A 115,343-nucleotide genomic window follows, 5' to 3' on the forward strand; every position below is an offset into this window, starting at 1 on the left:
AGCACCACGCCGGCCGCGCCGCCGACCAGGCAGGCGCCGGCGGTCCGGGGGCCGATCCCACCGGCCACCCAGACCGGCAGGTCCAGCTCCTCGTCGGCGACGAGCTGCTGGAGCAGGACGAAGGAGCTGAGGTCGCTGACCCGGCCGCCGCCCTCCAGGCCACGGGCGACGAGCCCGTGCGCGCCGGCCGCCGCGGCGGCGTACGCCTCGGCGCGGTCGGTCACCTCGACGATGACCCGGTACCGGGTGGCGGTCTCGGCCGTCGGCCAGGGGCTGTCCGGGGTGAGCAGCACCAGGTCCACCCGGCCCTGCGCGGCGTGGTCGACCTCGTCGGGGGTGGCCAGGCAGCCGGCCGGTACCCGCACGCCGATCGGTGTGGGGGACCAGGAGGCGGCCCGGCTCAGGGCGCGCAGCGCCCAGTCGTCCCCGGCGGCCAGGTCGAGGATGCCCAGCCCGCCGCCGGCACCGGCGGCGGCCGTGATCCGTGGACCGGGTTCGAGGGTGCCGGCCGGGTTCACAACCATGACCAGGTCGCGCGTGTGCGGTGCAGTAGTCATCAGGCTCCCACTTCGTGCGCCGAGGATCGCGGGGGGCGACGGGCCGGACGCGCCGACCGGACCAGCGGCGACGGGCGTCCTGATTTGCGACAGTCAATGTCGCAGCGAGTCATAACGTAGCGGCGCTCAGTTACGGCCCGGTTAAATCTGACCTATCTCACCGTGCCGCTGAAGATTTCCTACCAAGGTGGCGGGAATTGCGGTAGGGGTAGCCAGCGGAAATGGCCCTGCTGTTGCCGAAGCTGCATCAGCAGTGGCGACCGTCGATCAGGCGGGAGGCGACCGGTTTCGCTTTACCGAATGATTCGGGCTGCCCCTGTCGTGCCTGGTGGCAGGCGATTAGGGGTGAGGAATCCCAGCATGTGGAAGGGGTCTTGTCAGGGGTTGCCGTGGAGGCGAACCATCCCTGTCTATGCCGCAGCCGCCAATACCCATCAATTAACTTCGGCATTCAGAGAGGAGAAAAAATTTAAGGTGATCATTGTATTGGCTGGTGGTGCGGCGGTGCGGGCGGCTGTTCCGCGAGTGGTGTCCGGTCACTCCGGCCGCCGGCCGGGGCGTCGGCTGCCGGCGGTGGATCGGGCGGACGGGCTGCTGATCATGGCCGCGAGGTGACCTGCGCGCGCCGTCGAGATGGCGTCTACCAGGAGACTTAACGAACGTTTTACAAGTTCGCCGGAAAGTCGGCGTCGGCCGGCCGGCCGCGCGAACCGTCGACTGTCCCGCACATCTGCAATGACGTGGACCGGCGGAGTTCCGTGGTCGCCACGACGGCCACGCCTCCGTCCGGACGACCCTGCCCTCATTCCTCACTCGAATCGGCGGTAAATGTGCGTAAACTCCTTCTCCTCGCCCTCGTCGGCCTCGGTGCGCAACTGGTCGACGGCAGCCTCGGTATGGCCTACGGTGTGACCTCCACAACACTGCTTCTGGCCATCAACACCAGTGCGGCGAGCGCTTCCGCGACCGTTCACCTCGCCGAAATCGGCACCACTCTCGCCTCGGGCGCCGCGCACTCGCGATTCGGCAACGTCGACTGGGTGGTGGTCCGCCGGGTGGGCCTCCCGGGCGCCGTCGGTGCCTTCGCCGGGGCGACCTTCCTGTCCAGTCTCTCCACCGAGACCGCCGCGCCGATCATGTCGCTGATCCTGCTCGTCCTCGGCCTGTACGTGCTGATCCGGTTCACCGTCGCCGGCCTGCCGAGGGACCGGGTCGGGCTGCCGCTGCGCAAGCGGTTCCTCGGGCCGCTGGGCCTGGTCGCCGGCTTCGTCGACGCCACCGGCGGTGGCGGCTGGGGCCCGATCGGCACCCCGGCCATCCTGGCCAGCGGCCGGTTGGAGCCCCGCAAGGTGATCGGCTCCATCGACGCCAGTGAGTTCCTGGTAGCGGTCGCCGCCAGCCTCGGCTTCCTGCTCGGGATCGGGGCGGCGAACATCGACTTCACCTGGGTCGCCGCGCTGCTGATCGGCGGCATGGTCGCCGCGCCGATCGCCGCCTGGCTGGTGCGGATGGTCCCGCCCCGGGTCCTCGGCTCCGCCGTCGGCGGTGTCATCATCCTGACCAACGTCCGGACCCTGCTGCTCAGCGACTGGGTCGACGCGCCGGCGGCGCTGCGGTACCCCTGCTACGGCGTGATCGTGCTGGCCTGGGCGGCGGCGGTCGGCTGGTCGCTGCGGCAGCACCGGGCCGAGCGCGCCGTCGCGGCCACCCCGGCCGACGGCGCGGAGGACCGCGCCACCACGTCGGCCTGACCGCACCGATCACGGGTCGGCCCACGACGGTCCGCGCCTGCGGGCCACCCGGGGGACCTGCCGGCGGCTCCGGCCCGGCGGCTCCGGCCCCGGGCCCGGCCCGGGGGCGGCGGACGGCGACTCGTCGGCGGTACCGCCCGACGCCGGTGATCCGGCCGCCGGGCGGTACCGCCCGGTGACGGTCAGCCCCGGCCGCGCTGGCTGCGGTAGCGCCCGATCAGCGCGGCGGTGGAGGAGTCGACCGTGCCGAGGTCGGGGGACTCCCCGGTGAGCAGCGGGGCGAGCTGGTTGGCCATCACCTTGCCCAACTCCACCCCCCACTGGTCGAAGGCGTTGATGTCCCAGATCGCGGCCTCGGTGAGCACGATGTGCTCGTACAGCGCCACCAACTGGCCGAAGGTGGCCGGGGTGAGCTTGCCGGCCAGGATCGACGTGGTCGGGTGGTTGCCGGCCATCACCCGGTGCGGCACCAGTTCCGCCGGGGTGCCCTCCGCCTCGACCTGCTCGGCGGTGCGCCCGAAGGCCAGCGCCGCGGTCTGGGCGAAGAAGTTCGACATGAACAGGTCGTGCATCTCGCCGATGTCGTGGTTCGGCTCGCTGAACGCGACGAAGTCCGCCGGCACCAGCCGGGTCCCCTGGTGGATGAGCTGGTAGAAGGCGTGCTGCCCGTTGGTGCCGGGCTCGCCCCAGAAGATCTCCCCGGTGTCGTACGACACGGGGGAGCCGTCCACCGTCACCGACTTGCCGTTGCTCTCCATGGTGAGTTGTTGCAGGTACGCGGGGAACCGGTTCAGGTACTGCGAGTACGGCAGCACCGCGTGGGTCTGCGCGCCGAGGAAGTTGGTGTACCAGACGTTGAGCAGGCCCAGCAGCACCGGCGCGTTGCGCGCCAGCGGGGCGGTCCGGAAGTGCTCGTCGACGGCGTGGTACCCGGCCAGCATCTCGGTGAACCGCTGCGGCCCGACGGCCAGCATCACCGACAGGCCCACCGCTGAGGGCAGTGAGTACCGCCCGCCGACCCAGTCCCAGAAGCCGAACATGTTCGCCGGGTCGATGCCGAAGTCCCGGACCCGCTGCTCGCTGGTGCTGACAGCGACGAAGTGCCGGGCGATCGCCGACTCGTCACCGCCGAGCCCGGCCAGCAGCCACCGGCGGGCCTGGTGGGCGTTGGCCAGCGTCTCCTGGGTGGAGAAGGTCTTGGAGACCACCACGAACAGGGTGGTCGCCGGATCCAGGTCGGCGGTGGCCTCGTGGATGTCGGTCGGGTCGATGTTGGAGACGAACCGGCAGGTCAGGCCGGCGTCCCGGTAGTCCTTCAGCGCCTCGTACGCCATCACCGGGCCGAGGTCGGAACCGCCGATGCCGATGTTGACGACGGTGCGGATCCGCTCCCCGGTGTGCCCGCGCCACTCGCCGGAGCGGACCGTCTCGGCGAACGCCGACATCCGGTCCAGCACACCGTGCACGGCGGCCACCACGTCCTGACCGTCCACGGTCAGGGTGGCGTCCCGGGGCAGCCGCAGCGCGGTGTGCAGCACGGCCCGGTCCTCGGTGGAGTTGACGTGCGCGCCGGAGAACGTCGCGGCGACCCGGTCGGCCAGCCCGACCCGTTCGGCCAGCGCGGTGAGCAGCGCCAGGGTCTCGTCGGTGACCAGGTTCTTGCTGTAGTCCACGTAGAGGTCGGCCACCTCGACGGTCAACCGCCCACCCCGGTCCGGGTCGGCGGCGAACAGGTCCCGCAGCCGGGTCTTGTGGATCTCCTCGGCGTGCGTGCGCAGGGCCTGCCACTCGGCGGTGGTGGTGACGTCCGCTGCCATCGGGTCGATCGTCTCCCTCAGAGGTCGGTGATGCGCGCCGGCGGCCTGCCGGCGGCGGACACCAGCGTGCCATCACGAAGATCGGCACGCGAGCCTGACGCGGCCCGCGTCCGCCAGGCTGGACGGCGGGGCACCGGCCGTGGCAGCGGCGGACCGGTGGCAGCGGCGGACCGGTGGGGGCGGCGGGCCGGTGGACCGGGGACCGGTGGCAGCGGCGGGCCGGTGGGCCAGGCGACCGGTGGACCAGGCGGTGCCGACGGCGGGACGGGACGCCGTGGTCGGGGCCCCGCGGAATCCGCCGGCCCGGTCGCCCGGTCGGCCCCACCCGACCAGATGTGCGGCGAGACATCGTTTCGGTGGAAAGCGGATTCCGGGCGGCGTCAAATAGGCGGGATCGATAAAACTGTTCACGCCCCCGGTTCGTACGTTTCGTCCGCCCGTCGAGCGGGCTCCGGTGTCGTCATTTAACGCCGCTCCGCCGGGGGTGGGTTGGTGGTTTTCGCCCGGCCCGCACGGGCCGGTGGTCGGGTCGTCGCGGCGGTGCCCGGCGGCCCCGTCGGGCGCCGGTCGGGGTGGTGCCGCAGCCGGGCTTCCGGGCCGCTGGGGGCCGGCCGCGCCGGGCGTTGCGGCCCCGGTGTTGGTGCGCCGTTCGTGCGGGGGCGCGTTTCGGCAGCTCATCGTCTTTCGTCGACGGGTGGTCGCGGGTGGGTGGTGCGGCGGGTGTTGCGCTTCGGAAAAGTCAGGGCGCAAATCACGCTATGTGATCAGAGGGACACAACACTGCACGCTGGCGGAAATCGCCGTGCACCGCCTGTCCGTGACACAAGTGAAGATATTGAGCTTTGTCTAACTATGACAACTGTGGGCGAATCTCGTGTCAACACTTTTCGGGCATTCCCTGGCAGGGTTTGATCCAATGTGCAGCCGGGTATGGGACGTGGCTTGTCAAGTCCTTGACGGCCTCGTCGCAGGGTCGCAAGATATAGGCGGTCATCATTCAGAGCCGTTGGTGGCCACACAACTTCCGGTCCGTCGGCGCGCTCGTGGACAACGGGCGCGGCCCCGGACCGCACAATCTCGCCACCCATCACGCCGGCACCGGTCCACCCCCGGGACCGCTGGGCTCCGTGCTGCCCCCGACGCGGGGGCGACGGTCAGCCGGACCACCCTGACGCAAGGAGGAGAGGCAGCGTGGACCCGCTGGTCTCAGTCGTCATACCCTGCTTCAACCGGGCCCGGACGGTCGCGCTGTGCGTCCGGTCGGTGCAGCAGCAGACGTACCCCACCATCGAGATCATCGTCGTCGACGACGCCAGCACCGACGACTCGGCCGCGATCGCCGCCGCGACCGGTGCCACCGTGCTGCGGCTGGCCGCGAACACCGGCCCCGGCGCGGCCCGCAACCGGGGCGCGGACCACGCCCGGGGCGAGATCCTGTTCTTCCTGGACGCCGACGTCGCCCTCGAACCCGGCAGCGTCGCCGCCGCCGTCGCCGCCCTGCGCGCCGATCCCGCCCTGGGGGCGATCTGCGGGGTGCTCCGCCCGGAGTCCCTGCTCTCCCGCAACATCATCGCCGAGTACCGGGCCCTGCAGATGCACCACTGGTGGCTGGCCCAGGAGGGCCCGATGGAGGGCCTGCACACCGCCCTGTGCGCGCTGCGCGCCGAGGTGTTCCGCGAGCTGGGCCCGTTCAATCCGGAGCTGCGGCACACCGAGGCGCCCGAGTACGGGCACCGGATCCGCCAGCAGCGCTACGAGGTGCGCAGCACCGCCGCCATCGCCGGCACCCACGACCACGACACCACCCTGCGGGTACTGCTGCCGAAGGCGTTCCTGCGGGCCTGGGCGAGCGCCGCCGAGGTGCGCCCCGGCGAGGTCCTGGGCGGGGCCGCCTCCCGGGTCCTCGCCAGCGCCCTGGTGCTGGCCACCGCGCTCACCCTGCCGCTGCCCCTCGTCGTCGGGCCGGCCGCCGCGGCGGTGCCGCTGGCGCTGCTCACCGGCGCCGTCGCCCTGGACGCCGGCACCTACCGCCGGGTGGCGGCCAGCCGGGGCGTCGGCTTCGGCCTCCGGTTCGCCGCCGTGCACCTGCTGTACCAGCTCACCTCCGCCGCCGGGGCGGCCCTCGGCACGGTGCAACGAGTCGCCCAGCGCCTCACCTGGCGCTCCGGACCCTCGGTGGGGGTCTCCCGGTGACCGCGCGGCGACCTGCCGTGGTCGCGTCGGGGCGCGCCGGCCGGGCCGGTGCCCGGCGCGGGCCGCACCGGACGCCCGCCGCAGGGCCCTGCTGATGGCGGCGACCGGAGCACCGGGGGACGGGTCGCGGGACGCGGTGGCGGTGGTGGTGCCGAACTTCAACAAGGTGAAGACGTTGCGGGCGTGTCTGGAGTCGGTGTTCGGGCAGTCGTGGCGGCCGGTTGAGGTGGTGGTGGTGGATGACGCGTCGACGGACGGGTCGGTGGGGGTGGCGCGGGAGTTTCCGTGTCGGGTGGTGGTGCAGGGGGTGAATCGGGGGCCGGCGGCGGCGCGGAACGTGGGGGTGGCGTCGTGTTCGGCGCCGTTGGTGTTCTTCGTGGATTCGGATACGGCGTTGGCGTCGGATGCGATCGAGAACGCGGTGCGGATTCTGCGGGGTGGGGTGGATGTGGGGATGGTGCAGGGGATCTATGAGCCGTTCCCGTTGTTCGACGACGGTCCGGTGGAGGCGTACCGGGTGGCCTTCGAGCACTACTGGCGCCGACGCAGCGTGGGCCGGCCCCGCTCGGCGACCCTCTTCGCCGCCAGCCTCATCCGGCGCAGCGTGTTCGAGGAGGCGGGGGGCTTCGACGAGCGGCTGCGCACCGGCGAGGACACCGAGTTCGGCACCCGCTTCCCGGACCGGTACCGGCTGGTGGTCACCGACCGGGTGACCACCCGCCACGACGACGTGGACCGGTTCCTGCCCTTCGTCCGTGAGCAGTTCGGCTTCGCCACCGACACCCCGATGGTCATGCTGCGGACCGGGCGGCGGCGCACCGCCGGCACCGGGATGCGGGTCAACGCGTTCTCGCCCACCGGGCTGGCGCTCTGCGGGCTCGCCCTGGCGGGCCTGCCGCTGCTGCCCTGGGCGCCCTGGCTGCTGCCGGTCTGCGCCGTGCTGGCCACGGCGCCCGCCGTGACCAGCCGCGATTTCCTCCGCTTCACCCACCGGATCCGGGGCGTCGGCTTCGCCGCGTACGCCACCGGGATGCACACGCTGCTCTACGCCCTGGCCGTGCTCGGCACCGGGGTCGGCGCGCTGCGGGTGGCGTACGCCCTGGCCCGGGGGACGGCCCGGTGACCGCCCCCGGCGCGGCGACCGGTCCGCGACCTGAGGACGCGGTGGCGGTGGTGGTGCCGAACTTCAACAAGGTGAAGACGTTGCGGGCGTGTCTGGAGTCGGTGTTCGGGCAGTCGTGGCGGCCGGTTGAGGTGGTGGTGGTGGATGACGCGTCGACGGACGGGTCGGTGGGGGTGGCGCGGGAGTTTCCGTGTCGGGTGGTGGTGCAGGGGGTGAATCGGGGGCCGGCGGCGGCGCGGAACGTGGGGGTGGCGTCGTGTTCGGCGCCGTTGGTGTTCTTCGTGGATTCGGATACGGCGTTGGCGTCGGATGCGATCGAGAACGCGGTGCGGATTCTGCGGGGTGGGGTGGATGTGGGGATGGTGCAGGGGATCTATGAGCCGTTCCCGTTGTTCGACGACGGTCCGGTGGAGGCGTACCGGGTGGCCTTCGAACACCACTGGCGCCGCCGGACCGTCGGCCGGGACACCGGCGCGCTCTTCGCCGCCACGCTGGTGCCCCGGACGGTCTTCGAGGAGACCGGCGGCTTCGACGAGCGGCTGCGCGACGGCGAGGACGACGAGTTCGGCACCCGGCTGCCGGCCCGGTACCGGCTGGTCGCCACCGACCGGGTGACCACCCGCCACGACGACGTCGACCGGCTCGGCCCGCTGCTGCGCGAGCAGTACGTCCGGGCCCGTACCAAGCCGCCGTTGATGGTGCGTACCTGGCGGCGGCAGCGCAGCGGGGCGGCCACCGGGGCGCGGGCCGGGATGATGTCGGCGGACCGGTACCGGCACCTGGACCCCCCCGCCCAGGTCTCGCTGGCCGCCGGTGGCCTGGCCCTGGCGAGCCTGCCCTTCGTCCTGCTCGCGCCGTGGCTCGCGCTCGCCGGGCCGGTCGCCGCCGCCGTCGTGCTCGCCGCCAACCACGACTTCCTGCGGTTCACGTACCGGCTGCGGGGGCCGGGGTTCGCCCTGGTCGCCGCCGGGGTGCACCTGCTGGCCCACGGCGCGCTGGTCGCCGGCCTGGCGGCGGGACTGCCGCGCGCCGGGTACGCGCTGCTGCGGGGCGGCCGGGCCGGACCCCGGCCGGCGCGGGCGGGGGTACCACGGTGAGCCTCGACGCCCCGCTGGGGTCGCACCCGCCGCCCGCCCCGGCCGGGGCCCCGCCCCTGGCCGGCGCCACCCGCACGCCGGCACCGCCCGCCGGGACCGGCGACGAGCCGGCCCCGCCCACCGAGGTCGCCGCCGCGCCGGGCCCCGGCACCGGGGTCGACCCCGGGCCCCCGCCGCGGCCGGTGGTGCGCTGGCGCCGGCGGCTGTGGCGGGCGGTGGTGGTGGTGTTCGGGCTGGCCGTGGTGGTCGCCGTGGGCCGGGCCCTGGCCGACCAGGACTGGTCGGTGGTGGCCGTGCTGCTCGCCCGGCGCGACGGTACCGAGATCGCCCTGTTCCTGCTCGGCGCGGTGGCCGTGGCGACGGTCGGCCCGCTGCTGGGGATGTTCTCCTGGCGGGTGATCCTGCTGGAACTCGGCCCGCCGCTGGCGCTGACCCGGGTGGCCCGGGTCTTCTTCGTCGGCTACCTCGCCAAGTACGTGCCGGGCAAGGTGCCGGGCATCGTCGCGGCGGTGAAGGTGGCCACGGCCAACGGCATCACCCTGCCCCGGGTGCTGCTGGCGGGGACGCTCAGCTCGCTCCTGGTCCACCTGACCGGGCTGGCCGTCGGCCTGCTCACCGGCGTCCAGGTGCTCGGCGGCCAGGCGGCCTGGCTGCTGCTGGCCGCCCTGCCGGTGCTCGCCCTGGTCGGCTGGCCGCACCTGCTCGGCCGGCTCGTGGAACTGGTGGTGCGGCTGCTGCGCCGGCCCGTGCCCGCCCGGTCGCTCTCCGGCCGCGCGGTCCGGGTGGCGGTCGGCTGGCAGACGCTGTCCTGGCTGGTCAGCGGTCTGCACCTGTGGTTGTTGGCGGTGGCGATGGGGGCGCCCGTGGGCGCGTCGCTGCCGCTGTGCGTGGGGGCGTTCGCGCTGGCGGGCGTGCTCGGCGTGCTGGCCGTCGTGGTGCCCGACGGTCTGGGGGTTCGGGAGACGGTGCTGTCGGGGGCGTTGGCGCTGGTGCTGCCGGTGCCCTCGGCGGTGGCGGTGGCCGTGGCGAGCCGACTGGTCACCACCGTGGGTGAGGTGGTGCTCGGCGGGGCGGCGCTGGCAGCGGTGGAGGTCGTCCACCGGAGGTCGTCCGCAGCGGATGCGGCGCAGACGAGGGAGATGAACGGGCATGCCCAGGTTGATCGGTCTTGACGAGTGCGAGCAGCTGTCGGTGCGCGAGGTCCACGACCTCTACCGCCGGTACGTCAGCAAGTCCCAGGTGTCGCTGATGACCACCTTCGGGTTCGGCCGGGAACTGGTGGAGCGGGCCGAGGGGGCCTGGGTCCACATGCGGGACGGCAGCAAGGTGCTGGACCTCTCCGGCGGGGTCGGGGTGCTCAACCACGGCCACAACCACCCCCGGATCCTCGCCGCCCGGGCCCGCTTCGCGGCCGAGCGCCGGATGGAGGTGCACAAGGCGTTCTTCTCGCCGTACCTGGCGGCGCTGAGCCACAACATCGCCGAACTGCTCCCCGGCGACCTGAACATCTCGTACTTCCCGAACTCGGGGGCGGAGGCGAACGAGGGCGCCATCAAGATGGCGTACAAGTACCACGGCGGCAAGCGGCAGACGATCCTGCGCGCCGACATCAGCTTCCACGGCAAGACCCTCGGCGCGGGCAGCCTCACCGGCTCGGCGGAGAACCACTTCCGCTTCCCCGGGCTGCCGAACGCCGTGATCCACCCGTACGGGGACGTGGCGGCGGTGCGCGCGGCGGTCGACGCCAGCCGGGGCCCGGACGGCACGTCCGACGTGTACGCGCTGATGGTCGAGCCGTACAGCGCCTCCAGCATGCGCTCCTGGTCGGAGGAGGCGCTGCGGGAGTTGCGGCGGCTCTGCTCCGACGAGGACATCGTGCTGATCTTCGACGAGGTGTACACCGGCTGGGGCAAGACCGGCAGCCTCTTCTACTTCACCCGGTACGAGGGCCTGCTGCCGGACATCCTGGTCTACTCCAAGTCCCTCGGCGGGGGCAAGGCCTCGATCTCCGGGTACACCGCGCGGGAGAAGCTGTTCCGCAAGGCGTACGACCGGCTCTCCGACGTCATCCTGCACAGCACCACGTACTACGGCTTCGGCGAGGAGACCGCCACCGCGATCGAGGCGGTCAACGTCGTGGTGGAGGAGGACTTCCCGGGCCGGGCCCGGCAGGTCGAGGCGATCCTCGGCCCCGGCCTGGAGCGGCTCCGCAAGGCCTACCCGGACGCCGTCGACCGGGTCGCCGGGGTGGGCTCGCTGCACGGCGTCTTCCTCGCCGGCGGCCCGAAGCTGCTGGACCTGGCCGGGAAGCTGGTGCCCGGGTTCACCAAGGACCCCCGGTTCGGCACCAAGCTGATCACCCTGTCGGTGATCTCGCACCTCTACCGCGAACACAAGATCATGACGTACTACAGCCCGAACGTGGAGAACCCGCTGATGGTGGCCCCCACGCTCATGATCGAACCGGCCGACCTGGAGTACTTCCTCCAGGCGCTGGACGCCACCCTGGCGCTGGGGCTGCGCAAGCTGCTCACCGGCTTCGTCCGGGAGAAGGTGGGTGCGGCATGGTAGCCGAGGGCCGGACCGTGGTCACCGGGGCGAGCGGCATGCTCGGCGGCTTCGTGCTGCGCCGGCTGCGCGACGAGGGGCTGCCGGTGCACGGCGTCGACCTGCGTCCCTGCGCCGATCCCGGGGTCACCGCCAGCGTCGCCGACGTCCGCGACCGGGCCGCGATGACCGCGGCGTTCGCCGGGGCCGGCGCGGTGGTGCACTGCGCCGCCGCGCTGCCCAGCTACGCCCCGCAGGAGATCCACTCGGTGATCGTGGACGGCACCCGCACCGTGCTGACCGCCGCCCGGGACGCCGGCGTGCCCCGGGTGGTGCACGTCTCCACCACCGCCGTGTACGGCCTGCCCACCCTGGTCCCCACCCCGGAGGAGCACCCCCGCGAGCCGGTGGACACCTACGGGCGGGCCAAGGCCGCCGCCGAGGAGGTCGCCGAGGAGTTCCGCGACGCCGGGCTCTGCGTCCCGATGCTGCGCCCCAAGACCTTCCTCGGCCCCGGGCGGATGGGCCTGTTCGCCATGCTCTTCGAGTGGGCCGAGGAGGGCCGCAACTTCCCCATCCTCGGCCGGGGCGACGTGCGGATCCAGATGTGCGCGGTGGAGGACCTCACCGAGTGCGTCCGGGTCGTGCTCACCGCCGACGCGACGCTCGCCAACGACACGTACAACGTCGCCGCCGCCGACTTCGGCACGCTGCGCGAGGACTTCCAGGCCGTCCTCGACGCCGCCGGCCACCGCCGGCGGGTGGTCTCGATCCCCGCCCGGCCCGCCCTGCTCGCCCTTCAGGCGCTGCGCCGGGCCCGGCTCTCCCCGGTGTACGACCGGCTGCTGCACAAGCTCCTCGCCGACTCGTACGTCAGCACCGACAAGGTCCACAAGCAGCTCGGCTTCACGCCGGCGTACTCCAACCAGGACGCCCTGCTGCGGACCTTCCGCTGGTGGCGGGAGCAGCGCGGACGTGGCGGGGACCGGCCGGCGACCGGCCGCACCAGCCGCGAACCCTGGTCCCAGGGGGCGCTGCGCGTGGCGAAGGCGTTCTTCTGATGCCCCCGGTCCAGGCCGAGCTGGCGGTGCCGGCCGGCGGCCCGCAGACCACCGACGCCGTCCCGATCCGCCCGGCCGGCACCCTGGCCGGCGCGCTGGTGCGGCTGGCCCGACCCGGCCAGTGGCCCAAGAACGTCCTGGTCGTCTCGGTGCCCCTGCTCGACCCGCAGTCCTGGCAGCGCGGCGCGCTGACCAACCTGGTCTGGGCGGTCACCGCGTTCATCCTCACCTCCGTGCTCGTCTACGTGGTCAACGACCTGATCGACCGGCGGCGCGACGCCGCCAACCCGGCCCGGCGGCACCGGCCGCTGGCCTCCGGCCGCATCTCGCCCCGGGTCGCCGTGCTCTTCGCGGCCGTGGTCGCGGCGTCGCTGGGCGGGGTGCTCACCCACTTCACCCCGGCCACCGCCTGGCCGGTCGCCGCGTACCTGGTGCTCAACCTCGGGTACTGCCTGGGGCTCAAGCACGTACCCCTGCTCGATGTCTTCCTCATCGCCAGCGGGTTCGCGCTGCGGCTCATTCAGGGGTACCTGGCCACCGACACCACCGTCTCCGGCTGGCTGCTCACCGCCGTGTTCACCCTCTGCCTGCTGCTCACCCTCGGCAAACGCCGTCAGGAGCTGCGCACCAGCGGCGGCGTGCACCGGCCCGCGCTGCGCGGGTACACCGTGCCGCTCACCGACCAGCTCATGCAGCTCTCCGCCGCGCTCACCGCCGGCAGCTACCTGCTCTACCTGCGCGACGAGGCGCCGCTGGCCGGGTACGCGTCCGTGGCGGCGGTGCTGCTCACCCCGCTGGCCATCTTCGGCCTCTTCCGGTACCTGCAACTCGTCCTGGTCCACGACGCGGGCGAGAACCCGGTCCGGATCGTGGTCCGTGATCCGGTCATGGTCGCCAACGCGGCCCTCTGGGCCACCCTCTCCGGGGTGCTGCTGGTCGCCGCCCGGGGCGCGGGATGACCGCCGTCACCGACCCGGCCCCCGCACCGCCGCTCCGCCGGCGCCGGCGGTGGGGCGCCCGGCTCCTGCTCGCCGCCGCCGGGGCGTGGCTGCTCTTCGTGGTGGCGCACCGGCTCCTCTCCGGCCGGGCGTGGTGGTGGAACCTGCCGGACCTGCTGCCCCCGCTGGCCCTGCTCGCCGTACCCGTGCTGCTGCTCGTCACGGTGGCCGTGGTCCGGCGGGCGCGGCCGGTGGGCGCGGCGCTGGCGGTGGCGGCGCTGGCGGTGGGCTGGCCCGGCAACGGCGTCAACGCCGCCGCCCTCTGGCACCGGCCGCCCCCGGCCCCGCCGGACGCGGTCACCGTCTTCTCCTGGAACACCTGGTACTGGGACGAGCTGCTGGCGATCGGGCCGAACGGGGAGCGCACCCGCGACCCGGACCGGTTCTACCGGTACCTGCACGCCCAGGCCGCCGACGTCTACCTGCTCCAGGAGTACCTGTACCTCACGCCGGAGCTGGACCCGCTGCCGGTGGACGGCCTGGACCGGCTGCGCCGGGAGTTCCCCGGCTTCCACGTCGCCGCCTCCGGCGAGCTGGTCACCGTCTCCCGGTACCCGGTCGTCCGGGAGCAGCCCGTGGACCTGCGCCCGCACCTGGCGCGGCCGTGGCCGGACCTGCCGCCGGCCGACTCCCGGCTGCCCGCGTACCACACGGTCAAGACGCTGCGCACCGACCTGCTGGTCGGCGGGCGGGTGCTCTCGGTCTACAACTCCCACCTGCACGTACCGATGGTCGGGCTGCCGGCCCGCCGCCCGGACACCGCCGACGACACGGTGGCCCGCCACGACCAGCGGCAGGCCGACTACCGGGCCCTCGCCACCGACGTGGAGGGCAACCCGCACCCGGTCCTGCTCGCCGGGGACCTCAACACCTCACCGGCGATGCGCCTGCTGCGGACCCTGCCGGAGCGGCTGGTCGACGCCAGCCCCGTCCTGGACTCGGTCTACCCGGTCTCGTGGGCCCGCTACGGCCTGCCGCTGTGGCGCCTCGACTGGCTGTTCACCACCGCCGACGTGACCGTCCACCGGTACCGGATGGTGCCGCCGGACGGACTGTCCGACCACACCGGACAGCTCGCCGTCGTGTCCCTGTAACCGACCGTCATCCCGCCGCCGTCGAGAGAGGACGCCCCACCCGATGAAGCCCGCAGAGTCCCGGTACGACCTGACCGTCGCCCTGACCTACTACACCCCGTACATGAGCGGGGTGACCCACACCGCCCAGACCGTCGCCGAGGGGCTGGCCGCCCGGGGCTGGCGGGTGGCCGTGGTGACCAGCCAGCACGACCGCTCCACCCCGCGCCGGGAGACCATCAACGGGGTGGACGTGTACCGGGCCCCGGTGCTCGGCCAGATCACCCGCGCGCAGATCAGCCCGGCGTACCCGCTGCTGGTCGCCCAGCTCGCCCGCCGCTCCGACGTGCTGTACCTCAACCTGCCGATGGCCGAGGGCGCCGTGGTCGCCCAACTCGTCCGGTCCACGCCGATCGTGAGCATGCTGCACATCGACCTGTACCTGCCGCCCGGCCTGCTCAACCGGGTCGCCGTGGCCGCCTCCGACGTCACCTCGTGGGCGGCGCTGCGGCGCTCCGCCGCCGTGGTCGCCTACAGCGACGACCAGGCCCACGCGTCGAAGTTCTGGCCGCTGATGCGCCGCAAGGAGCACCGGTTCATCCCGGCGCCCTGCCTGGACCGTCGGGGCGGGCAGCCCCGGTACCGTCGCACGGGCGGCCTGCACGTCGGCTTCCTCGGCCGGATCGTCGAGGACAAGGGCATCCCGTACCTGGTCCGGGCCTTCCGGAAGATCACCGACCCGGACGCCCGGCTGCTGATCGGCGGCAACTACAAGACCGTGATGGGTGGGGACGACCTCGCCGCCATCCGGGCCGAGATCGGCGCGGACGCCCGGATCCAGGTCCTCGGGGAGCTGCGCGGGCAGGAGATCGACGACTTCTACGCCTCGATCGACGTCTTCGCCCTGCCGTCGGTGGCCGAGTCGTTCGGCATCGTCCAGGCCGAGGCGATGATGTGCGGTGTCCCGTCGGTCACCACCGACCTGCCCGGCGGCCGGTACCCGGTGCTCGCCACCCAGTTCGGCCGGGTGGTGCCGCTGCGGAGCCCGCAGGCGCTGCACACCGCCATCACCGAGCTGGCCGCCGCCCCCGCCGACTGGCGTGACGCCAAGGCCCGCGAGGCCCGCAAGCTGTTCCACGCCGACCGTGGCGTCGACGCCCACGAAGACCTCTTCAACCTCGTCCGCGGCCACCGCGCCTCCCGCTGACCCCGAGAACAGGGGCGGGCGCCCCGTGGTGACGGGGCGCCCGCGTGGGGGACGGTCCAGGGGGCCGCAGGTCAGCTCGTCGGGAAGTTGTCCGGCGTGCGGATCCGGTTGCGCATGAAGTTGCCCGACTCGGTGAGCACCGACGTCCCGGTGAACTGGGTGCCGTTGCAGGTGCCGGGGCGCAGGGCGGCGCTGGTCTCGGCCTTGTCGGAGAAGGTCCAGTTGGCGTAGCTGATCTTCAGCCGGTCCAGCAGGTCGAGCCACTGGGTGCTGCTGGCCAGGTCGGCAGCCCCGTCACCGGTGTACGCCACGGTGCCGAACTCGGTGACGAACATCGGCAGCCGGGCGGCGGCCCGCTCCAGCTCGGCCCGGTAGTTGTCCTTGTGGGACGCGGCGTAGAAGTGGAACGCGTACATGACGTTGCTGGCGTTCACCGGGTTGTTGACGACCTCGGTGGAGTTGCCGCCCTCGGAGACGCCCAGCGAGGACCAGGCGCGGGTGCCGACGACGACGACCGCGTCCGGGTCGTTGGCCCGGATGATCGGGATGACCTGCTCGGCGTAGTTCTTGATCGTCGACCAGCTCACCCCGTTGGGCTCGTTGGTGATCTCGTAGATCACGTTGTCCTTGTTGGCGTGCCGGGCGGAGACGGCCGCGAAGAAGGTCTTCGCCCGCTCCAGGTTGTACATCGGGTCACCCGGGGTCAGCGTGTGGAAGTCGACCAGGGCGTACATGCCCCGGGCGGTGGTCTTCTCGACCAGTTCGTTGACCCGGGCGGTGAAGCCGGCGGGGTCGGTCTCGTACCCCTCCTCCTGCACGTACATGGAGATCCGGAACAGGTCCGAGTTCCAGTCGGTGGCGATGGCGTCGAGCGCCTGGTCCTTGTAGCACTGCGGGAACCAGTGGAAGCCGTGGCTGCTCATGCCCCGGAGCTGGATCGGCTTGCCGTACTGGTTGCAGAGGTTGTTCCCGCACACCCGGAGCTTGCCGTTGATCGCCACCGGGGTCTGCCCGCCCGGCGGCGGCGTGGTCACCGGCGGGGTGGTGGGCGGCGTGGTCGGCGGCGTCGTGGGTGGGGTGGTCGGCGGGGCGGTGGTGGGGGTGGTGCTGCCGGTGCAGACGGTGCCGTTCAGCGTGAACGACGTCGGGTTCGGGTTGCTGGTGGTCCAGCTCCCGTTGAAGCCGATGTTCGTGGACGCCCCGGTGGCCAGGGAGCCGTTGTAGCTCAGGCTCCGCGCGGTGACGGCGGAGCCGGACTGGTCGTACGTCGCCGACCAGCCCTGGACCACCCGCTGCCCCGAGTGGGGGAAGGTGAAGCCCAGGGTCCAGTTGCTGATCGGATCGCCGAGGTTCTTGACGGTGACGGAGGCGGTGAAGCCTCCGGACCAGCTGTTGGTGGTGTACGTGACGGCACAGCCGGTGGCGGCCATCGCGTTCGCGGCGGGCAGCAGGGCCGACGCGCCCAGGGTCAGTGCGCAGACGGCGCCGGCCGCGAGCAGGCTCCGTCGCGACGGGCGGGGGTTTTGTCTCATCGGGACCGTCTCATTCCGGTGGTGGTGTGCGGGTATGCCGGTACGGGAGCGCTCCCACGGCAGCTTAGAGCCGTGGTAACCGACGTGCAACATGTAGATGTGTCGAAGTGTCCATGATTTGCTGGCGCATCCCGTCCGCGCCTGTAGCGGGTGTCAGGTAACTTACGGTGATCATGTGGAGGCCCTTCGGCACCGCATCCTGGTCCACAGCGGAGCCACGCCGGCCGACGCCCGGCCGGGCGGCAGCCGTCCCCCGAGATGGAGGCGCCCATGCCGTCTGCCCACCCGTCCGTCCCCCGCCGTGCCCGGACGTCCCGACCCCGCCGGCTGGCGGTGGCCCTGGCGGCCGTCCTGCTCGCCGGTGTCCTGCCCACCTCCGTCGCGTCCCCGGCCCAGGCCATCGTCGGCGGCAACCCGGTGGTGGCCGGCGACCTGACCTTCGTCGCCGAGGTCCGCAACACCGCGATCGGCGGGCTGTGCACCGGCTCGCTCATCCACCCGAGCTGGATGCTGACCGCCGCGCACTGCGCCGCCCCGACCTCGGTCGGCGACGTGTTCGTGCGGGTCGGCAACAACGTCTCCGGTACCGGCGGCGAGCCGCGCCGGGTCACCCGGATCATCAGCCACCCGCAGTACGTCGGCGGGCACAACGACGTCGCGCTGCTCGAACTCAGCACGCCGGTGACCACCGTCGCCCCGGTCCGGCTCGCCACCCCCGCCGAGGCCCACCTCTGGGACGGCGTCCAGGGCGGCCCGTTCAGCCCGTACGACGACGGCATCGCCACCGGGTGGGGCCGGGACGGCTCCGGCGGGCTGCCCAGCCGGTTGCAGTTCGTCGGCGTCTACATCACCCCGCCGGCCCCGGACAACCTGGGGATCAAGCGGATCATGGTGGACCGGGGGCCGTGCCAGGGCGACAGCGGCAGCCCGCTGCTGGTCCGCTCCGGCGGTGTCCTGGTGCAGGCCGGGGTGCTCAAGGGCGCGAGCTGCACCGGCGCCGCCTCCTACAGCGAGGTCGGGGCCGGCACGAACCGGACCTGGCTGTTCGGCCAGCTCACCGCGCTGCCGTACACGCACTTCGGGACCACCGACTGGGACCGGGACGGCCACCAGGACATCGTGGCCCGCGAGGACGTCACCGGCACCCTGTGGCTGTACCTGGGGGACAGCCGGCGCGCCGTGCCGAACGCCCCCCGGGTGCAGATCGGCAACGGCTGGCGTGGCTACAGCCCCGTCGGGGTGGCCGACTGGGACCGGGACGGCTACCCGGACATCCTCACCCGCAACGACGGTACCGGCGACCTGTGGCTCTACCCCGGCGACGGCCGGCGCGGCTACTCCCAGGCGGTACCGGTCCGGATCGGCACGGGCTGGGCCGGGCACACCCCGCTCGGCGTGGCCGACTGGGACCGCGACGGCAACCCCGACGTCGTCGCCCGGCAGGACAGCACCGGTGAGCTGTGGCTGCACCCCGGTACCGGCACCCGGGGCGTGCCGGGCACGACGCGCGTCCTGCTCGGCTGGGGCTGGAACTCCTTCACCTCGTTCGGCGTGACCGACTGGGACCGCGACGGTCACCGGGACGTCGTGGCCCGGGACAACGCCACCGGGACCCTGTGGCTGTACCCGGGGGACAGCCGGCGCGGGGTGCCGACGGTCGGCCGGGTGCAGATCGGCAACGGCTGGGCCGGGTTCAGCCCGTTCGGCGCGGTCGACTGGGACCGCGACGGTCACCAGGACATCCTCGCCCGGCACGACGCCACCGGTGACATGTGGCTGTACCCGGGCCAGAGCGTCCGCGGGTACCCCAACGTCGCGCGGGCGCAGCTCGGCTGGGGCTGGTAGCCCCCGCCGCCGGGCGCCCTGCCCCCACGCGGCCGTCCGGCCGCACCGGACGGGTCAGCCGGTCCCCACCGGCCGCATCGGACGGGTCAGCGGTCCCCGCCGGCTGGCCCGTCGGGCGTCGAGGTCGCGGTGTCGGCGGACGGTGCCGGTGGGCGGTGGCCGGTCGGTGCCGAGGTCAGGGCAGCCGGGCGACCGCGCCGTAGATGGACGTCTCGGCCAGGGGCGGGAGCTGTGCCTCCGGCACCTCCGGACGCCACCGGCTGACCGGCACGATGCCCGGCTCGACCAGGTCCAGCCCGGCGAAGAACCGGGCCACGTCGGCGTGCGAACGCGGGTACCCGTCGGCGCGGAACCGCCCGGCGGCCACCTCGGCGAGCATCCGCTCGGCCACCTCCGGCGGGATGAAGTCCATGGTGACGTGGGTCATCGCCAGGTAACTGCCGGACGGCAGGGCGTCCAGCAGCCGGGTGACCAGGTCGTACGGGCGATCGTCGTCGTCGAGGAAGTGCGCCACCGCGACCAGCATCAGCGCCACCGGCTGGGACAGGTCCAGCGTCCGGCGCAGGTCCGGGTCGGCGAGGATCTCGTCGGGGCGGCGCAGGTCGGCGTCGAGGTAGGCGGTGGCGCCGCTCGGCGAGCTGGCCAGCAGCGCCCGGGCGTGCACCAGCACCATCGGGTCGTTGTCCACGTACACCACGCGCGACTCGGGGGCCGTCGCCTGGGCCACCTCGTGGGTGTTGTTCGCGCTGGGGATCCCGGTGCCGATGTCGAGGAACTGGCGGATGCCCGCCTCGCCGGCCAGGAAGCGCACCGCGCGCTGGAGGAAGCCCCGGTTCTCCCGGGCCACGGTGCGGATGGCGGGGTAGAGCGCGGCGATCTGCTCGCCGGACTCCCGGTCGGCGGCGAAGTTGTCCTTACCGCCCAGCCAGTAGTTGTACCGGCGGGCCGGATGGGCGACCGTCGTGTCGATCCGGTCCGACAACCGGCCGGCGACGTTCTCCGCAGGGGACGACGCGGTCACCACTGACCTCCGCACACTCGACGACGCGGGCCGGGACGGGCCAGCCCGCTCATCCTAGTGTCCGCACCGGACGACGCGTCGGTCCCGGCCAGCCACAACGGACGGTCGTGCTGCGCGCGCCGGGGTGTTAACAGGGGCCCCTTCCTCTACCGTATGCGTTAACAGGGGGCCCTTCCTTACACCCGGCCGGTGAGGCGGCCGAGTTTGATGGCGAGGTGCAGGCAGAGGCGTTCGTTGCCGTCCTTGAGGTCGGTCTCGGCGAGCTGCTCCACCCGTTGCAGCCGGTAGTACAGCGTGGTCCGGTGCAGCCGGAGCTTCTCGGCGGTGGCGTGCGCGTTGCCGGCCAGGTCGAGGTACGCCTCCAGGGTCTCCAGCAGCACCTGGTAGCTGTCGTCGCCGAGCAGCCGTTCCAGGCCCGGATGCACCCCGGCGATGTCGAGGTGCTGGCTGTCGAGCTGGGAGAGCACCCGGTAGATGCCGAGGTTGGCCCAGGCAACCACCGGGCCGAGGGCGGGTAGCTGCACCCCGATCCGGGTCGCCTGGACGGCCTCCTGGTACGACCGGACGGCGTGGGACAGGTGCGAGTGCGGCTGCCCGATCCCGGTCACCGTACGGTCCACCGAGGCCAGCCCCCGGGTGGCGCTGGACAGCGCCTCGTGCAGGTACCGGGCGGCGGTCTCCGGGGTGGGCCGCCCGGCGACCCGGGTGCCGCAGATCAGCAGCACCCCGTGGTCGTGCCAGACCAGGTGCAGCGACTCGCGGACCCCCAGCCACCGGCGGGTGGTGACCAGCGCCTGTTCCAGCGCGATCCGGGCGACCTCGTCGGGCTGCTGCCCGGCGGCCGGCACGAGCTGCGCGACCAGCGCGGTGGCCGGGCCGGGGCCGACGACCCGGCCCTCCTCCAGCAGCGCCCGCGCGGCGTGCTCGCGCGCCTCGCGGCTCTCCACCAGCAGGGTCCGGGTCGCCTCGGTCTCCCGCTGCGAGGCCAGCTCGCCGAGCAGGTTCTCCCGGTACAGGGCCAGGGCCAGGTCGGCGAAGGCGCCGGTGGCGGCGGCGATGTCGGCGTCCGACATCGACCCGTCGGCGTCGATGAACCAGACGAACCCGAGCAGCAGTTCCTCGTGCCAGATCGGGACGCAGACCCGGGGCAGCAGGTCCAGCTCCGCGTCGGCGGGGGTGCGGATCGGGTCACGGGCGGTGAGCACGCCCATCGCGCGGAACCAGGCGATCACCTCCGGCGTGGTCTGCCGGCGCAGGATGGACATCCGCCGGACCTCGTCCATCGGGCCGTCGTGGTCGCTGTAGACGACCACCCGCTGCCGCCGGTCCTCGATGAGAGCGGGTCGACCCACCCGGGCGGCGACGGCGTCGACGATACGTTGTAACTCACCTTGCATGGATCGATCTCCCCTGATTGTGCTGCTGACAGGGGTCGGCAGGCACAGGCCCTACCCTCCGGTGCCGGCCCGCCTCGGCGCAAGGTCCACTGGTGAAGTGCCGACAAAAGGACGGATCGTACGGCGGCTGTTCCGGCATTTGTTCGATGACCCCGCCGGTCGGCCTTCCTATCGTTCCGGTACGAGGGTGCGGAGGAACCCGCCCGCGGTGACGACATGTCCGTGCTGCCGGCGATCCCGGCTCCCGTGACCCGTCCCCCCTGCTCGCCGGCCACGGTCGTCCCGACGGCGCGGTGCAGGGTGGACGGCGCGTCCCCAGGTCGTGCCCCGTCCCGGGCGCAGCTGAGGAAGGAAGGCCGCAGTGGCAGCTCAGATGCCCTGGCGGGGGGTGCTGGTGGCGGTCACCACACCGTTCCGCGACGACCTCACGGTCGACCTCGACCGGCTCCAGGAGCAGGTCCGGTGGCTCGCCGAGGAGGGCTGTCACGGAGTGTCACCGGGTGGGACGCTGGGGGAGTACCAGACCCTGTCCGACCGGGAGTGGCTCGACGTGGTCGCCGCGACGGTGCAGGCCGCGCCGCCGGGCTGCGCGGTGGTGCCGGGCGTCGGCGGGTACGGCAGCCGGCAGGCCCGGCGGTGGGCGGAACGGGCCGTCGGGGCGGGCGCGGACGCGGTGCTCGCCCTGCCGCCCGACGGGTCGGTCGCCCGGGGGGCCGACGTGGTGGCCCACTTCCGGGAGGTCGCGGCGGTCGGGATGCCGGTGGTGGTGCACAACGACCCGGCCGCCGCCCGGCTGGACCTGACGCCGGAGCTGCTGGCCACGGTCGCCGAGGTGGACGGGATCGTCGCGGTCCGGGAGGTCTCCGGGGACGTGCGCCGGGTGCACCGGATCCGGGACCTCTGCCCGCACCTCGACGTGCTGGCCGGCGCCGACGACGTCTCGCTCGAACTCGTCCTGTGCGGAGCCACCGGCTGGATCGCCGGCCTGGCCAACGCGCTGCCCCGGCAGAGTGTGCGGCTGTTCCAGCTCGGCGTCGAGCGGGACCTGGCGGCGGCGTTGCCGCTCTACACCGACCTGCACCCGGTCTTCGGCTGGTCGGCGCGGCCGGAGGCGGTGCCGGCGGTCAAGCTGGCGATGGAGTACGCCGGGCGGTACGGCGGGCGGTGCCGGCCGCCGCGCGGGCCGCTGTCCGGGCCGGTCGCCGCGCGGGTCCGCCAGGACGTGCTGCGGGCCCTGACGGCGACGGTGCCGGCGGTCGGGGAGACCGTGCCGGAGGCGGCGTTTCCCGGGGGTTTCCCGGCCTGATCTCCTGCGTTTCGGTTCGTCACCGGTCCTTCAGGTGTCGGAAGCCGTCCGTCCACGTGCCGACATCTGCACGGTGACCCGCACCCGTCGACACTCCTAGATTCGCTGCGCGGCCCGAACATCAGGTGTTCACCCCGCGCCGGGGACATCTGACGCCGCGTTTCCCCGACGAGAGGTGATTCCGTGCACCTTGGTACCCCCAACCGATCCCGACTGCGGCGTGCAGCGCTCGCCGCGGTCCTGGCGGGCACGCTCGTGGTGACCGCCGGGGCGCAAGCCTCCGCCGCACCGGGCAACCCGGCCGGCGGCAACGGGCCCTTCCAGGTCTTCGACCCGCAGAACTGGCAGAACCCGGACACCATGACCTGGGCCGACTACCGTGACGTGCCCGGCAAGAACTGGGCCGACCCCACCGTGAAGGGGTCGGAGCGCAACTTCAGGATCGCTCTGGTCACGTTGGACTACCCGGACCAGCCGTTCGCGGTGACCCAGCGGGCCCGGTCGACGGTCTTCGGCAACCCGCAGGCGGTCGCGGCGAACATCCCCCGCGCCAACGTGCCGAAGTTCTACGAGGACTTCCTCAACACGCCGAACACCCTCAACCGGGGGCACACCCTGCACGAGTACTGGATGCAGGACTCCAACGGCAAGTACGGCGTCGACCTGACCGGGTTCGGGCCGTACCAGATGCCGGCCAAGTCCTACCAGTACGGCATCGACAACAGCTTCAACCCGGGGGCCTGCCCGAGCGGGGAGACCTGCAACCGCAACATCCGTACCGACGGGCTGGGCGCCTGGCGGGCGGCGGTGGGCGAGGACGTCGCCAGCCAGTACGAGCTGGTCTTCATCCTCAGCGCCGGCCAGGACGAGTCGTCGACCTGGCAGGAGTTCGGCGAGATGATGTTCCAGAACAAGGAGGACATCCCGGACGCGTGGGGCCCGCCGGACCCGAACATGCCGAACTGGGCGCGCACCCGGTACGTGGAGTGGACCTCCTGGAAGGCCGCGTCGACCCTGTGGCCGAACGCCGGTGGCGGCTCCTCCACCCAGGGCGAGAGCTCCGGCATGGGCGTGTACGCCCACGAGCTGAGCCACCTGCTCAGCATCGGCGACAACTACAACAACCCGTACGGCAACCCGCCGCGCCGCGCGTACACCGGCATCTGGAGCATGATGTCGCGCGGGTCGTTCAACGGGCCGGGGGGACCGCACACCCGTTGGCAGATCCCGCCGACCAACGGCGGCTCGCTGGGCTCGCTGCACACCCTGCGTGACAAAATCAAGATCGGTCTGGTGGACGAGCAGAACGTCCTGCGGCTCTCCCGCGAGGCGCTGGCCTCCTCCGGGCTGGTCGTCGCCCAGGTGACCGCCCGCGCGGTCGACCCGGGACCGAACGGCCTGACCGGCGTCAACATCGCGATGAACCGGGACCGGTCGCCGGCGTGCAGCGCCAGCACCGACCCGTTCTGCGACGGCGGCAACTTCAACAACTACACCGTCGAGGTCGTCGACCGGATGGGCGCGGACTCGTTCCAGCCCGACGCCGGGGTGCTGCTGAGCAAGACCAAGAACGCCGACAGCGCGCCGTTCCAGTGGGTGGTCGACGCCAACCCGCAGGACATCGACATGATCGACTTCTACAAGCCGGACGGCACCCCGCAGAAGATCACCATCGGTGACTACCGGCAGCTCTCCGACGCCCTGTTCCACGCCGGGGCGAGCACCGGCAGCCAGTACGAGTACGTCGACGAGGCCAACCGGCTGCACTTCTACATCATCGACCTCAAGCGCGACAACACCGGTGTGCTCTCGTACACCGTCGCGGTGCGGTCGCTGGACGGCACCGGCGGGCCGAGCACCCACGGCGTGAAGCTGGGCCAGGGCGCGGTGACCAGCACCGGCAAGGTGACCAACCGGGGCGTGACCTGCTCCTTCGACCTCACCAACACCGGCACCTGGTCGGCCGGCGGCGAGCGGCACCCGGAGAACGTCAACGCCTACCTGAAGTCCGACGTCTACCGGCTCTCGGCCGAGGTCGCCGGCAAGGGGTACCGGGTCTGGCTGCCCAACGAGCTGGCCACCGCCAAGTTCGGCGGGTCCACCACGGTCAAGGTGTCGGTGGGCGCCAGCGCCGACGCCGCGGCCACCGGCTTCGTCAAGCTCACCGCCACCTCGGAGAGCGACCCGACGAAGACGATGACCAAGCAGTGCCGGGTCGAGAAGAGCTGACCGGCCACTGAGACCGACCCCGTTCCCGCGGGGCCCCACGACGGCGTGCGACGATCCGTCGCCGGGGCCCCGCGGGCGCGGGCGGGAGGAGGACGACGTGCGGCGACGCACCACCACCCGGGCCGGCGCGCTGCTGGCGCTGCTGCTGGCCGGCACGGCCGGCGTGGCCGGCTGCACCGGCGACGACGCCGCGCCGGAGGACGTCTCCGCGACGACCGTGCGGGTCCTGGTCCGCGACATCAACCTCCGCCCGGTGGGCGCCGACTGCGCCGGCACCGGGGGATACCAGTACTTCCACCACAAGGCACCGTTCCGGGTCCTCGACGGCGAGGACCGGGCGCTGGTCACCGGCACCCTGCCGGCCGGTACGGCGGTGGCCGTCTTCGACGAGGACCTGGGGGTCGAGCGGGTGCCCACCTACTGCGAGTTCGCGGTACCGGTCAGCGTGCCGCAGCGCGCCGCGTACCGGCTGGAGGTCGCCGGCAAGCCCGCGCACGACCTCACCTCGGACAGCAGCGAGGGGCCGGCCCTGGTGGCGGTGGTCCCGTGACCCGGCGTCGCCTGCTGCCGCTGCTGCTGGCACTGCTGCTGGCCGGCACGACCGGGGTGGCCGGCTGCACCGGCGACCCCGCCGAGCCGGCCCCGCCGCCCGCCGGCGGCGCCGCCGCACTGCCCGGCCCGGTCCCCACCGACCTGGCGCTGCGCCCGGCCCCCGAGGGGGCCCCGGCCGCGCCGGCCTTCACCGGCACGCTCACCGACGGCACCCCGCTCACCGCCGCGCAGGTGTGGGCCGACCGCCCGGTGGTGCTCACCTTCTTCAGCTCGTGGTGCACCATTTGCGCCGACCGGCAGGACGCCCTGAGCGAGCTGGCCGGCACGTACCGCGACCGGGTGGTCTTCGTCGGGGTCGCCGCCGTCGACCAGCCCGACGACCTCCAGGAGTACCTGCGCGCCCACCGGGTGGAGTACCCGGTGGTGGTCGACGAGGAGCAGGTGGTCTGGCGCTCGTACGCGGTCCGGGAGCCACCGGCCGTCGTGATCGTGGCCAAGGGCGGCGCGCTGCTGCGCGGCTGGCCGGGCGGGATCGAGGTCGCCGAGCTCGACCGGCGACTCCGGGAACTGGTGCTGGCCGAGACGCCGTAGGGTCGTCCGGGGCCGGCGGCGCGGTCGTCGACGGCTGCCGGTAACCCGGCCGACACCGGTCGTTGCCCGAGCGGTCGGCACCGCGTCGACCTGGCCGGATGGGGTGGCCCGCAGGGAAGGGGAGTCGGCCGAACGGGCCGGTGCCGGCTGGCTGTCCGGTCCCTGTCCCGGACACCGATCATGATCTAGCGTCCGGGGCGCGGAACGCCTGCTCACGGGCTGCGGGGCCGCGCTCCTGGGGGGAAAACTGTGCAATCTCGCGATCACGCCGCCGAGCTGACCGGCCGGGGCCGTCCCGACCCGGAGCCCGCCCGACCACCCGGATGGCGCCCGCTGCGGGTGGCGATGATCGGCCAGAAGGGGCTGCCGGCCACCTTCGGCGGGATCGAACGGCACGTGGAGGAGATGGCCAGCCGGCTTGCCACCTTCGGCCACGAGGTGACCGTCTACTGCCGGGACAGCTACGGCGGCGTCACCACCCCCGAGTACCGGGGCATCCGGCTGCGCCGGGCCCGGACCGTGGCCAGCAAGCACCTCGACGCCATCGTGCACTCGACCACCTCGACCGTGGCGGCCATGACGGAGCGGCCCGACGTCGTGCACTACCACGGCCTCGGCCCGTTCCTGCTGGCCCCGCTGCCCCGGTACGCCGGCCGGTCGGCGGTGGTGCTCACCGTGCACGGCCTGGACAACCAGCGCAACAAGTGGGGCCGGGCGGCGCGGGCGGTGCTCGGCACCGCGTACCGGCTCAGCGGGCCGGTGCCGCACGGCCTGGTCACCGTCTCCCGGGGGCTCGCCGCGCACTACGAGTCCCGGTTCCGGCGGCCCGCCCACTACATCCCCAACGGGGTCGCCACCCCCAAGCACCTGCCGCCCCGGGAACTCGACCGGTTCGGGCTGACCCCCGGCGGGTACCTGCTCCTGGTCGGCCGGCTGGTCCCGGAGAAGTCCGCCGACCTGCTGGTCCGCGCGTTCCGGCGGCTCCCGACCGACCTGCGGCTGGCCATCGTCGGCGGCTCGGCGTTCACCGACGAGTTCGTCGCCCGGCTGCGCCAGGAGGCCGCCGCCGACCCCCGCATCGTGTTCACCGGGTTCGCCTACGGCGACCTGCTCGCCGAGCTGTACTCGCACGCGGCGGCCTTCGTGCAGCCGTCCCGGCTGGAGGGGCTGCCGCTGACCCTGCTGGAGGCGGCCTCGTACGGGCTGCCGGTGGTGGCCAGCGACATCGAACCGCACGTCGAGGTGCTGGAGCGGGACGCGCCGGGCCGGCGGCTGTTCCGCGAGGGCGACGGCGACGACCTGCTGCGGGCGCTGGCCACGGCGACCAGCGACCTCGAGGCCGAACGGGTCGGCGCCGGGGAGCTGCGCGACCGGGTCCTGGTCGAGTACAGCTGGGACACCGCCGCCCGTGACCTGGAACGTCTCTACCTCGACCTGGCCACCCGGCCGCGACGCGGCGCTCCGGACGACCCGTCGGTCACACCCGGCGCAACGGCCCATGTGCCCCGCCGGCGGCACCCGTTAGATTAGGCCGTTCTCCCGGTCCCCCGGCGGTGGCCGGCGGGTCACCCCTGTGTGTACACCTACGAGCGAGCGGTCGGCGGCGATGGACGGACAGCGGCACGGCGCGGTGCGTGACCCCGGCACGTCCGGTGGCGCCCCACCCGACCCGGCCGGCGGCGGTCCGGCCGCCGTCCGCCGGCCGGCCGGTGACCTGACCGGACGGCTGCTCACCGGCGGCGCGGCGCTGCTCTGCGCGGTGGTGGCGGTGCTCGCCGGGGTGGCGATGAGCGGCGGCAACCGGGTCGGCATGGTGCTGCCGCTGGCGCTGGCCGCCGGCCTGATCATCGGCGTGCTCGCGCTCACCCGCTTCGCGGCGTACGTGATGCTGATGCTCGCGGTGCGCTCCTGCGTCGACCTGTTCAAGCTCAGCGGGCCCACCGCCGGGCGGGCCGACGGCGGCGGGGCCGGCCGGATCATGGACCCGTCGACCCTGCTCGCCGTGCTCTTCCTGCTCGCCGCCGGGCTCTGGCTCGCCGCCCAGCTCCGCCGCGACGGGCGGCTGCGCACCTCCCCGCTGGGCGTGGCGATGCTGCTGGTCGGCGCGACCGGCCTGGTCGCCGCCCTGGGCGCGGCCCAGCCCGTGCCCAGCCTGCTGGAGGCGCTGCGGATCGGCACCGTCGTGGTGATGTTCGTGGTTTTGGAGCAGTTGATGCCGGACCTGCCGGCGGTCCGCCGGATCCTGCTCGCGGTGTACGCCTCGCTGGTCCTCGCGCTCGGCTACACCGTGCTGATGTCCCTGCTCGGCAGCCCGCCGGCCGAGGTCAAGGGCGGTTTCACCCGGATCAGCGGCCCGTTCAGCCAGTCCACCACCTTCGGCCGGTACCTGATGTTCATGGTGATCTTCGGGTTCGGCGTGTACCGGTTCCTGGAGCGGCGGCTGCGGGTCGCCCTCGGCACGCTGCTCGCCCTGTCGCTGGTGTTCCTGCTGCTCACCAACACCCGCAGCGCCATCCTCGGGGCGGCCATCGGGCTGGTCGTGGTCGCGGTGCTGCACCGCAGCAAGCGGATGCTGGTGGCGCTCTGCCTGGTCGGGGTCGTCGGCGCCGCGCTGCTGCCGTCGGTGGCGCAGCGCTTCGGGCAACTCGGCGACGCCACCGCCGTCGGCGGCGGCCCCACCGGCAACACCCTCGCCTGGCGGGTCGGCTACTGGTCGGAGATCGTCAGCCTGGCCAACCGCAACCCGGTCACCGGGGTCGGCCCGAACATGACCAAGTTCGAGGCCGACGAGGCGAAGAAGCCGCACAACGACTTCCTGCGCGCGTACGTCGAGACCGGGCTGCTGGGCCTGGGCGCGTACCTGGCGATGATGCTGCTCTGCCTGCACACCGGGCGGACGGCGCTGCGCCGGGCCCCGCCGGGCAGCCTGCAACGGGGTATCGCGATCGGCTTCCTCGGCTGCGCGGTCGCGTTCATCGCGGTCAGCGCGGCCTCGAACGTGATCTCGAACGTGGTCACGTTGTGGTACTTCGCGGCCTTCGCCGCCGCGGCCAGCGCGGTCGCGAGGGGCGCGGCACGCAGTGGGGCACCCACCCGGCCGGTGACGGTCGGGCGGAGCATCGGATGATCTACCAGACAGTGGGGAGCGCAAGGGTGGAGATCGTCGACTATCTGCGGGTCGCGCGGCGTCGACTCTGGATCCTGCTGGGGGTCCCGCTGGTCGCGGCGGCAGCGGCGGCGCTCGTCGTCCTGCTCGGCCCCGCGCGGTACGCGGCGACCTCGTACGTGGCGGCCCCGGCGCTGGTCGGCGGGGCCGCCGCGCAGCAGTACACCGGCACCCAGGCGGCGGCCCAGTTCGCGGCGGCCTTCGCCGCCGCCGTGACCTCTCCGCAGGTCGTCGACCAGGTCTCCGCCGACACCGGGGTACGCGCCGCCGACCTGCGCGCCGGGCTGAAGGTCACGCAGGTCGGCGCCAGCAGCCAGCTCACCGTGACGTACACCGCGACCGACCGGTCCACGGTCGCCCCGGTGCTGACCGCCACCGGGCAGCGCGCCCTGGCCTTCCTCTTCGCCAGCCAGGTCGGCATCGCCGAGAGCGAGGTGACGGCCGCCACCGACGAGCTGACCACCGCCACCAAGGCGATCGACGAGTGGGAGAAGACGAACAAGGTCCGCCAGCCGGACAGGCTGTACCAGGCGACCCTCCAGGAGATCGCCACCATGCGGCAGCAGCGGCTGCAGATGCAGGCGGTCGGCAACGGGCGGGGCGCCGCCGAGGCCGAGGAGGCGATCGCCGAGGGGCAGAAGCGCCTCGACGGGCTCGGCCCGAAGCTGCCCGAGTACCAGGCCCTGCTCGCCCAGCGGGACACCGCCAGCGGCGCCCTCGCCAACGCCCGGCAGGGCCTGCAACAGGCCCGGGCCCAGTCCCAGGCCGCCGACCCGGCCCAGGTGACCAGCGTCGGCGCGGTGGAGCCGGTCGACCGGACCCGGGCCCTGGTCAACCTGGTGCTGCCGGTGGCCGGCGCGGGCCTGCTGCTGGCCGTGCTGCTGGTCGCCGTGGTGGAGCAGCTCTCCCGCAACCGGGCCGTGGCCGCCGGGCGCGGCGGGGCCACCGGGCGGGCCACCCCCGTCCCGGCGCAGGTCGCCAGCCGGCCGGCGCGGGGCGGCAGCAGCGACGACACCGTCGTGCTGCCGGCGCTGACCGACCGGAACAACCGGCACCGGTAGGCCCACGGCGTGACAGACGATCCGAACCGGCCGGGGCCGGTGTCCCGGCCGGCCCCGCCCGACCGTACCGACGACCCGGGCAGCGGCGACCGGCACGTGCGGGGCATGGCCCGCGGCGGCGGCCTCAACCTGGTCGGTGCCCTGCTCAGCCAGGCCGCCGTCTTCGTGATCATGCTGCTGGTGGCCCGGCTGCTCGGCGTCCGGGAGGTCGGCCGGTACGCCCAGTGCTACGCGGTGCTGTCGCTGTTCGGGCTGCTGTCGCTCTCCGGCTTCCGGGCCGGGCTGACCCGCTTCGTGGCGGTGCACCTGGCCGACGACGACGCGCCCGCCCTGCGCGGCACCATCCGGCTGGGGCTGGGTGTCTCGGTCGCCTCCTCGGTGGCGCTCGCCGCCGGACTGGCCGCCGCCGCCCCGTGGCTCGCCGCGCAACTGCACGACCCGGGCCTGGCCACCGGCCTGCGCCTGGTGGCCCTGACGCTGCCCGCCACGACGATCACCGAGGCGGCCCTGGCGGCCACCCGGGGCTGGCGCACCCAGCGCCCGTTCACCTATATCGGCCAGCTCTACGAGCCCGGTACCCGGCTGCTGCTCACCACCCTGGCCCTGGTCACCGGCGCCGGCCTGACCGGCGCGTTCTGGGCGCTGGTGGTGGCCGGCTGGTCGGCGGCGCTGCTCGCCCTGGTCGCGCTGGCCCGGCTGCTGCGCCGGGTGGCGCCGGCCCGGCCGGTGTACCGCCCCCGGCAACTGTTCGGCTTCTCCACGGTGAGCTGGGCGTCCTCGCTCTCCTCCACCGGCCTGATCTGGGTCGACACCCTGCTGCTCGGCTTCTTCGCCAACCCCGAGATCGGCGTCTACAACGTCGCCACCCGGCTGGTCACCGTCGCCATCTTCGTGCTCGCCCCGATCAACGCCTCGTTCGGCCCGTACATCGCCTACCTGTACCACCAGGGGGCGATGGCCGACGTCCGCCGGGTCTACACGGTGGCGACCGGCTGGGTGGTCCGACTGTCGCTGCCCGCCTTCGTCGCGCTGCTGGTCATCCCCGGCGACCTGCTGCGGGTCTTCGACGGCCAGATCGCCACCGGGGCGGCGGTGACCGTGGTGCTCGCCCTCGGCCAGATGGTCAACGCGGCCACCGGCCCGTGCGGCACCGTGCTGAACATGTCCGGCCGGGTGGCGCTGAACATGGCCGACAACGTGGCCGCCCTGGTCATCAACGTGCTGCTGAACCTCTGGCTGATCCCGGCCTACGGCATCGTCGGCTCGGCGGTGGCCTGGAGCGTCTCCCTGGTCGTGGTGAACGTCGCCCGGGTCCTGCAGGTCCGGCACCTGATCGGCGCCCTGCCGTTCAGCGTCGGCATGCTCAAGGGGGTGGCCGCCGCCGGCGCGGCGGCCCTCGCCGGGCTGCTGGTCCGCGACCTGGTGCCGGGGTGGCCCTGGCGGCTGGCGGCCGGGCTCGTCGTGATCGCGGCGGTCTACCTGGCGGTGGTGCTGGCGCTGGGGCTCAGCAAGGAGGACGTGATGGTGCTGCGCACGCTGCGCCGCCGCCGGGGTCGCGGCGGCCCCCCGGCGGTGGACGGCACGGACCCGGCCCCGACCGGCGGCGCCCCGGCGGCCACGGGGGTGCCACGATGAGCGTGGACCGGCGCCGGGGCGGGGTGGACCGGCTGCGCCGGGTGGTCCGGGGCACCCGCGCCTGGGCCCGCGCGGCGTGGCCCGGCCCGACCGGGGCGCTGCCCGACTTTCTGATCATCGGGGGGCAGCGCTGCGGCACCACCTCGCTGCACGCCTACCTCGCCGCCCACCCGGACGTGCGCCCCGCCACCGGCAAGGAACTCCAGTTCTTCAGCGTGCACCACGGCCGGGGCGAGCGGTGGTACCGGGCGCACTTCCCGCCCCCCGTCGCCGGGCGGCTGACCTTCGAGGCGAGCCCGTACTACCTGTTCCACCCGAGCGTGCCGGCCCGGGTCGCCGCGCTGCTGCCGCAGGCGCGGTTCGTGGCGCTGCTGCGTGACCCGGTGGAGCGGGCGTACTCGCACTACCTGCACAGCCGCTCGTACGCGCAGGAGCCGCTGGGGTTCGCCGAGGCGCTCGCCGCCGAACCCCAGCGGCTGGCCGAGGCGCTGCGCGACGGGCCGGACACCACGGCCGCCCACCACGCGCTGCGCACCTACTCCTACGCGGCCCGGGGCCGGTACGCCGAGCAGCTCGACCGCTGGTACGCCCACCTGCCCGCCGACCGGCTGCACGTGGTGCGCAGCGAGGACCTGTACGCCGACCCGGCCGGCGAGTACGCCACGATCCTGCGCTTCCTCGGGCTGACGCCCTTCACCCCGGGCGCCTTCGCCCGGCACACCCGTCGCGCCGACCGGGGCCCCACCGAGCTCACCGACGAGGTACGGGCGCGGTTGCGGGTCGAGTTCGCCCCGCACAACGCCCGCCTCGCCGACCTGCTCGGCTGGCCGCGTACCTGGTAGCGCCACCGCCCCCGCCCCCGTCCACGGCGGCGGGCGGGCGGTGGTGGGTGGCGCGGTCCTTTCGAGCTGCCCCCACGGACGGGGGCGCCCCGCGAGGCCCTGCTCGGGGCCTGCCAACGGTGCGGGGCGGTGGGCGGGCCGGTGGGTGGTCCCGTGCGGGCGCGTGCGGGGGCGTGTCCGAGCGGGGGCGGGCCGGTGGGTGGTTCCCGGCCCGGGCGGGAGCGCGGGTGGTCCTGTGTGCGGGGCAGCTCGACAGGACGGCCGACAGAACACCACGGTCGGCTCCCCGTGCCGGGTCCGCGCTGTCACCGGCGCCCCGCCCCGGTCGTCGACCGGAAGCGGGATGCCGGGTGCGGGGTGCGGCGTCGGCGCCTAGCGGATGGGGGAGAGGATGCTGGCCGGGTCGCCGGTGCCGCGGAGCAGCACCGGTGCGGAGCCGACGCTCACCGCGCCGGACCGGGCCGCCGAGGCGGTGCCGAGCTTGTCGTTGGTCAGGCCGGGGGCGGCCGGCACCGACACCGTGGCGTCGGACGACGACCAGACCACCAGGGTGCTCTCCGTCCCGCGCCGGAACGCGACCCCGACCAGCCCCTTGTCGGCCACCGGCTCGACGGTGGCGTCCCGGGCCGCGACCGCCAACTCGGCCATCATCGCGCCGGCCAGCCGTTCGGTGCCGTCCGGGTCGAGCAGGCCGTAGCGCACCTCGGAGCCGGCCCGGTTGTTCGGGTTGTAGCCCAGCGGCAGCCAGAGCACCTGGTCGATGCCGCCGGCCACCAGTTGGCTGACCGTCTTGACCATCTCGTCGCTGCGGGAGGCGGCGTCCCCGTCGCCGTCGCGCCAGAACTGGCCGACCTCCCACGCCTGCGTCGGCACCCCGGCCGGGGTCTCCGCGCGCAGGTAGTCCAGCAGCACCGGCACCGCCGCGAAGTGCTCGTAGTAGTGCAGTTGCCGCACGTCGACGACCCGCTCGTCGAGCAGTTGCTCGGTCGCGGCGAGGAACTGGAGGTTCCGGGAGTTCTGGTCGTTGGCCAGCGCGGTCCGCAGCCCGGCCCCGTCGGTCACCGCCGGGATCTTCTGGCCCCGGGTGCCGATCCGGCGCACGAAGTACGCCTGGTAGGCGGCCACCGCCCCGGCCTCGTCCCCGGCCGTGAGCAGCCGGTCGGCGACGCCCATCCCGTACGCCACGCTGCTGATCCCGGAGTCGACGACCTTCGCCTGCGGGTCGGCCGCCCGGATCGCCTCGGCGGCCGAGGCGACCAGCCGCTTGTAGTCCTCGGGGGTGCCCGCCCAGTACTGCGGCGCGTTGACCTCGTTCTCGATGGCGAACTGGCGCACCCCGTACGGCACGTACCGCTTCACGATGTCGGTGACGAAGGCCTGGTACGTCGCCATGTCCAGCGGCATCGCCGACTCGGTCTTGTTGGCCTGCCCCCGGGTGAACTGCGGCGTGCCGCCGGTGGCCCAGCACACCCCCGTCCGGATCTTGATGTGCAGGGTGATGTCGAGGTCCCGGCTGCGCTGCGCGATCCGGTCCAGCGCCGCGTAGTCGCGGTTGCCCTGGGTCGGCTCCATCGCGCACCAGGTGATCTCCTGGTACGTCGCCGAGCCGGAGATCTTCTCCAGGTACGGCTTGAACTGCTCGTAGCGGGACCAGTCCCAGTGCGCGCCGAACGGGTTCGGCACGCTCGGCGGGCCGGCCGGGGCGGGTCCCGCCGTCGGCCCGGTGGTCGGGCCGGAGGCGTCCGGCGCGGCGGACGTCGGCGCCGGGTCGGGCGTCGGCTCGGGGTCGCTGGAGCAGGCCGTGGCGGTCAGCGCGACGACGAGGGCGCCGACCAGCAGCCGGGCCGCCCGCGACCCGGGCCGGCGCCTCACCGGTACCCCAGTTCGCGCAGCATCCGCCCGGAGAAGACCCGGGCCAGCACCCGCAGGAACGGGTCCAGCTCCCGCCGGTACGTGCCGACCCGCGACTCGTAGATCGAGGCGTCGGTGCCGGCGGCGGCCCGCCGCCGGTCCGCCTCCACGGTGTACTTGCCGGCCACGTCGTGCGGCTTGTCACCGTAGTCGAGGGCGCCGGGCTCCCACGGCTCGCCGAGGAACTCGAACAGGGTACGCATGGTCTTCTCCGGTTCCCGGACGGTGTCCTCGTAGCGCAGTTCCAGGTACCGGCCGGCGGGCAACCGGGCACCCGAGGCGCGGGCGGTCCGGATGTACCGGGGCCACTTCACCACGCACTTCACCGCCGACCAGTAGCCGAACCGCTTGCGGTGCGACACGACCACGTCCCGGCCGTCCCGGATCACGTGCACGAACTGCGCGTCGGGGAAGACCTCGGCGAGGAAGTCGATGGAGAGCGCGTACAACGGGGTCTTGTCCGCCCAGCGGGTCTTGCCCCGGGACCGGGCGTAGTCGGCGTGCACGCCGCCGAAGAAGTCGGCGATCCGGCGCAGCCAGTCCTCCCGGGGGAGGCCGAACCGGGCCAGCCGCTCCCAGTCCCGGCCGACGATGCGCTGCATGTCGGTGAGGAACCGGGTCTCCGGGCCGCAACTGATCCGCGAGTGCGAGTCGAGCACCAGGCGCAGCATCGTGGTGCCGGAGCGCTGGCAGCCGACCAGGAAGATCGGCCCGTCGCGGCGGACCGGCGCGGCCTGCGTGTCCGGGGTCGGGTCCTCAGCCATGCTCCACCGCCCCCTGCCGCACGGGTCGTCCTCCGGTCGTCGTGTCGGGTCGGGCCAGCGCGTCCAGCCGGTCGGTCAGGTCCGCGCAGAGCGCCCGGACCCGCCCGTCGATCGGCAGCGGGTCCCGGCGCGGGGTACGGGCCTCGACGTGCGCGTGCAACGCCGGGTCGTACGGCAGGTCGAGGAAGGCGCAGAGCCGTCGGGTGTACCCGGCCGGCTCCGCCACCAGCGCGTCGTACGAGCAGAGCAGCACGTCGGCCCGGTCGGCCAGGCCGAGGCTGAGTACCAGCGAGTTGCGCAGGTACCAGAACAGCGCGGCGGCGGTGTGCGGGGTCATCCGGTCGTAGTCGAAGGAGGCGACCAGCTCGCGGGCCGCCCCGTCCAGCCGTTGCCCCTGCCACCGGTCGCCGATCGTGCCGTCGGCGACGGCCCGCAACGCCCGCAGGTTCGCGTCGCCGAACTTCGCCACCTCGGACCGGGCCCGGTCGTCCACGTCCCGGTACGCCCACAGCGCCCGCCCGGGGGCCAGCCCCGGCAGGGCCAGCAACTCGTCCACCCGGTGGCTCTGGCACAGCGGCTTGACCAGCACGTACCGGTGCCGGCTGCGGCGCAGCACCGCGGTGACGACGGCGTCGGGGCGCAACTGGAACCGGTGGAACACCCGCCGGTCGTTCTCGTTGCGCACCTCGACCGAGGGCAGCGCGTCCAGCCCCCGGGTCAGCATGTTCGTGCCGGACCGTTGCAGGCCGACCAACCAGACCGGCACGGCCGCGCCGGGCGGCACCGGGTTGGCCCGCCGCCACCGCCGCTTGGCCAGCGCGGTGCCGATCCGCTCGACCGGGTCGAGCCGGTCCTCCTCGACCAGCCGCCGGATCCCCTCGGTACGGGCCCAACGCAGGTGCCGCACCACCCGTCGGGCGGTGTAGGCGAGAGCCGACGGCTTGTCGGGGTCGGCCACCGGAACCTCCTCGGCCGCGACTGTCTGGGGCGCAGCACACGCTACCGGGCGGAGATCCTGCCTGGCCACGTGGCCGTGCGGCCACCTGAAGATCAGCCGTGTGGTCAGTTGGCGGCCCTGATCTGGACTCATCCGTCCGGTTTGCATAGCGTGGGCCCCTGGCCGGCCCCGCCGGCCACCCGATCCATCCGACCACCCCGGCACCCACCCCAGAAACGGGCCTGCCCGCAGGCCGTCTTCGGAGCAGGCTCATGCGTGTCCTCCATGTCAACAAGTTCCTCTACCGACGCGGCGGCGCCGAGGGCTACCTGCTCGACGTCGCCGAGCTGCAACGGGGCGACGGGGACGAGGTCGCGTACTTCGGCATGGACCACCCCGAGAACGACACCCCGACGCCGTACACCCGGCACTTCCCGCCGCTGGTGGAGCTGGACCCGGCGCCGCGCGGGCTGCGCCCGCGCGCCTCGGCGGCGGCGCGGATGGTCTGGTCGCCGGCCAGCCGGCGCGGCCTGGCCCGGGTGATCGAGGACTTCCGCCCCGACGTGGTGCACCTGCACAACATCTACCACCAGCTCTCCCCGTCGGTGCTGGCCGCGACCCGGGTGGCCCGGGTGCCGGCGGTGATGACCCTGCACGACTACAAGCTGGCCTGCCCCAGCTACCAGATGCTCGACCGGGGGCGGGTCTGCGACGCCTGCGTGACCGGAGGGCCGCTGCGGGCGGCCCGCCGCCGCTGCAAGGACGGCTCGCTGGGCGCCAGCTCGCTGCTGGCCGTGGAGTCCTGGCTGCACCGGCTGACCCGGGCGTACGGCCCGGTGCAGGCGTTCGTCAGCCCCAGCCGGTTCCTCGCCCAGGTGATGACCCGGGCCGGCGTCTTCCCGGACCGGATGCACGTCGTCCCGCACTTCGTCGACGTGGCGGCCACGGCGGTGAAGCAGACCCCGGGCGGGGGCGTCGTCTTCGCCGGCCGGCTCTCCCCGGAGAAGGGCGTCGACGTGCTGATCGAGGCGGTCGCGCAGCTCAGCGCCGAGGTGGTGCTCGACGTGGCCGGCGACGGCCCGGCCCGCGCCGACCTGACCGAACTGGCCCGCCGGCGGGCCCCCGGGCGGGTCCGCTTCCACGGCCGCCTGGACAAGGCCCGCCTGCAGGACCTGGTCCGCTCGGCGGCGGTGGCGGCGGTGCCGTCGCGGTGGAACGAGAACCAGCCGATGGCGGTGCTGGAGGCGTTCGCCTGCGGCGTGCCGGTGGTCGCCACCGATCTCGGCGGGCTGCCCGAGCTGGTCACCCCCGGTGTCGACGGGGAGGTGGTCGCCGCCGACGACCCGGCCGCGCTCGCCGCCGGGCTGCGCCGGGTGCTGGCCGACCCGCAGCGGGCGTACCGACTGGGCCGGGCCGGGCGGGACCGGATCGAGCGGGACTTCAGCCCGCAGGCCCACCTGTCCCGGCTGCGCGAGGTGTACGCCAGCGCCGGCCGCCGGATCGGGGTGCCCGCGTGAGTCCACCCGTGCGGGTGCTCTACCTGGCCGGCAGCGGTCGCAGCGGCAGCACCCTGGTCACCAACGTCCTCGGTCAGTACGACGGCGTCCTCGCCGCCGGTGAGCTGCGGTACCTGTGGCAGCGCGGCGAGGTGGACAACCGCCCCTGCGGCTGCGGCCAGCCGTTCCGCGACTGCCCGCTGTGGCGTGAGGTGCGCCGGGAGGTGCCGGTGGAGCGGGCCGGCGCGATCGCCGCCGGGCTGCGCGGCCGGCTGCGGATGCGCGGGGTGCCCGCGCTGCTGCGCCGGGTCCGCGCCGGCCGCCGTCCGGTGGACCCGCACCCCGACGACGCGGTGCTGACCGACCTGTACGCCGCCGTGGCCCGGCACGCCGACGCCCGGGTGGTGGTCGACTCGTCGAAGCTGCCGCCGTACGGCGCCCTGCTGGGCGCCCTGCCCGGCATCGACCTGCGGGTGCTGCACGTGGTCCGGGACCCCCGGGCCACCGCCTTCTCCTGGCGTCGCCGCCGGGGCCTGGACGGCGTGGCCGACCAGCGGCTGATGAGCCGGCCACCGGTGTGGAAGGCGGCGCTGCTCTGGTCGGTGTGGAACGCCGTCACCGCCCGGATCTGGGCCGGTGACGGCGAGCGCTACCTGCGGGTGCGGTACGAGGACCTGACCGCCGACCCGGCCGGGACGCTGGCCCGGATCGCCGCGTTCGCCGGGATCGAGCCCGGGGCCGGGCCGTTCGCCGACCCGGCCACGGTCCGGCTGGCCCCCACCCACTCGGTGGCGGGCAACCCGTCGCGGCACCGGACCGGCCTGGTGCCGATCCGGGTCGACGACCAGTGGCGGCAGGGCCTGTCCCGGTGGTCGTACGCGGTGGTGACCGCGCTGACCGTGCCGGGCCTGCGCCGTTTCGGCTACCCGGTGCGCCGGGCGGCCCAGAGCACGGAGGTCGGGTCGCGGGGTGTCCCGGTCGGCGCGCCGGCCGGGGACGAGGAGGGCTGAGAGAGATGTTGTCGCTGGTGGTGGGGACAGGGCGGTGCGGCTCGACCCTGGTGCAGGAGCTGCTCTCCCGGCACCCGGAGGTCGGGTTCGTCTCCGGGGTCGACGACAAGCTGTCCCGGCTCAACCTCACCGGTCGGTTCAACGGCCCGCTCTACCGGCGCTCCGCGCCCCGCCCGTCCGGCATGACCTCCCTCGCGCACGCCCGCCGGCTGCTGGAGAAGGGGCGGCTGCGGGTCGCCCCGTCCGAGGCGTACCGGTTGCTGGACCGGCACGTGGTGGCCGGGTTCTCCCGCCCCTGCCGGGACCTCACCGCCGACGACCTCACCCCGTTCGTGGCCCGGCGGCTGCGGGCCTTCTTCGACAGCCGGCTGGCGCGGCAGCGCTGCCGGATGCTGCTGCACCACGTCACCGGCTGGCCGCGTACCGGGTTCCTCCGGGCCGCGTACCCGGACCTGCGGGTGGTCAACGTGGTGCGCGACGGCCGGGCGGTGACCAACTCGTGGCTCCAGATGGGCTGGTGGGACGGGTGGCAGGGGCCGGAGAACTGGTTCCTCGGGCCGTTGCCCACCGACCTGCGGCAGGAGTGGGAGGAGTACGACCGCTCGTTCCCGGTGCTCGCCGCGCTCGGCTGGAAGCTGCTGATGAACCGCTTCGTCGAGGCCCGTGCCGCGCACCCGGAGCAGCAGTGGCTGGACGTGCGCTACGAGGACCTGGTGGCCGACCCGCGCGGGGAGGTCGCCCGGATGCTCGACTTCCTCGGGCTGGAGTGGAGCCCGGCGTTCGAGCGCGGCTTCGGGCGGTACCGCTTCGAGGGCGGCCGGCGGGCCGCGTACCACGACGAGCTGAGCCCCGGCCAGCTCGCCGCCGTCGAGCGGGTGCTCGACAAGCCGTTGCGGGAGTGGGGTTACCGGGGCTGACCTGCGCGCCGGCCGGGTGCGCGGGGAGCTGACGGGGTCGAAGCCGGCCGGTGAATTTTCCTACAGGTGCAGATGGCGCAGGGGGACCCCGGCTCGTAGCCTCACCAGCCTGAGAACCCCCACAAGGAGACACTGCATGGCTGGAATGAGAAGGCCCTGGCGCAGGGGACTCGCGGTCCTCTCCGTGACGGCCCTCGCCGTCCTCGGCGTTTCGCCCCAGGCGGTGGCGGCGGACGAGCCGCCGACGATCGTCGTCACCGACGGCGTCACGCAACCGGTGTTCGGCTACGCCGACGCCATCCGGGAGCGCCTCTTCGTCGAATCCACCTTCGACAGCGACAAGGACGGCCTGCGCGACATCATCGCGTTCGACGTCATGCGGCCGAAGGCGACCGAGGACGGACTGAAGGTCCCGGTCGTGATGGACGCCAGCCCGTACTACACGACGCTGTGCCGGGGCAACGACTCCGAGTGCAAGATCGACGTCGACGGCGACGGGCTGCTGGACCAGTGGCCCCTGTGGTACGACAACTACTTCGTCCCGCGCGGCTACGCGGTGATCCTGCTGGACATGGTCGGCACCGGCAACTCCACCGGTTGCCCCACGACCAACGCCAAGGAGGACAACATCTCCGCCAAGCAGGCGATCAACTGGCTGAACGGCCGGGCCACCGCCCGCAACGCCGCCGGTGAGATCGTCAAGGCGGACTGGCACAACGGCAAGTCCGGCATGATCGGCAAGTCGTACGACGGCTCGCTGGCCATGTCCACCGCGGTGACCGGGGTGAAGGGCCTGACCACGATCGTGCCGATCGGCGGCCCGACCGAGTACTACGACTACGTCCGCAGCAACGGCGTGGTCACCCGGGGCAACAGCTACGTCTCCTACCTGGCGAACGTGGTCACCAACCCGGACCGGCGCGAGTACTGCAAGCCGGTGCGGGACGCCATCGGCGCGGCCGACGGCGACGAGCACGGCGACTACACCTCCTTCTGGAACGAGCGCAGCTACGTCAAGAAGGTCCCGAACCAGACCGCCAGCGTGCTGCTCTACCACGGCATCAACGACGACAACGTCCGCGCCGACCACATGAGCAAGTACTGGTACGCCCTCGCGGAGAACGACGTCCCGCGCAAGCTCTGGATCTCCCAGGAGGGGCACGTCGACCCGTTCGACTCCCGCCGGGAGGTGTGGGTGAACACCCTGCACCGCTGGTTCGACTTCTGGCTGCAGGGCATCGCCAACGGCATCATGGACGAGCCGCGCCTGGACATCGAGCGGGCCGCCGACGTGTGGGAGACCCACGCCGACTGGCCGATCCCGGGCATGGCCCAGACCGAGATCTTCCTGCAGCCCGGCACCACCGGGGCCGGTGGGCTCAAGCTGGTCCCGACCGCCAAGCCGGTGACCGCGGGCTTCCAGGACCACCGGACCCAGTCGCAGAACACGATGATCAACAACCCGGACGTGGTACAGCCCAACCGGCTGGCCTTCCTGTCCGAGCCGTTGACCGCGCCGCTGCACGTCTCCGGCACCCCGACCATGCAGATCCGCGCCGCCGCCGACCAGGCCGACACCAACTTCGGCGTCATCCTGGTCGACTACGGCACCGACGAGCGGGTCGCCCACCGGGCCTCCGGTGAGGGCATCATCACCCTCGACACGGTGGACTGCTGGGGCCTGGGCAGCCAGCACGACGACCCCTGCTACCGGCAGACCGTCAAGCGGGTCGCCACCGCCGACCAGGAGCTGGTGACCAAGGGCATCATGGACGCCCAGAACCGGATCTCGCTGCGCCAGTCGGTGCCGCTGGTGCCGGGTGAGAGCTACAACTTCACCTGGCCGCTGCTGCCCGAGGACTACGTCTTCAAGGCCGGTCACCGCATCGGCGTGATCCTGGTGGCCAGCTACCCGCAGTACTCCAGCCAGGCCGACACCACGCTGGCGAACATCACGGTGAACCTGAAGAGCAGCAAGATCATCCTGCCCGTGGTCGGCGGCACCGCCGCCGCCCACGCCGCCGGACTCTGATCCGCGCCTGCTGACCGGCCGGGCCGGTGGCGACCTCTCGGGGGGTCACCACCGGCCCGGACCCGTCCCGGGGTCCCACACTGACTGGTCGCTCACTCCGACCGGACCCTGCCGCGACCGGCCGAGGCGGCGTCGGATAGGAACCTGACATGCCCCGTTACCTGCTCTTCCCCGGCCGGCACCACCTGTTGACCCGGTTCCAGGCCGAGTACCTGCGCCGCCTGACCGCCGCCACCGACGCCGCCACCGACGCCGACGGCGCCGGCGACGGGCCCGCCGACGGGGTCACCGTGGTCTGGGCGGTCACCTCCGCCAACCACGAGAACACCCGGCGCAACCCCGTCCCGTACCACCGGCGGGAGGCGGCGATCGAACGGTTCAGCCTGCTCGCCGGGCTCCGGTCGGTGGTGGTCCCGGTCTTCGACACCGCGCCGACCGACCGGTTCGCCGAGGTGACCCTGAAGACCGTCGCGGCGGCCACCGGCCTGGAGCTGACCCCGGCGCGGACCGTGGTCGCCTGCTCCACGCCGGAGGTCGCCGCCATGTACACCCGGCTGGGCTTCCCCATCGCCGGGGTGGAGGCCGACGTCGAGCCGCCGCCCGCCCGGCCCTGGGACGTGCTGCTGCGGCTGGCCGCCGACGACCCCACCTGGCGGGACCTGGCCCACCCGGCGACCGTCGACGTGTACGCCCGGTACCGCCTCGACGACCTGGTGCGCTCGGTGGTCAACGACCCGCTGGTCGGCGACGAGGGCGGGCTGACCGCCACCCGCGACTACCGCACGTACGCCGAGGCCTTCGCCGACGCCGCGCAGCGCAAGTGGGACGCGGTCCGGGAGCACGTCCGGCCCGGCCGGATCGTCGACGTCGGCTGCGGGGCCGGGGCGGTGCTGGAGCGGGCCGACCGGGAGCCGGCGCTGCGGGAGAGCGACCTGATCGGCGTCGAGGTGGCCCGGCACCTCTACGAGGAGTGCGTGCACAAGAAGGCGCAGGGCTTCTTCACCAACCCGAACGTCTTCTTCTACCGCCGCAACGTGCTCGGCGGGGCGGTCTTCGCGCCCCGGTCGGTGGACACCACCCTGACCTTCGCGCTGACCCACGAGATCTGGTCCTACGGGGACCGGCTGGCCTCGCTGCGCCGCTTCGTGCAGGCCATCTACGACCACACCGTACCCGGCGGAGTGTGGATCAACAGCGACGTGTGCGGGCCGGACGGCCGGGACCGGACGGTACGGCTGCGCCTGTCGGACACCGACGGCGTCAACCCGACCCACCCCCGTACCGACCTGGCGGAACTGCCCCCGGCCCGGGCGGCGGCGTACGTGTCCGGCCTGTCCACCCGGGCCCGCCTCGACCAGTTCGCGGTCGACGTCACCTTCCCGTTCGGCTACCGCGCCGTCGCCGACGACGTGGTCGAGTTGACCCTCGGCGCGGCGATGGACTTCCTCACCCGCAAGGACTACACCGACAACTGGCTGTCCGAGACCCGGGAACAGTTCTGTGGCCTGGAGTACGCCGACTGGAAGGGGCTCCTCGCCGACGTGGGCTTCGAGGTCGACGCCGCCAGCGGCACGTCCCGCAACGAGTGGATCGTCACCAACCGGCTCGCCCCGGTCGCCGCCCTGACCACCCCCGACGGCGTCGCCCTGGACTGGCCCGTCACCCATGTCCTGCTGGTCGCCCGCCGCCCGCTCAACACCTGACCCGCCGCCGGCGCGCGGCTCAATCCCCGGCGGCCGTGCCCACCCGGCGCGGGAACCGCCCGGCTAGGGACGTTCGGCGCGGACGATCGCCCGGCAGCCGGCGGCCAGCAGGAGACCGGCGCCGGTGGCCAGCACCGGCAGCCCGATCCCGAACGGCATCCCGGCGACCGGGTTCAGCGCGCTCCGTTCACCGACGGCGCCGAAGCTCGCGGCCACCACGGCCAGGCTGAAGACCAGGGTGCCGACCCCGGCGACCACCCCGGTCATGGCTGCGGGCACGCTGTCGCCGGCCCAGAAGCTCACCACGACCGCGAGCAGGATCCAGGCGAACGTCCACAGCGTCCACCCACCCCCGGTGCTGAGGCTGGCGTACTCCCACCCCGAGTACCACCACTGGTACCTCGGGGACTGCTTGAACCACGGCAGCAGGTAGCCGCCCAGCGCGATCAGGGCCGCCGTGAGCATCACGCCGTCCAGGGCGATGCCGCCGGGCCGCTCGGGCCGCCGTCCCGTACCGCCGCTCTGCTGTGCCACGCCCGCATGTTAGCCACCCCGCGCAGCCCGCCGCCCCGTCCGCAGGACGACAGGGCGGTCGGAGCGGGGCGGGGGTCGGGGTCAGTCGGCGGGCAGCCAGGACTGCCAGGCGTCGGGGTTGGCGTCCAGCCACTTCCTGGCCGCCTCGTCGCGGGACAGCTTGTCCACCGTGAGGTAGCGGGCCACCTCGTTCTGGTCGGCGTTGGTCCACTGGAAGTTCTTCACCAGTTCGGCGGCGGGGTTGCCCGACTCGGCGAACGCCCGGTTGGCGATCTTGTCGAGGTCGTACGGCTGGTAGTCGCAGGCCACCTTCTCCGGCACGGCATCGCAGCCGGGGGAGTACGGGGGCAGCTTGACGTGCACCAGGTCGACCTCGGCCAGGAACCACTGCGGGGCGTAGAAGTAGCCGATCGCCGCCCGACGGTTCCGCTCCGCCTCCCGGAACGCCTCGATCAGCTTGTCCTCGCTGCCGGTGACGCTGATGGTGAAGTCCAGCTTCAGGTTGCGGATCAGCGCCCGGTCGTTGGTCTCGTAGGAGGGGTCGCCGAGCAGGAACGCGCCCTTGCCCCCCGAGGTGGGGGTACGGAACAGGTGGGCGTAGTCGTTGAGCTTGCGCCAGTTGGTGATCTCCGGGTACTGCTCGACCACCCACGGGGTGACGTACCAGCCGACGACCCCCTGGTTGCCGGTCATGCCGTGCTCGACGGCCACCCGCTCCTCGTCGATGTACCGCTTCTTCAGCCCGTCCCGGCCCCAGTTCTCCAGGATGGCGTCGACCTCACCGGCGGCGAGCGCCTCCCAGGCCTCCTCGGCGGTGAGGTCCTTCTCCACCACCGTGCAGTCCAGCCGGGTCTTGGCCAGGTAGCTCACCACGGCGAGGTTCGCCTCGTACCCGATCCAGGGGCTGTTCGCGAAGGTCACCGTGCCGCACGGCACGCCGGTCGGCAGACCGGGCGCGGCGACCCGCGGCTCGACCTCGATCGCGCAGCCGGCCAGCGCCAGGACGGCCGTGCCGGCCAGCGCCACCGCCCGGATCCAGCGTGCTGTCTGCATCGCTCCTGTTGTCCTCTCTCGTTGCCCGGTGTCCCGGGTGGGGCCGTCCCCCGGTGCCCGGGGCCCCGGTCACCGGGCGTGCCCGGCCCGGGCGAGGCGCTGGATCAGCACCACCTCGGTGAGCGCGACCAGTACCTGCTTGACCGACTCCCGGTTGCGCGCGTCGCAGTCGACGACGATCACGCCGTCGTCCACGCCGAGCGCCTCCCGGACCTCCGCCAGGTCGAACCGCCGGGCCGCGGCGAAGTTGTTGACCGCCAGCAGGAACGGGATCCGGTGGTCCTCGAAGTAGTCGATGGCGGGGAAGCAGTCCTCGATCCGGCGGGTGTCGACGAGGACGACGGCCCCCAGCGCGCCGTCGACCAGGTCGTCCCAGAGGAAGGCGAACCGGTCCTGGCCGGGCGTACCGAACAGGTACATCAGCAGCGTCTCGTCGAGGCTGATCCGGCCGAAGTCCAGGGCGACCGTGGTGGTGGTCTTGGCCGCCACCCCGGTGGTGTCGTCGACACCCACCGAGACCTCGGTCAGGTCGGCCTCGGTGACCAGCGGCTCGATCTCCGAGATCGCGCCGACGAAGGTCGTCTTGCCGACCCCGAAACCACCGCTGATGACGATCTTCACAGCGGTCGGCGCGGTGACGGGGCTAGAGGGCGCGTACACGGTCCCGGATCCTCTCGATCATGGCGACGGAGAGCTCGCCCTGTTCCTCACGTCGCAGGTAACCATCGGTCAGCAGGTCGGCCACCAGCACCCGGGTCACCCCGAGCGGCACCTGCAACGCGACCGCCACGTCGGCCACCGAGGTGGGCCGCTGGCACAGCTCGACGATGCGGCGGGCCTCGAACCGCAGGGGCGCCGACAGCGCCGCCGGGCGGGCGGACAGGATCGTCTCGACCCGCAGCCCGTCCTGGACCGGCCGGGTACGCCCACCGGTGAGCAGGAACGGGCGGACCACCGCGTGGTCCTCGGGCAGCTCGACGGCCTCCGGGGGCCGCTGCTCGACGGCCGGCTCGGGGGGCGGGGGCGCGGGTGTCCAGTGCGGGATCATCCGTGGGTCGGGCAGGCGGGGGCCAGGGTCGGTCACTGGGGCAGCATCCGTCTCGACTCGGAGATCAGGGCCGGGGTCAGCATCCCGCCGAACCGCTCGGCGAGCAGGGATATCTCGTACCCGACCAGCCCCAGGTCGCACCCGCCGTCGGCGAGCACCCCGAGGCAACTGCCGTCACTGATCGCCGACACCAGCAGGAAGCCCCGCCGCATCTCGATCATGATGAGCTTGAGCCCGTCGAAGTCGTACTTGCGCGACGCGGTGCGGGCCAGGCTCGCCATGCTGGACACGATCGCCGCCAACTGGTCGCCGGCGCCCCGGTCGAGCCCCGCCGAGGTGGCTATCAACAGGCCGTCGGAGGAGACGGCGACGGCGTCGCGTACCCCGTCGGTCTGCCGGACGAAGTTCGCCAGCAGCCAGTTGAGTTGGTGTGGGTCGGCGTGCGTATCAACCGTCACGTGTCCTCCAAGGCTCGGTCGCGGCGTCGTCGCCGGCTCCGGTCGTCGGTGTCGACGTTGCGTCCTGACCGCGGCGTACCCCGGCCCGCAACGCGGTCAGCCGGTTGCGGACCTCCGACGGGGAGCCCTCGATCGGGGCCGGGCGCTGCTCCGGTGTGGACGGGGCGGCCGGCGGCTCCTGCCCGCCCGGCTGCGGCCGTCGCTCGCGGGGCAGGCGCTTGCGGAGGCCGTTCGCGGTGACGGCCGGGGTGGCCGGGGCGGGGGAGACCGCCGTGGTACCGGCGGCGGTGGAGGAGGTCACCACCGGGTGCGGGGCCGTCGGCGTCCCGGTGGCGAGCAGCCGGGCCGGCACCGGCGGACCGCCGGCGCTGACCTGCCCGGACACCGGCGCCGGATGGCTGCCGATCGCGCGCGGCGGCCGGGCCGACGCCGGGGGCCCGGCCGGTGCCGTGGCCCGGGTCGGCGTGGCGGCGATGGTGGCCGGCTGCGCGGCACCGATGGCGGCCGTGCCCGGTTCCTGGGTGGCCGACGAGGTCAGGACGCTGTTCGGCAGCAGGACCCGGGCGGTCACGCCGGTGACCGGTGACGGCGCGAGCTGGACCTCGATCTCCAGGTCGCGGGCGAGCTGCCCGACCACGTGATGCCCGAGGTACCGGGTCGGGGCCGACACGAAGTCGACCTCACCGGCCAGCCGGGCGTTGGCCCGGGCGAGATCCTCGGCGGACATGCCGATGCCCTGGTCGGTGATGGCGATCAGGTACCCCTCGGCGCTGCGGCGACCCTGGATCTCCACGTCGGAGTCGGGCGGTGAGAAGGTCAGGCCGTTCTCGATCAGCTCGGCGAGCATGTGCGCCACCGCGCTGACGTGCGCGCCGACCACGAAGGTCTCGTCGATGCGGCGCAACTGGACCCGCCGGTACTCCTCGACCTCGGAGATGGCGGCCCGGATCACGTCGCCGATCGGCAGCGGCGTCACCCACTGGCGGGGACCGCCGGCCCCCACCAGGACCAGCAGGCTCTCCGCGTTCCGCCGCATGCGGGTGGCCAGGTGGTCCAGCTCGAAGAGGTTCGCCAGCCCCGCCGGGTCGGTCTCCTCCCGCTCCAGCTTGGTGATGAACCCGAGCTGGCGGCGCAGCAGGTTCTGGTTGCGGCGGCCCAGGTTCGCCAGCGAGTCGGTGGTGCTGCGGCGGAGCATCGCCTGCTCGGCGGCGAGGTGGAAGGCCACCGACTGCACCTGGTTGAGGGCGCCGGCCACCGACCGGACCTCCGACGTGGACCGGGGTGGCACCTGGATCGGGTCGGGAGGATCGGGCGTCTGCTCCTCCGTGCCGGTCTGGACCTCGCGGACGGCGGCGGGCAGCCGGTCGGTGGCCAGGCGGTTCGCCTCGTCGGCCAGCACCGCCAGGGGACGGGTGATCGACCGGGAGGCGATGACGAGCAGGGCGATGGCGCCGGCCAGGAACAGGAGCACCACGATGGTGGTCACGACGATGCGTCGGGCGGACTCGTTTCGCCGCTCCTCGGCCCGCGCCTCGATCTCGGAGCCGACGTGCTGCTGCATCTGGCGCATGCCGTCGAGGACGGTGGTCAGGGACGACCACCACGACTGCGGGTTGACCTGCATCCGGCGGCCGTCGGCGCTGTTCAGCGCGATCTGCTCGAAGTGGTCGGCGACCCGGGCGGCGCCGGTGTCCAGGACGTAGTCGTTGGCCGCCCGCTCCCCGGGGGTGGCGGTGTCGGCGAAGTCCGCCAGGGCGGCGTTGCGGCTCGCCCGCATCTCGGCGAACTGGAGGAACTCGCCCCGGGCGAAACCACCGGCGGAGAAGACGCCGTTGAGGAAGGCCCGCTTCTGGGCGGTGCTCTCCTTGATCCTGTTCACCGCGTCGAGAGTGGCCACGTGGGAGCGCAGCTCGGGGTCGGTGACCGTGCCGAGTCCGAAGTCGATCCGGTCGAGGGTGGCGATGCGCTCGGTGAAGAAGGCGAACGTCGCCGCCCGTCCGGCGCTGCCGTCGTCGGTGCCGGCCCGGACCACGGGCAGGCCGTCGAGTTCGCGCAGCGCCGCGCCGACCCGGTCGGCCACCGTACCGCCGCCGGTCACGACGCGCTCCACCGACTCCCGCCGCTCGTCGACCCGGTGCCGGGTCGGCGCGAGCTCGGCGCGGAAGTTGTCGTTGCCGCCGAGCAGGGCGGCGGTGACGCCCCGCTCGGTCTGCAACTCCTGGGTCAGCTCCTGCACGGCGAGCGCGATGGTCACCGACCGGCTGGCCGTGGTCGCCGCCCGGTAGTCGGCGAGCTCGATGTACGTGACGTAGCCGAGCAGCAGCAGGACGGCCACCGAGGGCAGGGCGATGATGCCGACCAGCCGGCTGCGGATCGTGCCGCCCCCGTCGCCGGTGATCGTCGGGAGCCCGAGTGCCGTACGGAGACCGGACTTCTGTGTGGACACGCAGTCTCCCAACACCGAGGGCACGGGTGGGCCCGACCGATCGGTGCCCGCGAGTTGATCAAACGTAATCTTGCGGCATTTCCGCTGCTCCGCAACCCTTCCGGCGGATCTTGTCCGTCTGGTCGACGTTCGTCACCGGATGGGCATCGGGGACGGGGACGTCTGCCGGAAGAGTTCCGGAAACCACATCTCCTCTCGGAGACTGTGCCCGCTCGGTCCACTACGGACCGCGACCGGGCGGACCGCACCGGGGTACGCCCGGTGCGCGGTCACCGACCGGCCGCCCTCCGGTCCCGCGCGGCTGCGGCGATCCGGTGTCACCCGCCGAGGTTGTCGGTGCCGCCGGTGAGCACCTGGTGGACGGTGTCGACGGCCTCGCGGATGCGACCCGCCTGCCGGTAGCAGAAGGCGAGGTCGGCGCGGATGGTCAGGGTGTGGGGGTGGAACTCGCCGAGGATGTCGACGCTGTCGGTGAGGGCCCGTCGGTACAGGTCGATGGCCTCGCGGCTGCGGCCCGCCTGCTGGTAGGAGCCGGCGAGGTTGGCGCGGGCCATCAGCGTGTCGGGGTGCCGCTCGCCGAGGATGTCGACGCGATCGGCGAGGACCTGTTCCTCCAGGTCGATGGCCTCGCGAACACGGCCCGCCCGCCAGTAGCAGTGGGCGAGGTTGCCGCGGGCACTCAGCGTGTCGGGGTGCCGGTCGCCGAGGATCTCGACGCAGTCGGTGAGGATGCTCCGTTCGATCAGGTCGATGGCCTCGTGGATGCGGCCTGCCTGCGCGTGGCAGAGGGCGAGGTTGGCGCGGGCGGTCAGGGTGTTGGGGTGGCGGTCGCCGAGGATGTGGCTGCTGTCGGTGAGGACCCGTTCGTACAGGCGGATGGCCTCGTAGGTGCGGCCCGCCTCCCGGTAGGCGTTGGCGAGGTTGGCGCGGGCCATCAGGGTGTCGGGGTGCCGGTCGCCGAGGACGTGGCCGCTGTCGGTGCGGACCCGTTCGAACAGGTCGATGGCGTCACGGGTGCGGCCCGCCTCCCGGTAGGCGCCGGCGAGGTTGACGCGGACCATCAGCGTGTCGGGGTGCCGCTCGCCGAGGATGTCGACGCGATCGGCGAGGACCTGGTCGAGGAGGTCGACGGCCTCGTGGATGCGGCCTGCCTGCCGGTAGGCGTTGGCGAGGTTGGCGCGGGCCGTCAGGGTGCCGGGGTGGCGGTCGCCGTGGATGACGACGTCGTCGGCGAGGACCTGTTCGTGCAGGTCGATGGCCTCGCGGGTGCGGCCTGCCTGCCGGTAGGCGTTGGCGAGGTTGGCGCGGGCCGTCAGCGTGTGCGGATGACGGTGGCCGAGGATACGGATGGCGGTGTCCGCCGTGGTGCGCCAGTAGGCGGCGGCGGTGGCGTGCAGGCCGGCGTTCAGGAGGCTCCGGCCGGCCTGGTAGAGCACCATGTGTGCCTCGGGATGCCACAGCGCGTCGCCGGTGTGGGAGGACAGGACGGCCGTGTTGGCGCGCAGCGCTTCGGGCAGGCCGTGCACGGCATGGTCGATGGCGGGCCAGATCTCCATCAGCGCGTCGGCGGCGGCGTGCGCCACCGTGGTCAGGTCGTCGAGGGTGTCCCGCACGGCCCGGGCGGTCAACGCGTGGATCCGGACCGCTCGCGGCCCGGGGGAGGTCTCCTCGACCAGGCCGAAGCGGTGCAGGAGCCGCATCGCCCTGCGCGCGTGTTCGGCCGTCACGTCCTGATCGGCGCTCCCGTCGGGGCGACTCCCGGCGAGATACCGGGTGACGGCGCTGCTGGTCCAGATGCTGTCGGGATGCCCGGCGGGGTCGAGCAGGGCGGCCAGGGCGAGGGCCGGGCGAGCCAGCCCCGGCGGGGCGGCGGCGTCGGCGGCGTCCAGCGCCAGCAGCAGGGTGACCGCCACCGGTCGGCCGTACTCGTCCGGGTCGATGTCGGCGGGCATGAGGTCGGCCAGCCGCCGCTCGCCGTCGCGGTAGCGGTCCAGGTAGGTGGTGCAGGTCTCGTTCTGTTGCACGAGGTACGCGGCGGCGTGGGACAGCGCCAGCGGCAGGTACCCCAGCGCGTCGGCGAGTTCGCCGGTCGGATCGAGCCGGTGGGCGTAGCCGGCTTCGGTGAGTCGTTGGGTCAGGTACGCCGTCGCCTCCGGTGGCGTGTAGGTGTCGACGGGGATGGCACGGCGGCCGGCACTGGTCAGGGTGACATCCCGGAGGCGGGTGGTGGCCAGCGTCCAGCCCTTCCGGTGGCGGGGCGGCCACCAGCCGCTCAGCCGGGCGGGGTCGGTGACGTCGTCCAGCACGATCAGCCAGGACCGGTCGGTGGTGTGCAGCCAGTCCAGGAAGCACCGGGCTGCGGTGGCCGGGTCGGCACCCACCGCCCCGGGGGCCTGGACGCGGACGGCGGCGGTGGCGTAGCTGGTGACGAGCTGGTCGGGGGTGCCGGCGTCGACCCACAGGACCAGGTCCGTGGTGCGGTCGGCGAGCGCGTCGTGGGCGATCGCGGCGGCGAGCTGCGACTTGCCCACGCCACCGATCCCGGCCAGCAGATGCGCGGTGTGCTGCTGCGTGAGGACGACATCGGCACCGAGGTGCCGGGCCGCCTCGATCCGGTCCCGCAACCCGGTCCGGGGCTGGAACGCCGACGCCAGCGGTGGCACCGTGCCCACCCGCAGCGGCCAGGACGGTGGTGGCGCGGGCGGCAGGTGCTGGTGGAAACCACCCTGGATGGTCCCGCTGTTGGCGAACGCGCCGTGGCTGGCGGTGGCGGGGCCGGTGTGGGTGGCCGAGTTCCCGCCGGGCCGCGCCGACTCCGGGGGCTGGGAGACGGTCACTGCCGGCTGGTCACCCCGGAGTTGGCGGTCGAGCCGGGGCCGTGCGCGGTGGCCGCCCCGGTCCGGTACGCACGGGCCGGTCGACCGCTGCCACCGGCCCGTACGCCGGTGTTGGCCCGGCCTCCACCGGTCGCGGTGGCGGCACCGGTCTCCTCGGCCTGGTCGGGCCCGGTCGCGGTCGGGGTTTCCCGGGGCCGTGTCGGCAGCAGGTACGGGGCCATCAGCGCGGCCAGGGCGACGATCACGCTGACACAGCCGGCGACCATGTTGGCCCTGGCCAACTCGACGGAGGTCAGGTAGCCCACCAGCGCGAGGACGACGGCCGCGCAGACGAGGCGGCCAGCCCAGATCCATCGCGGGCTGCGGTGCGGCATACGCGTGTCACCCCTTGTCGACGTCGGAGTCACTGACCGATGACGCTCACAGGGTACGACGACCGGCTGACACGTCCGCCCCGGTGCCGACTGTCCACGGGCGTCGTGGTCGGGGAACGGGACCGGGGGGTGGGTCCGGCACGCCGGACCCACCCCCGGCGCAGGTCAGCCCACCACGGACCGCAGCGGGATGCCGCCGGCCTTCAGGGTGCGGACCAGGTCACCCAGGAACGGGTGCTCGTCGGCCTGGAGGCCCTGCGGGTTCGGGATCGTCAGGTACGCCGAACCGTCGGCCTGGGCGACCGTGGCGGTGGCGGTGAACGTCTCCACCACCGCCTGGGTACGCCCGAGGTCGCCGGCCGCGACCTCGATGGTGATCGGCCGCCACTCGCCACCCTGGTCGTCGGCGACCGGGGCCGCCGCCGCGGCGGCGCGGGCCGGGTCGACGGTCGGGGCGGTCCGCGGAGCCACCCGGGCCGCCGGCGCGCCGCTGCCCGGGTAGAGCAGGGCGTTGGCCACCAGGTGCAGGCCGTTCTCGTTGTACGCCCGGAACAGCGGGTTGAACGCGAACAGCACCGCGCGACCGGACCCGGTCGGCTCGTCCACCAGCGCCACCGTGCCCTTGAGCGCGTCGGCGTTGACGGTGTAGCCGTTGGCCCAGAACGTGTCACCGGTCGGGTAGGTGAGCACGTTCGTGCCGGTGGTGCTCGGATTGAGGATCGAGTCGTTGTTGTTGAACTCGAAGTCCTCGGCCGGGCGGCCCAGCGAGACCGGGCTGTCGGCCACGTCGACGCGCAGGTGCGAGCCGACCACCGTGTACCCGGTCGGCTTGGGCTTCTCGGTGGTCGAGGTGAGCCCGGCCGCCCGCGCCATCCGGGTGCCCTGGTTGCGCAGGCCGATGTACGTCCTGCCCGAGGCGACCCAGGCGCGCAGGTTGGCCTGGCCGGCGGCGGTGAGACCACCGGTGGCGTTGCTGCCGTCCGGAACGAGCAGCACGGTCCGCCCGGTGAAGGCGGCCGTGTTGTCGTTGATGTCGGCGGTGGTGACCGGGGTCAGGTCCAGCCCCCACCGCTTGCCCAGCACGTACCGGGCCTCGCCGTGCGAGCCGGAGGTGGTGGTGATGCCGGTGCCCTGGAACAGCCCGACGTCCGGCAGCCCGATCGGGGTGCCGACCGCGCCGGTGGTGTACGGGGTCAACGTCACCCCGAACTCCTTGGCCGACCTGTTCAGCTCCCGGGTCAGGTAAACGGCCGGGAAGCTGACGCTGCCGGTGTCCAGGTCACGGCGGAGTTCGACGCCCTGGCCCAGCAGGCTGAAGGCGTACTCGGCCGCGGCGGCGGAGTCCAGCTCGAAGCTGTACGAGCCCTTGTTCGGCGGCGCGGCGAGGATCTTGCCGCCCCCGGTGTCGACGATCTTCTCGATCAGCTCGGCGTTGGGCCGGACGTCCGATGCGGTGTAGACGGCGTTGACGCCCATCAGCAGCGGGTTGCTCCAGGACGACACGTCGTAGAAGTACGGGAACGGCACGTGCGGGTCCTCGCCCATCACGGACTGGATCCAGTGCTTCTGCGGCTGGTTCATCGGGATCCAGTAGGAACCCTCCGGCACGGTCAGGTTGGTCGCGCTGCGCCCGCCGAAGATCCTGGCGGTGGGCAGCCGCAGCGGCTTCCTGACCTGGTACACCTCGACGTCCATCCGGCGCAGCCGCTCGACGAGCTGCCGTACGTCGGCGAGCTGCCGGTCGGGCAGCAGGAAGTACGACCGGATCTCCTGCGCCGGCACCGGGAACTGCACCGAGTTGCCCGGCTGGAGCACCTCGTTCGGCTCCAGGGTGCCGGCCCGGCCCTGCGCGAGGGCGTCCCGCCACTGCTGGAAGTAGCCGGTCAGCACCTCCTCCCGGTGGGCGGCGGACCAGCCCAGCGTCGACCACATGACGTTGAACTGCTGCTGCACCCGGTCGGGCAGGGCCGAGGCGCTGCCCTTCTCCAGGGTCATCCCGGCGGCGCCGAAGCCGGCGGCCGGCACGGTGTCGCCGTACCCCATGAAGAAGAGGTCGTAGGTCGAGTAGTTGAAGTAGCACTCGGTGGTGACGCCCGCGCCGCAGGCGCCGTTGTAACCGAACCCGGCCTTGTTGGCGTCACCGATCCGGTTGATCCAGTCGACCACCTGACCGGAGATCTCGTGGTGGATCGGGTCGGCGTTCGGCGGGAAGAAGTACTGCCGGCCGCCCATCTCGTGGGCGTCGATGAAGACCTGCGGCGGGTAGCGCCGCATCAGCTCCAGCTTGCCGTCGGTCTCCTGCTGGGTCCGGGCGAACCAGTCCCGGTTCATGTCGAAGCCGTACTCGTTCTGCCGGCGGTTGGCGTCGCGGCCGTCCGGGTTCTGCGTCGGCACGACGATGGTGACCAGGTTCTCGTTGCGCTCGGCCACCTCGCAGGAGAGGCCGGCGGCCAGCTCGTACAGGGTCTTGAGGGCCGCGTCGGTGCCGCTCTTCTCGCCACCGTGGACGTTCGCGGTCACCCAGACGATCGCCGGGGCGTCGGCGGCGATCTCCTTGGCCCGCTGCGCCGTCGTCGTCCGGGGGTCGCGCAGCGCCGTGATGTCCTCGGCGAGCGCGCGCAGGTTCGCCGGCCGGACGTTCGTCTCGGTCGAGACGATGGCGTACGGCAGCGGCTGCCCGAGCACGCTGGTCGTCATGACCCCGGTACGGACCCGCTTGGAGGCCCCGTCCACCGCGGCGAGGTAGTTGTTGACCTCCTCGTTGGTGACCGGGCGCTCCTGGCCGGCGCCGAGCGGGAAGCCGAGGAACTCCTCCGGGCTCGGTACCGAGGCCAGCCGGGCGGTCGGGTCGGTGCTGCAGTTCGACGTGCTGGTGGTGGCGCTCGCCGAGGTGCCGACCAGGACGGGCATGGTGCTCGCCAGCAGGATGACCGTGGCGGCACCCGCCAACCGGCGCACGCCCGTCGCGCGCGACGGTGACATGGTTTGTCGCATCTGGTTCCCTTCCGGGATATTGATCGAGACGACACCGAGCGTATGAGCTGCGATTTCGCAAGGGAAGGCGCGGTTCGTGGTTCTGTGCCACCAGCCGGGAGCCGGCAACCGCACGGTGCCCCGCACCGCCATCGATCGGCCACCCCGGCCCACCCGGACGGCCCCACCGCCACCCCCACCCCGCACGCCCGCCCCCGCCCCTCACCGCACCCTCCCCGCGATCTTGCAGTTCCGGCCCCTGGAAAGGGCCTCATGCGGCATGTGCCGGGGCGGCAACTGCAAGATCGCCGGGGCGGGGGCGAGGGGCGGGGGCGGGGAGCGGGGTGGGTCAGGTCAGGCGGAAGGTGCTCTGGTGGGCGGGGACGGCCGGGCCGACGGTGAGCCGTCCGTCCTCGTGCCGGAGGAAGGCCGAGGAGACCCCGGCGAGGCGCAGCGAGACCCGCCCGTTCGCCCGGGGTACCCGGTGGAAGCTCGCCTGGCCGGCGAACCCGGCGTCGTCGCGTGCCGGGTCGAGTCGGACGGCGCCGTCGACGACGCGCAGGTACCAGCCGGGCTGGTCGACCGACTGGACCGACACCGTGTCCGCCCCGGCCAGGCCGGCGCCGATGCGGAACTGGGTGTCGGCCAGTGCCCGGGAGTCGGTGTCCACCACGACGGTGGACCCGACGTGCCGGACGAAGGTGTACCGGCTGGCGTCGGCGGGGGAGAGCCGCACGATCGGGCCGCCCGCGCCGACCGGGATCCCGAACAGCGGGGTGCCGTCGGCGTCCCAGTAGAGCTTCTGCACCCGGGCGTGCCGGTTCGGGTCGTACAGCGGGTCGCCGGTGATGTCGCGGTAGTCGCGGGCGTGGTACACCAGCACGTCGGTGACCCCGTCCTCGGCCACGGTGAACGAGTTGTGCCCGGGGCCCCACCGCCTGGTCTGCTCGTTGCTGACGAAGACCGGCTCGGGCCGCTTCACCCAGGACCGGTGGTCCAGCAGGTCCGCGTCGGCGTCGGCGGTGAGCAACCCCATGCAGTACCGGGAGTCGGTGGCGCTGGCGGAGAAGGTCAGGAAGACCCGGCCGTTGCGGACCAGCACCGCCGCGCCCTCGTTGACCGCGAACCCCTGCACCTCCCAGGAGCGGGTGGGGGTGGCGATGCGCACCGGCTTGGTGGCCAGCGTCCACGGGTTCGCGAGCTGTGCGATGTAGAGGCTGGAGTTCACCGCGATCTCGGGCTCGCTCTGCGCCCACACCAGGTACCGGTGGCCCCGGTGGGCGAAGGTGGTGGCGTCGAGGGCGAAGCTGTCCCACTCGGTGCGGATCTGTCCCCGCAACTGCCAGCCCGCCGGGTCGCGGGGGTCGGCCAGCGCGGACTCCAGCACGTACATCCGGATCCGGAACACGTCGTCGGAGTCACCGGCGGCGAAGTAGATGTACCACCTGCCGCCGATGCGGTGCAGCTCCGGCGCCCAGATGTGCCCGCCCAACCGGCCGCTGGCCGGTCGCCGCCAGACGACGGTCTCGGTCGCCGTGGCCAGGCCGGCGATGGTGGGGGCGCCGCGCACCACGAGCCGGTCGTACTCCGGCACCGAGCCGGTGAAGTAGTAGGTGCCGTCCACCGGGTGGGTGACGAACGGGTCGGCCCGCTGCGTGACGAGCGGGTCGAGGGTCGGGACGCCGGAGACGTCGGCGTCGGTCGGGGCGGGGGCCGTGGGTGCCGCCCCCGGCGCGGCGGCGGCCCCGGCGGGGAAGCCGGCGACCAGCCCGGTCGCCGCGACGCCCAGCCCGCCGCGCAGCAGCATCCGTCGGCTCACGTCGTACGTCATGGCTCTCCTCACCTGGTCCCGATGCGGATGAAGGTCACGGAGTACGGCTCGAAGGTGTGCGTGAAACTCGACGTGACGCCGTCGAGCGACGTGGTCACCGGCTGGACCGGCTCGGCCGAGCGGGTGTTCTGCTCCCCGGGGTCGCCGCTGATCACGGTCATCCGGGCGGTCGGCTCGACGGCCAGGTCGCCGAGGTCGATCCGGGTGACGGCGGCCTTCTCCTGGGCGTTGACCACCTTGACGATCACGTCCCCGGTGGCCTCGTCGGTGGTGACGACGTGGGCGAACGGGCGGGTGACCCGGTCGTCGGTGAACTCGCCCCACACCTCGCCGTCGAGCAGCAGGGTCACCCGGTTGCCCCGGACCTTGACCGTGATGTCGTACGTGGTGCCGGTGGTGACCTGGTTGGCCCTGGAGATCAGCGTCTCCTTGGCCCCGTTGGTGGCCTTCTCCACCGCGCCCAGGGTGTTGTTCCAGCCACCGAGGTTCCACCAGTAGTAGGTGCCGGCGTCCTTGACCCCGAAACCGATGAGGAATCCCTCGGCGCCCGCGTTCTTCTTGGCCTTCAGCGACAGGTCGTAGTCACCGGTGGTGATGTTGCCCGCCTTGACCAGGGTGTCCAGTGCGGCGGTGTCGCTCTGCGTGTACCCGCCGCCGGAGACCGACCAGGTGCCCCGGTGGGCCAGCGGCGTCCACTGGCCCGCCCCGGCGGAGAAGTCGTCGCGGAACAGGACGGTGCCGTCCGGGGCGGTCACCCTCACGTCGCTGTAGGTGGCCGAGGTGGCCCAGGTGGACAGGCCGATCGAGCCGGTGATGTCCTGCGGCCCGAGCGTCGGACCGGTGGCCAGGGTCGGCACGGTCCGGTCGCCGACGTTGGTCATGAACAGCTTCTGCACCTGGTAGCTGGTGGTGCCCCAGGACTCGTCGTTGTCGAACCAGATCAGGTCCGGTCGCCACTGGACGTGGTCGACGTTGGCCAGCAGCGGCGCGTACGAGGCCATCTCGACCACGTCGGCGTTGCGCTCCAGCCCGGTCATGAACGCCGCCTCGGCCAGCGAGTTGAACAGCTTGGCGTCGCGGGAGGCGTACTCGCCGAGGAAGACCTTCGGGCCGGCGCGGTCGTAGCTGTCGTAGCGGGTGTTGTTCTGCAGGAACCAGGCCGGGGAGTTGTAGTAGTGCTCGTCGACCAGCTCGACGCCGGCGTCCCGGTTGAGCTGCCAGAGCCGGTCGAAGGTACCGCCCGAGGAGGCCGGCCCGGAGTTGCTGACCACCACGATCTCGGGGTGTGCCGCCTCGATCGCGGCGCGGAACCGCTGGAAGTTGGCGAAGAACTCGTCGGGCAGGTTCTCCTCGTTGCCGACCGCGACGTGGGTGAGGCGGAACGGCTCCGGGTGCCCCATGCTGGCCCGCAGTCCGCCCCAGGTGGAGGTGACCGGTCCGGTGGCGAACTCGATCAGGTCGAGGGTGTCCTGGATGTGCCGTCGCAGCAGCGCCTCGTCGACCGTGGCGCGGTTCTGGCCGCAACCGGTGACCAGGGCCGGCACCACCGGCAGCGGCATCGCGCCGATGTCCTCGGCGAACTGGAAGTACTCGTAGTAGCCCAGGCCGTAGGACTGGTTGTAGCCCCAGAAGTTGGCGTTGGTGGCGCGGGTCTCGACCGGGCCGACGGTGTCCTTCCACTGGTAGGAGCGGGCCCGCGGCCAGTTCGAGGCGGCGTCGTAGCCGTACATGCTGCCGGTGTTGACCAGGCAGCCGCCGGGGAAGCGCACGAAGCCCGGCTTGAGCGCGGCGACCTTCTCGGCGAGGTCCCGGCGCATGCCGTTGGGTCGGGCGCGGAAGGTGTCCCGGGGGAAGAGCGAGACCATGTCCAGCCGGACCGTGCCGGTGCCGGCGGCCAGCACCGACAGCCGCCCGGCGTCGGAGGTGCGGTGCGCGGTCAGGGTGGCGGTGTACTTCGTCCAGGTGTCGCCGCGCACGGCGACCCGGGTGGCCACGGCCAGGTTGCGGCCGTCGGTGTCGCGCAGCGCGACGGTCAGCCGGGTGCCGGCCGCCGCGTCGGTACGGGCCCAGACCGAGAAGTCGTACCGCCTGCCGGCCTCGACGGCGATGCCCCGGTTGAAGCCGGAGTTGGTCACCCCGAACCGGCCGGCGTCGGGGTTGCCCAGGGTGAGCCGCAGGTGGGTGCGGTTGCGGTCGTGCAGCCGGTGGCCGTCGTCGACGGGGGTCGCGGTGCCGGCCCCACCGTCCTCCGTGGTCGGGGTCCAGGCCGTCATCCCGGTGAAGGACTGGTTGTCCACGGGCAGGAACTCGAAGGAACGGTTGCGCACCAGTTCGGCGTAGAGGCCGCCGTCGGCGGCGTAGTTGATGTCCTCGAAGAAGACGCCGTACATGGTGTCGCGGATCGGGACGCCCTGGGTGGTCGGATCGGCGGTGATGGTGTACTCCGGCGCGGGGCCCGCAGGGTCGGCCCGGCTCGGGGCCGCCGGGCCGGCGGTGCTGGCCACCAGCACGGTGACCAGCAGTCCGAGCAGTGGACGTCGTCGGCGCATCGGTGCCTCCAGGTCGGGCGGGACGGGGGGCGGCGCGGCACCCGGGCCGGCGGGTGGGGCGGCCCGGTGCCCTGCTCAGGGCGCTCGCCGATGTGAGCGCTAACAGACTGGGAGTATTGCGAGCGCATCGCCGACAGTCAATAGGTGGGTGGCCGGAGGGGCCGCCGTGAAGCGTGCCGGTAACATCATCGAACGCCGATCTGTCGGCACCGGGCCGGTCGGGCTAAGCTGCCTCCGGTCGGGTCCGGATGCCGGTGCCGCTGCCATCACTCTCCGTGGCTGCTGGGGTGGGGTGGCCGAAGGATCGGCAGATCAGTGCGGGTGTGCCGGTCGTCGACCGGGTTCGCGACGAGGTGCGGCCCGCTCGCGGGGGCGGTCCCGGATCGCGGTTTCGACAATGTTTCCGTCGATGGCTTGACGGGTCGTCATGTGAGCGCTAACACTATGCCCCAGCGCGTCAGCGGAGGTTCACATGAGCGTTACGGCGGAGCCCGGCGACCGGTACGTCATCGGCGTCGACTTCGGAACGTTGTCCGGTCGGGCACTGGTGGTACGGGTCGGCGACGGCGCCGAGCTGGGCACGGCGGTGCACCCGTACCGGCACGGGGTGATGGACGCGGAGCTCACCGCGGCAGACGGGCGGGCGTTGCCGGCCGACTGGGCCCTGCAGGACCCGGACGACTACCGCGACGTGCTGCGCCAGGCGGTCCCGGCCGCGCTGGCCGCCAGCGGGGTCGACCCGGCACGGGTGGTCGGCATCGGCATCGACTTCACCGCCTGCACGGTGCTGCCCACCCTCGCCGACGGCACCCCGCTCTGCGAGCTGCCCGACCTGCGTCACCGCCCGCACGCCTGGGTGAAACTGTGGAAGCACCACGCCGCCCAGCCCCAGGCGGACCGGATCAACGCCCTGGCCCACTCCCGGGGCGAGCCGTGGATCGGCCGCTACGGCGGCAAGATCTCCGCCGAGTGGCAGTACGCCAAGGGCCTCCAGCTCCTGGAGGAGGACCCGGAGGTCTACGCCCGCGCGCAGCGCTGGATCGAGGCGGCCGACTGGATCGTCTGGCAGCTCTGCGGCACCGAGACCCGCAACGTCTGCACCGCCGGCTACAAGGGCATCCACCAGGACGGCCGGTACCCCTCGGCGGAGTACCTGGCCGCGCTGAACCCCGGCTTCGCCGACTTCGTCACCAAGCTCGAGGGGCCGCTGGCGCAGCTCGGCGACCGGGCCGGCGGGCTGACCGCGCAGGCCGCCGCCTGGACCGGCCTGCCCGAGGGCACCGCCGTCGCGGTCGGCAACGTCGACGCCCACGTCACCGCCGCCGCCGCACAGGCCCTCGACCCGGGCCGCCTGGTCGCCATCATGGGCACCTCCACCTGCCACGTGGTCAACGGCACCGAGCTGGCCGAGGTGGCCGGCATGTGCGGCGTGGTCGACGGCGGGATCAGCGCCGGTCACTGGGGCTACGAGGCCGGCCAGAGCGGCGTCGGCGACATCTTCGCCTGGTACGTGCAGCACGCCGCCCCCGCCGGGTACGCCTCGCACGAGGCGCTGACCGAGGCCGCCGCCGCCCAGCCGGTCGGCGCGCACGGCCTGGTCGCCTTGGACTGGTGGAACGGCAACCGGTCGCTGCTGGTCAACCACGACCTGAGCGGCGTGCTCGTCGGGCTGACCCTGGCCACCCGGCCGCCGGACGTCTACCGGGCGCTGCTGGAGTGCACCGCGTACGGCACCCGGATGATCATCGAGGCGTTCGCCGAGGCCGGGGTGCCGGTCGACGAGTTGATCGTCGCGGGTGGACTGACCGGCAACACGCTGCTGATGCAGATCTACGCCGACGTGACCCGGCGTCCGCTGGGGATCATCGGCTCGGCCCAGGGGCCGGCGCTGGGCTCGGCGATCCACGCGGCGGTCGCCGCCGGCGCGTACCCCGACGTGCCGGCCGCCTCGGCCACGATGGGCCGGGTCGACCGGGACGTCTACCGGCCGGACCCCGAGCGGGCCCGCGCCTACGACGCGCTGTACGCCGAGTACCGGCGGCTGCACGACCACTTCGGCCGGGGCGCGGACGACCTGCTGCTGCGCCTGCGCGCCATCCGCAACGCCGCCCGCACGGCGGCGGACCCCGACGTGGCCGGTCCGGCCGCGACCCCCCTGGAGGTGGTGGCATGAGCGAGCGCACCGAGCGGGTCACCGGCGCGGCCGGCCGGGTCGGCGCCGAGCGTGGCGAGGTGACGGCATGAGCGTGCGGGACGCCGCGGTGGCGCGGCTGCGCGAGCAGGTCGCCACCCTGCACGGCGAGCTGGTCCGGTACAACCTGGTGGCCTGGACCGCCGGCAACGTCTCGGCCCGGGTGCCGGGGCATGACCTGCTGGTGATCAAGCCCAGCGGGGTCTCCTACGACGACCTGAGCCCCGCCACCATGGTCGTCTGCGACCTGGACGGGGTCGTGGTCGACGGCGACCTGTCGCCGTCGAGCGACACCGCCGCGCACGCCTACGTCTACCGGGCGATGCCGGAGGTCGGCGGGGTGGTGCACACCCACAGCGGGTACGCCACCGCCTGGGCCGCCTGCGGCGAGGCCATCCCCTGCCATCTCACCGCCCAGGCCGACGAGTTCGGCGGCGAGATCCCGGTCGGGCCGTTCGCGCTGATCGGCGGGGACGACATCGGCAAGGGCATCGTCGCCACCCTCTCCGGGCACCGCTCCCCGGCGGTGCTGATGCGCAACCACGGCGTCTTCACCATCGGCCGGGACGCCCGGGCGGCGGTCAAGGCGGCGGTGATGTGCGAGGACGTCGCCCGCACCATGTACCTCGCCCGCACGCTCGGCCGGCCGGTGCCGATCGCCGCCGAGCACGTCGACTCCCTCTACGACCGCTACCAGAACGTGTACGGGCAGTCCGGCGCCCCGGTCGGCACGGCCTGAGGGCGCCCGCCCCGCGCGTACCCCCGGCCGGTCGGCGGCCCACTCCACCGCCGGCGGCCCACCCAGTCGGTCGGCGGCACCACCACCGCCGGCGGTCCACCCCGGTCGGTCGGCGGCCACACACCACCGTCGGCGGTCCACCCCTGCCCGTCGCCCCCCGGCGGCGGGCCGGGAGCTCACACCCCCACCTCACCCCTCAAGGAGCCAACAGATGTTGAAGACCGGTACGTTCACCCGGCGCGGGCTCGGCACCCTCCTGGCCGCCGGTCTGCTGGCGGGTGGCCTGGTCGGCTGCGCCAACAGCGACACCGGCGGCGACGGCGGCGACAGCGGCGACGGCAGCGGAAACGGCAAGATCGTCCTCGGTTTCTCGCAGGTCGGCGCGGAGAGCGGCTGGCGGACCGCGAACACCACCTCGGTCAAGGAGGCCGCGGCGGAGGCCGGCATCGAGCTGAAGTTCGACGACGCCCAGCAGAAGCAGGAGAACCAGATCAAGGCGATCCGCAACTTCATCCAGCAGAAGGTGGACGTGATCGCCTTCTCGCCGGTGGTGGAGTCGGGCTGGGACACCGTGCTCAAGGAGGCCAAGGACGCCGACATCCCGGTGATCCTCACCGACCGGGCGGTCGACTCGGCCGACACGAGCCTCTACAAGACCTTCATCGGCTCGGACTTCGTCAAGGAGGGCCGGCTCTCCGGCGAGTGGCTGGTGGAGGAGAAGAAGGCCGCCACCGGTCCGGTGAACATCGTCGAGTTGCAGGGCACCACCGGCTCGGCGCCGGCCAACGACCGCAAGAAGGGCTTCGCCGAGGCGATCGCCGCCAACCCCAACCTGAAGATCGTCGCCTCGCAGAGCGGTGACTTCACCCGGGCCGGCGGCAAGCAGGTCATGGAGCAGTTCCTCAAGGCCAACCCGAAGATCGACGTGCTCTTCGCGCACAACGACGACATGGGCCTCGGCGCGCTGGAGGCGATCACCGCGGCCGGCAAGGTGCCGGGCAAGGACATCACCATCATCACCATCGACGCGGTCAAGGACGGCATGCAGGCCCTCGCCGACGGGAAGTTCAACTTCATCGCGGAGTGCAGCCCGCTGCTCGGCCCGCAGCTCATGGACCTGGTGAAGAAGGTGCACGCCGGCGAGTCCGTGCCGACCCGTGTCGAGACCGAGGAGACCACGTTCACGTCTGAGCAGGCGAAGGCCGCCCTGCCCACCCGGAAGTACTGACCGACCGGGGCCGCCGCGCACCCCGCGCGGCGGCCCCGGCGCTGCGAAGGAAAGGGCTGGTGGGATGTCGCAGAGGCATCCGGTCCTGACGATGACCGCGATCAGCAAGATCTTCCCCGGAGTACGCGCCCTCGACGGCGTCGACTTCCGGCTCTTCCCCGGTGAGGTGCACGCCCTGATGGGCGAGAACGGCGCCGGCAAGTCCACCTTGATCAAGGTGCTGACCGGTGTGTACGGCACCGACGCCGGCACCGTCACCCTCGACGGCGCCCGGGTCTCCTTCACCGGCCCGATGCAGGCCACCGCGGCCGGGGTGAGCACCGTCTACCAGGAGGTCAACCTCCTGCCCAACCTCTCCGTGGCGGAGAACATCTTCATCGGCCGCGAGCCGCGCCGCCTCGGCGTGGTGGACTGGCGCGCGATGCGCCGGCGGGCGGCCGAGCTGCTGGCCCGCATCGACCTGCACATCGACGTGACGGAGCTGCTCGGCAGCTACTCCCTCGCGGTGCAGCAGATGGTGGCCATCGCCCGCGCGGTCGACGTGCGGGCCCGGGTGCTGATCCTCGACGAACCCACCTCCAGCCTGGACGCCGACGAGGTCGCGCAGCTCCTGCGGATCATGCGTCAGTTGCGCGACGACGGCATCGCGATCCTCTTCGTCACCCACTTCCTCGACCAGGTGTACGGCATCGCCGACCGGATCACCGTGCTGCGCAACGGCCGCCTGGTCGGCGAGTGGCCCACCGCCGAGCTGCCACAGCTCGCCCTGGTCGAGAAGATGATCGGCAAGGAACTCGACGCGCTGGAGAGCATCGACGCCGACGCCGGCAACGACCCGGAGGCGGTCGCCGCGGGCCCGCCACTGGTGACGGCCGACGGGCTGGGCCGTACCGGCTCGGTGGCGCCGTTCAGCCTCACCATCCACCAGGGCGAGGTGGTCGGCCTGGCCGGCCTGCTCGGCTCCGGCCGGACCGAGGTGGCCCGGCTGTTCTTCGGCGCCGACCGCGCCGATCAGGGGCAGCTCACCGTGGACGGTACGCCGACCGCGATCCGCAACCCGGTGGCCGCGATCGACCGCAACATCGCCTTCTGCTCGGAGAACCGTCGTACCGAGGGACTGGTCGGCGAGCTGACGGTGCGGGAGAACATCATCCTGGCCATGCAGGCGGCCCGGGGCTGGCTGCGCCCGGTGCCCCGGCGCCGGCAGGACGAGCTGGTCCAGCGCTGGATCGAGGCGCTGAGCATCCGGCCGGCCAACCCGGACCTGCCGGTGCGCAACCTCTCCGGCGGCAACCAGCAGAAGGTGCTGCTGGCCCGCTGGCTGATCACCGAGCCCCGGCTGCTGATCCTCGACGAGCCGACCCGGGGCATCGACATCGGCGCCAAGACCGAGATCCAGCGGCTGGTGGTGAAGCTCGCCGACGGCGGGATGGCCGTGCTGTTCATCTCCGCCGAGCTGGAGGAGGTGCTGCGACTCAGCCACCGGGTCGCGGTGATGCGTGACCGGCAGATGGTCACCCAGCTCACCAACGACGACACCCTCGACGCCGACCGGGTCATGAGCGCCATCGCCAGCGGCGGCCACGAGGAAGGAGCACCGGCATGAGCACCCTGCGGAGCCGGCTGCCGGCGGTCACCGGGCACCGGCTGTTCTGGCCGCTCGTGGTGCTGGTGCTGCTGATCGCCGCGAACACCGTCTACCGACCCAGTTTCCTCTCCGTCGAGCTGAAGAACGGGCACCTGTACGGCAGCCTGATCGACATCCTCCGGCTCAGCGCGCCGCTGATCCTGGTGGCGCTGGGCATGTCGCTGGTCATCGCCACCGGCGGCATCGACCTCTCGGTGGGCTCGGTGGTGGCCGTCAGCGGCGCGGTGGCCTGCCTGTACATCAGCAAGCAGCCCGACCAGAACAGTCTCGGCGGGGTCGTCACCGCGCTGGCCCTCGCGTTCGGGGTCGCCCTGCTGCTGGGGGTCTGGAACGGGACGCTGGTCGCGGTGATCGGCATCCAACCGATCATCGCCACGCTGATCCTGATGGTCGCCGGGCGGGGCCTGGCCCAGCTCGTCACCCAGGGGCAGATCATCACCGTCAACAGCGACCCGTACCGGACGATCGGGGTCGGGCACCTGGTCGGCCTGCCGTTCGCGATCATCGTCGCCCTCGCCGTGACGCTGCTGGTGGCGGTGCTGACCCGACGGACCGCGCTGGGCATGATCATCGAGGCGGTCGGCGGCAACGCCGAGGCCAGTCGGCTCGCCGGGGTCCGTGCCCGGCGGATCAAGCTCCTGGTCTACGTGGTCAGCGCGGCCTGCGCCGGCGTCGCCGGGTTCATGATGACCGCCAACGTCTCCAGCGCCGACGGCAACGCCGCCGGACTCTGGGTGGAGCTGGACGCCATCCTCGCCGTGGTCATCGGCGGCACCTCCCTGGCCGGCGGCCGGTTCTACCTCGGCGGCACCATCGTCGGCGCGCTGCTCATCCAGACCCTCACCACCTCGGTCTACGCGATGAGCATCGACCCGCAGACGGCCCTGCTGTTCAAGGCCGTGGTGGTGATCGTGGTCTGCCTCATCCAGGCCCCGGCCTTCCGGGCCCGGCTGCGGCGGCGCACCGCGCCCCCGACCCCCCCGACGACGCCCGCCGAGCAGCAGAAGGAGCAGGTCCCGGCATGACCACCACACCACTGGCCGCACGCGTCGACCGGGCGTGGTGGCGGGTGCCCCCGCGGCACGTGCCGGTGCTGGCCACCCTCGCCCTGCTGCTGGTCATGTACGGCATCGGCGTCTCGCAGTACCGCGCCTTCTCCAACGTCCAGGTCGTCTTCAACATCTTCATCGACAACGGCTTCCTGCTCGTGGTCGCGGTCGGCATGACCTTCGTGATCCTCACCGGCGGGATCGACCTGTCGGTCGGCTCGGTGGTGGCGATGACCGCGATGGTCTCGGCCTCGCTGCTGCGCTCCGGGCTGCCACCCGCCCTGGTGCTGCTGATCGCGCTGCTGATCGGCCCGACCCTCGGGTTCGCGATGGGCTGTGTGATCCACTTCTTCGACATCCAGCCGTTCATCGTCACCCTGGCCGGGATGTTCTTCGCCCGGGGCATGTGCACCTGGATCAGCGCGTCCTCGATCCCGATCACCGACGGGTTCTGGACCACGATGGCCCAGGAGCGTATCCGGATCGGGGAGAGCTTCGTCAGCATCAGCGTCCTGATCGCCGTGGCGGTGGTGCTGCTCGCGGCCTTCGTGCTGGCGTACACCCGGCTGGGCCGCAACGTGTACGCCATCGGCGGCAACCCCCAGTCGGCGCTGCTGATGGGGCTGCCGGTGGCCCGTACCAAGATCGCCGTCTACACCATCAGCGGGCTCTGCTCGGCGATCGGCGGCATCATGCTCTCCTTCTACACCCTCTCCGGGGCGCCGCTGATCGCCGTGGGCATGGAGTTGGACGTGATCGCGGCGGTGGTCATCGGTGGCACCCTGCTCACCGGCGGCTCCGGCTACGTGTTCGGCACCGTCCTGGGGGTGCTGGTCCTCGGCGTGATCCAGACCCTGATCACCTTCGACGGCACGCTCAACTCGTGGTGGACCAAGATCGTGATCGGTGGCCTGCTGTTCGCGTTCATCCTGCTCCAACGCCTCGTCGGCATCCGCAAGAAGTGATCCCACCCGTCCATCGGAAGGCAACCCCATGACGAGCTCATCACCGGCCGCGCAGGTCTGGTTCCTCACCGGGAGCCAGGGCCTGTACGGCCCGGAGACCCTGCGCCAGGTGGCCGAGCAGTCGCGGCAGATCGCCGCGCAGCTCGACGCCGACCCCGCGATCCCCGCCCGGGTGGTGTGGAAGCCGGTTCTCACCTCCAGCACCGAGATCCTGGCCGTCTGCCGGGACGCCGCGGTGCAGGGCGCGGTCGGGGTGATCGCCTGGATGCACACCTTCTCGCCCGCGAAGATGTGGATCTCGGGTCTGGACTCACTGCGGACCCCGTTGCTGCACCTGCACACCCAGGCCAACGTCGAGCTGCCCTGGGCCGACATCGACATGGACTTCATGAACCTCAACCAGGCCGCCCACGGCGACCGGGAGTTCGGGTTCGTGCAGACCCGTCTCGGGGTGGCCCGCAAGACGGTCGCCGGGCACGTCAGCAACCCCGAGGTGGGCGCCCGGATCGGGGCGTGGGTGCGGGCGGCGGTCGGGCACGCGGAGCTGCGCTCGCTGCGGCTGGCCCGCTTCGGCGACAACATGCGCGACGTGGCGGTCACCGAGGGGGACAAGGTCGAGGCGGAGCTGCGCTTCGGCGTATCGGTCAACACCTACGGCGTGAACGACCTGGTGGCGGTCGTGGACGAGGTGCCGGACGCGCGCGTCGACGAACTGGTCAAGGAGTACGACGACAGCTACCGGCTGGTCGCCGGGCTGCGCCCCGGTGGGGAGCGGCACGACGCGCTGCGCTACGCCGCCCGGATCGAGGCGGGGCTGCGGGAGTTCCTCACCACCGGTGGGTTCCGCGCCTTCACCACCAACTTCGAGGACCTCGGCGGGCTGCGGCAGCTCCCGGGCATCGCGGTGCAGCGGCTGATGGCCGACGGGTACGGCTTCGGCGGCGAGGGCGACTGGAAGACCTCCGTGCTGGTCCGCACGCTCAAGGCGATGTCGGTCGGCGCCACCGGCGGGACCTCGTTCATGGAGGACTACACCTACGACCTCACGCCCGGCCAGGAGGTGATCCTCGGCGCGCACATGCTGGAGGTCTGCCCCAGCATCGCCGCCGGCACGCCGACCGTGGAGATCCACCCGCTGGGCATCGGCGGCCGGGAGGACCCGGTGCGGCTGGTGTTCGACGCCCGGCCCGGCCCGGCCGTGGTGGCCGGCCTGGCCGACATGGGGGAGCGGTTCCGGCTGGTCGCCAACGAGATCGACGTGGTGGAGCCGCCGCAGCCGCTGCCGAAGCTGCCGGTGGCCCGGGCGGTGTGGCGGCCCCGGCCGTCCCTGGCCACGTCGGCGGAGGCCTGGCTGACCGCGGGGGCGCCGCACCACACCGTGCTGTCCCAGGCGGTCGGGGTGGAGGAGCTGCACGACCTGGCCGAGATGGTCGCCACCGAACTGGTGGTCATCGACGCCGGCACCACCCCCCGCCGGTTCGCCCAGGAGCTGCGCTGGAACCAGGCCTACTACCGGTTGGCCCGGGGATTCTGACCGGGACCACGGTGGCCCCGCCGGGCCCGACCGCCGGGTCGGGCCCGCCGGGCGGACCGGCGGCGTGGCGGGCCTCGGCACCCGTCGATGTTGATCACCACGGGCTACGATGGCGGCGAGGGGGATGAGGCATGGGGCAGCAGCCGGCCGTACGGGCCGCGGTGATGAGCGACGTCGCACGGCTCGCCGGGGTCTCGCACCAGACGGTGTCGCGGGTGCTCAACAACCACCCGAGTGTCCGACCGGAGACCCGGGAACGGGTGCTGCGCGCGGTGCACCAGCTCAACTACCGGCCCAACGCGCTGGCCCGGGGGCTGGCCGGGCGGCGTTCCCGGGTGATCGGCGTGGTCAGCTTCGACACCATCCTGTACGGCCCGGCCGCCACCCTGCTCGGTATCGAGCGGGCCGCCCGCGCCGCCGGGTACGGCATCAACATCGTCACGCTGGAGCGGCTCGACCGGGCCGGGATGAAGTCCGCCATCGACGCGCTCACCGAGCAGTCGGTGGCCGGCGTGGTCATCATCGCCCCGATGATGACCGCGGCCCTGGCCGTGCACGGCCTGCCGACCGGGGTGCCGGCGGTGGTGGTCGAGTCCGGTGGGGGCACCGGCGAGCTGCCCAGCGTCTCGGTCGACCAGGTGGCCGGCGCCCGCCTCGCGGTGGAGCACCTGCTCTCGCTCGGGCACGAGACGGTGTGGCACGTCGCCGGCCCCCGGGACTGGCTGGAGGCCCGGGACCGGGTCGACGGCTGGCGGCTGGCGTTGGAGCAGGCCGGCCGGCGGGTGCCCGCGGTCGTCCCGGGGGACTGGAGCCCCCGCGCCGGGTACGAGATCGGGCAGTCGCTGGTCGACCGGCCGGACGTGACCGCGGTCTTCTGCGCCAACGACCACCAGGCGCTCGGCCTGCTGCGCGCGCTGCACCAGCGCGGCGTGCGGGTGCCCGAGGACGTCAGCGTGGTCGGCTTCGACGACATCCCCGAGGCCGAGTACCTGTCACCCCCGTTGACCACCGTCCGTCAGGACTTCGACGAGGTCGGCCGTCGGTGCGTGGCCGCCCTGCTGGCGTTGCTCGGCGCCGCCGGGCCCACCGGTCCGGAGCCGGCGCAGGTCGAGCCGGTGCTCGTGGTCCGCGACAGCAGCGGCGCCCGCCGGAGCTGACCCGGCCCGCGACGGCCGGCACCGCCCGCGCGGGCGGTGCCGGCCGTCGCGTTTCCGTCGCTTCCGGCCTGCGCGCGTACCGTGCGCGTGCCCCACCTTCCTGTGCAGCCACCGCTCCCCGCAGGGGCCGGTCGAGTGCCCGGCCGGTTGGAATTGTGATATCACTTTGCTAGCGTTAGGACATCATCACGACGAAGGAGCCCCGCCATGCCGGAACACCTCGACCTGCCCGCCCCCCAGGTGCGCGAGCGCATCGCCCGTGGCGCCTCGGGCTGGCCGGTCCTCGCCGCGTCCATCCTGGTGATCGCCCTCAGCGTCGCCGTCTCCGTCGTCGGCGGGCAGCAGGAGGACGGCGTGGTCGGGGGGATCCTCATCGGTCTCGGCCTCCTGTTCGGGCTGGCCGCCCTGGTCGCTCTGGCTGGCCTCACTCCGGTCGCCCCCGGTGAGGCGCGCGTCCTTCAGCTTCTCGGCCGCTACACCGGAACCGTCCGCACCGACGGGCTCCGCTGGGTCAACCCGCTCACCGCCAGGCGCAAGGTCTCCACCCGCATCCGCAACCACGAGACGGACATGCTCAAGGTCAACGATGCCGACGGCAACCCCATCGAGATCGCCGCCGTCGTCGTCTGGCAGGTCGAGGACACCGCCCGCGCCGTCTTCGAGGTCGACGACTTCATCGAGTTCGTCGCCATCCAGACCGAGACCGCCGTCCGGCACATCGCCAACAGCTACTCCTACGACTCCCACGACACCACCCGGATGTCCCTGCGCGACAACGCCGACGAGATCACCGCCCGGCTGTCGGAAGAGGTCGGTGTCCGGGTCGCCGCGGCGGGCGTGAAGATCATCGAATCCCGGCTGACCCGCCTCGCCTACTCACCCGAGATCGCTCACGCCATGCTGCGCAGGCAGCAGGCGAACGCCATCGTCGCGGCCCGTGCCCGCATCGTCGAGGGCGCCGTGGGCATGGTGGAGATGGCGCTGGTCCGCCTCTCCGAGAACCACGTCGTCGACCTCGACGAGGAACGTAAGGCCGCGATGGTCAGCAACCTGCTGGTGGTCCTGTGCGGCGACCGGGACGCCCAGCCCGTCGTCAACGCGGGCACCCTCTACTCCTAGACACATGGCCGCCGAACGGAAGAAGCTCCTCCTCCGGCTCGATCCGGCCGTGCACGACGCGCTCGCGCGCTGGGCCGGCGACGAGTTCCGCAGCACCAACGCCCAGATCGAGTACCTCCTGCGCAAGGCCCTCGCCGACGCCGGCCGGCTGCCCGGGGGCGTCGGCCGGATGCGCGGACCCGGCCGACCCCGTGCCACCGACCCGGAAGGAGAGTGACGCGGCCGTACCGGACAGCCTCCCGCTGCGCCGTCAGCGCGGTGACGGCGGCGGCGCTGACGCAGCTCAGCGGGCCGGCCGCGTCGCCCTGTACAAATCGATCCAGGACGTTACCCTCGGTGGTGGGGCCGGTCAGCTCTCCCACCGGGGGATCCTCCGGACACCTCCCGGTCCGCCACATACTCCCTCGCCGGCAGCCCGTACCGTTCCGCAACGGCGTGACGACCATCGCAGCCATCGATGATTTGGGGGTGCCCGGTGCTCGACCAGGAAAACCCGACCCGCCGGCGACGGAGGCGGCGCTCACGCGCGCTCGTCGCGCTGGCCGTGCTCGCGGCCACGCTCGCCCCGGCGATTCCGGCAGGGGCGACGGCCCCACCGGCCGCACCGGCCGGGCCGGTCTGGGGTGGCTGCCCGCCACCGGCCGGAGGTTCCGAGCGCGACGCCCGCCAGGAGTGCGCCACGCTGCGCCTGCCGCTGGACTATCGCCGGCCGCACGGCCGCCAGATCGACATCACGATCTCGCGGATCGCCGCAACCGAGCCGGGCCTGCGGCGCGGCATCCTGCTGTCCAACCCGGGCGGGCCCGGCGGCTCCGGGCTCGACATGCCGAGCTTCCTCGCCGCCGTGCTGCCGGCCGAGGTGCTGGCCCGCTACGACCTGATCGGGTTCGACCCGCGCGGCGTCGGGGCGAGCACCCCGATCACCTGCGGCATCACCGACCCGGCCACGATGGCCGAGCTCGCCCTGCCCTACCCGGCGCCGGACGGTTCGATCGCCCGCAACGTCGAGTTCGCCCGGACGACGGCGCGCGCCTGCGCGGCACACTCCGGCGCGGTGCTGCCGTACATCACCACCGCCAACACCGCCCGCGACATGGACCGCATCCGGGCCACGCTCGGTGAGCCGAAGCTGTCGTTCCTCGGGTACTCCTACGGCAGTTACCTCGGCGCGGTCTACCTCTCGCTGTTCCCGGGCCACGGCGACCGGATCATCCTGGACAGCGCGGTCGACCCGGACCGGATCTGGCACGGTGTCTTCCGCCAGTGGGGCCCGGCCGTGGCGTTGCGCTTCCCCGACTTCACCGGCTGGCTGGCCGCCCGCCACGACGAGTACGGGCTGGGCGCGACGCCGGCCGCGGTCACCGAGACCTACGTCGCGACCGCGGCGGCGCTGGACCGCGACCCTCTCGTGGTACCCGGTCTCGTGGTCACCGGCACCATCTACCGCGAGATGACCCGTTCCCTCCTGTACCGCGACAGCAACTTTCCGCAGCTCGCCGCGATCTGGTGGGAACTCGCCCAGGCGACGCCACCGGCGGCCCTGCCCGCGCTGCGGCGCGCGGTGCCGGCGGCCCAGGTGCCGGCCGCCCAGGTGCCCGCCGACAACAACCTCGCCGTCCTCTACGCGGTCGCCTGCGGCGACGTGGCGTGGCCGCGCGACGTCGACCCGTACGCCCGCGCCGTGGCCGTCGACCGCCGGCTGTTCCCGGTCACCGCCGGCATGCCGGCCAACGTGTGGCCGTGCGTGTCGTGGCCGTACCGGCCGCTGGAGCCACCGGTGGCGGTCACCGGCGAGGGGCCGCGCACCGTGCTCATCCTGCAGAACCTGCGTGACCCCTCGACCGGCTGGCAGGGCGCGCTCGGGCTGCGCCGGGCGTTGGACCGGCGGGCGACGATGGTCACCCAGGACGCGGGCGGGCACGGCGTGTACGGCATCCGGTCCGGGCCGTGCGCCGAGGGCATCGCCACCACGTTCCTCACCACAGGAGCGCTGCCCGACCGGGACCGCTGGTGCCCCGGTCCGTCACCCGACGACGTCGACGTCGCGTCGGTCGCGTGGCCGGTCCCCTCCGGTCCGCTCGCCGTCCGGTAAGCCGTGCCGGTCCGCGTACCAGGCGCCCTCGTGGTCCACCCGACACACCCCTGACCAGTTACCCCTGGGGGGTATATGGTCGGGGGTGGAGGTGGCGGAGATGGATCACGGCCACGACACGCACGCTGGGCACGACACGCACGCCGGACACGATCCCGCGCAGTTCCGGCGAAAGTTCTGGCTCAGCCTGGCGCTGACCGTGCCGATCGTGCTCACCAGCCACATGGTGATGGACTGGTTCGGGTACTCGCTGGACTTTCCGGGGATCGCCGCGGTCGGTCCGGTGCTCGGCACGGTGGTCTTCGGCTACGGCGGCTGGCCGTTCCTGGTCGGCGGGGTCCGCGAGGTCCGGGACCGTGCCCCGGGCATGATGCTGCTGATCTCGATGGCGATCGTGGTGGCCTACCTGGCCTCGGTCGCCACCAGCCTCGGCGTCTTCGACCTGGACTTCTGGTGGGAACTGGCCGCGCTGGTGACCGTCATGCTGCTCGGGCACTGGCAGGAGATGAAGGCGATCGGGCAGGCCCGGGGCGCGCTCACGGCGCTGGCCACCCTGTTGCCCGACGACGCCGAGCGGATCGACCCCGACGGTACCGTGCACCGGGTACCGGCGTCGGCGCTGGGCGTCGGCGACCTGGTGCTGGTCCGCTCCGGCGGTCGGGTGCCGGCCGACGGCCGGATCGTCGACGGCACCGCCGAACTGGACGAGTCGATGATCACCGGGGAGTCCCGCCCGGTGCCCCGTACCGTGGGCGAACGGGTGGTCGCCGGCACCGTCGCCACCGACTCCGCCCTGCGGATCCGCGTCGAGGCGGTCGGCGAGCAGACCGCCCTGGCCGGCATCGGCCGGCTCGTGGCCCAGGCGCAGGCCGCCAGCGGCCGGGCCCAGGTGCTCGCCGACCGGTTCGCCGCGCTGCTGTTCTCCGTCGCCACCGCCACCGCCGTGGTCACCTTCGGTCTCTGGTGGGCGCTCGGCGACCTCGACGAGGCGGTGGTTCGCACGGTGACGGTGCTGGTGATCGCCTGCCCGCACGCCCTCGGGCTGGCCATCCCGCTGGTGATCGCCCTCTCCACGGCGCTCGGCGCGCGGGCCGGCATCCTGGTCAAGGACCGGTACGCCCTCGAGCGGATGCGGACCGTCGACGCGGTCCTGTTCGACAAGACCGGCACCCTCACCAAGGGGGCGCACACGGTCACCGGGATCGCCGCCACCGGCACCCTCGACGAGGACGAGGTGCTGCGCCTGGCCGGCGCGGTCGAGGCCGACAGCGAGCACCCGTTGGCCCGGGCGCTGGTGGCCCGGGCCGGCGAGCGGGGTCTGCGGGCGACGGCCCGGGACTTCCGCTCGCTGCCCGGCCGTGGGGTCCGCGCCACCGTCGACGGCACCGGGTACGCGGTGGGCGGCCCCGCGCTGCTGACCGAGCTGGCCGCCACCGTCCCCGCCGAACTGCGGGACGCGATCCGCGAGTGGTCGACCCGGGGCGCGGCCGTGCTGCACCTGGTCCGGCTTCCCACCGCGGGGGGTACGGCCGGGCCCGCGGTGGTCGTCGGTGCCTTCGCCCTCGCCGACGAGGTCCGGCCGGAGGCCCGGCGGGCCGTCGCCGAGCTGCGGGACCAGGGCATCGGCACGATCGCCATGCTCACCGGGGACGCCCGGCCGGTGGCCGAGGCGGTCGCCACCGAGCTGGGCTTCCGCCCCGGCGTCGACGAGGTCTTCGCCGAGGTGCTGCCGGCCGACAAGGACCGGGCGGTGACCGACCTGCAGGCCCGGGGCCGGCGGGTGGCGATGGTCGGCGACGGGGTCAACGACGCCCCGGCGCTGGCCCGCGCCGACGTCGGCCTGGCGATCGGCGCCGGTACCGACGTCGCGATCGAGTCGGCCGGGGTGGTGCTGGCCTCCTCCGACCCGCGCGGCGTCACGGCGGTGATCCGGCTGTCCCGCGCCTCGTACCGCAAGATGCTCCAGAACCTGGCCTGGGCGGCCGGCTACAACGTGGTCGCGCTGCCGCTGGCCGCCGGTGCCCTGGCCTGGGCCGGGGTCACCCTCAGCCCGGCGGTCGGGGCGGTGCTGATGTCCGCCTCCACCATCGTGGTCGCGCTCAACGCCCAACTGCTACGCCGCGTCCGGCTCACCCCCGGATGACGGATCGTCGCACCCCGCCGCCGAGCCGTTCCCGTCGGGACCAATGTCCGAGGCCCCTTTGGAGCTGCCCCTTTCACAGGACCACCTGCGGCGGCGAACCGGTACGGTCGGCTGCCCCGTCCATGGGGGCAGCTCGACAGGCTCGCGACACCGAAGCCTGTCCCCGCCCCGGCCCCGCCGCGCCGCTCCTCCGGTCAGCGCTCGGCGGCGGTGACCAGGAGCGCGGTGACCGCCTCGACGGCGGCCGGATGCGCGGTCAGCAACGCCGCCGCGCCCGCCGCCGCGGCCCCGCCGGCCGGCCCGCCCGCCCCGGCGGCGTCCCACCGCCACCCACCGGGGTACCCGAACAGGGCGGCGACCGCGTCCACCGCCGCCGGGTGGGCGGCGAGCAGCGGCGTCACCCGGCCGGCCGGCAGCAGCGGCGGGCCGGCCGGTGGCCCGCCCGCCGGCCGTTGCCAGGGCGGCACCCAGGCGTCCAACTCCGCCAGCCCGCCGGGGAAGGTCCGGCCGGCCTCCCGGACCAGCAACGGCACCAGTTCCGGACCCTGGTCCCGCAGCGTGGTGATCAGGGTGGGCAGCCACGGCAGCAGCACCGGGTCGGGCAGCCGGGCGAACGCGGTCGACATCGTCTCCACCACGAACGGCGCCAACCCGGGCACCGGCTCCAGCGCGTGCACGAAACCGGCGAGGTACTGCGGGAAGGCCGGCACGACCAGCGGGTTCGCCAGCAGCTCGGCGCAGCGGGCCCGCAGCTCGGTCAGGGGCAGCAGACCGAGCTGGTGCCGGGCCGCCCAGAGCAGGGCGACCTTCGCGGGTGCCTCCGGGTGACACTGCGCGACGGCGAGTTCGAGCTGGGACCGGTCGCAGCCCAGCGACAGCGCCACGCTCTCCAGGCTGAACAGGAAGCCCAGCATCGCGCCGACCTGCCGGGTGCCCGCCTCGTCGTCGACGAACGCGGACGGCAGCAGCGTGCAGTAGTGCGCGTACCCGGTCGTCATGAACGCCTCGCACCAGGCCGGCAGGGCCGCCGTGGTGGCCCGGTAGTGGGCCAGCAGCCGGCGGATCCGGCGCAGCACGTCCGGGGCGTCGTCCACGGTCCGTTCCGCGGCCAGCAGCTCGACCGCCCGGGTGCCCAGGTCGTCGACCAGGCGCGGGCTGTCCAACAGCCGGAGGGCGTCCTCGACGGCGGCGAGGGTGCCGGCCGCCGTCGCGTCCGGGGCCCGGACCGCGCGCCGCAGCCGCTGCTCCAGCACCTGCTCGACGGTCACCCCCTCGTAGCCCAGCTCGATCAGGGCGCGCTGGTTGCGGCCCAGGGCCAGGTCCCAGCTCTCCTGGATCGAGCGGTGCCCCAGCCGCCGCTCGCCCATGATCGGGCGGACCGCGTCGGCCGGCAGCAGGTGCCGTAGCAGCCACAGCAGATCCGAGCAGGCGGCCAGCGCGGGGGTGGCGGTGAGGTCCAGCAACGCCCGCTGGACGGTCCGCTTCTCCAGGTCGAGCCCGAGCGGCCGGAGCCGGTCCAGCACGTCCCGGGCCAGCGGCGGCAGGGCGTGGTAGCCGACCTGCCCGATCCGGTCCCCGCCGAGCAGGATCTCGCAGAGCCGGCGGACGTCCCGCCGCCCCGGTACGACGTCCTTCTCGATGCAGGTGACGGCCGCGTCGGCGAAGTCGTACGGGGTGGGTCGGGCCCGGTTGCGCAGGCCGGCGAGCAGGATCGAGTGCTCGAAGACGGCGATCGCGTCGGCGGTGCTGGCCAGGTACCCGTTGCGGCGGGCCAGCCGGACGATGTCCACGCACCAGCCGCGCAGCTCCGCCTCGTCGAGACCGTCCAGGGGCGGCGGCGCGGCCAGGAACCCGGTGAGCCGGTCGGTGACCGACCCGTCCGCCGCGTCCGGAGCCGGGGTGCCGGCCACGCGCCCGCGCCCGGTACCCGAGCCGCGCCCGGCCCGGCTGCGCTCACCCGGCTGCCCCGCCAGCCGGTACGGGGTGACCCGCGCCGCGCTCACCGCCTTCGCCCAACTCGCCGCCGCGATCGAGACCGAGCCGGGGGCCAGCCCGAACTGCGCCTCGATGGCGGAGTGGCTGGACGGGATCAGCCCGTACCGCCAGCCGGTGCCGGTCCGGGGGCTGATCTCGAAGTCCGGGGCGGTGGAGTCGAGGCCGAACTGCTCGACCCGGCTGGCGGCGTGGAAGGCGCCGCAGACGTACAGGCAGTCGGCGGGGTCGACGCCGGTGCGGGCGAGGTGCTGCCGGATCCGGGTCCACATGTAGCGTTCACGGTCCTCGTCCCGGTCCAGCCGGTCCGCGCGGGTCGGGCGCAGCCGCCGGAAGAGGCTGCCGATCAGCACCATCACCTGCCGGTACGTGTCGTGGTCGGCCCCGGCGAGGGGGCGCTCCACGTACTGCTCCCACCACTCCGACCAGTGCCGCACCTTGCCGTGGTGCAGCAGGTGCGCCTCCAGCTCGGCGAACCGGGGCCGCAGGTCGCCGACCTCCACGCCGACCGCGTCGCCGTGCAGGGCGGCCTCCTCCTCCGGCGGGCTGGCGCCCTCCGGCGGGTCGCCGTCGGGCACGGTCCGGGGCGACCACTGGAAGACGTGGTCGGTGGAGCGGTCCACCAGCACCAGCTCCACCCCCGGCGTCTCCAGCGCGTACGCGATGGCCTGGTACTCGGCGGACGCCTCGGTGACCGGGGCGACGACGCTCAGCGGCGCCCACTCGGCGGGGAAGCCGTCCACCTCGGAGGCGAACGCCTGCACCGCCACCGGCAGCCGGCACCGGCTCAGCTCGTCGAGCAGGGGCCGGAGGTCCTCGCAGAGCTCCAGGTAGATCACCCGGGGCTGCTTGGCACGCAGCCGGCGCACCATGGCCAGCGCGGAGGCCGGCGAGTGGTGGCACACCGGGAAGATCTCCAGCCGCTCGCCGAGGGCCCGGTCGACGTCGTCGACGATCCCGGCGAGGATCTCGGCGAGCGCGTCCGGGGAGCCGGCGAAGGCGGTGGCCGCGTCGGCGAGCTGCTGGCGTAGCGCCGCGAAGGGCGCGGCACCCGACGCGGGCCCGGCCGGGGCGGGCCCGGCGGCGGGGGAGAGGTCGGGCACCGTCACGACAGCGACGCGATCGCCTGGCGGCCACCGTCGAGGAAGGCCGTCCACTCCCCGCCGCCCTGCTTGGCCCGGGGCTCCACCACGCCGTGCAGGTACTTGTTGAGGATGGCCAGGTCCTCCGGGCTGCGCCGGGCCAGCGACCCCATCAGCGACCCGGCGAGGGTCTCCGCGCGGAGCTGCCGGTCGCCGAAGAACTGGCTGTGCAGGATGGCGTCCTCCAGGACCCCGATCTGCTCGGCGGTGGACAGCGCCGACTCCAGCTTCTCGTCGTCGCTGGTCGCCGACGCGGCGGCGGCCCGCAGGTCGGCGAAGCTCTGCAACAGGATGTCCAGCAGGGTGGGCGGCACGTCCAGGTCGATGCGGTGCCGACGCAGCAACTCCTCGGTCCGGAACCGCACGATCTCCGCCTCGCTCTTCTTGTTGGACACCACCGGGATCCGGACGAAGTTGAACCGCCGCTTCAACGCCGAGGAGAGGTCGTTGACCCCCCGGTCCCGGCTGTTCGCGGTGGCGATGACGGAGAAGCCGGGCTTGGCGAAGACGATGTTGTCGTGGTCCAGCTCGGGGATGGAGACGTACTTCTCCGACAGGATCGAGATCAGCGCGTCCTGCACGTCGCTGGTGGAGCGGGTCAGCTCCTCGAACCGGCCGATCACCCCCTGCTCCATCGCGGTCATGATCGGCGAGGGGATCATCGACTCCCGGGACTGCCCCTTGGCGATCACCATCGAGACGTTCCAGGAGTACTTGATGTGGTCCTCGGTGGTGCCGGCGGTGCCCTGCACGACCAGGGTGGAGTTGCGGCACACCGCCGCGGCCAGCAGCTCGGCCAGCCAGCTCTTGCCGGTGCCGGGGTCGCCGATGAGCAGCAGCCCCCGGTCCGAGGCCAGGGTGACGATGCTGCGTTCGACGAAGCTGCGGTCGCCGAACCACTTCTGCGGGATGTCCCGGTCCAGGCCGTCGGCGCGTTCCGAGCCGAGGACGAACAGCCGGACCATCCGGGGGCTGAGCCGCCAGGAGAACGGCTTCGGGCCGGTGTCGACCGACTCCAGGTAGGCGAGTTCGTCGGCGTACTTGACCTCGGCGGGGGCGCGCAGCATATCGGACATGCGGGGTCTCCTAGGTGAGGAAGCTCTTGAGCTCGAAGACGAGTTTGCGGATGTGGCCGGAGATGACCGGGGTGCCGAGGTCCTTCAGCCGCTGGCGGAACCAGGGGTTGACGCTCTGCTGGCCGGAGCTGCTGACCGAGCCGACCGGGATGAACCGCACCCCGGAGCGGTGCACGGCCTCGATGCCGTCGAAGAGCGCCTGGGAGCGGCCGAACTCGTAGAAGTCCGAGATCCAGACCATGACGGTGTTCCTCGGCTCCACGATCTTCGGCCGGGCCATGGCCATCGCCACCGGGCCGTCGTTGCCGCCGCCCAGCTTGGTGCGCAGCAGCACCTCGAACGGGTCGTGCACCCACGGGGTCAGGTCCAGCGCCTGGGTGTCGAACGCGATCAGGTGGACGTCCACCTTGGGCAGCCCGGCGAAGATCGAGGCGAGGATGGTGCAGTTGACCATCGAGTCGACCATCGAGCCGGACTGGTCCACCACCACGATCAGCCGCGACGGCGTGGTCTTGCGGGCGGTCCGCCGGTAGTACAGCCGGTCGACGTAGAGGCGCTCGTCCTGCGGGCTCCAGTTGGTGAGGTTCTGCCAGATGGTGCGGTCCAGGTCGAGGTTGCGGAAGACCCGCTTCGGCGGCACCGACCGGTCGATGGCACCGACGCTGGTCTGCTCCACCTGGGTCCGCAGCACCTCGGCCACCTCGTCGACGAAGCGCCGGATCAGCGCCTTCGCGTTGGCCAGCGCCACCCCGGAGAGGTTGGCCTTGTCCCGGAGCAACTGCTCGATCAGGGACATGCTCGGGGTGAGCTGCCGGGCCAGCACCGGGTCGGCGAGCACCTCACGCAGCCGCATCCGGCTGACCAGGTCGCCCTCCAGCCCGGACAGGGTGGCGCCCAGCCCGGTGCCCTGCCGCCGCAGCTCACCGGCCTCGACGCCGAGGGCCTGCTCGAACCAGCCGGCGTCGGACTGCCAGCGGGCCAACTGCCCGGCGGTGACCGGGCCGGAGCCGGTGCAGAAGACGTTGAGCAGCAGTTTGGACACCAGGGCGGCCCGGCGGACCTCGTCCGCGCCGATCCCGTCCCCTGCCCGCGCCGGCCCGTCGGCGGTGGCGTCGGACCCGTCGGTGTCCTCCGCCGGCCCGGCCGCACCGGCCGGGTCGGTGGCAGCGGTGGGGCCCAGCAGGCCGCGCAGGTCGTCGGCGAGGGCCGGGAACCGCTGGACCACGGTGTCCACCGAGACCGACGGGTCCAACAGCGCGGCGGGCAGGCCGAGGTCGTCGACGACGGCCATGCTCGCCGTCTCCAGCGTGGGCTGCTCGTCGTGGTCGAAGAGGCGGGCGAGCAGCCGCCAGTAGAGCACCTGACGGCGGTTCGCGTCGGCGGCTGCGCCGGTGGTCACGATGTCGGTCATCGGCGCAGCAACCGTCCCGCGCGCTCGCGCAGCACGGCCACGGCGTCGCCCGCCCTGGCCTCGGCCTTCGCCACCCGGGCATCGGTGACACCGTCGGCCCAGTCCCCGTTGTGCGCCTCGACCGGCTGCTTCTTCACGGCGGCCAGGACCGCCAGCGGCTGCACCGACCAGCCGTCGTCCCAGCGCAGCAGCCCCAGCACGGCCGTCGCCGTGGCCACCAGGTCGGGGGTGAGCGGCCCGCCGGCCGGCAGCCGGGCGGTGTCCACCGCGACCGGGTGGCCGTCCAGGTCGACGGTGAGCGTGCCGTCGTCGTCGCGCACGACGCGCCCCTCCACCAGGACGGGCTCGGCGATGGCGACCGGGTGCCGGTCCAGCGGCGCGGTCGGCGCGGCGGTCGCCGGGCCGAGCAGCACCCGGGCCGTGGCGAACGGGTCGGCCGGTTCGCCGAGGCGGGCTCGGCCGTCGTCCCAGAGCAGGTCGCCGCCGTGCAGCGGGACGTCGGTGACGGTCACGGCCCGCCGCTGCGCGAGCGCGGTCAGCAGGACCGGGCAGGCCCGCAGCAGGCCCCAGACGGCCGGGCCGACGATGGTGTCCACCTTCGCCGCGCCGACCGTGGTGCGGACCAGCCGGGGCGGGCCCCCGTCGGCCGGTTCGAGGACCGCGTGCACCTGGGCCTGGACCGCCGTGTCGTGCTCGTGCAGGTCGACACCGAGGGGGAGCAGCCGGCCGGAGACCGCGACGGTGCCCGGCGCCGCCGGCGGCGCGGCCTGGGTGAGCAGCATGCCCCGCGCCCACAGGTCCGCCCACCGCCGGGCCGGGACCTGCGGCATCGTGCCGACCGGCACGCTGGCGCGCAGCTCGGCGGCGAGACCGTCGAGCAGCACCGCGAGCCGGCGCAGGCCGGGCACGGCGAGGGCGGTCTCGATCGGCGTACCGGCGGCGGTGAGCACGTCGTGGTCCACCCCGCGCCAGCCGGTCACGGCCACCTCGTGCAGCCAGGCCCGCGCCCCGGCGGCGGGACCGGCGGCCGGTTCGGGCCCGGCCGGCGTGCCGGCCGGGTCGGTCACCGGCCACGGCGACCGGTCGCGCCCCAGCGCGGCGTCGAGCTGACCGAGGAGGGCGTCGTGCGCGGCGCCGAGCAGCGCCGACCGGGCCCCCGCCAGGACGGCGAGATGGTCCGCGGTGACGGAGCCGGCGGTCACCTTGCCGGCCGCCTCGGCGACCGGGTCGCCCAGCGGGGTCCCCGCCAGCGCGCCGGCGAGCGCGGCCAGCGCCGCCGCGTCCTGCTCACCGACCCGGGCGAACCCCCGGACCAGGGCCTCGTCGAAACCGGCGACGACGTCGAGGGCGTCGGGCAGCCCCGCCGGGACACCGTCGCGCAGCGCCGCGACCTGGGTGCCCCGCATCAGCGGCCGGCCAGGGTCGACGGGAACCACTGCAGCTCGGGCAGCGGCGCGGCGCTCGCCGGGAGTTCCAGGTACGCCAGGTGGCGCAGGAACCGGCTGAACACCACGGCGGCCGGGGTCGGCTCGTGCCGGGTGTCCATCCGGGCCAGCACCTGGCGTCCGGTGGCCACCGTGTCGTCGATCTCGACCCGCAGGTAGCGGGCGACCCGGTCGACGCCGTACTGCACCACGGCCTCGTCGGCGAGGGCGTGCAGGTGCTTGCACGGCGCACCGCGCAGCCCGCCGCAGGGCCGGTTGTTGTTGGTGCTGCAGTGGTAGGCGTGCGTGGTCGCGGTCACCGACGAGACGTAGACTCGTTCGATGTCCGTGCCACTGGACACCACTCCCTGCAACCGGCCGTCGGCCAGCTCGACGAAGGGCACCTTGGCCAGCTTGCGGGCGCGTGCGGGAGCCACCACCCGCAGCACGCTCCGCCGCCGCCACGCGGCCCGATCCGCGTCCGCCACTACCGAACCTCCCCATCCGCCGGGACCCCCGGCGTCGCCCGTGCTGCCGCCGACGCCGGAAACCGCTCCGGCGCCGTCGTGACGCCATGGATCATGAAGGACCGGTACGACATCTCCGCGCCGGCGCACGCCGGCCGGGGAGGGTGGCGTCGTTCACGCATCGGTTGACTTCGAGCCGACTCGAACCCCTACCGTGAGGCCCGTATCGACGCCCGGCACGCGCGCGGCGCCGGGCCATCAGCAGGGGAGGACGGGTCATGCGGTACCGCACGTTGGGTGGCACGGGCATCGAGGTCAGCACCTACTGCCTGGGGACGATGATGTTCGGCGCCGTCGGCAACCCGGACCACGACGACTGCACCCGGGTCATCCACGCCGCCCTCGACCAGGGGATCAACTTCGTCGACACGGCGGACATGTACTCGGCGGGGGAGTCGGAGGCGATCGTCGGGCGGGCCCTGCACGGCCGGCGGGACGAGGTCGTCCTGGCCACCAAGTTCCACTTCCAGATGGGGCAGGGGCGCAACCGGCGGGGCAACTCCCGCCGCTGGATCGTGCGGGCCGTCGAGGAGAGCCTGCGTCGGCTCGGCACCGACTGGATCGACCTCTACCAGGTGCACCGGCCCGACGAGAACACCGACATCGAGGAGACCCTCGCCGCCCTGACCGACCTGGTCTCGGCTGGCAAGATCCGGGCCTTCGGCTGCTCGACCTTCCCGGCGGAGGAGATCGTCGAGTCCCACCACGTCGCGCAGCTACGCGGGCTGGGCCGGTTCCGCACCGAGCAGCCGCCGTACTCGCTGCTGGCCCGGCAGGTCGAGGCGGCGGTGCTGCCGGTGTGCCAGCGGTACCGGATGGGGGTGCTGGTGTGGAGCCCGCTCGCCTCGGGGTTCCTCACCGGGCGGTACCGGCGGGACCAGCCGGTCGACCTCTCCAGCGGTCGCGCGGCCCTCACCCCGGCCCGGTTCGACCCGGCGCTGCCCGGCGTCGCGGCGAAGCTCGACGCGGTCGAGCGGCTCGTCGAGGTGGCCGAGGAGGCCGGCTGCTCGCTGCCGGAGCTGGCGCTCGCCTTCACCACGGCGCACCCGGCGGTCACCTCCACGATCATCGGCCCGCGCACCCGGGAACAGCTCGACGGCCTGCTCAAGGGCGCCTCGATCAGCCTGGACGACGCCACGCTGGACCGGATCGACGAGATCGTCCCGCCGGGCACCAACCTGTACGCCCCGGACGGCGCCTGGCAGCTCCCGGCGCTCGCGCACGCCGACCGGCGGCGTCGCCCGGTACGGGACCGCGCCGCCGCCTGAGCGCCGCCCCGCCCGCCCGCCGCCCCGCCCGCCCGCCGCCCCGCACACCCACCCCGCCGGGGTGGGTGTGCGGGGCGCGTGCATGGCCGACACCTGGCACCCATGCAACCCATCCTCCTAGGATGCCCTAGGGGTGGTGGCGCGCCGCTCGTCGGCCGTGCTGTCGGATTCCCTACTCCCCATCGGTCGGCTCTGGCTCCACTGTGGCTGGTAGGTGCCGATGCAATTACTCTGCGTCGTGGTAAGACTCTCCCCAGTAGCCGCGGCTCCGTGCCGCTCGGGACCAGGAGCGTCCATGCGAATCACTGCGCACCGATCCACCAGCGCCCTCCGTCGGCCCGGCCGGCTGCTCGCCGCCGCGCTGACGGTCGTCGTCGCGGTCACCGGCGGCGCGGCGGTGCCGGCCCACGCCGCACCGGCCGCCGAGCGCGACCGCGACCCGCGCCCCTACCGCGCCCTGCACCTCGGCTCCTACGCCAGCAGCAGGTCCCTGGCCCTCAACGACCGGGGGCAGGTCCTCAACGGCACCGCGATCTGGCAGAACGGGCGGTTCGAGCCGTTGTCCCTGCCGTCGGAGGCTCGGGGGTTCTTCGGGGTCGACATCAACGAGCGGGGGGTGGTGGCGGGCCGGGTGCCGTCGCCGGTGACGGGGTACTACGAGGCCGCGGTGTGGGATCGCGGCGAGGTGACCCTGCTGGGGCCGGCCTCCAGGGTCAGCGACGCCTACTCCATCAACGACCACAACACGGTCGTCGGCTTCGCCGAGGGGCTCCGGGGGGCGGACGACACCTTCGTCTGGCGGGACGGGGTGATGAGCTGGGTGCAGACCAACGACATCTACCACGGTAGTCCGGCGTTCATCAACAACTGGGAGGACATCGTCGTCCAGTGGAACAGCAACTGGAACCCGGTGCGCTGCGTCTGCTACGGCGCCCGCTACCACCAGGGTGAACGGACCCTGCTGGGTACGCTCGGCCACCAGTCCTTCAACGAGCCGGCGGACGTCAACAACCGGCGCGAGATCGTCGGGTACTCGCACACCGCCGAGGGGGTCGAGCGGCCGTACCTGTGGCGCGACGGGGTCATCCGCGACCTCGGCACCCTGGGTGGTCCGAGCGGTCGGGCGGTGGCGGTCAGCGACCGGGGTGAGGTCATCGGGCACGCCGACACCGCCGAGGGGGAGCGGCGGCCCTTCCTCTGGCGCGACGGCCGGATGTTCGACCTGACCACCCTGGGGCTGCGCGCCACCGACGAGGTGGTCGACATCAACATCTGGGGCCAGATCGCCGGGATCCGCGACGGCCGGGCGATGCTGTTCAGTCGCCACTGACCGCCGGCCGATACCGTTCCCATCCTCTGTGGACCGTGGTCGGACGCTGGCCCTGGTCGCGGGGCGGTGGGAGTTGACAGGGTTGAATGCCTGCTCGTAGCGTGCGTGAGAAAGCGCTTTCCTGCGGCGTCGTCCTGCGGCTCCCACCACCCTGCTCCACCACCGCCCGGCACCACCCCCGTCCCCGGAGGTACGCCCCATGCGCCCGTCCCGCCAGCGTCGGCTGGCCCTCTCCCTGGTCGCGGTGCTCGCGCCCGCGCTCGCCCTGGTGGCCGCCACCGCCTCCACCGCCTCCGCCGCCACCCTCTTCAGCGACGACTTCACCGACGGCGACACCGGGGGCTGGTCCAAGTCCGGCGGCACCTGGTCCGTCGTCACCGACGGCTCCCCGGCCGTCCGCCAGTCCAACGCCGGCAGCGAGAACGCCCGCTTCTTCGCCGGTAGCACCGGGTGGACCGGGTACACCGTGCGGGCCCGGGTCAAGCCGGTCAGCCTCGGTGCCGGTGGACACGTCAGCCTGCTCGCCCGTGCCTCCGGGTCCACGACCTTCTACCGGCTGGCCCTGCTCCCCGCCAACCAGGTCCAGTTGCAGGCGGTCAGCGGCAGTGCGGTCACCGTGCTGGGCACCGCCTCCCGGCCCGTGGCCACCGGTACCTGGTACAGCCTCGCCATCGAGGTCAGTGGCAGCACCGTCCGGGGCACCGTGGACGGTGCCCCGGTCGGCCAGGCCAGCAACTCGCTGAGCAGCGCCGGGCGGATCGGCCTGCAGACCGCGTACTCCTCGGCCACCTTCGACGACGTGGTGGTCGACACCGGTGGCGGCACCCCGCCGACCACCCCGCCGGGCGGCACCACCCCGCCGCCGACCACGCCGCCACCCACGACCCCGCCACCCACCACGCCGCCGGTGACCACCCCGCCGCCGGCCGCCGGCACCCTGGTCGTGGCCACCACCGGCGCCGACGCCAACCCGGGCACCCTGGCCCGGCCGCTGCGCACCATCCAGCGCGCCCACGACCTGGTCCAGCCCGGCGGCACCATCGCCGTGCGGGGTGGCACCTACGCGCCGGGCGTCACCATCAAGATCCTCAAGGACGGCACCGCGTCGCAGCCGATCACCCTCACCGCGTACCGGAACGAGCGGGTGGTCATCGACGGGGAGAACATGCCGTACACCCCGGGGGCGGTGGACTCCAGCATCCCCCGGGCCGACCGGGGCGCCCTGCACGTCGAGGGCGACTGGTGGCGGTTCGTCGGCCTGGAGATCATCAACGGCCCGTACGGCATCTTCGGCGTGGACACCAACAACGGCCGGTACGAGCGGCTGGTCACCCGGGACAACTACGAGTCCGGCCTGCACCTGCAGGGCAGCTCGTCGGGGAACCAGATCGTCAACCTGGACAGCTACGGCAACCGTGACCCGCGCAAGAACGGCGAGAGCGCGGACGGGCTGGCCATCAAGGAGGGCTCCGGCAGCGGCAACGTGGTCCGGGGCGCGCGACTGTGGAACAACGCCGACGACGGCTTCGACGCCTGGCTCTTCCTGAGCCCGATCACGGTCGAGAACAGCGTCGCCTACGGCAACGGGTACAACCGCTGGAACCTGCCCCACTACACCGGGGACGGCAACGGGTTCAAGAACGGCGGCGGCTCCGACCCCCGACCGGCCGTCAACCACGTCACCCGCAACAGCATGGCCTGGGACAACTCGGCCAGCGGCTTCATCGACAACGGCAACCCGGGCACCCTGGTCTTCGAGCGGAACACCGCCTGGGACAACGGCAGGGACGGCTTCAACGTCTCCCGGTCCACGTCGACGCTCCACCGCAACCTGTCGGTCGGCAACGCCGGCAGCAACGCCTCGCTGGGCAGCTCCACCGGCACGAACAACTCCTGGAACCTGGGCGGCACCTGGCCCCTGGTGAGCACCGACCCGGCGACGATCACCGGCCCCCGCGCGGCGGACGGCACCATCGCGACCTCGACGTTCCTGCGGCCCAGCACCGGCGCCGACGTGGGCGCCCGGCTCTGACCGCCAGGCGGCGGCAGTGGCGCGGCCGACGGTCCACACCGTCGGCCGCGCCACCGGAATGGAAGTCTCGTGGTACACGCGTTGAACAAACTTGACCCTCCGATCGCTCACGGTGAATGCTGATCCGATGACCGTCGCTCCGCTCCGCCGTGCCCGGCGGCAGCCCGCCGTGCGCCGAACCCGTGCCGTCGTACCCACCGGGGCCGGGCGGTGAAGGGCCCGGACGCGGCGGTTTCCGCGTCGGTCGGGCCCCGGGGTGACCGGTCGACCCTCACCGTCCTGCTGCTGGCCTCGACGCTGACCGTCATGGCCGGCGCGGTGCTCGTCCCGGTCATCGAGCTGATCCGGGCCGACCTCGGCCTCAGCTCGGGTGCCGCCGGCCTCATCCTCACCGCCCACGGACTCTCCCTGGCCGTCTCCGGGCCGGTCATCGGCAAGGCGATGGACCGGTGGGGCGTGCGCGGGCCGCTCGCCGCCGGCCTGCTGCTCTACGGCGTCGCCGGGGCGGCGGGCATGGTCGTCACCTCCTATCCGGTGCTGATCGCCAGCCGGCTGGTCTTCGGCGTCGGCGCCGCGGTGATCTTCACCGGCACCACCCTGAGCCTGCTGAACCTGTTCGACGGCGCGGCCCGGGACCGGGCGATGGGCTACCGGGGCACCGCGATCAGCCTCGGCGGCATCTTCTTCCCCCTGGTCGGCGGTGCGCTCGGGGCGATCTCCTGGCACGCCCCCTTCGCGGTCTACCTGTTGGGCCTGCCGCTCGGCCTGGCGGTGCTGCGGCTGCTGCCGGACAGCGCCCCGCACCCGGTACCCGGTGGCGGGAAGCCACGGCGGCTGTTCAGCGTGCCCGCCGGCGTCCTGGTGCTCTGCGGGCTCCAGTTCGTGGCCAGCGGCCTGCTCTACGGCGTGTTGGTCTTCCTGCCGCTGCGGCTGGCCGAGATCGGGGTCACCAACCCGTTCACGGTGGCGCTGTTCACCGCGACGATGTCGCTGGTGATGAGCGTGGTCGGCCTCGGCTACGCGCCGCTGCGGGCCCGGCTCGGCAACCCCCGCCTGGTGATCGGCTCCTTCGCCACGTGGACGGTGGCGCTGGTGATCCTGGCGGTGACCGACCTGCCGGTCCTGTTCCTGGTCGCGCCCTCGATCTTCGGTATCGGGATGGGGCTGGCGGTGCCCGCGCTGACCCTGATGGTGGGCGAGCAGGTGCCGCCGCACCAGCGGGGCCAGGCCACGGCCGTGCTGGCCACCGCCACCTTCACCGGGCAGTTCGTCTCGCCGCTGGTGCTCGGGCCGGTGCAGGGCGCCACCTCGATCCCGACCACCTTCGCCGTCTGTGCCGCCCTGGCCGGCGTCGTGCTGGTCGGCCTGCTCGTGATGTACCGGTCGAGCCTGCGCGGCGGACCCACCACCCCGGGGCCACAGTCGGGGCCGGGGCCGCAGCCGGCGAGCGCCGGGCCGGCCGCCGGTGGGCCGGCGCCGGGGCGTGGTGGGGCCGTCGGTCAGCCGGAGCCGGAGCCGGAGCGCGCCGGGCCGGGCTGACCGACGACGGGAAGAAACCGGCCCGTCGTCTCGGCGGTGGGCCGGTCGGCGGGCGGGCCGGGCCGGCGCGGCCACGCCGCCGGGATCCGTTCCAGCACCCCACCGGCGAAGACGTCGCGCAGGCCCAACGGCTTGAGGTGCACGTAGCCGATGTGGCAGTCACAGGTCCCGTTGCCGCACGGGCGGGGCCGCAACGCGGACCGCCACGACCCGTCGTACAGGTTGCCGATCGGGTCGGGGACGAAGTGGCAGCGGCGCACCGTGCCGTCCCCGGCCACCGAGATCGCCGTCTCCCCGGCGTGGCACGACCGCCCCCGCGACGGGTGCGGCCGGACGCTGTACCCGAACAGCGGGTCCAGGGCGGTCCAGGTGGCCTCCTCGGCGGCGTCGTACCGCCGGCCCTCGGCGGCGTTGACCCACAGGTACACCCCGGTGGGCAGGGCGGCGCGCAGCGCCCGCGCCTCGGCCAGGTGCTCCGGCAGGCCCACCACCCCGACCGAGTACCGCACCCCCAGCTCGGTCAGGCGGGCGCAGCGGGCCAGGAACCGTTCCCGGGTGACCTGCCCGGGATGGTACGTCGTCCACAACGCCACCCGGGCCGGGTCGGCGTCGGCGAGCCAGTCCACCCGGGTCGCCAGGTTGGTCTGGATGACCGCCCGCTCCACGTGCGACAGGTGCGACAGGGTCACCAGCGCGTCCCGGTACCAGCGTCGGGTCAGCCCCTCGCCCCACGGGGTGAACAGCACCGACAGCCGCAGGTCGGTGGTGGCCGCCACCCAGCCGGTGAACCGCTCCAGGGCGGCCCGGTCGGCGGCGAGGGTCTGCGGCGAGTCCCGCCGCTTGGCGAACGGGCAGTACGGACAGTCGTAGTTGCAGCTCGCCAGGGGCCCCCGGTAGAGGATCGACAGGTTCACCGCAGCGCGTACCCCCGCATCGCGTCTCGGACCCGCGCGGAGGTCAGCCACGGGCCGATCGCGTCGGAGCGGGCCAGCCCCGCCGGGGTCAGCCGCAGCCCGCCCGCGCTTGCCCAGCCCCGCGCCACCAGGCGGGCCAGCTCGGGGAAGTCGGTGGTGGGCGGGGCGCCGAACCGGGCCCGGTAGGCGGCGGCGTCCACCCCCTCGGCCCGCAGCAGCGAGGTGAGCAACCAGCGGCGTCGCTGCTCGACGCCGTCGAGCCGGTACCCGAACTCTGCGTGCCGGAAGTCGTCGGCGGGGCGGGCCAGGTAGTCGTCGAGCACCGCCCGCACCTGCGTCACGCTGACCGCGTAGTCGAACGAGTAGTGCAGGCCGGTGGTGTACGAGCGGGCCCCGCAGCCCAACCCCACCATGCCGTCGTCCTGGCAGCAGTAGTCCGGACCGTCCGGGGTGGGCACGTCGGCCCGGCGGAACTGGCGCATCGACTCCTGCCGGTACCCGGCCGCGCCGAGGGTCTGGACCGCCTGCCGGTACAGGTCGAGCCGCTGGCCGTCCCAGTCGTCGCGGCTGTGCGCCCGCCGGCCCAGCCCGGTCAGCGGCCGGACGTAGAGCGGGTACAGGTACAGCTCCTCCGGCCGCCAGGCCAGCGCGGCGGCCAGGCTCTCGGCCCAGGTGTCGGCGGTCTGCCCGTCGATGCCGTAGATGAGGTCGATGTTGAGCACCGGGATCGCCGCGTCCCGGATCGCGCCCAGCGCCGTCTCCACCTCGGTGCGGCGCTGCGGCCGGCCGGCGGCGCGGGCCTCGGCGTCGAGGAAGCTCTGCACCCCGATGCTGACCCGGGTGGTGCCGTGCGCGGCGAGCACCGCCAGCCGGTCCGGGGTGGCGGTGGCCGGCGAGGTCTCCACCGACAGCGGTACGCCGGGCAGCCGGGCCCCCATCGTCGTGGTGGCGATGTCGAACAGGTCGGCCAGCTCGTCGGCGGTGAGGTACGTCGGGGTGCCACCGCCGAGCGCCGCGCGGGCGTACCCGGCGTCGCCGCCGAGCGCGTCGGCGACCCGTTCCGCCTGCCGGCGTAGCTGCCGCAGGTACGCGGTGACCTGCTCGGCCGGCGCGCCGGCGCGGGTGAACAGGTTGCAGAAGCCGCACCGCATCTCGCAGAACGGCACGTGCAGGTAGAGGAAGAGCGCGTCGCGCGGCTCGGTGCGCCACACGTCGGCCACCAACGGCCGGGGCCGCAGCGGGCGGTACGACGTCTTGTGCGGGTACGCGTACAGGTACTGCTGGTACGGCGAGCCGTCCAGCGCCTGGTCGATGCTGGTCACCGTTCTCCCGGTCGCAGGGTGAAGTGGGCGTAGGGGACGGTCCACACCACGTCGTGGCCGATCCGGTGGCCGGTGTGTCCGTCCTCCCCGTACGCCGTGCCGTGGTCGGCGCAGACGATCGTGAACACCGGCCGGCCCCGGCCGGTGAGCAGGGCGAAGAGCCGGTCGACCCGGCCGTCGACGTACTCCAGGGCGGCGGCGTGGCTGGCCCGGTCGTCGACGGTCGCGCCGGGCAGGTAGTGCCGGTTGGGCTGGTGCAGCGCGGCCACGTTGAGGAAGGTGAACAGCGGTCGCCCGGCCGGGACCCGGGGCAGCACCTCGGCCAGCCGGTCGAGCTGGGCGTCCACACAGTCCGGGGCGGTCACCCCGAACGCCGGCTCCCAGTGCGCCTCGGCGAAGAGGCCGGGCAGCACCGCGCCGAGCGGGCTGCGCCGGTTGAAGAAGCCCACCCCGCCCAGGCAGAGGGTGTGGTACCCGGCCGCCGCCAGGGCGGTGGGCAGGTCGGCGGCGTCGAAGACCCAGGTGTCCGCGCCGGCGGTCTCGCTGCCGGGGAAGGCCGCCGCGTACAGCCGCTCGTGCCGGCCCGGGGTGTCCGGGGTGGGCAGGAAACCGGCGAAGAAGGCGTGGTGCGCGGCGTAGGTGAAGCTGGCCGGCGAGTGCCGCCGCTCCCACCGCCCGCCGGGCAGCGCGCGGGTCAGCCGGGGGGTCCGCCCCGCCTCGGCCAGCTCCGCCGCCACGTCGTAGCGGAGTGTGTCCAGGGTGACCAGGGCCAGGTCGTGGCTGCCGATCAGGCTCCGCACGCGAGCACCTCCCGACCCGGCTCCGCCGCCGCGGCCGGGTGCTCTGCCGCGTGCGGGTCCAGGGCCGCCGACCCCGGCGGAACCGGTTGGTGCGCCGTCCGCCAGCGGTCCCACCGGCCGCTGGTCAGCGCGTCGACCTGCGCGGCGTAGGTGTCCCGTCCGTCGGCGAGCACCCCGGGCAGCAGGTCGCCGAAGGCGTTGACCTCGGCCACCGCGTGCCGCCGCCACCCGGCCAGGAACATCAGGTCGACCCCGACGTGCAGGCTGCCCGGGAAGCATGCGGCGACCCGCTCGCAGGTCCGCATCGCCGCCGCCCACCCGGCCGGCCCGGCGGCGGCGCGCAACGCGGCCAGGTCACCCCGGGCGTTGCCCAGGTGCAGGTTGGTCAGCGGGCCCCGGGCGGCGCGGACCACCGCGTGCGCGGGGCGCCCGGCGACGACCACCACCCGCACGTCCACGACCCGGTCGCCGAGCCCGGCCTTGGGCAGCCAGCGCTCCACGTGCAGCCCCTCCGGGGCGAGCCGGTCGACCAGCGCGGCGACCGTCGCCTCGTCGTCGTAGTGGCGCACCCGCAGCGAGTTGAACAGCCCGTCCGGGGTCACCTCGATCGGGGTGACCGCCCGGATCCGGCGCGGGCCGACGGCGAGGGCGAGCACCCCGGCCGCCGAGGAACCGTGCGCGGGCTTGACGAAGACCCGGCTCCAGCCGGCCGCCGCCATCGCCGCCCGCAGCCCCGCGTACCCGTCGACCGGGCCGAGCGCCGCCGGCACCGGGACGCCGGCGGCGGTCAGGCGGGCGTGGCAGGCCCGCTTGTCGCAGAGCACCGCCACCTCCGCCGGGTCGTTGAGCAGGTCCGCGCCCCCGGCGGCGACCCGGGCCAGGCCGCCGACCAGCCCGGCGTACGTGGCGGCGAGGCCGACCAGCTCGCCGTGCCGGGCCGGGTGGGCCGCTCCGCGCAGCAGCCGGTCCACCTCGGGGTCCTCGCCGGGGGAGTCGACCCGGACCAGGGTGCCGGGGCCGGGGGGTGCCGCGCCGGTGAGCACCTCGGCCCAGGGCAGCACCGCCGGCGGGGACAGTCCGGCGGCCCGGACGGCCCGGGTGAACAGGGTGACCCGGCGGTTGCCCGGGTTGCCCACGACGGTCAGCCGCATGTCAGCGCGGGTGCGGTCGCCGGGCGGCGTACTCACCGGTCACTCCGCCACCGCCACGTACCGACGGAACTCCTCGTCCTCGTCGTCGTCCTCCTCCTGCGGGTCGGACAGGTCCACCCGGACCCCGGGCAGCCCGGCGGCGACCTCCGCCGCGACCTGCTCGGTGACGTAGTGCCGGTGCAGGTCCAGCTCGGCGAGGTGGGTCAGCGCCCCGCCGGCCAGCAGCGCCCGCGCACCCCGGTCACCGAGCGTGCCCATGGACATGTCCAGGCGCTCCAGCCGGGCGAGCACCGGGGCGGTCGCCACCGCCTCGGCGAGGTCGTCGGCGTGCTCGGCGTTGCGCAACCTTAGCCGGCGCAGGGCGGGGAAGCGCTCCCCGGCCAGCAGCGGGGCCAGATCCTCCCCGGTGGTGTCGCCGCCGTAGGAGGAGTCGCCCAGCCACAGCTCCAGGTCGGTCAGGGCGGGCAGGTCGGAGTCGAGCACCGCGTGGACGAAGGCCGGGGCCAACCCGCCGCTCTCCACCGCCAGCTCCCGCAGGCCGGCGTGCCGCACGGGGGAGAAGCGGAAGTCCTGGCCGCCGCGCACCCGCAGCACCTCCAGCGCGGGGTACGCGGTCAGCAGCGGGCTCACGTCGCCCACCATCATCCAGGAGATCTCGCACTCCTCGAAGATCATGTCGCCGAGGAAGAGCGCGCGCAGCGCGGGCAGCCGGGGCGCCGCCGCGCGGAGCTGCGCGATCGGGGCGGTGTTGAACGCCGCGTACCCCCACGCGCCGACGACCAGGGCCTCCACCTGTGGGCCGGCCTGCGCGACGAACCGCTCGAAGGCGGCGGCGAAGGCGTCCGACGGCACGTTGCCGTCCCGCGTGTCGTACTCGGGGACGCTGAGCCGCCAGGCCACCGGAGCTTCCACGGTGGGCAGCGGGCCGTCCACCGGCACCTCGACCACCGGGCGGCCGGCGAACGTGGTGGCGTGCGCGGAGAAGGTCATCCCTTCACTCCCCGACCGCGGTGAACCGGTACTCGCGGGCGCCGTACACCTGGACCTCCTGGCGGTCGGAGACGTCGACGTCGACGCCGGGCAGCGCGGCGACCAGCCGGGCCGCGCACTCCTCGGAGAGGAAGTGGTGGCTCAGGTCGAGCCGGCGCAGGTGGGTCAGGGGCTGCCCGGCCAGCAGGGCCTCGCCGCCGACGTCGGTGAGCACCCCCTTGGACAGGTCGAGCACCTCGAGCTGCCGCACGACCGGGGCGTCGGCGACCGCGCGGGTCACCTCGTCGGCGTCCTCGGCGTTGCAGAGCGCCAGGTGGCGCAGCGCCGGCAGCCGGCTCCCGGCCAGCACCTCGGCGAGGTCGTCCACGGTGGTGTCGCCCTCGTAGTCCGGCCGGCCCAGCCACAGGTCGAGCCGGCGCAGCCCGGGCAGGTCGCAGCCGGCCACCGCGCGGCTCACCGAGCCGGGCAGGCCACCGGTCTGGACGACCAGCTCCCGCAGCCCGTCGTGGCGCAGCGGCTCCAGCCGCAGCTCGTGCCCGCCGCGCACCCACAGGGTCGTCAGCTCGGGGTACGCCCGCAGCAGCGGGGTGAGGTCGTCGTGGGTGATCCAGGAGATCTCGCACTGCTCGCTGATCAGGTCGGCGACGAACAGGTGCCGCAGCGCGGTCCACTCGCCGGCGGCCTCGACCAGCAACCCGAGCGGGGCGGGCGACTCGTAGGTTGAGCCCCACTCGCCGAGCACGATCGCCTGGACCGCCTCGGCGGGCACCTCGGCGCGGAACGCCGCGACGAGCGCGGCGAACTCCTCGGGATCGGCGTCGAAGTCCTCGACCTCAAGCCGCCAGGCGACCGGTGGCAGCTCCTCCGGCAGGGCCATCCCCGGGTCGAAGGGCACCACGTCGAGCCCGGCGAACGACGACAGGTGGGAGACGATCACACCGAACCTCCGGCTTCCTCTGCAACGGCGGCGCGACCGTAACAGCCGCCCCCGACACGTCGCTCGGCAGCGACGTGACCTGCGGTACCCGCGCCGGACCGACCATACGGCGGGCCGGTGGACCGGCACCGCCGGGGTGGGCCGGTCCACCGGGACCGTCTTGCCCCGCCGGCCGCCGATCCTCTACCGTCTGCTCAGCGGTTGGCGCGGTGCGGTCCGCATCCGATCCGAGACCGCTGCGTGGCGCCCCGCGCGGGCCGGGATGGTGGAGTCCCGGGTTCCCCGCCAGCGCCCTCCAGTGGTCGTGTGACCCCCTGCTCGTCTCCCGGGCATCGCCGCCCGGGGTTCCCCACCCGTCCCGTGTGCGGGCCGGTGGGACGCCGCACCGTCGGCGGCGGGCCGGGACACGCCGACCCCCACCGGGAGCCACCCGTGCATCTCACCCCGCACGAGCAGGAGCGCCTGCTCGTCCACGTCGCCGCCGACGTCGCCCGTCGGCGCCGCGAGCGTGGCCTGCGACTCAACTACCCCGAGGCCGTCGCCGTGATCACCGCGTTCCTGCTGGAGGGGGCCCGGGACGGCCGGTCGGTGGTCGACCTGATGTCCGCCGGTCGTGGCGTGCTCGACCGCGACGACGTCCAGGACGGCATCCCCGAGTTGCTGAGGGAGGTGCAGGTGGAGGCGACGTTCCCGGACGGCACCAAGTTGGTGACGGTGCACCACCCGATTCCGTGATCCCCGGGGAGATCCTGCCCGCCGAGGGGCCGGTGGAGATCAACGCGGGTCGGCCGGTGACCACCCTGCTGGTGGTCAACACCGCCGACCGGCCGGTGCAGGTCGGCTCGCACTACCACTTCGCCGAGACCAACCCGGCGCTGGACTTCGACCGGGCCGCCGCCTGGGGACAGCGGCTCGCCGTCCCGGCGGGGACGTCGGTGCGCTTCGAGCCGGGGGTCAGCCGCAGCGTCGACCTGGTGCCGCTGGGCGGGGCCCGGATCGTGCCCGGCCTGCGCGGCGAGTGCGGGGGCCCGCTGGACGACCCGGCCCACCCGCAGGGGGGAGCACACCGATGAGCTTCGTGGACCGTGACCGCTACGTCGACCTGTACGGCCCGACCACCGGCGACCGGATCCGGCTGGCCGACACCAACCTGCTGATCGAGGTGGAGACCGACCACTGTGCCGGTGGGGACGAGGTGGTCTTCGGCGGCGGGAAGGTGATCCGCGAGTCGATGGGCCAGTCCCGCGCCACCCGCGCCGAGGGGGCCCTGGACACCGTGATCACCGGGGCGGTGATCCTCGACCACTGGGGCGTCGTCAAGGCCGACGTGGGGCTGCGCGACGGCCGGATCGTGGCGATCGGCCGGGCCGGCAACCCGGACACCATGCCGGGCGTGCACCCGGACCTGGTCATCGGCCCGGCCACCGAGGTGATCGCCGGCAACGGCCGGATCCTCACCGCCGGGGCGGTGGACACCCACGTCCACTTCATCTGCCCGCAACTCGTCACCGAGGCGTTGGCCTCCGGCATCACCACCCTGGTCGGCGGCGGCACCGGGCCGGCCGAGGGCACCCGGGCCACCACGGTCACCCCGAACGCCTGGCACCTGGCCCGGATGCACGAGGCGCTGGACGGCTACCCGGTGAACGTGCTGCTGCTCGGCAAGGGCAACACCGTCTCCCCCGAGGCGCTGTGGGAGCAGTTGCGGGCCGGGGCCGGCGGGTTCAAGCTGCACGAGGACTGGGGGACCACCCCGGCCGCGATCGACGCCTGCCTGCGGGTCGCCGACGCCTCCGGGGTGCAGGTGTCGATCCACACCGACACCCTCAACGAAGCCGGGTTCGTGGCCGACACGCTGCGCGCCATCGGCGGCCGGGCGATCCACTCGTACCACACCGAGGGGGCCGGGGGCGGGCACGCGCCGGACATCATCACCGTGGCCAGCGAGCCGAACGTGCTGCCCTCGTCGACCAACCCGACCCGGCCGTACACCCGCAACACCCTGGCCGAGCACCTGGACATGCTGATGGTCTGCCACCACCTCAACCCGGCGGTGCCGGAGGACCTGGCCTTCGCGGAGAGCCGGATCCGGCCGTCCACGATGGCCGCCGAGGACCTGCTGCACGACCTGGGCGCGATCTCCATCATCGGGTCGGACTCGCAGGCCATGGGGCGGATCGGGGAGGTGGTGCTGCGCACCTGGCAGAGCGCCCACGTGATGAAGAACCGGGTCGGTGCGCTGCCCGGGGACGGGCGGGCGGACAACCACCGGGCCCGCCGGTACGTCGCCAAGTACACCATCTGCGCGGCGATGGCCAACGGCCTGGACGCGGAGGTGGGGTCGGTGGAGCCGGGCAAGCTCGCCGACCTGGTGCTGTGGGAGCCGGCCTTCTTCGGGGTACGCCCGCTGCTGGTGCTCAAGGGCGGGATGATCGCGTACGCCCAGATGGGCGACGCCAACGCCTCCATCCCCACGCCCCAGCCGATGCTGCCCCGCCCGATGTTCGGAGCCCAGCCGGTACCGGCCGCCGCCACCAGCCTGACCTTCGTGGCCCCGGCGGCGATCGAGGCCGGACTGCGAATGGACGTGCGGCGGCGGGTGGTGCCGGTGGCCGACGTACGGTCCCGGGGCAAGGCCGACCTGCCGAACAACGCCGCCATGCCCCGCATCGAGGTCGACCCGGACACCTTCACCGTCCGGATCGACGGGGAGACGGTGGAGCCGGACCCGGTGGCGGAGCTGCCGATGGCCCAGCGGTACTTCCTGTTCTGATGACCCCGTCGACCCTGCTGCTGCTCCTGGCCGACGGCCGGTTCCCGGCGGGGGCCCACGCCCACTCCGGAGGGTTGGAGGCCGCCGTCGGGGCCGGGCGGGTCTCCGATTTGGCCACCCTGGCCGCCTTCCTGCGGGGCCGGCTGGCCACCGCCGGGCTGGTCGGGGCGGCCTTCGCGGCGGCGGCCCACCGGGCGGCCGGGCAGCCGGACCGGGCGGGGCTGCTGGCCCTGCTCGACGCGGAGCTGGACGCCCGGACCGCCGCCGAGGCCCTGCGCCGGGTGTCCCGCCGGCAGGGCCGGGCCCTGCTGCGGGCCGGACGCTCCGTCTGGCCCGCCGCCGAGTTCACCGACCTGCCCACCGCCGGGGGCGGACCCCACCAGCCCCTGGTGCTGGGGGTGGTGGCCGCCGCCGCCGGACTCACCCGCGCCGAGACCGCCCTGACCGCCGCCTACCAGACGGTGACCGGGGCGGCCAGCGCCGGGGTCCGGCTGCTGGGCCTGGACCCGTACCGGGTGCAGGCCCTGCTGGTGGACCTGGCCGCCGCCTGCGACCGGACCGCCGCCGAGGCGGACCGGGCCGCCGGGGAACCACCCTGGCGGCTGCCGGCCGCCGCCGCCCCCCTCGCCGACATCCACGCCGAAGTCCACGCCACCTGGGAGGTGCGTCTCTTTGCGTCCTGAACCGAACCCGTCGCCGCGTCCTCGACCGAAACCGCAGACCGGGTACCCCGAGCACGACGAGACCGTTCCACACACCCACCCCGAGCCCGGGGTCGACCCGCACGCCCCCCTGGCCGGCGCCGGCCGGGCCCTGCGGGTCGGCATCGGGGGGCCGGTGGGATCCGGCAAGACCGCCCTGGTGGCCGCCCTGTGCCGGGCCTTCGCCGGGGAACTGCGCCTGGGGGTGGTGACCAACGACATCTACACCACCGAGGACGCCGACTTCCTGCGCCGGGCCGGGGTGCTGGACCCCGACCGGATCCGGGCGGTGGAGACCGGCTGCTGCCCGCACACCGCCATCCGCGACGACATCGGGGCCAACCTCGACGCGGTGGACGAGTTGGAGGAGACCTTCGGCGCCCTGGACCTGGTGCTGGTGGAGAGCGGCGGGGACAACCTGACCGCCACCTTCAGCCGGGGCCTGGTGGACCGGCAGATCTTCGTGGTCGACGTGGCCGGCGGAGACAAGGTGCCCCGCAAGGGCGGGCCCGGGGTCACCGCCGCCGACCTGCTGGTCATCAACAAGACCGACCTGGCCCCGCTGGTCGGTGCCGACCTGGGGGTGATGGACCGGGACTCCCGGGCCCGCCGGGGGGACCTGCCCACGGTCTTCCTCTCGATCGTGCAGGACCGGCAGGCCGGGCAGGTCGCCGACTGGGTCCGTCACGAACTGGCCCACCACCGGGCGGCCCCGGCCACCGGGGTACCGGCCGGTCGGGGCTGATGAAGGCGGTCGCCCGGCTGGTGGCCCACCCCGACGGGCGGGGCGGCACCCGGCTGGCCGAGCTGACCGGGGAGCCCCCGCTGCTGCTGCGCCGCACCGGGCACCGGGGCCCGGTCGCCGAGGTGTACGTCGTCGGCGCGGCGGCCGGCCCCCTGGCCGGGGACGACCTGCGGCTGGAGATCGAGGTGACCAGCGGGGCGGCGGTGCGGGTGCACACCGTCGCCGCCTCGGTGGCCCTGCCCGGCCGGGCCGGGGCCACCTCCCGGATGGTGGTGTCGGCCCGGGTCCACTCCGGGGCGGCCCTGCACTGGCTGCCCGAGCAGACGGTCGCGGCGGCCGGCTGCGCGCACCTCGCCGAGTCGCGGGTGGAGGTGGCCGAGGGAGCCACCCTCACCTGGCGGGACGAGCTGATCTGCGGCCGGCACGCCGAGGACCCGGGCGACGCGGTGCTGCACACCGTCGTCGACCTCGCCGGTCGGCCCCTGCTGCGGCAGACCCTCGCGGTGGGGCCGCAGGCCCCGGGCTGGTCCGGGCCGGCGGTCCTCGGCGGGGCCCCGGCCACCGGGTCCCTGCTGGTGCTGCACCCGGAGCGGCCCGCCGAACCCCCCTGGGTGCACCCGGGGGGCACCGCCGCCCGGCTGCCGCTGGCCGGGGGACCGGCGACCCTCTGGACCGCCATCGCCCCCGACGCCCACACCCTTCGATCCCACCTGGAACCCTGAGCGTCGAGAACCCGGCGGGGTGTCGTCCGTGGACGGTGGGGAGCGCCCTCCGTCGGCCCGGCCCCGCCGGGCACCGTCGATCAGGGGAGAGAACATGCCCGACAAGGTCAGCCGCCGCGTCGCCCTCGGCCTGGGCGCGGCGACAGCCGCCCTGGTGGCGGTCCCCCGTCCGGCCCTCGCCGCGCCGGCACCGGGCGCCGACCCCGCCGCCGACCGTGCTCCGCTCGACCCGACACAGCGGATCCGGCAGGCGTACCGGACCCGGACGAGGCAGGCCGGCGGGGTGTGGCACTCCCACGTCGCCCGGGTCGACGCCACCGGCACCCTGCGGACGGTGCTGGCCGACGACGCCGACCGGGTGACGCACGGCTACAGCGTGCAGAAACTCGCCGTCGCGGTGGCGGTGCTGGACACCATCGACCGGGGGCAGCTCCGGCTCGACCAGCGCCTCGACCTCACCCCCGACATCATCCTCGGCGGCAGCGGCCTCTACCACCTGCAGACCGTCTGGGGGGACGAGGTCACCGTCGCCAACTTCCTCACCGCGATGCTGCTGGTCTCGGACAACACGGCGGTCCGGATGTGCGGTCGGGTGGTGCCCGCCCTGGAGATCAACGAGATCCTGGCCGCCAAGGGGTTCACCCACACCCGGGTCGAGCCGGTGGCCAACCCGAACCGCTTCTTCCTCGGGGTCACCACCCCCCGGGAGACCCACGACCTGCTCTGGCGGCTGGCGAACGGAACCCTGCTCTCCGCCGGCTCCACCAGCTTCCTGCTCGGCGTGCTGCGCTGGATCAACGGCTACCACGACGGGATCCGCCGGGACATGTCCTCGGCCGAGCGCAGCCGGGTGGCCACCAAGTACGGGGCCGACTACGACGAGCGGGGGGCCGCCCGGCACGAGGTGGGCATCGTCTTCGACCAGACCGGGGCCCCCGCCCTGACCTACGCCTTCTTCGCCGACACCCTCGGCGACCGGGACAACTACGGGGGCACCCACCCGGCGGTACGGGCCCACGCTGACCTCGGCCGGGTGCTGTTCGACACGGTCGGGGCCGGCACCGCCCCGGCGGGGGCGTCCCGGCACACCGTGGCCCCCTTCCGTCCGGTCGACGGCGGCTAGACCCGGGCGTGCGCGCCCCGCCCGATCGTCAGCGCAGGGCGGGGGTCGGCTGCCGGGGACGGTCCGGGTCGAGCCGGGTGACCAGGTCCGCGAGCCGGCGGGTGAGGGCCTCCTCCTCGCCGGCTCCGCCGGTCAGCTCGGCCAGGTCGGCCCGGACCATCGCCTCCAGCCGGTCGTGCTCCCGCCGACCCCGGACGGTCAGGCAGGCCCGGATCCGCCGCCGGTCGTAGGGGTCGACCCGGCGGAAGACCAGGTTCCGGTCGACGAGTTGGTCCACCAGCTTGGTGAGGGTCCCCGGGGGCAGACAGGCCTCGGCGGCGACCTCGGTCATCGGGTGGCCGAGCCCGTCGGCGAGCAGGCAGAGCACCCGCCACGCCTCGACGGTGAGACCCTCGGGGGCCAGCACGGCACCGATCCGGCGGGAGAGCAGCCGCTCGGCACGGGTCAGCGGGCGCAGCAGGTCGGCTGACGCCCCGGGCAGCTCTGCCATGCGATCTCCTCCGCCAGCGGTGGCCCCGTCATGCTATCGGCTCGTCCCGGTGGATGGAGAGCCCTGGTGTGGCGTGGGTTCGCGGGCAATCATGTGTGGCATGTCCGCGCCGGCACCGCGACCGCCCTGGCTCACCGTGGACCGGTCGGTGGTCAACGTCGCCCTGGTGTACCCGATGCGCGGGCCGGCGGGCATGTTCGGTCCGACCTGTGAGCTCTGCGCCCAACTGGCGGTGGAGGAGGTCAACCGCGACGGCGGGGTGCTGGGCCGGGAGCTGCGCCTGGTCCCGGTCGACGGCGGGGCGCCCCCGGCGGAGGTGGCCACGGAGGTCGAGCTGCTGGTCTCCACCGGGGCGGTGCAGGGGGTGACCGGGTGGCACATCTCGTCGGTCCGCCAGGCCCTCGCGCCCCGTGTCGCGCACCGGGTGCCCTACGTCTACACCGCGCTGTACGAGGGCGGTGAGCGGACCGAGGGGGTGTTCCTCACCAGCGAGACGCCCGACGCCCAGCTCTGGCCGGCGATGCGGCTGCTCGCCGGGGAGCAGGGGGTACGCCGGTGGTTCGTGGTCGGCAACGACTACGTCTGGCCCCGGCGCAGTGCCCGCGCCGCCCAGCGGTACGCGCTGCGCACCGGCGGGCGGGTGGTGGGGCTGGGTTTCCTGCCGCTGGAGACCCACGACTTCGCCGACATCCTGCGCCGGATCGAGCACAGCGACGCCGACGCGGTGCTGATGCTGCTGGTCGGGGCGGACGCGGTCCGGTTCAACCGGGCGTTCGCCCGGTCCGGTCTGGACCGGCGCTGCCTGCGGCTGAGCACCCTGATGGACGAGAACATGTTGCTGGCCAGCGGCCCGCGCGCCACCGGCCGGCTCTACAGCACGGCGGGCTTCTTCGCCGACCTGGCCACCCGGGAGAACCTCGACTTCCACGGTGAGTTCGCCCGCCGGTTCGGGCTGGAGGCGCCGCCGTTGGGCAGCCTGGGGGAGTCCTGTTACGAGGGGGTGATGCTGCTGGCCGCGTTGATCGCCCGCGCCCGCACCCTCGACGTGCGGGCGATCGGGGCCAACGCCGACGAGGTCTCGTACTGCGGGCCCCGGGGCGAGTTGCGGCTGCGCCGCCGGCACGTGCGCCAGCGCATCTACCTCGCCGAGGCCGACGGCCTGGACTTCCGGGTGCTCGCCGAACTGTGAGCCGTCCGGTTCGGCCGGTGCGTGACCGGTCGATGGTGGACTTTCCGCCGGCCGCTGCTTGACAGGCTCGCCCGCTCCCGGCCTAAGATGCTTCCTGCGTGAAGTAATTCGCCTCCGCCGGGCTTCTTCATCGGTCGCCGGAGGTGGCCGTCGCGTCGCCGTCATGCATTTGTCCGAGGTGTTGACCTCGGGTGCCGACATCCAATTCCTCGATCATGGGTAATTGTGGTGTCGGCTTTTTCGTGTGGACCGATCGAGCGATCGGAAACAGTCAATTAAGGGTGGGGAAACATTCCCGCAACGATGCGCGCACAGGCTTTCCCTGCCTGATGACAGCCGTGGATCCGGCCGGTGTCCACCCGCCGGCCGGTTCCGCCGACCGCCACACCACGGACCGCACCGCGCACCCTGAGAAGACTCGACAAACGACAGTACGAAAACTGGGGAACCGGCGGTTGCCGGTTTCCGGTGGCACCGTGCGAATCGGCGCCCGACGCCACTCGTCGACGACTGTTTCCGCACGCCGACCACCGCCCATAACCGATCACTGCTCCGACGCAGCGCGCAGGGAGAATTGATGACATCGTTCCGGGGCCGCATCCTGGCGGGTGCCCTGACCCTGGTCGCCACGGCCGCCCTGGCCGCGTGCGGCAGCAAGACCACCGACGCGGGATCCGGTACGGGCGTCAGCGCCGACGTCTCCGGCGACACCGTCAAGGTCGGCCTGCTCAACTCGCTCTCCGGCACCATGGCCATCAGCGAGGTCACCGTCCGTGACTCGATCATGCTCGCCATCGAGGAGATCAACGCCGCCGGTGGCGTCCTCGGCAAGAAGATCCAGCCGGTCTCCGAGGACGGCGCCTCCGACTGGCCCACCTTCGCCGAGAAGGCGGAGAAGCTGATCAGCCAGGACCGCGTCGCCGCCGTCTTCGGCTGCTGGACCTCGGCCAGCCGCAAGGCCGTGAAGCCGGTCTTCGAGCGCAACAAGGCGCTGCTGTTCTACCCGGTGCAGTACGAGGGTCTGGAGCAGTCCCCGTACATCTTCTACACCGGCGCGACCACCAACCAGCAGATCGTCCCCGGGCTGGACTACCTCAAGTCCCAGGGGAAGAAGTCCGTCTACCTGGTGGGCAGCGACTACGTCTTCCCCCGCACCGCGAACAAAATCATCAAGGCGTACGCCGAGGCGAACGGGATGACCGTCCTCGGTGAGGACTACGCCCCGCTCGGCTCCACCGAGTTCGGCACCATCGTCAACAAGGTGCGCTCGTCGAAGGCCGACGCGGTCTTCAACACCCTCAACGGGGACAGCAACGTCGCCTTCTTCAAGGAGTACACCTCCGCCGGGCTGACCGCCGCGACCATGCCGGTGGTCTCGGTGTCGATCGCCGAGGAGGAGGTCAAGGGCATCGGCACCCAGTACCTGACCGGCCAGTTGACCGCCTGGAACTACTACCAGACCACCCCGGGCGCGGCGAACGAGAAGTTCGTCGCCGCGTACAAGGCGAAGTACGGCGCGGAGAAGCCGACCAGCGACCCGATGGAGGCCGCGTACGTGGCGGTGCACCTGTGGAAGGCGATGGTGGAGAAGGCCGGCTCCTTCGACGTGGAGCAGGTCCGGTCCGCCGCCGACGGGATCACCTTCGAGGCTCCCGAGGGGACGGTGACCGTGGACGGCGCCACCCAGCACATCGCCAAGACCGCCCGGATCGGCCGGATCGGCGCGGACGGCCTGATCACCGAGGTGTGGAACTCCGGGCAGCCGATCACGCCCGACCCGTACCTGAAGAGCTACCCCTGGGCGAGCGGCCTGAGCTGACCGACCCCGGCCCGGACGGGACACCCCGTCCGGGCCGGCCCACCCCGTACGGAGTGCCCACCGTGACAGTCCTCTTCGGCCAACTCTTCACCGGCGTCAGCATCGGCGCGGTCCTGTTGCTCATCGCGCTCGGGCTGGCGCTCACCTTCGGCCAGATGAACGTGATCAACATGGCGCACGGCGAGTTCATCATGGCCGGCGCCTACACCACCTACGTGCTCCAGCAGACCATCACCGCGGCCGGTTGGTCGCTGCTGGTGGCGCTGCCGGTCGCCTTCGTGGTGGCCGGCACGATGGGCGTGCTGCTGGAGGTGCTGCTGATCCGCCGCCTCTACGCCCGCCCGCTGGACACCCTGCTGGTCACCTGGGGTGTCTCGCTGATCCTGCAACAACTGGCCCGGGACGTCTTCGGCAGCCCCAACGTGCAGACCCGCGCCCCGGACCTGCTCACCGGCAACATCGCGTTGCCCGGCGGGCTCACCGTGGCCAACAACCGGCTGTTCATCCTGGCGCTGGCCGTGGCGGCGGTGGTGGCGCTGACCCTCGCGCTGCGGCTGACCCCGCTCGGCCGCCGGATCCGCGCCGTCGTGCAGAACCGCGACCTGGCCGCCGTCTCCGGCATCGCCACCGCCCGGGTGGACCGGACGACCTTCTTCGTCGGCTCCGGGCTGGCCGGCCTCGCCGGGGTGGCGCTCACCCTGCTCGGCCCGATCGGCCCGACCATGGGCACCAACCTCATCATCGACGCCTTCCTGGTCGTCGTGGTCGGCGGGATCGGCCAGCTCAAGGGGAGCGTCATCGTCGCCTTCGCGCTCGGCGTGCTCCAGGCGACCGGCGAGTACCTGACCACCCTCAGCGTCGCCAAGGTGCTCGTCTTCGTGGCGATCGTCGCGTTCCTCCAGTGGCGGCCCCAGGGGCTGTTCACCCTGCGTACCAGGAGTCTCGCGTGAGCACCGTGACCGCACCGACCGGCCGTACCCCCGATCCGGCGGCCGGCGGCAGACGACGGGGTCTGCTGCCGGGCGGCGGCCCGGCCCGCGCCGCCGCCGGCTTCGCCCTCGGCGCGGCGCTGCTCTTCGCCGTCGCCCCGCTGGCGCTGTCGGACTTCCGGCTCTCCCTGCTGGCCAAGTACCTCTGTTTCGCCATGGTGGCGATCGGCATCGGCATCGCCTGGGGGCGGGGCGGGATGCTCACCCTCGGGCAGGGCGTCTTCTTCGGCCTCGGCGGCTACGCGATGGCCATGCACCTCAAGCTCGCCGACGCGGGCCCGGGTGAGCTGCCCGACTTCATGCAACTGTACGGCCAGCTCGACGAGCTGCCGTGGTGGTGGCGACCGTTCGCCAGCCCGTGGTTCGCGCTGCCCGCCACCGTGCTGCTGCCGATGGCGGTCGCCTTCGGGCTCGGCTCGCTGGTGTTCCGGCGGAAGGTGCGCGGGGCGTACTTCGCCATCCTCAGCCAGGCCCTGGCCATGGCGATGGTGATCCTGCTGGTCGGCCAGCAGGGCACCACCGGCGGCACCAACGGCCTCACCGACATCCAGGGCTTCTTCGGCTACGCGCTGACCGACCCGGTCAACCAGCGGATGGTGTACCTCGTCATCGCCGGCACCCTGCTGGCCCTGCTCCTCCTGGCCCGCCAGCTCATCCAGAGCCGGTACGGCGAACTGCTGGTCGCGGTCCGCGACGGCGAGGAACGGGTCCGGTTCCTCGGGTACGACCCGGCCAGCGTGAAACTGGTCGCCTACGTGGTGGCCGCCGGGATGGCCGGGCTGGCCGGGGCGCTCTTCGTGCCGGCGGTGGGGATCATCTCGCCCGCGATGATCGGCATCGTCCCGTCGATCGAGTTCGTCATCGGGGTGGCGGTCGGTGGCCGGGCCACCCTGCTCGGCCCGGTGCTCGGGGCGGTCGCGGTGGCCTGGGCGAAGACCGCGCTGTCCGAGCGGTTCCCGGGCGGCTGGACGTACCTGCAGGGGTTGATGTTCGTGCTGGTCGTGGCCTTCCTGCCGGGTGGCCTGGCCGCCCTGGTGGGGCTGGGCCGCCAGCGCGGCGACGACCCGGACCGACGCCGCTGGTGGCGACGCCGCAGACGGGAGGTGCCCGCCGGGGTCGGCACGACCGTGCCGGTCGAGGGCGCCGGCGCGCCCGAGGCGACCGACGGCGCCGGGCTGGCCGGCGCCCGGACGGGGGTGACCGCATGAGCGAGCAGCGTCCCGACGGCCTGCGCATCCGCGACCTGCGGGTCACCTTCGACGGGTTCACCGCCGTCGGCGGCGTCGACCTCGACGTGGCCCCCGGCGACATCCGGTTCCTCATCGGACCCAACGGGGCGGGCAAGACCACCCTGGTCGACGCGGTCACCGGCCTGGTCCGGGCCACCGGGTCGGTCCGGTTCGGCGACACCGAACTGCTCGGCCGGGACGTGCACCGGATCGCCCGGCTCGGCGTCGGCCGGACCTTCCAGACCGCCGCCGTCTTCGAGGAACTCTCCGTCCTGCAGAACCTCGACATCGCCGCCGGGGCCGGGCGGAGCTGGTGGAGCCTGGCCCGGCGACGCCGACGGACCCCCGACGAGGTGGCCGAGGCGCTGGAGACGATCGGCCTAGCCGACCGGCCGGACCAGCTCGCCGGCACCCTCGCCCACGGGCAGAAGCAGTGGCTGGAGATCGGCATGCTGCTGGTCCAGAACGCCCGGCTGCTCCTGCTCGACGAGCCGGTGGCCGGGATGAGCCACGACGAGCGGGACGCCACCGGCGCCCTGCTGGAGACGGTCAGCCGGGACCGCACGGTCGTGGTGATCGAGCACGACATGGACTTCCTGCGCCGGTTCGCCCGCACGGTGACCGTGCTGCACGCCGGCCGGGTACTCAGCGAGGGCAGCGTGGCGCAGGTCCAGGCCGACCCGCGTGTGCAGGAGGTCTACCTCGGCGTCGACAGCGGTACGGAGGCGTGATGTTGACACTGCGGGACGTGCACGCCGGGTACGGGCGCAGCCGGGTGCTGCACGGGGTGGACCTGACCGTCGAGGCCGACCAGGTGGCCGGCGTGCTGGGCCACAACGGGGCCGGCAAAAGCACCCTGCTGCGGGTGGCCGTCGGCCTGCTGCGCCCCCGCTCCGGCCGGGTGGAGCTGGACGGGGAGGACGTCACCCGGCTGGCCCCGCACCAGCGGGTGGCCCGGGGGATGGCGTACGTGCCGCAGGGGCAGCAGTGCTTCCCGCACCTGACCGCGGCGGAGAACCTGCGCCTGGTCGCCGACGGCCGGCGCGACGGCGCGGCGGCGCTGGACGAGTCGCTGGACCTCTTCCCGGCGCTGCGCCCGCTGCTGCGCCGCCGGGCCGGGCTGCTCTCCGGCGGCCAGCGTCAGCAACTCGCCCTGGCCCGGGCGCTGATCACCCGGCCCCGGCTGCTGCTGCTCGACGAGCCGACCGAGGGCATCCAGCCCTCGGTGGTGGTGGAGATCCAGGACCGGATCGCCGACCTGGCCGCCCGGGCCGGGATCACCGTGCTCCTGGTCGAGCAGCACCTCGGCTTCGCCCTGCGGGTGGCCCACCACTACCACGTGCTGGAGTCGGGCCGGGTCACCTCGCGGGGCGCGGGCGGGGTGACCGCCGAGGCGGAGGTCCGCCGGGCCCTGGCCGTCTGAGCGGTCACCGCACCTCGTCGTCGGTAAGACCGGGTGCGGTGACCCTTGGCAACCCCCGCCCCGGGGCCGATGCTGTATCCACAGTCATCTACCGATGTCGATGTGGAGATCCGGATGCGTCGTCACCCGATCAGCACCCTCGCCCTGGCCGCCCTGCTCGCCATCCTCCCGGCGGGGATCGCCCAGGCCCGGCCGGCAGCCCCCGCCCCCGACCCCGCCGTGGCGGCCACCGCCCTGGCCGGGGTGACCACCCCCGGCACCGCCTGGGGGCTCGACCCGGCCACCGGCCGGATGACCCTCACCCTCGACGACACCGTCGGCGCGGCCGACCGGGCCGCCCTGCGGGCCACCGCCGACCGGGCCGGGGTGGTGGTGCGTCGGGAACCGGGCCGGCTGCGCACCCTCATCGCCGGTGGGGAGGCCATCTACGGCACCGGCGGCGGGCGCTGCTCGCTCGGCGCCAACGTCCGCCGGGGCAGCACCTCCTACCTGGTCACCGCCGGGCACTGCACCGTCACCTCCGCCACCTGGTACGCCTACGGCGCCCAGACCAGCCCGCTCGGCCCCCGGGTGGGCAGCAGCTTTCCCGGCAACGACTACGGCCTGATCCAGCACACCGGCCCGCTGCCCCGGCCCAGCGCGGTCTGGACCTACCCCGGCCTGCTGCCGATCACCAACGTCGGCAACGCGACCGTCGGGCAGGCGGTCTGCCGCAGCGGCTCCACCACCGGGGTACGCTGCGGCACCGTCACCGCCCTCAACCAGACGGTCAACTACGCCCAGGGCTCGGTGTCCGGGCTGATCCGCACCAACATCTGCGCCGAGCCGGGCGACAGCGGCGGCCCGCTCTACGCCGCCTCCACCGGGACCATCCTCGGCATCCTCTCCGGCGGCAGCGGCAACTGCTCCTCCGGCGGCACCACCTACTACCAGCCGATCACCGAGATCCTCGCCGCCTACGGCCTCACCCTGCCCTGACCCCGCCCCGGACGGCCCCGCGGTGCCCCTGCCGCCGGGCCGTCCGGCCCGCCTCCGAACCCGCCCGACCGGCACGCCCGGTCCGTCCAGGGCCCCGGTCGCGGCGGGCGTCGGTTCCTGCGCCCGCGTCGGTACCCGGCCCCGGCCGGCTGCCTCGTCTCCCGGCCGGCTGTCTCGTCTCCCGGCCGGCGGCCTGGTCTCCCGGCTGGGTGCCGCGTCCCCCGGCCGGCCGGAGGAGTCTCTTGCTGTCCCTTTCGAGCTGCCCCGTTGATGAGACCGAACCGCGGCACTCCGCCCGCAGCCGGCCAGGGCCCAGGCTGTCCCGGCAGTCGCCCGCCTGCCCGCCGGGCTGTCATGCCCGACTGTCGCACCAGCCCGACCGGTACCCGGCTCACCGTGGCAGCCGACTGCGCTGTCGCCGCGAACCGCCACCGGATGAGCCCCGCCGAGTTGCTTCGGCGATGACGTCACCCGCGTTGTCGACAGGGCCTACCGTCACGTCGGCCCGGCCGCCACGGGGCGCAGGGACGCGGCGGGCGCAGGGCCTGTCCGGCACGGGGTCGGTCCGGCACGAGGGCTGTCCGGCGCGGGGCCTGTCCAACGCAGGGGCTGTCCGGCACGGGGCGTGGCTGGCGCGGGCCCCTGCTGTTGCGGAAGGCCCGGTTGGCGCGGACCTTCGGTGCCGACCGGTCGACGCGCGGGCGAGGCTGCCCCGTCTGTGGGGGCAGCTCGAAAGGGCGTTCCTCCACAGTCCATCGGCCCGGCGCGGTCTGTCGACCGCGCCTCGTGCCCTGGCCATGGAGGTCACGCCGGGCGAGCCGATGCCGCCGCCGGCGGTGGTCGTTCCGCGCCGGTCGCTGCGGCGGCGCGCTGGGCCGCGCCGGTCGCGGTAGCCGAGGCGGTGGTACCGGTCTTCGGCGGTAGGCCACCGCGTGGGTGACGGGCCCCAGCGGTGGTGACGGGCCCCGGCGGTCGTGACGGGCGGGGAGCGCGGGGCTAGCGGGCGCCGGGGGCGGGGCGGGTCGGGACGGCGAGCGCGCGGTGGAGGTTCGCGCCGAGGACGTCGGCGCGTTCCGCCGGGGTGAGCTGCTCCAGGCCGACCGGGTCGAGGGTCTGGGCGAACGAGACGTGGTCGAGGCTGGGCGGGAAGTCGGACCCCCAGTACAGCCGCCGGGTGCCGAAACGGTCCAGGAGTACGTCGACGAACGGTCGCGCCGCCGCGTGCGGCCAGGCGTGCGCGGGCTCGCTGACCGCGTACAGCCCGGAGACCTTCACCCCGACGTGGGGGAGTCGGGCCAGGTCGAGTAGCGGGGCGAGCGCCTCGGCGGCGGCCTGCGGGGCCGGGGCCGTGGGCCGGCTGCCGGGTAGCCCGAGATGGCTGAACAGCACCGGGCACCCGTCCAGGGCGGCGAGCGCGGACCCCAGCCGGGCGGTCGCGGCGGGGGTGGCGTTGAGGCTGAGCACCGCGCCGGCCCGGTTGAGCGCCGGGGCGGCCCCGGCCAGCCAGGCGGCGAACCGGTCGGCCTGGTCCGGCTCCGCCAGGTACCCGGTGACGCCCACGAAGCCCGCCGCCCACCACCGGTCCAGGTCCGTGTCGTGCGCGGGTCCGCCAGGCGGGACGTAGGCGACCGGCGCGATCCAGTCGTGCGTGGCGGCGAGGCCCGCCAGGTACGCGTTGTTGCCGGCGAAGCGCGGCTGCCCCTCGTACCCGACCACCAGCGCCCGGCTGATGCCGTGCTCGCGCCGGATGTCCTGGTACGTGGTGAGTTCGTCGCCGCCGGCGGGGGAGCGGCCGTACCGGCCCGGGTAGCCGTCGGCGAAGAGGTGCAGGTGGGCGTCAGCGCGGTCCATGGTTACGGACCATAACCCAAATTCTGCCTGGTTATTGACGTGGGGACCCCCCTGACTTAGGTTCTTGTCTCAATTAGGTCCGGATTGCAGGACGTGAGCGAGGGGTGGACCAGGTGACGCTGGCGCACGACGAGGTTGATGAGCTGGTACGGCTGCGGCGTCAGCTTCATCAACACCCCGAGCTGCGGTTTACGGAACACGAGACGGCCGCGACCCTGGCGGCGATGCTCCAGCCGCTCGGTCGGGTCCGGACCGGCATCGCCGGCACCGGCCTGCTCGTCGAGCTTGACGGAGCCGCCCCGGGCCCGGCGGTCCTTCTTCGGGCCGATATGGATGCCTATCCCGTTCAGGACGCCAAGTCCGAGCCGTACGCCTCCGGCAACGCCGGGGTCTGCCACGCCTGCGGACACGACGTGCACATGACCGTCGCCTACGGGGTGGCCGCCCGGCTCGCCGCCGCGCCCCCGGCCCGGGGCTCGGTGACGGTGCTGTTCCAGCCGGCCGAGGAGATCCCGTTCGGGGCCGCCTCGGGAGCCGCCGCCGCGCTCGCCGACGAGGCGCTGCGCGGGCGGCGCTTCGACGCCGTCCTCGGCCTGCACTGCTGGCCCGACCTGCCGGTCGGCGCGCTCGGGGTGGACCGGGCCACCGCGATGGCGGCCAAGGACGCGTTCCGGATCGAGGTGCTCGGCCGGGCCGCCCACGCCGCCACCCCGGCGCTGGGCCGCGACGCCATCCTGGGGCTCAGCGGCATGGTCAACCTGCTGCACGCCGCCGTGGCCCGGTCCCGTAACGCCGACGAGCTGGTGGCGTTCAACATCGGCACCATCGCCGGGGGCGCCAGCCAGAGCCAGGTCGCCGGGTACGCCGAGGCGACCGGCACGCTGCGCACCCACGACGAGGGCACCCGGGAGCGGCTCAAGACGGTCATCGAACGGGTCGCCCGCCAGCAGGCCGCCGCGCTCGACCTGGGCATCCGTTTCACCTGGGCCAACGAGATGCCCCCGGTACGCAACGCAGCCGAACTGGTCGCCCTGGCCCACGCCGAGCTGCCCGGCCTGGTCGAGGTGGTCGACCTGGCGGTGCCGCCGCTGACCACGGACGACTTCGCCCTGCTCGGCGCGCTCGGCCCCAGCCTGTACGTCAAGCTCGGGGTCACCGGCGACCGGGGCGGCGCGCCGCTGCACTCCGGCGCGTTCGACGTCGACGAGCGCTGCCTCGAGACCGGGGTGACCGCCCTGGACCGGCTCACCCGGGCCGTCCTCGACGGCCGGCTCGCCGCCGCCGCGGAGAGCAGCGTCGCGGCGGTGTCGGCGTGAGCGGAGCACGGGTACCCGCCGTCGCCGTGGTGGGCGCGGGCGCGTTCGGCCTGCGGCACGTCGCCGCGTACCGGTCGCTCGGGGTGCCGGTGACCGCGCTGGTCGACCCGGACCCGGCCACCCGGGCGCGGGTCGCCGCCGAGCACGACGTACCGCGCACCTTCGCCACCGTCGCGGAGTTGCTCGCCGCCGGCGCACCGGCGGCGGCGTCGGTCTGCGTACCCGGTCCCGCCCACCGGGCGGTCGCCGTCGCGCTGCTCGCCGCCGGCGTACCGGTGCTGGTCGAGAAGCCCCTCGCCGCGACGGTCGGCGACGCCGCCGCGATCGTCGCCGCCGCGCGGACCCACGGGGTGCTCTGCCAGCCGGGGCACATCCTGCGCCACAGCGCCCCGCACCGGGCGCTGTACGACGCGGTCCGCGCCGGCCGGCTCGGTCAGGTGCTGGCCGTCTCGTCGCGCCGGGACCGCCCGCGCACGCTCAGCCGGCTCTTCCCGCACGAACACCCCGCCCTGCTCACCGCCGTGCACGACATCGACCTGGCGATCTGGTACGCCCAGGCGCCGGTGGTCGAGGTGCGCGCGGCGGCCCGGACCCGACCCGGATCGGCGTCGCCGGTTCTGGTGTGGGCGGAGCTTCGGCACGCCAACGACGTCGTGTCGTCGATCCGCAACAGCTACCTCCTGCCCGAACACACCCCCAACCACACCTCGGACCTGGTCGAGGTGTACGGCACCGACGGGGTCGCGCACGTCGACCTCGGCCACCCCACCCTGCTCGTCCAGGCCGAGCGGACCGAGGCGCCGGACTGGCTGCTGTCGCCGCTCGACGGCGGCGGCGCGCTCGCCGCCGAACTGCGCCACTTCATCGGTCGGGTGACCGGCACCGAACCGTCGGCGGTCGTCCCGCTCGCCGACGGGTTGCACGTGGTGCAGGTCGCCGCAGCCGTGGCCGACAGCGCCGCCGCAGGCGGCGCTCCCCGTCGGATCTCCCCCGATCCCCTCTCCTGACAGGAGCTTCCGCCGATGTTTCGACGTAGATTGGCCGGCGTGCTCGCCGCCGGCGTGGCCGCCGCCGCGGTGCTGGCCGGGTGCGGCGGTGACGGTGCCGGCTCGGACGGCCCGGTCACCCTGAAGGTGCTCACCTGGGAGCCGGGCGGCACCGAGTACTGGCAGGCGGTGAAGACCACCTTCGAGGCCAGCCACCCGGACATCAAGCTGGAGATGCAGGCGGTCCCCTTCGACAAGTACCCCGAGGTGCAGGGGCCGTACATCACCTCGCAGTCCGGGCCGGACGTGATGGCCAACAACGCGGGGCTGGAGCTGTTCGACCGGCGGGGCGCGTACGTGCCGCTGGGCGAGAGGGCCGCCGAGATCAACAAGGACCTGGTCACCTACAGCGGGGCGTGCGAGGGCTTCGACACGAGCAAGGAGTGCTACGGCGTCCCCTTCTCGTACCAGGGCAACGTCCTCTACTACAACAAGGACGTGCTGACCGCCGCCGGGCTCGACCCGGAGAAGCCGCCGGCCACCTGGGACGAGTTCGGGGCGGCCTGCGACGCGGTGACCAAGTCCGGCAAGACCTGCCTGGCGCTGGGCCTGTCCGGCACCTTCCCGGCGTACTGGGACTTCCCGGAGATCGCCCGGAACTACCTGACCGAGGACGACATCCGGGGGCTGCTCGCCGGCACCCTGTCCTGGACGGACCCGAAGCTGGTCCAGACGCTGGAGAAGCTGGCCGAGATCACCACCAAGGGCTGGACCAACAAGAACGCCCCGTCGATCACGATGCTGCCCGACGGCGCGGACATCTTCCAGCGCGGTGACGCCGCCTTCGCCGGCACCATCATCTCCGACGCGGTGAACTGGGACGCGTTCGGCAAGGCGCTCGGCGACGACAAGCTCGGCGTCACCCGGTGGCCGGCGATCAACCCGTCCGCCCCGCTGGCGCAGAAGTTCTCCGGTATCGAGGGCGCCGTCTACGGCGTGACCAAGTGGAGCGAGAAGAAGGAGGCCGGGCTGGAGTTCATCACCTGGCTGGCCGGCAAGGAGAACGGCGAGCTGTGGGTGAAGCACGCCAAGGGGCAGCCGCTGAACACGACCGTGGACCCGTCGCTGCTGCCCTCGTCGCCGGCCTTCAAGAAGATCCAGGAACTGGTCGCCGACCCCACCCTGCACGCCGGCGTGATGCTCTCCGGGCCGGAGGCCGACGCGCTGGCCCGTGGCTGGCAGCAGGTCACCCTCGGCCAGCTCACCGTCGACAAGTGGGCCGAGCAGATGCAGCAGGCGCTGGAGCGCAGCCCCACCAAGCAGCAGGGCCGCTAGTCGCACCGGGTGGGGTGGCGCCGTGCCGCCCCACCCGGCCAGTCCGGGGGAGGACAACCCGATGAGCATCTCCACCGCGCCGGCCAAGGGGCCGGCCGTCGCGACACCTCCATCCCCGCCGGGCCGCGCCCGGCGGCGGCCCGGGCACGCCCGGGAGTGGTGGTTCGGCGCCCTGCTGGTCCTGCCGGCGGTGGCCCTGGCGGTCACCTTCAAGGTGGTACCGCTGGTCCGGGGCGTCATCACCAGCTTCGAATCCTCCAGCGGATTCGGCGACAGCTCCTTCGCCGGGCTGGACAACTACACCCGGATGTTCGACGACCCGGTGGTCCTGGCCAGCTTCCGCAACGCCCTGCTGGTGGTCGCCACGCTGCCGATCTGGATCGTGTTCCCGCTGGTCCTGGCGGTGCTGATCCACCAGCGGGCACCGGGCTGGAAGTTCTTCCGGGCCGTCTACTTCATCCCGTACACCATCGCGCCGAT

91 protein-coding genes (2 of these 91 only partly in view) are annotated in these 115,343 nt (G+C 73.5%); 59 read left to right on the forward strand and 32 right to left on the reverse strand.

Annotation, left to right across the window (positions count from 1 at the left end):
* Positions 1–557 carry the 5' end (the start) of an SDR family NAD(P)-dependent oxidoreductase gene (locus tag ACQUFX_RS06330; RefSeq protein ID WP_428965084.1) on the reverse strand. Its footprint begins 7,156 nt before the window's first position, so only the first 557 of its 7,713 coding nucleotides appear in the window; the start codon lies at positions 555–557; its stop codon lies beyond the left edge, outside the window.
* Between the two features lie 830 nt (positions 558–1,387).
* On the opposite strand from ACQUFX_RS06330, the gene ACQUFX_RS06335 reads away from it, so the two are divergent.
* Positions 1,388–2,308 carry a sulfite exporter TauE/SafE family protein gene (locus ACQUFX_RS06335; protein WP_428965085.1) on the forward strand — a complete coding sequence of 307 codons (921 nt, stop codon included), beginning with the start codon at positions 1,388–1,390 and terminating at the stop codon, positions 2,306–2,308.
* 182 nt (positions 2,309–2,490) lie between these two features.
* Here ACQUFX_RS06335 and pgi read toward each other — a convergent pair whose 3' ends face one another.
* Entirely contained in the window at positions 2,491–4,125 is a 1,635-nt protein-coding gene (gene pgi / locus ACQUFX_RS06340) for a glucose-6-phosphate isomerase (protein WP_428965086.1), read from the reverse strand.
* Between the two features lie 1,191 nt (positions 4,126–5,316).
* Here pgi and ACQUFX_RS06345 point away from each other — a divergent pair.
* From ACQUFX_RS06345 to ACQUFX_RS06385, 9 genes are all read left to right on the forward strand, one after another.
* Positions 5,317–6,318, forward strand: coding sequence for a glycosyltransferase family 2 protein (locus ACQUFX_RS06345; protein WP_428965087.1), 1,002 nt, complete (start codon positions 5,317–5,319; stop codon positions 6,316–6,318).
* Positions 6,319–6,412: 94 nt separating this feature from the next.
* Positions 6,413–7,441, forward strand: coding sequence for a glycosyltransferase family 2 protein (locus tag ACQUFX_RS06350; protein WP_428965088.1), 1,029 nt, complete (start codon positions 6,413–6,415; stop codon positions 7,439–7,441).
* The gene (locus ACQUFX_RS06355) at positions 7,438–8,538 is read left to right on the forward strand and encodes a glycosyltransferase family 2 protein (protein WP_428965089.1); all 1,101 of its coding nucleotides are present in this window, start codon (positions 7,438–7,440) and stop codon (positions 8,536–8,538) included. Before ACQUFX_RS06350 ends, ACQUFX_RS06355 begins: the two co-directional genes overlap by 4 nt.
* Positions 8,535–9,710 (forward strand): lysylphosphatidylglycerol synthase domain-containing protein, encoded by a 1,176-nt coding sequence (locus ACQUFX_RS06360; RefSeq protein ID WP_428965090.1) that lies wholly within the window; start codon positions 8,535–8,537, stop codon positions 9,708–9,710. The genes ACQUFX_RS06355 and ACQUFX_RS06360 overlap by 4 nt, the downstream gene beginning before the upstream one ends.
* Positions 9,688–11,109: an aspartate aminotransferase family protein gene (locus tag ACQUFX_RS06365; protein ID WP_428965091.1), complete on the forward strand. Its 1,422-nt coding sequence runs from the start codon at positions 9,688–9,690 to the stop codon at positions 11,107–11,109. Before ACQUFX_RS06360 ends, ACQUFX_RS06365 begins: the two co-directional genes overlap by 23 nt.
* Positions 11,103–12,146, forward strand: coding sequence for an NAD-dependent epimerase/dehydratase family protein (locus ACQUFX_RS06370; RefSeq protein WP_428965092.1), 1,044 nt, complete (start codon positions 11,103–11,105; stop codon positions 12,144–12,146). The genes ACQUFX_RS06365 and ACQUFX_RS06370 overlap by 7 nt, the downstream gene beginning before the upstream one ends.
* On the forward strand, positions 12,146–13,105 hold the full coding sequence (locus ACQUFX_RS06375; RefSeq protein WP_428965093.1) for a UbiA prenyltransferase family protein: 960 nt from the start codon (positions 12,146–12,148) through the stop codon (positions 13,103–13,105). Before ACQUFX_RS06370 ends, ACQUFX_RS06375 begins: the two co-directional genes overlap by 1 nt.
* On the forward strand, positions 13,102–14,238 hold the full coding sequence (locus ACQUFX_RS06380) for an endonuclease/exonuclease/phosphatase family protein (protein ID WP_428965094.1): 1,137 nt from the start codon (positions 13,102–13,104) through the stop codon (positions 14,236–14,238). The genes ACQUFX_RS06375 and ACQUFX_RS06380 overlap by 4 nt, the downstream gene beginning before the upstream one ends.
* A 43-nt stretch (positions 14,239–14,281) precedes the next feature.
* Positions 14,282–15,424, forward strand: a complete 1,143-nt coding sequence (locus ACQUFX_RS06385; RefSeq protein WP_428965095.1) for a glycosyltransferase family 4 protein — start codon at positions 14,282–14,284, stop codon at positions 15,422–15,424.
* Between the two features lie 71 nt (positions 15,425–15,495).
* On the opposite strand, the gene ACQUFX_RS06390 is transcribed toward ACQUFX_RS06385, so the two are convergent.
* Positions 15,496–16,956 carry a cellulase family glycosylhydrolase gene (locus tag ACQUFX_RS06390; RefSeq protein WP_428965096.1) on the reverse strand — a complete coding sequence of 487 codons (1,461 nt, stop codon included), beginning with the start codon at positions 16,954–16,956 and terminating at the stop codon, positions 15,496–15,498.
* Positions 16,957–17,226: 270 nt separating this feature from the next.
* Between ACQUFX_RS06390 and ACQUFX_RS06395 the strand changes: the two genes are divergently transcribed.
* Positions 17,227–18,801, forward strand: a complete 1,575-nt coding sequence (locus ACQUFX_RS06395) for an FG-GAP-like repeat-containing protein (protein WP_428965097.1) — start codon at positions 17,227–17,229, stop codon at positions 18,799–18,801.
* Between the two features lie 175 nt (positions 18,802–18,976).
* Here the strand turns inward: ACQUFX_RS06395 and ACQUFX_RS06400 are convergent, their stop codons facing one another.
* Positions 18,977–19,822, reverse strand: a complete 846-nt coding sequence (locus ACQUFX_RS06400; protein ID WP_428965098.1) for an SAM-dependent methyltransferase — start codon at positions 19,820–19,822, stop codon at positions 18,977–18,979.
* A 176-nt stretch (positions 19,823–19,998) separates the two neighbouring features.
* The gene (locus tag ACQUFX_RS06405) at positions 19,999–21,219 is read right to left on the reverse strand and encodes a PucR family transcriptional regulator (protein WP_428965099.1); all 1,221 of its coding nucleotides are present in this window, start codon (positions 21,217–21,219) and stop codon (positions 19,999–20,001) included.
* 361 nt (positions 21,220–21,580) lie between these two features.
* On the opposite strand from ACQUFX_RS06405, the gene ACQUFX_RS06410 reads away from it, so the two are divergent.
* From ACQUFX_RS06410 to ACQUFX_RS06450, 9 genes are all read left to right on the forward strand, one after another.
* A complete protein-coding gene (locus tag ACQUFX_RS06410) occupies positions 21,581–22,525 on the forward strand; it encodes a dihydrodipicolinate synthase family protein (RefSeq protein WP_428965100.1) in 945 nt (314 codons plus the stop codon).
* 183 nt (positions 22,526–22,708) lie between these two features.
* Positions 22,709–24,754, forward strand: coding sequence for a M6 family metalloprotease domain-containing protein (locus ACQUFX_RS06415; RefSeq protein ID WP_428965101.1), 2,046 nt, complete (start codon positions 22,709–22,711; stop codon positions 24,752–24,754).
* Positions 24,755–24,851: 97 nt separating this feature from the next.
* On the forward strand, positions 24,852–25,304 hold the full coding sequence (locus ACQUFX_RS06420) for a hypothetical protein (protein WP_067369033.1): 453 nt from the start codon (positions 24,852–24,854) through the stop codon (positions 25,302–25,304).
* On the forward strand, positions 25,301–25,897 hold the full coding sequence (locus tag ACQUFX_RS06425; RefSeq protein WP_428965102.1) for a TlpA family protein disulfide reductase: 597 nt from the start codon (positions 25,301–25,303) through the stop codon (positions 25,895–25,897). The genes ACQUFX_RS06420 and ACQUFX_RS06425 overlap by 4 nt, the downstream gene beginning before the upstream one ends.
* Positions 25,898–26,146: 249 nt before the next feature.
* Positions 26,147–27,427: a glycosyltransferase family 4 protein gene (locus ACQUFX_RS06430; RefSeq protein ID WP_428965103.1), complete on the forward strand. Its 1,281-nt coding sequence runs from the start codon at positions 26,147–26,149 to the stop codon at positions 27,425–27,427.
* 76 nt (positions 27,428–27,503) lie between these two features.
* Positions 27,504–29,024, forward strand: a complete 1,521-nt coding sequence (locus ACQUFX_RS06435) for an O-antigen ligase family protein (RefSeq protein WP_428965104.1) — start codon at positions 27,504–27,506, stop codon at positions 29,022–29,024.
* Entirely contained in the window at positions 29,021–30,124 is a 1,104-nt protein-coding gene (locus ACQUFX_RS06440) for a Wzz/FepE/Etk N-terminal domain-containing protein (RefSeq protein WP_428965105.1), read from the forward strand. The genes ACQUFX_RS06435 and ACQUFX_RS06440 overlap by 4 nt, the downstream gene beginning before the upstream one ends.
* A 9-nt stretch (positions 30,125–30,133) precedes the next feature.
* Entirely contained in the window at positions 30,134–31,759 is a 1,626-nt protein-coding gene (locus tag ACQUFX_RS06445; RefSeq protein ID WP_428965106.1) for a flippase, read from the forward strand.
* A complete protein-coding gene (locus ACQUFX_RS06450; RefSeq protein ID WP_428965107.1) occupies positions 31,756–32,601 on the forward strand; it encodes a sulfotransferase family protein in 846 nt (281 codons plus the stop codon). The genes ACQUFX_RS06445 and ACQUFX_RS06450 overlap by 4 nt, the downstream gene beginning before the upstream one ends.
* A 372-nt stretch (positions 32,602–32,973) precedes the next feature.
* Here ACQUFX_RS06450 and ACQUFX_RS06455 read toward each other — a convergent pair whose 3' ends face one another.
* The 3 genes from ACQUFX_RS06455 to ACQUFX_RS06465 are packed head-to-tail and all read right to left on the reverse strand — an operon-like array spanning position 32,974 to position 36,234.
* On the reverse strand, positions 32,974–34,473 hold the full coding sequence (locus ACQUFX_RS06455) for a hypothetical protein (RefSeq protein ID WP_428965108.1): 1,500 nt from the start codon (positions 34,471–34,473) through the stop codon (positions 32,974–32,976).
* The gene (locus ACQUFX_RS06460) at positions 34,470–35,276 is read right to left on the reverse strand and encodes a sulfotransferase family protein (RefSeq protein WP_428965109.1); all 807 of its coding nucleotides are present in this window, start codon (positions 35,274–35,276) and stop codon (positions 34,470–34,472) included. The genes ACQUFX_RS06455 and ACQUFX_RS06460 overlap by 4 nt, the downstream gene beginning before the upstream one ends.
* Entirely contained in the window at positions 35,269–36,234 is a 966-nt protein-coding gene (locus ACQUFX_RS06465; RefSeq protein ID WP_428965110.1) for a hypothetical protein, read from the reverse strand. Before ACQUFX_RS06465 ends, ACQUFX_RS06460 begins: the two co-directional genes overlap by 8 nt.
* Positions 36,235–36,485: 251 nt before the next feature.
* On the opposite strand from ACQUFX_RS06465, the gene ACQUFX_RS06470 reads away from it, so the two are divergent.
* The 5 genes from ACQUFX_RS06470 (at position 36,486) to ACQUFX_RS06490 (ending at position 43,371) form a co-directional block, all read left to right on the forward strand.
* Entirely contained in the window at positions 36,486–37,730 is a 1,245-nt protein-coding gene (locus tag ACQUFX_RS06470) for a glycosyltransferase (protein WP_428965111.1), read from the forward strand.
* Positions 37,727–38,719: a sulfotransferase family protein gene (locus ACQUFX_RS06475; RefSeq protein WP_428965112.1), complete on the forward strand. Its 993-nt coding sequence runs from the start codon at positions 37,727–37,729 to the stop codon at positions 38,717–38,719. The genes ACQUFX_RS06470 and ACQUFX_RS06475 overlap by 4 nt, the downstream gene beginning before the upstream one ends.
* Before the next feature lie 5 nt (positions 38,720–38,724).
* Positions 38,725–39,636 carry a sulfotransferase family protein gene (locus tag ACQUFX_RS06480; protein WP_428965113.1) on the forward strand — a complete coding sequence of 304 codons (912 nt, stop codon included), beginning with the start codon at positions 38,725–38,727 and terminating at the stop codon, positions 39,634–39,636.
* 136 nt (positions 39,637–39,772) lie between these two features.
* Entirely contained in the window at positions 39,773–41,668 is a 1,896-nt protein-coding gene (locus tag ACQUFX_RS06485; RefSeq protein WP_428965114.1) for a CocE/NonD family hydrolase, read from the forward strand.
* A gap of 149 nt (positions 41,669–41,817) precedes the next feature.
* Positions 41,818–43,371, forward strand: a complete 1,554-nt coding sequence (locus ACQUFX_RS06490; protein ID WP_428965115.1) for a class I SAM-dependent methyltransferase — start codon at positions 41,818–41,820, stop codon at positions 43,369–43,371.
* Positions 43,372–43,434: 63 nt separating this feature from the next.
* Here the strand turns inward: ACQUFX_RS06490 and ACQUFX_RS06495 are convergent, their stop codons facing one another.
* From ACQUFX_RS06495 to ACQUFX_RS06545, 11 genes are all read right to left on the reverse strand, one after another.
* Positions 43,435–43,905 carry a hypothetical protein gene (locus ACQUFX_RS06495; protein ID WP_428965116.1) on the reverse strand — a complete coding sequence of 157 codons (471 nt, stop codon included), beginning with the start codon at positions 43,903–43,905 and terminating at the stop codon, positions 43,435–43,437.
* 81 nt (positions 43,906–43,986) lie between these two features.
* Positions 43,987–44,958, reverse strand: coding sequence for a glycine betaine ABC transporter substrate-binding protein (locus tag ACQUFX_RS06500; RefSeq protein ID WP_428965117.1), 972 nt, complete (start codon positions 44,956–44,958; stop codon positions 43,987–43,989).
* Positions 44,959–45,027: 69 nt separating this feature from the next.
* Positions 45,028–45,618 (reverse strand): GTP-binding protein, encoded by a 591-nt coding sequence (locus ACQUFX_RS06505; RefSeq protein WP_428965118.1) that lies wholly within the window; start codon positions 45,616–45,618, stop codon positions 45,028–45,030.
* Positions 45,602–46,042 (reverse strand): DUF742 domain-containing protein, encoded by a 441-nt coding sequence (locus ACQUFX_RS06510; protein ID WP_428965119.1) that lies wholly within the window; start codon positions 46,040–46,042, stop codon positions 45,602–45,604. Before ACQUFX_RS06510 ends, ACQUFX_RS06505 begins: the two co-directional genes overlap by 17 nt.
* Positions 46,039–46,464, reverse strand: a complete 426-nt coding sequence (locus ACQUFX_RS06515) for a roadblock/LC7 domain-containing protein (RefSeq protein WP_428965120.1) — start codon at positions 46,462–46,464, stop codon at positions 46,039–46,041. The genes ACQUFX_RS06510 and ACQUFX_RS06515 overlap by 4 nt, the downstream gene beginning before the upstream one ends.
* Positions 46,454–48,862, reverse strand: a complete 2,409-nt coding sequence (locus tag ACQUFX_RS06520; protein WP_428966877.1) for a sensor histidine kinase — start codon at positions 48,860–48,862, stop codon at positions 46,454–46,456. The genes ACQUFX_RS06515 and ACQUFX_RS06520 overlap by 11 nt, the downstream gene beginning before the upstream one ends.
* 365 nt (positions 48,863–49,227) lie before the next feature.
* Positions 49,228–51,747: a tetratricopeptide repeat protein gene (locus tag ACQUFX_RS06525; RefSeq protein ID WP_428965121.1), complete on the reverse strand. Its 2,520-nt coding sequence runs from the start codon at positions 51,745–51,747 to the stop codon at positions 49,228–49,230.
* Complete coding sequence (locus ACQUFX_RS06530) at positions 51,744–52,121, reverse strand: hypothetical protein (protein WP_428965122.1); 378 nt, start codon at positions 52,119–52,121, stop codon at positions 51,744–51,746. Before ACQUFX_RS06530 ends, ACQUFX_RS06525 begins: the two co-directional genes overlap by 4 nt.
* Before the next feature lie 165 nt (positions 52,122–52,286).
* A complete protein-coding gene (locus tag ACQUFX_RS06535; RefSeq protein ID WP_428965123.1) occupies positions 52,287–55,115 on the reverse strand; it encodes a M14 family zinc carboxypeptidase in 2,829 nt (942 codons plus the stop codon).
* 328 nt (positions 55,116–55,443) lie between these two features.
* The gene (locus tag ACQUFX_RS06540; protein WP_428965124.1) at positions 55,444–56,925 is read right to left on the reverse strand and encodes a family 43 glycosylhydrolase; all 1,482 of its coding nucleotides are present in this window, start codon (positions 56,923–56,925) and stop codon (positions 55,444–55,446) included.
* Positions 56,926–56,933: 8 nt separating this feature from the next.
* Positions 56,934–59,474: an alpha-L-arabinofuranosidase C-terminal domain-containing protein gene (locus tag ACQUFX_RS06545; RefSeq protein ID WP_428965125.1), complete on the reverse strand. Its 2,541-nt coding sequence runs from the start codon at positions 59,472–59,474 to the stop codon at positions 56,934–56,936.
* A gap of 472 nt (positions 59,475–59,946) precedes the next feature.
* Here ACQUFX_RS06545 and araB point away from each other — a divergent pair, with 472 nt between their 5' ends.
* From araB to ACQUFX_RS06605, 12 genes are all read left to right on the forward strand, one after another.
* Entirely contained in the window at positions 59,947–61,647 is a 1,701-nt protein-coding gene (gene araB / locus ACQUFX_RS06550; RefSeq protein ID WP_428965126.1) for a ribulokinase, read from the forward strand.
* 67 nt (positions 61,648–61,714) lie between these two features.
* Positions 61,715–62,404, forward strand: coding sequence for an L-ribulose-5-phosphate 4-epimerase (locus tag ACQUFX_RS06555; protein ID WP_428965127.1), 690 nt, complete (start codon positions 61,715–61,717; stop codon positions 62,402–62,404).
* 211 nt (positions 62,405–62,615) lie between these two features.
* Positions 62,616–63,632, forward strand: coding sequence for an ABC transporter substrate-binding protein (locus tag ACQUFX_RS06560; protein WP_428965128.1), 1,017 nt, complete (start codon positions 62,616–62,618; stop codon positions 63,630–63,632).
* A gap of 64 nt (positions 63,633–63,696) precedes the next feature.
* Positions 63,697–65,238 (forward strand): sugar ABC transporter ATP-binding protein, encoded by a 1,542-nt coding sequence (locus tag ACQUFX_RS06565; protein ID WP_428965129.1) that lies wholly within the window; start codon positions 63,697–63,699, stop codon positions 65,236–65,238.
* Entirely contained in the window at positions 65,235–66,305 is a 1,071-nt protein-coding gene (locus tag ACQUFX_RS06570) for an ABC transporter permease (protein WP_428965130.1), read from the forward strand. The genes ACQUFX_RS06565 and ACQUFX_RS06570 overlap by 4 nt, the downstream gene beginning before the upstream one ends.
* Positions 66,302–67,294, forward strand: coding sequence for a galactofuranose ABC transporter, permease protein YjfF (yjfF, locus tag ACQUFX_RS06575; protein ID WP_428965131.1), 993 nt, complete (start codon positions 66,302–66,304; stop codon positions 67,292–67,294). Before ACQUFX_RS06570 ends, yjfF begins: the two co-directional genes overlap by 4 nt.
* 28 nt (positions 67,295–67,322) lie before the next feature.
* Positions 67,323–68,828: an L-arabinose isomerase gene (araA, locus tag ACQUFX_RS06580; protein ID WP_428965132.1), complete on the forward strand. Its 1,506-nt coding sequence runs from the start codon at positions 67,323–67,325 to the stop codon at positions 68,826–68,828.
* A gap of 131 nt (positions 68,829–68,959) precedes the next feature.
* Positions 68,960–69,985: a LacI family DNA-binding transcriptional regulator gene (locus tag ACQUFX_RS06585; protein WP_428965133.1), complete on the forward strand. Its 1,026-nt coding sequence runs from the start codon at positions 68,960–68,962 to the stop codon at positions 69,983–69,985.
* A 207-nt stretch (positions 69,986–70,192) separates the two neighbouring features.
* Positions 70,193–71,104, forward strand: a complete 912-nt coding sequence (locus ACQUFX_RS06590) for an SPFH domain-containing protein (RefSeq protein ID WP_428965134.1) — start codon at positions 70,193–70,195, stop codon at positions 71,102–71,104.
* A 4-nt stretch (positions 71,105–71,108) separates the two neighbouring features.
* On the forward strand, positions 71,109–71,321 hold the full coding sequence (locus tag ACQUFX_RS06595) for a type II toxin-antitoxin system antitoxin (RefSeq protein ID WP_428965135.1): 213 nt from the start codon (positions 71,109–71,111) through the stop codon (positions 71,319–71,321).
* 258 nt (positions 71,322–71,579) lie between these two features.
* Complete coding sequence (locus tag ACQUFX_RS06600) at positions 71,580–73,196, forward strand: alpha/beta hydrolase (protein WP_428965136.1); 1,617 nt, start codon at positions 71,580–71,582, stop codon at positions 73,194–73,196.
* A gap of 100 nt (positions 73,197–73,296) precedes the next feature.
* Complete coding sequence (locus tag ACQUFX_RS06605; protein ID WP_428965137.1) at positions 73,297–75,339, forward strand: heavy metal translocating P-type ATPase; 2,043 nt, start codon at positions 73,297–73,299, stop codon at positions 75,337–75,339.
* Positions 75,340–75,533: 194 nt separating this feature from the next.
* Here the strand turns inward: ACQUFX_RS06605 and ACQUFX_RS06610 are convergent, their stop codons facing one another.
* The 5 genes from ACQUFX_RS06610 to ACQUFX_RS06630 are packed head-to-tail and all read right to left on the reverse strand — an operon-like array spanning position 75,534 to position 82,833.
* Entirely contained in the window at positions 75,534–78,434 is a 2,901-nt protein-coding gene (locus tag ACQUFX_RS06610) for a DUF5682 family protein (RefSeq protein ID WP_428966878.1), read from the reverse strand.
* 2 nt (positions 78,435–78,436) lie between these two features.
* On the reverse strand, positions 78,437–79,549 hold the full coding sequence (locus tag ACQUFX_RS06615) for an ATP-binding protein (protein WP_428965138.1): 1,113 nt from the start codon (positions 79,547–79,549) through the stop codon (positions 78,437–78,439).
* 10 nt (positions 79,550–79,559) lie between these two features.
* Positions 79,560–80,960 carry a VWA domain-containing protein gene (locus ACQUFX_RS06620; protein WP_428965139.1) on the reverse strand — a complete coding sequence of 467 codons (1,401 nt, stop codon included), beginning with the start codon at positions 80,958–80,960 and terminating at the stop codon, positions 79,560–79,562.
* Positions 80,957–82,366, reverse strand: a complete 1,410-nt coding sequence (locus tag ACQUFX_RS06625; RefSeq protein ID WP_428965140.1) for a hypothetical protein — start codon at positions 82,364–82,366, stop codon at positions 80,957–80,959. Before ACQUFX_RS06625 ends, ACQUFX_RS06620 begins: the two co-directional genes overlap by 4 nt.
* Positions 82,366–82,833 carry a hypothetical protein gene (locus ACQUFX_RS06630; RefSeq protein ID WP_428966879.1) on the reverse strand — a complete coding sequence of 156 codons (468 nt, stop codon included), beginning with the start codon at positions 82,831–82,833 and terminating at the stop codon, positions 82,366–82,368. The genes ACQUFX_RS06625 and ACQUFX_RS06630 overlap by 1 nt, the downstream gene beginning before the upstream one ends.
* A 296-nt stretch (positions 82,834–83,129) precedes the next feature.
* Between ACQUFX_RS06630 and ACQUFX_RS06635 the strand changes: the two genes are divergently transcribed.
* The 4 genes from ACQUFX_RS06635 to ACQUFX_RS06650 all read left to right on the forward strand — a co-directional run bounded on the left by ACQUFX_RS06635 (position 83,130) and on the right by ACQUFX_RS06650 (position 89,080).
* On the forward strand, positions 83,130–84,179 hold the full coding sequence (locus ACQUFX_RS06635) for an aldo/keto reductase (protein ID WP_428965141.1): 1,050 nt from the start codon (positions 83,130–83,132) through the stop codon (positions 84,177–84,179).
* Between the two features lie 295 nt (positions 84,180–84,474).
* Positions 84,475–85,509, forward strand: a complete 1,035-nt coding sequence (locus ACQUFX_RS06640; RefSeq protein WP_428965142.1) for a hypothetical protein — start codon at positions 84,475–84,477, stop codon at positions 85,507–85,509.
* Positions 85,510–85,708: 199 nt separating this feature from the next.
* The gene (locus ACQUFX_RS06645; protein ID WP_428965143.1) at positions 85,709–87,541 is read left to right on the forward strand and encodes a right-handed parallel beta-helix repeat-containing protein; all 1,833 of its coding nucleotides are present in this window, start codon (positions 85,709–85,711) and stop codon (positions 87,539–87,541) included.
* A gap of 210 nt (positions 87,542–87,751) precedes the next feature.
* Complete coding sequence (locus ACQUFX_RS06650; protein ID WP_428965144.1) at positions 87,752–89,080, forward strand: MFS transporter; 1,329 nt, start codon at positions 87,752–87,754, stop codon at positions 89,078–89,080.
* Here the strand turns inward: ACQUFX_RS06650 and ACQUFX_RS06655 are convergent.
* From ACQUFX_RS06655 to ACQUFX_RS06680, 6 genes are read right to left on the reverse strand one after another with little or no spacing between them, the layout of a single operon-like run.
* Positions 89,041–89,994, reverse strand: coding sequence for an STM4011 family radical SAM protein (locus ACQUFX_RS06655; RefSeq protein ID WP_428965145.1), 954 nt, complete (start codon positions 89,992–89,994; stop codon positions 89,041–89,043). The two genes, ACQUFX_RS06650 and ACQUFX_RS06655, sit on opposite strands and share 40 nt — an antisense overlap.
* Positions 89,991–91,316 (reverse strand): STM4012 family radical SAM protein, encoded by a 1,326-nt coding sequence (locus ACQUFX_RS06660; RefSeq protein WP_428965146.1) that lies wholly within the window; start codon positions 91,314–91,316, stop codon positions 89,991–89,993. The genes ACQUFX_RS06655 and ACQUFX_RS06660 overlap by 4 nt, the downstream gene beginning before the upstream one ends.
* A complete protein-coding gene (locus ACQUFX_RS06665) occupies positions 91,313–92,116 on the reverse strand; it encodes an STM4013/SEN3800 family hydrolase (RefSeq protein WP_428965147.1) in 804 nt (267 codons plus the stop codon). The genes ACQUFX_RS06660 and ACQUFX_RS06665 overlap by 4 nt, the downstream gene beginning before the upstream one ends.
* A complete protein-coding gene (locus tag ACQUFX_RS06670) occupies positions 92,104–93,303 on the reverse strand; it encodes an STM4014 family protein (RefSeq protein ID WP_428965148.1) in 1,200 nt (399 codons plus the stop codon). The genes ACQUFX_RS06665 and ACQUFX_RS06670 overlap by 13 nt, the downstream gene beginning before the upstream one ends.
* A gap of 3 nt (positions 93,304–93,306) precedes the next feature.
* Entirely contained in the window at positions 93,307–94,257 is a 951-nt protein-coding gene (locus ACQUFX_RS06675) for an STM4015 family protein (protein WP_428965149.1), read from the reverse strand.
* A gap of 4 nt (positions 94,258–94,261) precedes the next feature.
* Complete coding sequence (locus ACQUFX_RS06680; protein ID WP_428965150.1) at positions 94,262–95,194, reverse strand: STM4015 family protein; 933 nt, start codon at positions 95,192–95,194, stop codon at positions 94,262–94,264.
* 432 nt (positions 95,195–95,626) lie between these two features.
* On the opposite strand from ACQUFX_RS06680, the gene ACQUFX_RS06685 reads away from it, so the two are divergent.
* From ACQUFX_RS06685 to ACQUFX_RS06715, 7 genes are all read left to right on the forward strand, one after another.
* The gene (locus ACQUFX_RS06685) at positions 95,627–95,929 is read left to right on the forward strand and encodes an urease subunit gamma (protein ID WP_428965151.1); all 303 of its coding nucleotides are present in this window, start codon (positions 95,627–95,629) and stop codon (positions 95,927–95,929) included.
* Positions 95,926–96,267: an urease subunit beta gene (locus ACQUFX_RS06690; RefSeq protein WP_428965152.1), complete on the forward strand. Its 342-nt coding sequence runs from the start codon at positions 95,926–95,928 to the stop codon at positions 96,265–96,267. Before ACQUFX_RS06685 ends, ACQUFX_RS06690 begins: the two co-directional genes overlap by 4 nt.
* Positions 96,264–97,967: an urease subunit alpha gene (locus ACQUFX_RS06695; RefSeq protein WP_428965153.1), complete on the forward strand. Its 1,704-nt coding sequence runs from the start codon at positions 96,264–96,266 to the stop codon at positions 97,965–97,967. Before ACQUFX_RS06690 ends, ACQUFX_RS06695 begins: the two co-directional genes overlap by 4 nt.
* Positions 97,967–98,650 carry an urease accessory protein UreF gene (locus tag ACQUFX_RS06700; protein WP_428965154.1) on the forward strand — a complete coding sequence of 228 codons (684 nt, stop codon included), beginning with the start codon at positions 97,967–97,969 and terminating at the stop codon, positions 98,648–98,650. Before ACQUFX_RS06695 ends, ACQUFX_RS06700 begins: the two co-directional genes overlap by 1 nt.
* A complete protein-coding gene (ureG, locus tag ACQUFX_RS06705) occupies positions 98,640–99,413 on the forward strand; it encodes an urease accessory protein UreG (protein ID WP_428965155.1) in 774 nt (257 codons plus the stop codon). Before ACQUFX_RS06700 ends, ureG begins: the two co-directional genes overlap by 11 nt.
* The gene (locus ACQUFX_RS06710; RefSeq protein ID WP_428965156.1) at positions 99,413–100,135 is read left to right on the forward strand and encodes an urease accessory protein UreD; all 723 of its coding nucleotides are present in this window, start codon (positions 99,413–99,415) and stop codon (positions 100,133–100,135) included. The genes ureG and ACQUFX_RS06710 overlap by 1 nt, the downstream gene beginning before the upstream one ends.
* A 94-nt stretch (positions 100,136–100,229) precedes the next feature.
* Positions 100,230–101,258 carry a serine hydrolase gene (locus ACQUFX_RS06715; protein WP_428965157.1) on the forward strand — a complete coding sequence of 343 codons (1,029 nt, stop codon included), beginning with the start codon at positions 100,230–100,232 and terminating at the stop codon, positions 101,256–101,258.
* A gap of 28 nt (positions 101,259–101,286) precedes the next feature.
* Here ACQUFX_RS06715 and ACQUFX_RS06720 read toward each other — a convergent pair whose 3' ends face one another.
* Entirely contained in the window at positions 101,287–101,748 is a 462-nt protein-coding gene (locus ACQUFX_RS06720; RefSeq protein WP_428965158.1) for a MarR family winged helix-turn-helix transcriptional regulator, read from the reverse strand.
* 100 nt (positions 101,749–101,848) lie between these two features.
* On the opposite strand from ACQUFX_RS06720, the gene ACQUFX_RS06725 reads away from it, so the two are divergent.
* From ACQUFX_RS06725 to ACQUFX_RS06755, 7 genes are all read left to right on the forward strand, one after another.
* Positions 101,849–102,937 carry a substrate-binding domain-containing protein gene (locus ACQUFX_RS06725; protein WP_428965159.1) on the forward strand — a complete coding sequence of 363 codons (1,089 nt, stop codon included), beginning with the start codon at positions 101,849–101,851 and terminating at the stop codon, positions 102,935–102,937.
* Positions 102,938–103,514: 577 nt separating this feature from the next.
* A complete protein-coding gene (urtA, locus tag ACQUFX_RS06730; protein ID WP_428965160.1) occupies positions 103,515–104,756 on the forward strand; it encodes an urea ABC transporter substrate-binding protein in 1,242 nt (413 codons plus the stop codon).
* A 62-nt stretch (positions 104,757–104,818) separates the two neighbouring features.
* Complete coding sequence (urtB, locus tag ACQUFX_RS06735; protein WP_428965161.1) at positions 104,819–105,706, forward strand: urea ABC transporter permease subunit UrtB; 888 nt, start codon at positions 104,819–104,821, stop codon at positions 105,704–105,706.
* Positions 105,703–106,953, forward strand: a complete 1,251-nt coding sequence (gene urtC, locus ACQUFX_RS06740; RefSeq protein ID WP_428965162.1) for an urea ABC transporter permease subunit UrtC — start codon at positions 105,703–105,705, stop codon at positions 106,951–106,953. The genes urtB and urtC overlap by 4 nt, the downstream gene beginning before the upstream one ends.
* On the forward strand, positions 106,950–107,705 hold the full coding sequence (urtD, locus tag ACQUFX_RS06745) for an urea ABC transporter ATP-binding protein UrtD (protein ID WP_428965163.1): 756 nt from the start codon (positions 106,950–106,952) through the stop codon (positions 107,703–107,705). The genes urtC and urtD overlap by 4 nt, the downstream gene beginning before the upstream one ends.
* Positions 107,705–108,397, forward strand: a complete 693-nt coding sequence (gene urtE / locus ACQUFX_RS06750) for an urea ABC transporter ATP-binding subunit UrtE (protein WP_428965164.1) — start codon at positions 107,705–107,707, stop codon at positions 108,395–108,397. The genes urtD and urtE overlap by 1 nt, the downstream gene beginning before the upstream one ends.
* A 114-nt stretch (positions 108,398–108,511) precedes the next feature.
* On the forward strand, positions 108,512–109,375 hold the full coding sequence (locus tag ACQUFX_RS06755; RefSeq protein ID WP_428965165.1) for a S1 family peptidase: 864 nt from the start codon (positions 108,512–108,514) through the stop codon (positions 109,373–109,375).
* Positions 109,376–110,371: 996 nt separating this feature from the next.
* Here the strand turns inward: ACQUFX_RS06755 and ACQUFX_RS06760 are convergent.
* The gene (locus ACQUFX_RS06760) at positions 110,372–111,226 is read right to left on the reverse strand and encodes an amidohydrolase family protein (protein ID WP_428965166.1); all 855 of its coding nucleotides are present in this window, start codon (positions 111,224–111,226) and stop codon (positions 110,372–110,374) included.
* A 113-nt stretch (positions 111,227–111,339) separates the two neighbouring features.
* On the opposite strand from ACQUFX_RS06760, the gene ACQUFX_RS06765 reads away from it, so the two are divergent.
* From ACQUFX_RS06765 to ACQUFX_RS06780, 4 genes are all read left to right on the forward strand, one after another.
* Positions 111,340–112,542 (forward strand): M20 metallopeptidase family protein, encoded by a 1,203-nt coding sequence (locus tag ACQUFX_RS06765; RefSeq protein WP_428965167.1) that lies wholly within the window; start codon positions 111,340–111,342, stop codon positions 112,540–112,542.
* Positions 112,539–113,549 carry a Gfo/Idh/MocA family protein gene (locus ACQUFX_RS06770; RefSeq protein ID WP_428965168.1) on the forward strand — a complete coding sequence of 337 codons (1,011 nt, stop codon included), beginning with the start codon at positions 112,539–112,541 and terminating at the stop codon, positions 113,547–113,549. The genes ACQUFX_RS06765 and ACQUFX_RS06770 overlap by 4 nt, the downstream gene beginning before the upstream one ends.
* A gap of 15 nt (positions 113,550–113,564) precedes the next feature.
* Complete coding sequence (locus tag ACQUFX_RS06775; RefSeq protein WP_428965169.1) at positions 113,565–114,863, forward strand: ABC transporter substrate-binding protein; 1,299 nt, start codon at positions 113,565–113,567, stop codon at positions 114,861–114,863.
* A gap of 61 nt (positions 114,864–114,924) precedes the next feature.
* Positions 114,925–115,343, forward strand: the beginning of a protein-coding gene (locus ACQUFX_RS06780; protein ID WP_428965170.1) for a carbohydrate ABC transporter permease. Its footprint extends 541 nt past the window's final position; only the first 419 of its 960 coding nucleotides appear in the window; the start codon lies at positions 114,925–114,927; its stop codon lies beyond the right edge, outside the window.

It is taken from the genome of Micromonospora fluostatini, assembly GCF_050410825.1.
In the GTDB taxonomy this organism is placed as follows: Bacteria; Actinomycetota; Actinomycetes; order Mycobacteriales; family Micromonosporaceae; genus Micromonospora; species Micromonospora rosaria.

Coding starts and splice junctions, on each gene's coding strand:
- pgi (WP_428965086.1), bottom strand. CDS start 4,125: ATGGCAGCGGACGTCACCACCACCGCCGAGTGGCAGGCCCTGCGCACG.
- ACQUFX_RS06350 (WP_428965088.1), top strand. CDS start 6,413: ATGGCGGCGACCGGAGCACCGGGGGACGGGTCGCGGGACGCGGTGGCG.
- ACQUFX_RS06365 (WP_428965091.1), top strand. CDS start 9,688: ATGCCCAGGTTGATCGGTCTTGACGAGTGCGAGCAGCTGTCGGTGCGC.
- ACQUFX_RS06370 (WP_428965092.1), top strand. CDS start 11,103: ATGGTAGCCGAGGGCCGGACCGTGGTCACCGGGGCGAGCGGCATGCTC.
- ACQUFX_RS06375 (WP_428965093.1), top strand. CDS start 12,146: ATGCCCCCGGTCCAGGCCGAGCTGGCGGTGCCGGCCGGCGGCCCGCAG.
- ACQUFX_RS06380 (WP_428965094.1), top strand. CDS start 13,102: ATGACCGCCGTCACCGACCCGGCCCCCGCACCGCCGCTCCGCCGGCGC.
- ACQUFX_RS06385 (WP_428965095.1), top strand. CDS start 14,282: ATGAAGCCCGCAGAGTCCCGGTACGACCTGACCGTCGCCCTGACCTAC.
- ACQUFX_RS06390 (WP_428965096.1), bottom strand. CDS start 16,956: ATGAGACAAAACCCCCGCCCGTCGCGACGGAGCCTGCTCGCGGCCGGC.
- ACQUFX_RS06395 (WP_428965097.1), top strand. CDS start 17,227: ATGCCGTCTGCCCACCCGTCCGTCCCCCGCCGTGCCCGGACGTCCCGA.
- ACQUFX_RS06405 (WP_428965099.1), bottom strand. CDS start 21,219: ATGCAAGGTGAGTTACAACGTATCGTCGACGCCGTCGCCGCCCGGGTG.
- ACQUFX_RS06435 (WP_428965104.1), top strand. CDS start 27,504: ATGGACGGACAGCGGCACGGCGCGGTGCGTGACCCCGGCACGTCCGGT.
- ACQUFX_RS06440 (WP_428965105.1), top strand. CDS start 29,021: ATGATCTACCAGACAGTGGGGAGCGCAAGGGTGGAGATCGTCGACTAT.
- ACQUFX_RS06450 (WP_428965107.1), top strand. CDS start 31,756: ATGAGCGTGGACCGGCGCCGGGGCGGGGTGGACCGGCTGCGCCGGGTG.
- ACQUFX_RS06460 (WP_428965109.1), bottom strand. CDS start 35,276: ATGGCTGAGGACCCGACCCCGGACACGCAGGCCGCGCCGGTCCGCCGC.
- ACQUFX_RS06470 (WP_428965111.1), top strand. CDS start 36,486: ATGCGTGTCCTCCATGTCAACAAGTTCCTCTACCGACGCGGCGGCGCC.
- ACQUFX_RS06480 (WP_428965113.1), top strand. CDS start 38,725: ATGTTGTCGCTGGTGGTGGGGACAGGGCGGTGCGGCTCGACCCTGGTG.
- ACQUFX_RS06485 (WP_428965114.1), top strand. CDS start 39,773: ATGGCTGGAATGAGAAGGCCCTGGCGCAGGGGACTCGCGGTCCTCTCC.
- ACQUFX_RS06490 (WP_428965115.1), top strand. CDS start 41,818: ATGCCCCGTTACCTGCTCTTCCCCGGCCGGCACCACCTGTTGACCCGG.
- ACQUFX_RS06500 (WP_428965117.1), bottom strand. CDS start 44,958: ATGCAGACAGCACGCTGGATCCGGGCGGTGGCGCTGGCCGGCACGGCC.
- ACQUFX_RS06530 (WP_428965122.1), bottom strand. CDS start 52,121: ATGCCGCACCGCAGCCCGCGATGGATCTGGGCTGGCCGCCTCGTCTGC.
- ACQUFX_RS06535 (WP_428965123.1), bottom strand. CDS start 55,115: ATGCGACAAACCATGTCACCGTCGCGCGCGACGGGCGTGCGCCGGTTG.
- ACQUFX_RS06540 (WP_428965124.1), bottom strand. CDS start 56,925: ATGACGTACGACGTGAGCCGACGGATGCTGCTGCGCGGCGGGCTGGGC.
- ACQUFX_RS06545 (WP_428965125.1), bottom strand. CDS start 59,474: ATGCGCCGACGACGTCCACTGCTCGGACTGCTGGTCACCGTGCTGGTG.
- araB (WP_428965126.1), top strand. CDS start 59,947: ATGAGCGTTACGGCGGAGCCCGGCGACCGGTACGTCATCGGCGTCGAC.
- ACQUFX_RS06555 (WP_428965127.1), top strand. CDS start 61,715: ATGAGCGTGCGGGACGCCGCGGTGGCGCGGCTGCGCGAGCAGGTCGCC.
- ACQUFX_RS06560 (WP_428965128.1), top strand. CDS start 62,616: ATGTTGAAGACCGGTACGTTCACCCGGCGCGGGCTCGGCACCCTCCTG.
- ACQUFX_RS06565 (WP_428965129.1), top strand. CDS start 63,697: ATGTCGCAGAGGCATCCGGTCCTGACGATGACCGCGATCAGCAAGATC.
- ACQUFX_RS06570 (WP_428965130.1), top strand. CDS start 65,235: ATGAGCACCCTGCGGAGCCGGCTGCCGGCGGTCACCGGGCACCGGCTG.
- yjfF (WP_428965131.1), top strand. CDS start 66,302: ATGACCACCACACCACTGGCCGCACGCGTCGACCGGGCGTGGTGGCGG.
- araA (WP_428965132.1), top strand. CDS start 67,323: ATGACGAGCTCATCACCGGCCGCGCAGGTCTGGTTCCTCACCGGGAGC.
- ACQUFX_RS06585 (WP_428965133.1), top strand. CDS start 68,960: ATGGGGCAGCAGCCGGCCGTACGGGCCGCGGTGATGAGCGACGTCGCA.
- ACQUFX_RS06590 (WP_428965134.1), top strand. CDS start 70,193: ATGCCGGAACACCTCGACCTGCCCGCCCCCCAGGTGCGCGAGCGCATC.
- ACQUFX_RS06595 (WP_428965135.1), top strand. CDS start 71,109: ATGGCCGCCGAACGGAAGAAGCTCCTCCTCCGGCTCGATCCGGCCGTG.
- ACQUFX_RS06605 (WP_428965137.1), top strand. CDS start 73,297: ATGGATCACGGCCACGACACGCACGCTGGGCACGACACGCACGCCGGA.
- ACQUFX_RS06615 (WP_428965138.1), bottom strand. CDS start 79,549: ATGTCCGATATGCTGCGCGCCCCCGCCGAGGTCAAGTACGCCGACGAA.
- ACQUFX_RS06620 (WP_428965139.1), bottom strand. CDS start 80,960: ATGACCGACATCGTGACCACCGGCGCAGCCGCCGACGCGAACCGCCGT.
- ACQUFX_RS06625 (WP_428965140.1), bottom strand. CDS start 82,366: ATGCGGGGCACCCAGGTCGCGGCGCTGCGCGACGGTGTCCCGGCGGGG.
- ACQUFX_RS06635 (WP_428965141.1), top strand. CDS start 83,130: ATGCGGTACCGCACGTTGGGTGGCACGGGCATCGAGGTCAGCACCTAC.
- ACQUFX_RS06640 (WP_428965142.1), top strand. CDS start 84,475: ATGCGAATCACTGCGCACCGATCCACCAGCGCCCTCCGTCGGCCCGGC.
- ACQUFX_RS06645 (WP_428965143.1), top strand. CDS start 85,709: ATGCGCCCGTCCCGCCAGCGTCGGCTGGCCCTCTCCCTGGTCGCGGTG.
- ACQUFX_RS06675 (WP_428965149.1), bottom strand. CDS start 94,257: ATGACCTTCTCCGCGCACGCCACCACGTTCGCCGGCCGCCCGGTGGTC.
- ACQUFX_RS06695 (WP_428965153.1), top strand. CDS start 96,264: ATGAGCTTCGTGGACCGTGACCGCTACGTCGACCTGTACGGCCCGACC.
- ACQUFX_RS06700 (WP_428965154.1), top strand. CDS start 97,967: ATGACCCCGTCGACCCTGCTGCTGCTCCTGGCCGACGGCCGGTTCCCG.
- ACQUFX_RS06710 (WP_428965156.1), top strand. CDS start 99,413: ATGAAGGCGGTCGCCCGGCTGGTGGCCCACCCCGACGGGCGGGGCGGC.
- ACQUFX_RS06715 (WP_428965157.1), top strand. CDS start 100,230: ATGCCCGACAAGGTCAGCCGCCGCGTCGCCCTCGGCCTGGGCGCGGCG.
- ACQUFX_RS06720 (WP_428965158.1), bottom strand. CDS start 101,748: ATGGCAGAGCTGCCCGGGGCGTCAGCCGACCTGCTGCGCCCGCTGACC.
- ACQUFX_RS06725 (WP_428965159.1), top strand. CDS start 101,849: ATGTCCGCGCCGGCACCGCGACCGCCCTGGCTCACCGTGGACCGGTCG.
- urtA (WP_428965160.1), top strand. CDS start 103,515: ATGACATCGTTCCGGGGCCGCATCCTGGCGGGTGCCCTGACCCTGGTC.
- urtD (WP_428965163.1), top strand. CDS start 106,950: ATGAGCGAGCAGCGTCCCGACGGCCTGCGCATCCGCGACCTGCGGGTC.
- urtE (WP_428965164.1), top strand. CDS start 107,705: ATGTTGACACTGCGGGACGTGCACGCCGGGTACGGGCGCAGCCGGGTG.
- ACQUFX_RS06755 (WP_428965165.1), top strand. CDS start 108,512: ATGCGTCGTCACCCGATCAGCACCCTCGCCCTGGCCGCCCTGCTCGCC.
- ACQUFX_RS06760 (WP_428965166.1), bottom strand. CDS start 111,226: ATGGACCGCGCTGACGCCCACCTGCACCTCTTCGCCGACGGCTACCCG.
- ACQUFX_RS06775 (WP_428965169.1), top strand. CDS start 113,565: ATGTTTCGACGTAGATTGGCCGGCGTGCTCGCCGCCGGCGTGGCCGCC.